Consider the following 111,218-nt stretch of genomic DNA (forward strand, 5'->3'; position numbering starts at 1 on the left):
CATCCGCTACATCGGGGAATTCGGCGCAATGTCGTGCAGCCCGGCCGGCGCGGGCGGCTTTACCGGCTGCACCCAGAAGATGATCGACGCGGCCTATGCCGACCGTGCCGAAAGCGAGAATGTACGCTTCGGCCAGTTGATCGAGCAGGCGCGGCAGGAGCGGCTTTCGACGATCGATACCGATGCCGCTGCCGAGCAGGAGCGGGTCGAGCAGATCGAGCGCGAGTACCTCGAGCGGCTCGAGCGCGAGCGCGACGCGCCGCTGCCGGGCGAGATCGAACAGACCCCAGCAGCACCCGCCATCGGCCCGACCGATGACGAGCCCGAGCCCGAGGGCTAAGCCCGCTCAGATTTCGTAATAGTCGCGATACCACGCCACGAACTGGCGGATGCCATCGCGCACGTCGGTTTGGGGCGCGTAGCCGGTAAGCTCCATGAGCAGCGTCGCATCGGCCCAGGTCGCGGGTACGTCGCCTTTCTGCATCGGCATGAGGTTGCGGATCGCCTCGCGGCCGCAAGCCTCTTCGATCGCGGCGATATAGTCAGTCAGCCGGACTTGCTCGTTATTGCCGATATTGACCACGCGAAACGGCGCGACGGGTGACAGGCTGTCCCATTCGGGAATGGCCTCCGCGCTCTCCGGCCGCTGCGGCACGGCATCGATCAACAGGCGGATCCCGCGCACCAGATCGGTGACAAAGGTAAAGTCGCGGAACATCTCGCCGCGGTTGTAGATATCGATCGGGGTGCCTTCGAGGATACCCTTGGTGAACTTGAACAGCGCCATGTCGGGCCGCCCCCATGGTCCGTAGACCGTGAAAAAGCGGAACATCGTCGTCGGCAGATCCCACAAATGGGCATAGGAATGGCCCATCGCTTCGTTCGCCTTCTTGGTCGCGGCGTAGAGCGTCAGCTGGGTGTCGCACTTTTGCCGTTCGTCGAACGGCATGTCCTCGTTCGCGCCGTAGACCGAGCTGGTCGAGGCCATCAGCAGGTGATCGACGCCGAGCTCGCGGGCGCATTCCATCACATTGAAGGTGCCCACGACATTGGCATCGATATAGGCGCGCGGGTTTTCGAGGCTGTATCGCACCCCCGCCTGCGCGGCGAGATGGACGATGATGTCGGGCTGCTCGGCCATGGCGAACTCGCGCAAAGCCTCGAAATCCTCGAGCATGCCGACTGTGCAGGTGAAGTGCTGGTTCTGGAGCAGCATCTGGTGCCGCCGTTCCTTCAGGCGGACGTCGTAATAATCGGTCAGGCCGTCATAGCCGACGACGCGGAAACCCTCGGCCAGCAGCAACTGTGCAAGATGAAAGCCGATGAAGCCGGCCGACCCTGTGATTAGAACTGTACGCAAGGAGTGTTTCGCCTCTGCTCGCTTTCCCGGGGGCCAGTCAGCCGTCAGGCCTGTGCCCGCCTGTCACTTTGCCCCGTTGCCTGTCAAGATAACGCGGAACGTCTTCAGCACGATCAGGAAATCGAGCCAGAGCGAGATATTCTTGACGTAATAGAAATCGAACCGGAGTTTCGCATTGACGTCCGATACGTCTGTGACGTGACCCTGATTGACCTGCGCCCAGCCGGTGATGCCCGGACGCACGATGTGCCGATAGGAATAGAACGGCAGCTCGCTTTCATACCATTTGGCAAGCGATTCCGCCTCGGGCCGGGGGCCGATCCAGCTCATTTCCCCGCGCAGGATGTTGAGCACCTGCGGCAGCTCGTCGATCCTTGTTTTGCGCAGGAATTGTCCGACCCTTGTGATGCGGTCATCCCCGTCTCTGGTCATGGCATCGTTGCGCAATGCCTCTTCCTCGGTGATCGCGGCCCGTTCACGCATGGTGCGGAACTTGACCATGCGGAATGTACGCCCGCGAAACCCGACCCGCTCCTGCACGAACAGGACAGGCCCTTTCGAATCGAGCTTGATCAGCAGCGCGATGACAAGGAGCGGCACGGCAAGAAGCGGCAGCAGCAGCACCGAGCCGACGATGTCGATCAACCGCTTGGTCGCCACGTAGGGAACGTTGGGGATGAGCGATCCGAGCTCGTTCTCGGAAAGGTGGGTGATCTTGACCTGACCGGTCTGCATCTCGGCCACCTGCCGGTAGTGATAGACCGGAATTCCCGCCAGCGCGGCCTTGGCGAACAGCCGCTCCCATTCGTCGGGGTGGTCGTAATGCAGGTCGGCGACCAATGCGCCATTTAATTGCCTGGCCTGGACTAAAGTTTCGAGTTCGATGAGGCTTGGAGCCGGAAGGTATTGACCCTCTATCCGCACCTCCGAAGATCGCCCGCCGCCGACGATGAAGTGCGGGCGGCGAAGGCCGCGATTATGGGCAGTGCTGATGTAGCTGAATAGAACTGTTCCAAACGCACCCATTCCAAACATAGGGATCGAATAGGCCACCCGCAAAATCGCAATGCCGGAAAGAACTCCGGCAAAGGCAAGAAAATTCACCGGAAAGACATAGGAAAGGTGCCTAGTTCGAGCGTACTCTCTGAGCCGCGAAAGAATATACCAAGTCACCAATACGGCGACCGCGAGCGGTATCAGGGTCGCAATGAGAATTGGGTGGCGCAGATCCTGTCCTTGACCGACCCACCAAACAATAGGAGGAGTCAACGCAGCCATGAGATAGGCCGGAAGCTGGAGGTTCCCGCTGAATAGTAGATTACCAGCCTTCTGACGCGGCTTCGGAACTGCGTTAATATGCATGGCCAAACTTCCGCGCTACCTTTAAACGCTGAGCTCACTTCGGTCTTCACTACAGGTTCACAAGTCGCCGTGCAAGTGTACCAAAAGTCGAAGGAATCTTCGCGTTGCGCCGTGGTTGTCTACAGTGGTTCACGCGTTGATCGACGCATGCGGGCCCAAACTTAAGACGATCACTCGGGGCCGGTCGGTCCCGCTCCAGGATGACCGCAATCACCTGCGATGCCCCGCTTTGCGGGTATCAAGAAACCTGACGATTGCCTTTGCGGTAGTGTCACCGAAATTCGCGACAGAGTGTTCGCTGAACCTTGGGCTGGCGAGAAACTTGAGCCGGGCGCGATCGAAACTCTCGTAGTCTTCGGGACCGAATAAGCACAGTCTGTCGATGAACTGATCGATGTCGCGGACTCGTTCGTAGGCGATAAAGCAATCTTCTGGGACATACTCGCCAATGTCGTCGCATCCTAGGTAGATAGGAACGGCGCCGGCTATAAGACTGTCGAAAATCTTCTCGGTAACATAGCCCGAGAGGCCGCTGACATTCTCGAAGCAGAAATTGAACACCGCTCGCTCGAGCGCGTCGTCCTTGTCGCCACAGGGGCCTTTGTTGTTCCGAAGGCGGGCTATATCCATCGGGACTCCTCGGAGGAACTTGTAGGCAGCACTGAACGCAAGGCCAGGCGGTTGCGGCGGTAGGTTCCAGCCCCTTCCCCACAGTTCGAACGTCAAATCGGGCCGCTTTTCGAAAGCGCGAATGATGCGCACCCTTTCGGAATAGAGCTCGTTTGGCGAGGAGGTATTTTCGGCCCGGTTCGTCGCGACGATCGCGGCGAGGGCGGGCCGGTTGGCAAACGCATTGCGCCGCGGCTCCCGCATGGCGACCGGTGGAAAGATGTGCGTGACATCTGCGCCCTCACGCGATCGGTCCCATGTGACGAGGTGCTCGTAACCGTCGAGCCGTTCTTTGGTATTGGCAGGCCAGATAAAGCGATTCTCGAGTTGCACGCAGACCGTCGGGGCATCGCTGCCGCGGGAGGCCTCCTGGGCTTCGATGTGGACCTCAACATCCGGCCTTTCGGGTGTGTCGCCGGCGCTGACCGACGCACCGAGCTCGCGCAGCGGGTTTATCAGCGCTCGCAGGTGATCTTCGGCGAGCATCTGATCGAGCGTTTTGCTGCCGAACCGGCCGCCCTTGAGGTGAATTCGCACTTGACTAATTCTCTCTCACGTAGAGATCATCGATGTATCTGACCCTCGAATGGAACCGGTAGCCCTCTGAGAGAATCATCTTGCGCAGCCTCTCCGAACCGACCGGAAAGCTGCAATTCTCGACCAGGATCACCTTGGGGCGAATTTCCGGAAACATGCCCTTGAGCACCATTTCCTCGAAGCCTTCGACATCGATCGAAGCGAAATCGATTTCCCCGACTTCGAATTCGCGAAGGGGTTTCACCTCGACAATCGAGACATCTGTCGATTTGGCACGCGCTGCGGCCTCCATGTCAGCCTCGTCTATGACTTCGACATAGGACAGCTGATCCTCCCAACCCTCTTCCCCCGATGTCTCGTGAAATGCAATCCTGCCAGGCGCTTCTCCCAACGCGCATTGTACGAAAGTGGTGCGAGGCCGAGCCTCTGCCCACAATCCAATGTATTTGTTCAAGGGGTCGAACGCCCAGCCGCTGTAGTCGCGCTCTTTCTCGAAGAAGGCGGTATTGTTGTTGAAGCAAGGGTGGTTGGCGCCAATGTCGAGGAACACCCCCCCGGTCTTTTCGCTCAAGAGCTGATCGACCAGCTCCGGCTGCCCAAACTGGCCCGATTCGGCGGACTCATCGAATACGACCCGCGTCTTGGGATATCGTAGCCCGAAGTAACAGTATGTGATGACCTTACGGAGAAATCGCCAGAAATTCTGAGCAATAGCGTAGATAGGCTTGGGCAAATGTGAGGCGAGAGCCCTTATTCGGGAAGCTAAGAACATATATTCTCATCTGATGTTCGGGAGGGATTTTCGCAAAACGCAATGATCAGGATCTGATCTTGGACGCGTAAAGGTATTTTCTGAGTGTCGCAGGCGTGAGCCTAAAGACAAAACGCAGAGGCGGATACATGAAATGGAAAGGAGGCGCGCCGAGCGACTTTAATCCTTGCCAATAGCACCGAAATTCTCCGGCTGCCTTGGCGAGGCCGCGCCTTTTCCAAAATCCGTCAGCAATACGGAAATCGAGATGGGCTGCTTTAAGATTTCCAAATCGGATCCCCGAAGCCGCAGCGCGGAACCACATCGCTATGTCCTCATTAGCGGCGGCCGTTGGGTAACTGCCGAGCCGGTCGAGCGCCGATCGCCTGAAGCAAACGGTCGGATGCGCGAAGGGGCTCCGCCATTTGAGCGCATCCATCGCCTCTTCATGTGTCGCAGGATAGGTGACGAGGCGTCTCTGACCCCCTTCGCCCATTTCGTTGATAGCGGTACCGCAGATGCCGATCTCGGGCTTTTGCTCCATGAATTGCACTTGCGCAGAGAACCGACCCGGTAGCGACACGTCGTCGGCATCCATCCGGAACACGTATTCCTCCGACTGCAACGACCGGATCAGATCGTTGAGGACATGGGCGAGGCCGCGGTTTCGCTCGAACGGTTGATAGCTGTGAATGCGGTCCTCCCAGAGCTCCAGAACTGCCCGCAATTCGGCGCCGATGGGGCCATCAACGCCCAGGTACACATGGACCCGCCTCTTTTCGGAGATATCCTGAGCGAGTACCGATGAAAGCGCCTGCGATAAATGGTCTGGTGCGTCGCCGGCATAGACCGACATGATGACCGCCACGGCGCGGGGATTTGACGAGCCTGACATCGAAGAGCCCTAGTATGTTCCGCCGAACGGGACGCGCAATACCGCAGAACGTAGAATCTCCATGGAGAAATCCGTGGCAAAAGTCGGTCCAGCGAGAAGCGCGCAGATCGCTAGGAGAAAGCCGAGGCGCAAAATTGGCCCGTCGTCGCTTTCTGGCAGAACCCTGCCGACCACCCAGATCGACACAATCGTGATAAACATGATGAAGAATCGCGATCCGCTGGATCCGCCGGAGAAGGTGAAGAGCACGGCGGAAGCTGCCGCACCGAGCAGATAGAACAGAATAATGAAGGGAGTCTTCCGCGCCGCCGCGATCACGGGAAACGCGACGGCAAACGCCCAAGCGGAATAGACCACCAGCGAGGTCGTCGTCTCGGTGCCCTCGCGAAAGAACCCCGCTACTGCATCGGGGAAAAGCCCCACCACGATGAGGATCGAGGCCCCGATCGCCGACAGAATAATGATATCCCGCTTAATGAGCGCGTAGCAAATGTAGTAGATCAGCGACAAAATCCCCATCGAAGTGTGGATTAGGAAGGGGATGAGGTGCCACGCAAAAGTCTTGTAGGGGCCACGTTCGAGCGTTGTTCTTTCGACTACGAGCCAGACTGCGAATCCGACCAGCTGCCGGTGAATGTTGTTGATGCCGAGAACGAATAGCGGGCTCAGGAACAGCGCGATAATGAAGACGGCGGGCAGTGGTCGCGACCTGAAAGCGAACAGCAGGCAGGCGAAAACAGCAATGTCCAGTAGAAAGATCGCAATCCAGCCGTCATCGAAGATAGCCGTAAGAAGCTTGCCTGGTGCCCAATAAAGCGGCTCGCGCAGGTTGTAGGACGACATCCCGATGGAAACGAATTCCTCGACCACGCGCGTAAGATCGGAATCCGGGATAGTAACCCTGACTTCGAGGAACAGGAAATAGAGCGGGATGCAGGCTATCACTGCCGCCCACCTGGCGACCCGCGACCCTTCGCGCCGCTGCTTTACCTGCGCTGCCGCCAATCGGATCCCTGATGCGGCGCCCGGTTCACGGCTGGTGGTAAGGTTGGCGGGCATCGATATTCCATTTGTTCCGAATGAGCGCTAGGTTTCGCACGGGGTCAAGTCGTCGGAAGTGCTGCAAGACTAGTCGGGGCTTTCGGTTTGCCATCCGGCCAGCCGGACGCAGCTAATGGCAAGAATCACACAGCACAGCAACAGAATGATGGCCACGAACACGAAAGTCCTTTCAAGGTAGAGTACATCGAGCTGCGCCAGAAGAGTTCCGGCAGCCAGCGTAGTCACTGCGATCCAAGGAGAGAGCCGTGCCTGCGTTCGACCGGCTTCGCTGACGAGGTAGGAAATCGAGCAGAGGCTTCGCAGGAGGTCGCAGGTGACGACCAGTGCGACCAGCGCGAAAGAAACGACCAGTTCGCCTCGAAACAGGAGGAAGTGTCCGGCAGCGAAGACCGTAACGGCTATTGGGCCCAACAACAGGGCGGCGATGAGGCCGACCCCGCGCAATTCCGTGGAGACCATAGTAGCTCGGTGCTCGCCCGAATAATCCCCTTCGAACCAGCCAAGCCAATTGCCGCGTCGCAGCTGCGCGACGAGCGTTTCGAATGCATTGCTGACCGCAAAGGAAATGCTGGCGAGCACGAGCAACTGCGCTGCATAGGCGCTCGCCTGCGCATCGGCGAGCGCCACGCGGGGCAGGTTGGGTAGGCTCCAGACGAAGAACAGCCACGCAAAGGTACTGCCCAGCAACGCAAGGTCGAGTTTGATCGGGGGGCGTTTTCCCGAAGGCCGGGCTTGCGAGCGCCTGCTCGCGGTAACCAGCACTATGAGAAGCAAGGCTACGCCGTGTCCTGTCGCCAAACCCGTCAACCATGCGATTGCGGTGCCTTGCCAGATCGCTGCAGCCGATGCCAACACTTGCGGGATCAGCACATTGAAAACGCTGAAGAGCGCGCCCCCTTTGAAATCTCCTACCGCGAACCGTTCAATGCTGCACAGGTTCGGTATCGCCGCGACGCACGCGGTTGCGATCACAAGCGCCGCGGTGGTTCCGGCGACATCGGTGATCGGGAGCAGGAGCCAGATCGCGGCAAGCACCATCAGCGTCCCGGCAAACAAGATGAAAGCGCCGAGATATTTGCGCGCGCGAACCCCGTCTGCCAGCCACGCATACTGACTGATGAGAATGACTGGCAGCGCGATCGCAGCCTGCCCGAGCAACGAAACCACCGCGAGGAAAAAGAAGGCGGACTGGGTTTCCGGCTCCGGCAGGAACAGCGAAAATACCGTGGCCTGCAGCAGTATGCATGCAGCCGAAAGAGCCTTGGCTGCGCCCAGCCAGACGAACCCCCTGGTCAGGACGGGGAAGCGCTTGAAGTCGGCGAGTCGATCCTGCGAAGAAGAGCGCCGCACGCTACAGGCCGCTACGAAGAGATCCTCGAGATCGCCAGCGGCTGGATGATCAGCTCGCCGGTTTCTCGATCAGGCATTGGGGCTGCGGTCAGGACGATTTCCTGCGCGTCGCATTCGAGCTCGAACGACTGGCTTGCCGTCACCGTCGCCCCATCTTCGGGCGAAATGCGGAAGGACGTGATCGGTCGTGCCTCCCCCTCGCCGAGGCAGCGCAGCGACACCTCAAGACTCGGCAACGAGCCGTAGGAGCCTTCCTCCGCAGTCGTCTCGATCTCGTAAGTTCCGGGCGTGAGGAATGCCACCTTGCGGGCCGGCTGCGGGATCGATCCGCGGATCGAAAAGGCGCGCAGGTATGGCTCGTCCCCATCGCTTCCGAGAAGCTCGAAGCCCGCCTGCGCCTCGCGGGGAAGGCGCCAGACAAGCGCGCCATAGCGATTGCTTTGATCGGAGTGCTTGTATGTGCCCGGATCGAGCAGGTATTCGGCGCCATTGCTGAACCGTTCGAACAGGCGCCGCATTTCGTCATTATCGCCAACATTGTCGTAATGATCGATCAGTGCGAGCGAAAGCGCCGGAGAGACTAAGATCGAACCCTCCGGGAAGGCGAGATCGAGCGCATCGACGACCGCTTGCGGACCGTCTTCGACCGGCATCGCAAGACGCAGGGTACGGTCGACCCAAGGTGCATTCTCGCGAATATACGGGGTTAGCGCCTTGCGGCCATCGGACAGCAGCACAATCTGGGCCAGCGCGGGCAAGAGACTGTCCTGAAGCGAAGGGTTCACAAGCAGCAACTTGTTGTAGCTGGCGAGCACTTCTCGCACATTCGCCCCGCTTGCCTCGCTCAGGCCCTCGATCAGGAAAGCCTGGGTCAGACTGTCTCGGCGCGAAACCCGGTCGGACATCCTGAGCAGCGCGAGCGATTTCTCGGTGTCGCCCGATCCCCGCGCCTGAAGTGCGAGGAGCCGGAGGGCGGCCGGGTTGAAAGGATCGGATGCGAGCGATTTCAGCGCAGTTGGCGTGAACGCAACTGGCTGGAATGCTTCCGCATTCGCTTTCAGTGCCGCATCAACCGGTTTCATCGCCTCTGACGCATTGGCGAAGCCCGCCGGCGCATCGATCACGCCGGGGATGAGGATTGATGCCGTAAACGAGAAAGAGCCCGCTACGATAGCTGCGCCGCTTACGGCGAGCAGGCCAAGACGAATGTGCCTCATGATTCAGCCCATCCGATCCTATGACTTCGACTGAGTTTCGTCTGTCCTGCCGTAAGCGAAGCCATATCCATAACCGTAGGTCTCCGATCCGGTGGGAGCGACCTTCGAAAGGATGACCCCGAGCAGAGGTGCCCGTACGTCCTTAAGACGCTGTACCGCCGCGCGAATACCCTTCACTGAGGCGCCGTTCGCTTCGGCCACGTAGATAACGCCGCCAACCGATTTGCTGATCAGCGGGGCATCGGCCAGGCCGAGCACCGGCGGTGCATCAATTAGGACATGGTCGTAGCTGCCAAGAAGCGTCTTGACCATGTCAGCGAGCCGCGATCCGCTCAGCAGTTCGGCCGGGTTTGGAGGTTGCGGCCCTGCGGGCAGCAAGGTTATCCCTTCGATATGAGTTTTGCGCAGCAGGTTTTCGCACGTGTCGTTGCCCGACAGAAATGTACTTAGGCCCATGTCGTTCGACAGGCCCAGGAACTCATGCAACGATGCCGAGCGCATGTCGGCATCGACCAGGGCTACCTTCTTGCCCGTCCGGCTCAACATTATCGCCAACGCGAAGCTTGAGGTACTCTTGCCTTCGGCCGCCCTCGTGCTGGTAGTCATGAAGGCATCGGGCACACCCTTTTCGCTTGCGAGCGCAAGATTGGTGTAGACGCTGATATAAGCTTCGGACAACGAGGTCTTGGGGTCGCCCAACTCCTCGACGACGTCCTCGGCCTTTTCAATCGGGATGCTGCCAAGCAGTGGAAGTTGAAGCAGGCGGGCCACTTCATCCGGCTCGTGCAGGCTCTGGTCGAGCTGGTCAAAAACCAGCACTAGGCCAGCCGACAGGCCGAGACCCAGCACAAATGCGATGGCGAGATTGAGCGGGAGGCTCGGCGAGGATGGTTCAACCGGGACTTGAGCGGTGTCCACGACCGCGATATTGTTGGCGCCGACGCCGGCCACGCCGATTTCCTTGAAGCGCTGCAGCAGTGCGTCGTAAAGCTGTCGGTTTGTGTCGACCTCGCGCAGCAGGATATTGTAGCGAATGCTGTCGGATTGCTGTACACCGAGATCCGCTTTCAGCTCGTTAACCTGCTGCTTGAGCCGCCCTTCGCGGCGGGTGGCCTCGCGCAGGGCGTTCTGGCGGCTCTGTACGATCCGGGCTTCCTCGCGGGCGATATCGGCATCAAGCACACGGAGCTCGGCCTCCAACGCCTGAGCGGGCGGATAGCCTTCGTCGAACTGGACCAGGAGACGTCGCAACTCGCCAGCCACTTCGGCGCGTTTCTCGCGCAGCCTTGCAAGGACCGAACTTTCCAGCGCTTCGCGAGATGCGTTGCCCGCATTGACATTGCCCGCGCGGCTTTCCGCTTCGATCCGGGCCGCGGTTGCCTCTGCAAGCTCTGTATTTAGTGACTCCAGATCTGCTTCAACAAGTGTACGCTCACCCTGTACTTGGCCGCGCGCGCGTGCCGATTGTGTAAGAATCACGATTCCCTTTTGGCGCGCGTAATTGACCAATTCGCGCTCGGATTCGTTGAGCCGCGATTTCAGCTCGACCAGACGTTCCTCCAAGAATCTGCGGGCGTCCACGGACGAGTCGAAGCGGCGATCCATTTTTGCAGCGATGAATTGAGAGGCCCAGGTGTTGGCGACCTGCTCGGAAAGAACCGGATCCGCGCTCGAATAGCTGACATCGACCAGAGCCGATCCGCGCACCGGCGCGATGTCGATATGATCCTCGAGTAGTTCGAGCACCTGGCGCTGGCGCATTTGCCGCTGTACGGCCGTCAGCGGCCTGCCTTCCTCGAAGAACGAAAAGCGCCGGTCATCCGGAACCTCGCCATGCGCTTCGAAAAAGGCATCGCTGGTCGGAAGCTGGAGCTCTTGTGAGACCCGTTCGGCTAGCGACCGGGCATTCAGCAAGGCATATTGCGTCTGGTAGAATTCGTTGTTCTGGCCGCCATCGACGCCATCGACGGATTGCACGTTTGTGACGCGCTTTTCCTCGCGGCTGATTTCGATCCGGGATGTCGCCGTATATTGCGGTGTCGACAGCAAGGTGATCAGAATGCCGGCGATCAATGCCGTGCCGACCACCACGACGATCAGCAGGCGCCTCTGTTTGGCAAGCTGCCAGTAATGCAGGAACGTGGCGTTCTGATCGGCAGCCGAACCGTCAGTCGGAGCCTGGGGGACATATTCAATCTTGTCTTCGAACATTTGCGACCTATCAGACCAGTTTGGGCCGTGCTTAGCGCTGGAATGCAATGACGATCGGGGTCGTCACGAGCGGCAGGATTTGCAGGAAGTCCTTAAACAGCCGGCGCGCGTTCGAGTCCCCTACGACGACGACGTCATTGGCATAGATATTGGGGTCTGCATAGTTTCCGGCTCTGATCGCCTTGAGATCATACAGAGCGGCGTATCGCTGGCCATCGATCTCGCGGAACACAACGACCTCCTGGAGCTTGGCGAATTCCCCCGTTCCGTTCGCTTTGGCGATGGCCCGCAGCAGGGTCATCTGTCCCGCAACCGAATACATGCCCGGCTCCTCGACCTCCCCTTCGACGGTGAAGATCTGGCTGACGGCTTCCTTGACGTTGATCGTGACCCTGGGGTCGCGAACGTTGTTCTCCATCAGGCGCGCGCGCACGAGACTCTCGAGCTCGGTCGGGGAAAGCCCGGCAGCAATTACCGGTCCGGCAAGCGGTATGGATAGCCGTCCGCCGTCATCGATTGCGAACTCGCGCTCGGTAAGGAATTCTATTCCGAAGACATCGACGATCAGGATGTCGCGTGCGCCAAGAACATATGTGGGTTCGCCCTGATCGCCCAGCTTGCTCACAGGGGTCGGCAGAGCGCCTTCCTGGATGAGAGTGATCGAAGGATCGCCGCCAACCCGCGGGGATCCGGTGGCGCAACCCGACAAGAGTAACAGCGCAATGGCGAATACACGGAAGGACATCAAAAACCTGCTGTACTGGGCGAATAACCAAAGAAATTGCGTGAGAAAATCAGTTGTGACCTCCTCCTCGCGCGTGCTCTTCTAGCATCACGAATGCGACAATAAGGACGCACATCAGGAAGGGCACCCGCAGCGGGTAGTCTGCAAGACTCCCCAGCGCAAGAAGCAATAATGTAACACCGCCCGCCAATGCATAGGACTTGTGCGACATTTCCAGTTGCTTGTCTGCTCTCGCCCTGAGGGCAAGCTGGGCTGCCCATATCGCGGCCCCGAGTAAAAGGAGCGCGCCCGGCAAACCGAACGTTAACAGGGTTTCGAGAAAGTCATTGTGGGCGTGGTTGAAGTAATAGGGGCTGAGCAACTCCTGCGGCTCGACAACGCGATAGACCGGATCGAATGTTCCCGCGCCCGTGCCGAACGGGAAATACCGCCAGGTCTCGTCAACGAGCAAGCCGAAGGTCCGGGCTCTCAGGTCGGTCGTCAAATCATCGTCGAGCAGACGCCGCAGCGCTTCCGCGCGCGAAAGAATGATCGTCACGGCCATCAGGGAAGCGATGCCGACTGCGCCGATGGCGAGCGGGATAGCCCGGCGGCCGCTCGATAGGCCGAGTTCCTCGCGCCAGCTCGACCGCCGCTGGACCGCGACCGCCGCCACCGCTCCGATGGCGGCCACGATCAATCCTGCGCGAGAGCCCGTCACCAGGATCGCAGGTAGCACGAAAGCACCGCATGCGAGCAGCGGAACCCAGCGCCTGATCCATTGTTGCTGGCCCGCGACAAGCGCGGCCATCATCGGCATCAGCGTCGCAAGGAACACCGCCTGGTGGTTGCGATTGGCAAAAAAGCCCACGGCCATTCCGGGATTGGTGATGTCGTAGAGATACGCAGCGCCTCTCGGATCGCCTGCCAGCTGCACGACGCTGAGCAGCGTCGTCAGCAGGCCGAACAGGAGCAATAGCGGGACCAAAGCCTGCTTGTCGTCACGCTTCAGCTGGACTGCGAGAAGGAGCACGGCGAGCGGGACAAACAGCGAATAGAGCGCGTTCCACGTGTGGCTCGGGGCGAGGCTGAGCGGCCGCCAGACCTGCCCGAGGCCGGCCGTCTGGTCGATCTCGGCCACGATCTCGCGCCCGGGGAGGTTCTGCCAGACCGCTGGGGGTAGCGGGACGAGGTGCAGCGCGACCAGCCCGAATGTGGCCGCGAAAAGCGTGATCAGCCCCTTGTGTCCGGCAATGTCCTCGCGCAAAAGACCATAGGCTGCGATCACGCAGAAAACGATCGCTACCGGGCGCAAGATCAACAGCGATTGTATGTCCATGCGCGAGCCGCCACCGGTCAGGAAGACCAGGGTGAGGAAGCCGGCAAGCAACCAGAATTTGATGGAACGCTGCTCGAGCGGCTCCACCAAGCGTCGAAAATCTGATGTTTGGATACGCAAGATCTCATCTTTCAATTGTCGCGCCTCGTAGCCAGTCCGATCGACTACAGTCAACAATGCAAAAAACGAGATCGATCGAGTTATCGACGCGGCCCTAGGCCGTGCGTGCGACTTGTCTGCCGAGCGGACAGGGTTTTGATTTCAAGCAAGGAATTCGGGCAGATTGAGCAATTGCTGAAATCGCCGGTGGGGTTAGCTGGGTTTCTTCTCAACAATCCTTAGGGCTAGCGCTGGCCCGGATCGCTATCTCTTGTGGACCTCATTCGTAATCGGGCCTTGCTGTTTCCCAACCCATGTTTATTGCGCCCAAGCAAACGACCAAGCTTTCAAGAGGGATACAATGAAACGGGCGCTCATCACAGGTGTTACGGGTCAGGACGGTGCCTATCTGGCATCGCTTCTGCTCGATAAGGGATACGAAGTTCATGGCGTCAAACGGCGCTCGTCGTCCTTCAACACCGGTCGCATCGAACATCTTTACGAAGACCCGCACGAGCCCGATCCGCGGCTGATCCTGCATTACGGCGACATGACCGATGCGACGAACTTGATCAGGATCGTCCAGGAAGTGCAGCCGCACGAAATCTACAACCTCGCTGCGCAAAGCCACGTTGCCGTCAGTTTCGAGACGCCCGAATACACCGCCAATGCCGACGCTGTCGGTGCGCTGAGACTGCTCGAGGCGATTCGTATCCTCGGCATGGAAAAGACGACCCGGTTCTACCAGGCATCGACTTCGGAGCTCTATGGCCTCGCCCAGGAGGTACCGCAGTCCGAGACGACACCGTTCTATCCGCGCAGCCCCTACGCCGCGGCGAAACTCTATGCCTACTGGATCACGGTGAACTACCGCGAGGCCTATGGGATGCACGCTTCCAACGGCATCCTCTTCAACCATGAAAGCCCGCTGCGCGGCGAGACCTTCGTCACGCGCAAGATCACCCGCGGCGCGGCGGCGATTTCGCTCGGCCGGCAGGACAAGCTTTATCTCGGCAACCTCGATGCCAAGCGCGACTGGGGGCATGCCGCGGAATATGTCGAGGGTATGTGGCTGATGACCCAACAGGACGAGCCCGACGATTACGTTCTCGCGACCGGCATCACCACGCAGGTGCGTGATTTCGTCAGCTGGGTGTTCGAGGATGTCGGTCTGCCGCTCGAATTCCAAGGCGAGGGCGTCGAGGAAACAGGCCTGTGCGCGAAAACCGGCAAGGTCCTCGTCGAGGTCGATCCCCGCTATTTCCGCCCGACCGAAGTCGACTTGCTGATCGGGGATCCGACCAAGGCGAAGGAAAAACTTGGCTGGAGCTATAAAATGGGCCCGCGCGAGCTCGCGCGAACCATGGCCGAGGCCGACCTCGAGGTCATGAAGGAGGCACCGATTGCCAAGGACTCCTGATCTTTCGACCGGTTGGATCTTCCTGCCGGGGTATTGAGAAAGCCACCGCCGCCGCGCCAGTTTTTTCGAGATCGTAATGGGATTTGAGACATGAAAATCGCAATGGTTGGCTCGGGCTATGTCGGCCTCGTCTCGGGCGCTTGCTTCGCCGATTTCGGCCACGACGTGGTCTGCATCGACAAGGATCAGAGCAAGATCGACCGCCTGCACGACGGAATCATGCCGATCTACGAACCGGGGCTCGATGCGCTGGTCGAAAGCAATGTGAAGGCCGGACGCCTCAGCTTCACGACGTCGCTTGCCGAAGGAATCAAGGACGCCAATGCGATCTTCATCGCTGTCGGCACGCCGAGCCGCCGGGGCGATGGACACGCGGATTTGTCGTTCGTCTATGCCGTGGCGAAGGAAGTGGGCGAAAATCTCGCCAATGACGCTGTGGTTGTCACCAAATCGACCGTCCCTGTCGGCACCGGCGACGAAGTCGAGCGGATCATCGCCGACACCGGAACGAGCCATAAGGTCTCGGTGGTCTCCAACCCCGAATTCCTGCGTGAAGGTGCGGCGATCGCCGATTTCAAGCGCCCCGACCGCATCGTGATCGGGGCCGAGGACGATTTTGGCCGCGAGATCATGCGCGAAGTCTATCGCCCGCTGTTCCTCAACGAATCGCCGATCCTGTTCACTTCACGTCGCACCAGCGAGCTGATCAAATACGCCGCCAACGCGTTCCTCGCGACCAAGATCACTTTCATCAACGAGATGGCCGACCTGTGCGAAAAGGTCGGCGCGGACGTGCAGGACGTGTCGCGCGGGATCGGGATGGACGGACGCATCGGCGCGAAATTCCTCCACGCCGGGCCCGGCTATGGCGGCTCGTGCTTCCCCAAGGATACGCTCGCGCTGCTCAAGACCGCCGAGGATTACGACAGCCCGACGCGAATCGTCGAAGCGGTGGTCAAGGTCAACGAAAGCCGCAAGCGCGCGATGGGTCGCAAGGTTGTCGACGCACTCGGCGGCATGGAAGCCGCGCGCGGCAAGAAGGTCGCGCTGCTGGGCCTGACCTTCAAGCCCAACACCGACGATATGCGCGACAGCCCGGCGATCGCGGTCGCACAAACATTGCACGATGCCGGAGTCGAGGTTGCCGCCTACGATCCCGAAGGCATGGAACTCGCAAAGCCGCTGATGCCATTCGTGACCATGTGCGGCGATCCCTACGAAGCGATCGAAGGTGCCGATGCAACCGTGATCGTGACCGAGTGGGACGCCTTCCGCGCGCTCGACCTTGCCAAGGTCAAGACGACGGCGAAGGCTCCGGTGCTGGTCGACCTGCGCAACATCTACCTGCCCGAAGACGTTCGCGCGCAGGGCTTCGAATATTCTAGCATCGGCCGGGTGTGATCAGTTGTGCTACGACAGTGCAATATCCGGTGCGTCGGGCTGCTTCATCCCGACCGTGTGATAGCCCGCATCGACGTGATGGGTTTCGCCGGTAACGCCGGATGACAAATCGGACAGGAAATAGAGCCCCGATCCGCCGACATCGTCGATCGTGATCGTCCGACGCAGTGGTGCGTTCAGCTCGTTCCATTTGAGGATATAGCGGAAATCGCCGATCCCGCTCGCCGCCAGGGTCTTGACCGGTCCGGCGCTGATCGCGTTGACGCGGATGCCCTGCGGCCCGAGATCATTGGCGAGATATTTCACGCTGGTTTCCAGCGCCGCCTTGGCAACGCCCATCACATTGTAATGCGGCATCACCTTTTCGGCACCGTAATAAGTAAGCGTGAGGATCGAACCGCCATTCGGCATCATCTCCGCCGCGCGCTTGGTCACGGCGACGAACGAATAGGCCGAGATGTTCATCGTCATCAGGAAGTTGTCGAGACTGGTGTCGACATATTTCCCGCGCAGCTCGTTCTTGTCGGAAAAGCCGATCGCGTGGACGACGAAGTCGATCGTGTCCCAGCGCTCCTTGAGCGTGGCAAAGGCGGTATCGAGCGAGGCCATGTCGGATACGTCGCATTCGAAGGTAAAATCGCTGCCCAGCTGTTCGGCCAGCGGTTTCACGCGCTTCGCGAGCGCCTCGCCCTGATAGGAAAACGCCAGATCCGCTCCGTGTTCGGCCAGCTGTTTGGCAATGCCCCAAGCCAGCGACTTGTCATTCGCAAGCCCCATGATCAGCCCGCGTTTGCCTTTCATCAGAGCGCTCATACGCCATTCTCCTCATTTGTCTCGCCGCTGAAGTCCAGATCATCCCGCGCTTCCTCGGGGTTCTCGTCGGCTTCCGGCTCCGCCAACGCAGCGTTCAATTCCGCCCCGACAACCAGCCCGAGCCCGACGAGCCAGAAAAAGAACAGGGCGATCATGATCCCGGCAAGGCTGCCATAGGTCAGGTTGTAGGTGAAGAACTGGCGCAGCACCATCGGCAACGCGCCGGTGACGCCGAGCCACCACAGCGCGGTGAACAGCGCGCCGGGCCACTTGGGATAGGCTTTGGCGCGGTATTCGCCGGGAGTCAGGGTGTAGAATAGCAGGTAGAGCGAAAGCGTGACACCGAACACCGGTACGATCCGCGACAGCCGCAGGGTGTTGATCGCTGCCGATAGTTGTGGAAGCTGAGCGTCGATAACCTGCTGCGCGGTCCCGATGACGACCTGCGCCAGGAGCGATGCCATCAGCAAGACGACCGCCGCGAGGATCAGCCCCGCCGAAAGCAGCCGGTATTTCCAGAATGCATGCGCCGCCTTGGTGCCATAGGCGCGGCGTAGGATATCGCGGATTGTCTCGATCAGGCTCGATACGGTCCACAGCCCGACCGCCGCCCCGAGCCAGAGCAGCCAGCCTTCGCGGGCGAGCATCACGTCCTCGGCTACCGGTTCGATCACGCGCGAAACGGTGGGCGGCATCGTGAGCAACACTGCGCCGACGATCTCGGTCGCGCGCTCGCGGCCGCCGACCAGTTCGAACGCTGCGGCCCCGAGGATGAAGAACGGGAAGATCGCCAGCATGGAAAGATAGGCCAGGTTGCCGGCATGGATGAAACCATCGTTGTATGTGCCGTAGGCGGTCCGCTTGAGCACTTCGAACGTGCGCGTGCCGGGCCCGACCGGACCGGCAATTACCGCCAGCAACGCGCGCCAGCGCGGAAGCTTGCGCGGTGCGGCAGGGTCCGAGACCAGCCCAAATCGCGCCGCTTCGTCGCTCTCGTGACGGTGCCTGCGCGCTTCGGGGGAGAGCGAGCGCACTTCGCGCTCGTTCGGTGGGGGAAGGTTCGTCGGAACGACCATTCAGCGGTACGGTCCGGCCACTATAGGCCGAACTTCTCGCGCGGCCTTGCGGTGTCGACCCAGTCGCCGAGCCGTTCGTCGAGCGCTTCGAGATCGTCGGGGAGCTGGATCTCAAGAGTGACGAGCTGGTCGCCGCGTTCGGGCTTGCCGTCCTTCGTCTTGCCGCCCTTTTTCGTCCAGCCCTTGCCCGCGAGCCGCATCACCGTGCCGCCATTGGTGCCCGGCTTGATCGTCAGCATCACCGGACCATCGACGGTGGGGCATTTGACCTTTGCGCCGCGCACAGCCTCGTCGAGCGTGATCGGCAGATCCATGCGGATGTTATCGCCATCACGCCTGAAGAAGGGGTGGGTGCCAACTTCGACGACGACGATCCCGTCGCCGTGGCCGCCCGGTCCGGGATGGCCCTTGTCCTTGAGCCGCATCTGCGTGCCGTCTTCGACCCCGCCGGGAAGCTTCAGGTTGATTGCCTTGCCGTCGGCCAGCGTGATGCGCTGATCGCGGCCCGAGGCGGCATCGACGAAGGGCACGGCCAGCCGGTACTGGATGTCGGCGCCGCGCTTCTTGGGCGGCGGGGGTGGACGCTGACCAAAGCCGCGCCTGCCGCCATTGCCCGAAGCGCGCGTGCGACCGCCACCGAACAGCCCTTCGAACAGGTCGCCGAGATCCATTTCCTCCGCCGAAAAGCCGCCGAACTCGGGATCGCGGAAACCGCCGCCCGGCCTTCCGCCGGGATGTCCGCCGCGGCCGAACCCGCCGCCCATCCCTGCGAACGGATTGAGCGGATTACCCTCGGCATCGATCTCGCCGCGATCGAACTGCGCGCGTTTGTCCTTGTCCGACAAGAGATCATAGGCCTTGGTGGCGTCCGAGAACTTCTCGGCCGCCTGCGGATTGTCCTTGTTGCGGTCCGGGTGCAGCTCCTTGGCGAGCTTACGATAAGCGCTCTTGATGTCCTTTTCGGACGCATTGCGCGCAACACCCAGGGTTTTGTAAGGATCGCCCATCGCGTGTTAGCTAGGTGAGACAGTGCGCGCGCGCAAGCGGGCATGCGCTTTTTGGGTGCATCTGCAGTTAACCAAGACGCCGCTTTCCTCAGCGCCGCCAGACGTCTAACCAGAGCCGATGACCCGACCTACCGATCTCGACGCCGCGCAACTCGCCGACAGCACCATCCCCGAGGGAGCGGACCCTTTCGCGCTGTTCGACGAATGGTTCGAAGCCGCCAAAGCAAGCGAGCCGAACGATCCCAATGCCATGGCGCTGGCGACCGCCACGCCCGGCGGAGCTCCGTCGGTCCGGATGGTGCTGCTCAAGGGCCATGGGGCGGAGGAAGGCGGTTTCACGTTCTTCACCAATGCCGGCAGCCGCAAGGGCGGGGAAATCCGCGCCAACATGCAGGCTGCGCTGCTGTTCCACTGGAAGAGCCTGCGCCGCCAGATCCGCATCGAGGGTCCGCTGGTCGAAGTCTCGCCCCAGCGCGCCGATGCCTATTTCCATTCGCGCCCCTACAAGAGCCAGGTCGGCAGCGCGGCAAGCGACCAGTCGCGCCCGCTCGAGCGGCGGCAGGACTATATCGACCGGGTGAAGGCGCTGTGGGAAGAGCACGAAGAGGCGGGCGAAGTGCCCCGCCCGCCGCATTGGACAGGTTTCACTTTGCGGCCCGAAAGAATCGAATTCTGGATGGATCGCGACAACCGGCTACACGACCGGCGTCTGTTCACCCTGGAGGGTGCCGGCGACGCGCTGGGGTGGACCGATACGCTGCTATATCCTTGAGGCCGAACCCATGACGAAAACCATTCCCTATTGGCATGTCGATGCCTTCGCGAGCGCACCTTTCGGCGGCAACCAGGCGGCGGTCCTGGTGCTCGACGAGTGGCTGCCCGACGATGTGCTGCAGGCCATCGGCGAGGAGAACAACTTCGCCGAAACCGCCTTCGTCGTGCGCGATGAAAGCGGTGGGGCGGACTGGGAATTGCGGTGGTTCACCCCGACCGACGAGGTCGCCCTGTGCGGCCATGCGACGCTCGCGAGCGGGCATGTGTTGCTGACGCGCGACGGCGGGGAGCGGGTTACTTTCCGCACCCGCAAAGCGGGCGTGCTCGAAGTGGTGCGCAAGGGTGACGCCTATGAACTGGCGCTGCCGATCACGAGAGTCGAACCATCGTCGCAGCCGGACCTGCTCGCCGCACTCGGATTCCGGGGGGAGACTTTCCTTTCCTATGAAGGCGCCGAGCAGACTGCGATCGTGCTGATGAAGGACGAGGACGAGATACGCGCGCTTGCGCCGGACATGACGGCACTGGGAAAGATCGACCTGATGGCGATCTGCACTGCACCGGGCGACGATCACGATGCCGTAAGCCGGGTGTTCGTCCCCGCCTGGGGCGTCCCCGAAGACAGCGTCACCGGTTCGGCGCACGCTGCTCTCGCTCCGTTCTGGTCGGAGCGTCTGGGCAAGTCAGAGATGACGGCGCACCAGGCGAGTGCAAGGGGCGGCGACCTGACGATGCGGCTCGAAGGCGACCGCGCATGGCTCGGCGGGCCGTGCGTGACGGTGGTCGAGGGTTCGTTCTACCTGACCGGATAAAGCGCCAGCACGTCGGCGGCTTCCTGCAACATCGGCGGGCGCTCTGCCGAGGCGGATTGGCCGAGCCGTACCAGCGTCAGGCGCTGCTCGGGTGAGACCAGCACATACTGGCCCATGTGTCCGATCAGCGAAAACAGGCTGTGCGGCGCGCGGTCGGGGAATAGCGGGTGCCGTTCCTCCGCGCCCTTCGATCCGAACGGACGGTTGAGCCATGTCTGGAACCCGTATTGCTCTGCCGTGGGGCTCGGCGTGGTCATCGCCTCGATCCAGCGGCTCGGCACCAGCTGCTCGCCCGCCGGGGAGCGCCCGCCGCGCCGCATGAACTCGCCGAATTTCGCCCAGTCGCGCGCGGTTGCGTGCATGAAGCTTCCGCCGATCAGCGTTCCCGAGGCGTCGTATTCGAGCACCATCGAATCCATGCCGAGAGGGTCGAACAGCCGTTCGTGCAGAAAGCTATCGACCGCCGCGCGGCGCGCATCGGGATCTTCACTCGAAGTCAGCGCGCGCGCTGCCAGATCGGCGAGGATGACTGTGGTGTTGGACGAGTACTCGAATTCCGCTCCCGGCTCTGCTTCCAGCGGCTGCTCCTTTGCCCAGCGCGCCATGTCGTCGCGCCCGTCGAGAAACAGCATGCGAGTCCTCAATGTGTCGTAGGGTGGATCGCCATCTTCCGAGTGACGCAATCCGCTGCGCATCTGGAGCAGGTGCCGGAGGGTGATCTCGGCGCGCGGATCGCCGGGACGTTGCCACATCGCAATCGGCGCAGGGTCGTCCAGCGCGAGTTTTCCGTCGGCGACGAGCATGCCGATCATCACGGCTGTCACGGTCTTGGCCACCGACCAACTCAGGAAGCGCGTGTCCTTATCGTAGCCTGTCCCGTAGCGTTCGGCGGCCAGTTCGCCATCGGCCATCAGCACCAAAGCGCGGGTTTCGCCGAGACCCTCCTTGGTGAACAACTCGTCCACGGCGCGCGCAAGCTGGTCCTTCGGCGCGCCAGCCCTGTCGGTCACGGCGGCGAGTGCCTCGTCTGTCAGCGGGGCCGGGACATTGGGCAGTGCGCCTCCACAGCCGCCGAGGGCAACGGCAAGAGCAGCGGGCGCGGCGAAACGGAGATACGGGATGCGATCCATGATTGCGCTCTCAATTGCGCGAGGATAGGCCAAGCGCAATGGCAAAATCATCCGCTCGTCGCACTTCATCCCGTATCGGTCTGTGGCTCCTGCTTCTCGTCGTAATCGGCGCAGGGGCGGCGCTCTATTCCTACCGGGAGCCGATCACCGGCTATGCCGAAGTCGGCACCGCCTATGGCGCGCGGGTGACTTGCTCGTGCCGCTTCGTCGCGGGGCGCAGCATGGAAGATTGCGAGAAGGACAAGCTCGACGGGATGGAGCTTGTCACTTTGGTCGACGATGTCGAGGCCAGGAGCGTGACCGCCCGTTTCCCGCTCGTCACCAGCACCACCGCGACTTATCGCGAGGGCTATGGCTGCGTGCTGGAGAAGTGGGAGGGCTGATCAGGCCGACACGTTGTCGAGAAACCAGCGATAGGCATCGGCGATGCCTTCCTCGAGGCCGATGGTCGGTTTCCAGCCCATCGCCGCGATTTTCGACCCGTCCATCAGCTTGCGCGGCGTACCATCGGGCTTCGACGTGTCGCGCTCGATCGCGCCTTCGAATCCCACCACCTTGCACACCGTCTCGACCAGTTCGTTGATCGTGAGATCGGTCCCCGAGCCGAGATTGACGTGCTCCTCGCCCGAATAGTTCTCGAGCAGGAACAGGCACCCGGCGGCAAGGTCGTCGACATGCAGGAATTCGCGGCGCGGTGTCCCGCTTCCCCAGATCGTGATGCTGTCGGCGCCCTCAAGCTTGGCCTCGTGCGCCTTGCGGATCAGGGCGGGGAGGACGTGCGAGGATTGCAGGTCGAAATTGTCGCCGGGACCATAGAGATTGGTCGGCATCGCGCTGATGAAGTCGCGGCCATACTGGCGGCGATAGGCCTGGCACAGCTTGATCCCCGCGATCTTGGCGATCGCATACCATTCATTGGTAGGCTCGAGCGGGCCGGTCAGCAGCGCGTCCTCGGGGATCGGCTGGGGTGCCAGTTTGGGATAGATGCAGGAGGAACCCAGGAACAGCAGCTTGCCGACATCGGTGCGGTGCGAGGCTTCGATCAGGTTCGCCTCGATCATCAGATTGTCGTAGAGAAACTCGGCAGGATAACTGTCATTGGCAAGGATCCCGCCAACTTTGGCCGCCGCAACGATCACGACATCGGGGCGGTTGGCCCCGAACCATTCGCGCACCGCCGCCTGTTCGCGCAGATCGACTTCGCGCGGGGCGGTGAGCACTTCGATTCCGCGCGATTCGAGCTGACGGACGATCGCGCCGCCCACCATGCCGCGATGCCCGGCGACATATACCCGCTTGCCCGAAAGGTCGTACATCGGCTGCGCCCTAGGCCGCGCCTTCGCTCTGCGCAACAGAGTGAGTGCTATCGATCCAACCGCCGCCTACGACGCGCTCCCCGGCATAGATCACTGCCGCCTGTCCGGGCGCGACCCCGTATTCGGGCGTCGTGAAGCGGATGCGGGTGGTCGCACCGTCACCCAGCGGACCTTCGAGAGTGACCGGCACCGGCTTCGCCAGGCTGCGGACCTTGGCGGTGAGCGGTTCGTCGCCCAGTTCGCCGATGCGGTTGGTCTCGATCACCTCAGCGCTTTCGACCGCCAGCAGCCGCCTGGGGCCGACGCGGACTTCGCGCGCCGCTGCGTCGAGGCCGATGACGTAGAGCGGTTCGGGCTGGCCGCCGATCTCGAGGCCCTTTCGCTGCCCGACCGTGTAGTGGACGATGCCCTTGTGCTCGCCGAGCACATCGCCGGTTTCGGCATGGACGATCGCGCCAGGCACCCCGCCTTCGGGGCGCATCTTGGTGACGATCTTGGCGTAATTGCCGTCAGGGACGAAGCAGATGTCCTGACTGTCGGGCTTCATCGCGTTGCGCAGGCTCGCCACCTCGGCAAGCTCGCGTACCTTGGTCTTGGGCAGGCCGCCGAGCGGGAAGCGAATGTAATCCAGCTGTTCCTGCGTGGTCGCATAAAGGAAGTAGGACTGGTCGCGGGTCGGATCGAGCGCGCGGTACAAATGCGCGCCGTCCCGGGTTTCGACCCGGCGGACATAATGCCCGGTCGCAAGGCAATCTGCGCCGAGCTCGCGCGCCATGCGGAACAGGTCGGTGAACTTCGGCCCCATATTGCAGCGGATGCAGGGGACCGGCGTGCGGCCGGCGAGATATTCGTCGGCGAACTGCTCGACCACATCTTCGCGAAATGCGCTTTCGTGGTCGAACACGTAATGCGCGATTCCGAGTCGGTCGGCGACCGCGCGCGCATCGGCGATGTCGTCGCCCGCGCAGCACGCGCCCTTGCGTCCGGTTGCGGCGCCGTAGTCGTAGAGCTGGAGGGTGATGCCGATTACTTCCGCGCCGGTGTCGTGCGCCAGCGCGGCCACGACTGACGAATCGACCCCGCCACTCATCGCGACCACGATGCGGCAATCCTTCGCCGGGCGCGGAAGGTCGAACAAAGCGGCGGTATCGAGCCCGAAGGTAGGGCTGGCCGTGGAAGATGTCAGCGTGTCCATGGGATGCGGGGCCATATAGTCCGATGCCGGCGGTTTCGCCAGTACCCTGCGAAACGGCGCTTCTGCGCCCCCGAAAGGTTTCGCGAACCCTGCATTTCCGGGCCGGGCTATCCCTAACATCGGGTAAATGACCGTTTTACCGGTTCTTGACGACCTCGCCCTATAGCCGAGTGCATGTTCGAGAAGGCCATACCCACAATTCGCGAGTTCGGCGCTGAAGGATTTGCCGATCTCGGCGACGGCGAGTTGCTGATCGGCAATGCCGAAGCTGCGCCCGCGCAGGGTGGTGGTGCGTTGCGCGCGCTCGAGTGGAACGAGGTGACCGCGCGCCTCAACGCTGCGCGCGACCTGCGGCTGCTTATGCGGCGCGATTCACGCCTGAACATCGATGGCGGTGCGGCCAGCTTCGGCGATGCCGCAGCAACCTATTTCCGGGCGCTCGAAACAGAGGAACGACCCGTTAACCTTGATGCTTTAGAGCAGGGCAAAGCTTCGAGTGGCATAGCCAGTCAGGCGACTGGCGACGCCGCACAAAGCGATGCGAGAGACGATTGATGATTGAAAACCAGGACATCCGCCCGGCACAAGTGATCGGCCCGCTCGGCGAGCCGCTGACGCTTGATGACCTTCCTTCGCCCAACACGAAGCGCTGGGTCGTCCGCCGCAAGGCCGAAGTGGTCGCTGCGGTGAATGGCGGTTTGCTGACTATCGACGAGGTGCTCGAGCGTTACAGCCTGACGCTCGAGGAATTCGCCTCCTGGCAACGTGCGGTCGACCGGTCGGGCATGCAGGGCCTGCGCGTCACCCGCATCCAGCACTATCGCGACCTTTACGAGCGCCAGCTCAAATACTGACGCGCCCGGGCGCTTTCACAAAATCGAATAAATCGGGCACCGCAGCTTCAAACTGCGGCGCTTTTGCTTTAGCCCTATCCGCCTGTTCGCGTTGGGATCTGCGCAAGAGAATGCGCAGCGCGCGGGCCAAGGGGAGAAAACCAAATGTCTGCAATCCTCGGATTTATCTGGTTCATCATCATGGGCGGGATCATCGGATGGCTCGCCAGCCTCGTGATGAATCGCGATGCTCAGATGGGCAAGTTCTGGAACGTCGTGGTCGGGATCGTCGGATCGTTCATCGGCAATTCGGTGTTCTCGTTCGTTCTCGGTAGCGGAACGATCGGCGGCTGGCCGCCCGATATCATGGGCATCATTTCCGCGTTGATCGGCGCCGTGGTGCTGCTGGGCGTGCTGAATCTCATCCAGCGCGGCAAGGTTCGCTGATCGGCCGAACCAAGCTCCCGGGATCTTGAAAACGTCATGGGGCGGTGCGGGTGCGATCCCGCGCCGCCCCTTTCAAATCCGGGAGCAAACATTTCGCGCTCGCCCTTCGTCTAGGCTCAAAGTCGTCAGTCGAAGCCCGGATTGCGCCCGCAAAAGAGCGCGCCTAAGACCTATTGCACTTGGTGACTTATATCGGTAATACACTTCACCGTGCGCAGGGGGTAAGCCAATCCGGCGCTTCAGACTGCCCTGCAAGAGGCGAACGGCAATGAATTACGAGACTACAATCCAGGCAGAGGCAGCCGACAGCGTGCCCGCCGATATCGCGACTTCGGGTCGCGAGCCGATGTCGGGCAGGACCCGAACGATCCTGATTGGCGGGATAATCCTGTTCGCTCTGCTGCTTGCCATCGCTGCCTATTTCGCCTTCGCCGGAGGGTCCCCGGCAGGTCCGGGCGATGACAATGAGCAGGCGCCGGTGGTGACCGTGATCGCTCCCGGTACGACCACCATCAACGGGGTGATCGAGGTGCCTGGCACACTTGCCGCGCGGCGCGAAATGCCGGTCGGCGTGGTCGGCGAGGGTGGCCGTGTGGTCGCCGTAACCGTCGATGCCGGCGACTGGGTCGGGCAAGGCCAGGTCCTCGCCGTGATCGATCGGTCGGTCCAGAACCAACAGGCGGCGGCGCAGGCAGCGCAGATCGAAGTCGCAAAGGCCGACGCGCAGCTTGCCCAGGCCAATCTCGATCGCGCGCTGCAGCTCGTGGAGCGCGGCTTCGTATCGAAGGCCGATGTCGACCGCCTGACCGCGACGCGCGATTCCGCTGTCGCCCGTGTAAGGGTTGCCGAAGCGCAGCTCGCGGAACTTCGTGCCCGCAACGCACGGCTCAGTGTCGTCGCCCCCGCCTCCGGCTACGTCCTCGAGCGTAACGTCGAGCCCGGTCAGACCGTCAGCGGCGGCACGTCCGCGCTGTTCCTGATCGCTCGCGGCGGCGAGATGGAAATGCTCGCACAGGTGGGCGAGACCCAGCTCGCGAGGCTATCGCAGGGTGTCCGCGCGACTGTCATACCGACCGGTACGGATAAGAGCTTCGAAGGTCAGGTATGGCAGCTTTCACCGGTGATCGATCCGCAGAGCCGCCAGGGCACCGCGCGTATCGCCTTGTCCTACGCTCCCGAACTACGCCCCGGCGGTTTCGCTACCGCCAGGATCAACAGCGGCACGCTGACCGCGACAGTGCTGCCCGAAAGCGCGGTTCTGGCCGACGAAGACGGCAGTTTCGTTTACGTCGTGAGCGAGGACAACAAGGCGACCCGCCGCGCCGTGACCACCGGCATGGTGACGCCGCAGGGCATCGCAATCACCGATGGCCTGTCGGGCAATGAACAGATCGTGCTGCGCGCGGGCGGCTTCCTCAACCCCGGCGAGACGGTGAAGCCACGCCGCGAAGGCGCAGAACCGCAAGCCGAAGCATCCGAAACCGCATCCGCCCGTAACTGAGAGTAACCGCGCAGACAGGCGCCCGACGCATACAACAGGCAGAATTCCATGAATTTCAGAAATATTTCGGCCTGGTCGATCCGCAATCCGGTGATTCCGCTGGTGTTCTTCACCGCGCTGCTATTCGCCGGGATCGTCAGCTTCATGCGCATGGACGTCACCAATAATCCCGACGTCGAATTCCCTGCGGTCATCGTCAACATTTCGCAGCCGGGCGCGGCTCCGACCGAAATCGAGAACCAGATCACCCAACGGGTCGAAAGCGCGCTTCGCTCGATCAATGGTGTGAACTCGATCCAGTCGACCGCGAGCGAAGGCAACTCGCAGACCTTCGTCGAATTCGAAGTCGGCACCGACATCATCGAAGCGGTCAACGAAGTTGAAACCGCAATCGCCAGCGTGCGAGGAAGCCTGCCCGACGGAATCCTCGAACCGCGCGTGCAAAAGGTCAACGTGGCCGGGGACGCGATCGGCTATATCGCGGTCGAGGCCGACGACATGACGATCGAACAGCTCAGCTGGTTCATTGACGACACCGTTTCCAAGCGGCTCCTGAAAATCGAAGGGATGGCCGAAGTCGGGCGGTTCGGCGGCGTCGACCGCGAGATCGAGGTGATCCTCGACCCGGCCAAGATGCAGGCGCTTGGCGTTACCGCGTCGCAGATCAACCAGGTCCTGCGGGTGTCGAACATCAACGCCGCCGGTGGCCTCGCCGAAGTCGGGGGCACTCGCCAGTCGCTTCGCGTGCTCGGTAACGATGACAGTGCTTACGAGCTCTCGCAGCGCCAGATCCAGCTGGGCGGCGGGCGCACGATCCGTCTCGCCGATGTCGCAACCGTCCGCGATGGATTTGCCGAGCGAACCTCGATCAGCGAGATCGGCGACCGCGAAGTCGTCAATTTCTACATGAATCGAGCGCGCGGCGCTTCGGACCTCGCAGTGTACGAGGCCGCACTCGCAGAGATGGACAAGATCGAGGAGGAAACCGACGGGATCCGCTTCGTGAAGATGTTCACCAGCACGACCTACACCGACAGCCAGTACAAGAGCTCGATCGAGGCGCTGGTCGAGGGTGCGCTGCTTGCAGTGGTGATCGTGTTTCTGTTCCTGCGCGACTGGCGCGCCACCTTCATCAGCGCGGTTGCGATCCCGCTCTCGGCTATCCCGACCTTCTGGTTCATGGATCTGCTCGGGTTCAACCTCAACTTCCTCTCGCTGCTCGCGCTCGGTCTCGTTGCCGGGGTTCTGGTCGATGACGCGATCGTGGAGATCGAGAACATCGTCAGACACATGCGCATGGGCAAGACAGCCTATCAGGCGAGTATCGATGCCGCCGACGAGATCGGCTTGCCGGTCGTCGCGACCAGCTTCTGTATCGTCGCGGTGTTCCTGCCGGTCGGCCTGATGCCGGGCATTTCCGGCCAGTTCTTCCAGAACTTCGGCCTCACCGTGGTGGTCGCGGTGCTGATGTCGCTCGCCGTGGCGCGCATGATAACGCCGTTGATGGCGGCCTATTTCCTGTCCGCGAAAGGCCACGCCAAGCACGGCGAAGGTCCGATGATGGACCGTTACATGGCGGTGCTCGGATGGACGCTCAACCGCGGCAAGCTGAATGCCCGGCGTGAGGGATTGCCCGGTCCACGCTCGCGTTTCCTCTATGTGATTTCGATGCTGCTCGTCGTTTTTGCGCTTCTGGGCGCGACGGGTTTCGCCATGTTTGGCGCTTCCGGTGTCATCGGGCAGTTCGATATACCCCAGCGGGCCGGCGAAGCGATTTCGAGCGATTCCAACAGCACGTCGTTCTTCCTGATGTCGAAGATTTTCGACATTGTCATTCTGCTGTTCGTTTCGATCATCGCCTTTGTCGCAGGCTGGGCACTCTTCAAGATCATAGAGCTGCTCACGAAAATCGGCGGTCGTTTCGGTCAATCGGCAAAGTATCTGACCGCGCGCTTTTACGATCACCGTGTCTGGATGCTCGGTGTCGGCTGGTTCTCGCTGCTGGTCACGATCCTGCTGTTCGGGCAGATCCCGCCCGCGTTCCAGCCCACGATCGACGACGAAAATTCGGCAGTCGAGATCGAGATGGTGCCTGGCACCACGCTCGAGACGACCAAGGTGGTTTCGGACCGGGTTTACGCAATTCTTGAGGGCGAGCCCGAAGTCGAGCGCATGATGCAGCGCATCCGGGTCGGCAACTCGACGATCTTCGTCAAGCTCAAGGACGATCGCGAACGCACATCGATCGAGTTCGAGCGCGAGCTCGCTCCTGTGCTCGCGAACATTCCCGACGCCCGAGTGCGCTTCCGTTCGCAGAGCGGCGGCTTCGGCTCGGGTCGCGACCTCACCATCATGCTGGCCGGCTCCAATCCGCAACTGCTGGACGAGACGGCAGCTACGCTGGTCGAGCAGATGAAGGGCATCGACAAGATCGTCGCCCCGCGCATCAGCGCCGACCTCAACCGCCCCGAGATCATCATCACCCCGCGCGAGGAGATCGCTGCCGAGCTAGGCGTTACCACGGCCTCGCTGAGCCAGACGATCCGCATCGCGACGCTTGGCGAGATCGAACAGAACGCGGCGCGCTTCTCGCTTTCGGACCGGCAGATCCCGATCAGGGTGAAGCTGTCCGAGGATGCGCGCAGCGACATGACCACGATCGAGAACCTGCCGGTGCAGACTTCGAGCGGCGGCACCGTGCCTCTCAGCCGCGTGGCCGAAATCAGCTTCGGCTCGGGCCCGACCGCGATCCAGCGCTACAACCAGAATCGCCGCGTGCTTGTGGGGGCGGACCTCGCCTCGGGCGTGATCAAAGGCGAGGCGCAGGCCGAGATCGACCAGCTTCCGATCCTCCAGAACCTGCCCACCGGCGTGATCCGCGACGTGGTGGGCGAGGACCAGTGGCAGCAGGAGCTGATCCAGAACCTGATCATCGCCATCATCGCTGGCGTGCTGCTGGTTTTTGCCTGCCTGGTGCTGCTCTACAAGCGATTGATGAGCCCGCTGGTCAACATGACCTCGCTCGCGCTCGCACCGCTGGGCGGAATCCTTTTGATCTGGCTGGTAGGCATGGCGCAATCGATGCCGGTTTACATCGGTATCCTGCTGCTGCTCGGGATCGTCTCGAAGAACTCGATCCTGCTGATCGACTTCGCGATCGAGGAAATGGCCAGAGGAACGCGCAAGCTGGATGCCATCATGGAGGCCGGGCACAAGCGTGCGCAGCCGATCGTGATGACGACGGTGGCGATGACGGCGGGCATGGTCCCGACCGCGATCTCGCTTTCCGGCGACGGCGCGTGGCGCCAGCCGATGGGCATCGTCGTGATCGGCGGGCTGATCATGTCCACGCTGCTGACGCTCATCATCGTGCCGGCGGGCTTCAGCCTTGCCGACGGGTTCGAACGGCGCATCGGCCCGTGGCTGCGCGAGCGGATGCTCACCTACAAGCCGGGCGACGACAGCAAGCCGCATTCGCCGCCCGAACGCGATCCCTCTCCCGACGTGCCGTTTCCCGGAGGTCCTTCCGGTGCTGCGGTTCCGGCAACGCGGCTTCCTCCCGGCGCCGAACCTGCGGAGTGAACCTGTTAGGGTGACGTCGCACTTTTTTTCGGGCAGATAGGGCGCGTATGGCTTCGGCGCGTCCTGTTCCATTGACGTTTGGCGGTGAGCCGCTGTCCGCCGATCGCGCGCGGCGGATGCGCTGGACCGCCACCGGACTGCTGGCCGTGATGGCGGTGCTGTTCATCACCACTCATGGCCTTCTCGGCGCACACCCCGCATGGGGCTATGTCAACGCCTTCGCCGAGGCGGCGATGGTCGGCGGCCTTGCGGACTGGTTCGCGGTGACGGCGCTGTTCCGCCACCCGCTCGGATTGCCGATCCCGCACACCGCGATCATCCCCGAGAACAAGGATCGCATTGCCGACACCATGGCGCAGTTCCTGCGCGAGAACTTCCTTACGCCCGCGGTGGTCGCGCGCCGCATGTCGGGCATGAATGTCGCGCGGGCGGTGGGAGATTTCCTCGTCGCCAGCCCGGACAAGGGCGAAGAAGACACCCGCTCGCGGATCACCGCTGGCGCGGCGGAGCTGATGGCCGAAGTGCTCGAATCGCTCGATCCCGACCGGCTCGGCAACCAGGTGCGCTCGGGGCTTGCCGGGCAACTCTCCAAACTCGATATCTCCCCGCTCGCAGGGCGGATGCTCGAAAACGCGATGGCCGATCGCCGCCACCTGCCGCTGATCGACGGCATCATCCGCTGGTCCGGGCTCACGCTCGAGGACAACGAGGAGATGGTGAAGGACATCATCCATCGCCGCGCCAATGCCGTGCTGCGCTGGACCGGGCTCGACGAGCGGATTTCCGCCAGCGTGCTCGACGGGCTCTACAAGTTGCTCGCCGAAGTGCTGGTCGACCCCGACCATCCGCTGCGCTCCAAGATCGAGGAAGGGCTCCAGAAGCTGGCGCACGATCTCCAGCACGACGCGGCGACGCGCGAGCGGGTGGAAGAAATGAAGCGCGACCTGCTCGAAAACCCGGCGGTGGCCGAATGGTGGATGGCGGTGTGGGAACGCATTCGCCTATCGCTGATCCGCCGCGCGCGCGAAGCCGATACCGGGCTGGGAATGGAAATGCGCAAAGGATTGGCCGACCTTGGCGAGGCTCTCAAACAGGACGAGCGGCTCCAGACCCAGATCAACCGCTTTGCCCGCCGCACCGCCGTGGGCGTCGCCACCCGTTACGGGTCGGAGATCGTCACGCTGGTATCGGAAACGGTAAAGCGCTGGGATGCGACCACGATCACCGGCCGGATCGAAAGCGCGGTCGGCCGCGACCTGCAGTTCATCCGCATCAACGGCACGCTGGTGGGCGGGCTCGTCGGCATGACGCTGCATTTCATCACGACGTTCTTGTGATGGCCGCCGTCAGCCGATCCGGTAGGTGATCGACGTCGCGTAGTAGGATGGAAAAGCAGTTCCTTGCGCATCGAGTGCAGGTTCGAAGTCGGCATCCATCATTACGCGGCAGGCAGGTGACTCAAGCCGCTCGGCGATGGTCGCTTCGTCGATCACGCAGTCGGTTACGCGTCCGTTCTCGTCGATCATCACGCGCATTCGGAATATTCCTTGCTCGCCGCGATTGAGTGCAGAAGTGGGATAGGCTCGCCCAATGCGCGCGGCGATGCTTTTCTCATTCTTCCACTTGGGCAGTCGCGTTGCTGTCTCGTGTTTCTCCGCATCGAGGCCCCACTCCTGCAGCAGGTCTTTTGTGCACTGGTTCAGAACCGCGAAGGCCTCGCCGAGTGGCCCCGTATCCAGCCGCACCTCTTTCCCCCGCTGGCGCAGCCAGACGAATTCAACCTCGTCCGCGAGACTGGTATCGAGGCGCGGCAGTGAAGCATCCTCCTCGTCGCTATAGTCGGTGCCGGAGGACAGGCTGACCGAAGAGTAGATCATTGCGGCGCCGAATGTCTCCGTGTCGCCCTTGAAGGGTTCGGTCCTGAAGGCTTCCTGCCCGGAATAGAACTTGAGTCTCGTATCCATCCGGCTACGCCAGCGCTTGAAGCTGGGCCCCGATACGGTGAGGCCGAGACGGGAGCTCGGCCAGTATTGCTCGAAGAACAGCAGATGACGATCTTCACCTTCCCCGAAAACCCGCGCCAGCCGGCACTTGTTCGGAGCGAAATCGACGTTCCAGTTGCTGCTGGGGGCGATCCCCGCAGGCTCTTGTGCAGCCAGCCCAGTGGGCGGGCTGAGGGTGCCGGATACGGCCAGGGCGATTGCGACATTTGCGATTCTGGTGCGACCCATGATCGGAGTTTCCCCTTAAGAGTATGCTGGGTGCAAGGTGGCTCTCAGTTGATGCGATACGTGACCCGGGTTGAGTAGGTTCCCCACACCGGATTTCCGTCACCATCCCTTGCAGGATTGAACCGTGAATATCGCATCATTGCGAGGCAGGCTGCGTCATTGAATCCCGCGGGACCGGTGTATTCTCTCACCTCGCAAAAGGTTGCGCGCCCTTCAGGGTTGATCTGAACGCGCACCCCGACCGTTCCTTGCGCCATCTCCCTTAGCAGATAGGCCGGGTAATTGGCCTGGATCTGGGGTGCCCAAGCGGCAGCGTCGCGCGCGCTCGCCCCTTGAGCCTTGTCGCCTTCCCCCGAAGAGACGTTGGGCCGCTTTCCAGGAAGCGTTTCCGCGCACTGTTCGAGCTGCGCCATCATGGAGCCGAGACCGCCGGATTTCAGCGACACTTTCTGGACCAAGGCACCGGAAAGCTCGATCGCCTCCACTTCATCATATCTGCGTGACAGGATTTCGGGTGCGAGGCCGTCGGCATCGGTCGCCGTAAGATCGACGGTTTCCTCCTGGCCTTCGGCAATGGGCTCCGGATCGTGCGAAATAGCCGATACGCCGAACAGGGTCAGAACTGGGCGGCCCTTGCTCGATGTGCTGCGGACGAAGCCTCGGGAGATCGGGTCGCCCGGACGGAACGCCAGCGAGACGCGCGTACCGTATGGACTGCGGAACGGGCGACCGATGACGGTCATGTTGATGAAGCGTCCCGCTCCGGCCTTCTCGATCCACAGCGTAACGGCATCCTCGCCATCGCCGAATGTGCGGATCATCCGGGATTTGTCGTCATAGTCGCGCAACCGCCATTCCGAGGCGGGCTCGAGCTCGAGCGTTGCTGCGCTTACAGGCGCAGCCATCATGGCAACGCCGGAAAGACAAAGAAGAACCAGTGCGCGACCCATAAACAAGACCTCCGCCGGGCACGGTAGCGCGGCGGAGGCTGAGTTCAACCCGTTTCAGTCGGGATTACAATGCGTTCGTCAATTCCGGAACCGCATTGTAGAGGTCTGCGACGAGGCCGATATCGGCGACCTGGAAGATCGGTGCGTCTTCGTCCTTGTTGATCGCGATGATGACCTTGGAATCCTTCATCCCGGCAAGGTGCTGGATCGCGCCCGAGATGCCGATCGCGATATAGACTTCCGGAGCGACGATCTTGCCGGTCTGTCCGACTTGATAGTCGTTCGGCACATAGCCGGCATCGACCGCCGCGCGCGAGGCACCGATGGCCGCGCCGAGCTTGTCGGCGAGCGGATTGATGACCTGTTCGAAGGTTTCCGCATCCTTGAGCGCACGGCCACCCGAAACGATGACCTTCGCGCTGGTCAGTTCCGGACGGTCGCCGCCATCGGCGACGTCGCGGCTGACGAAGCTCGAAATTCCCGCATCGCCCGGTCCGGAAACATCTTCCACCGAAGCCGAGCCGCCTTCGGGAGCGGCCTTTTCGAACGCGGTGCCGCGCACGGTGATGACCAGCTTGGGGTCGCTCGACTGGACGGTCGCGATCGCGTTGCCGGCATAGATCGGACGGGTGAAGGTCTTGTCGCCTTCGACCGAAAGGATGTCCGAGATCTGCATCACGTCGAGAAGCGCGGCGACGCGCGGCGCGATGTTCTTGCCGGTGGTGGTGGCCGGGGCAAGGAAGGCGTCGTAGCCGTCCATGATGCCCGCCACGAGCGGCGCGACGTTTTCGGCGAGGAATTCGCCATAGGCGGCGTCATCAGCCTTCAGCACCTTGGAAACGCCCGCGATCTTGGCAGCGGCATCGGCGGCCGAGCCGCAATCGTGGCCGGCGACCAAGGCTGTCACTTCGCCGATCTTGGAGGCGGCGGTGACCACGGCGAGGGTTGCGTCGTTGACGCTCGAATTGTCGTGTTCGACGAGAACCAGAGTGTTCATGTCTTTTCTGTCCTTTCCTGATCCGTGGCTTACGCGATGCCGAGCGCTTTGATCTTTTCGACCAGAGCGGCGACGTCTTCGACCTTTTCACCGGCCTGGCGGACGGGCGGTTCGGAAACGTTGGTGGTTGTGAGGCGCGGCGCGATGTCGACGCCGTAATCGGCGGGCGTTTTGGTATCGAGCGGCTTCTTCTTGGCCTTCATGATGTTGGGCAGCGAAGCGTAGCGCGGCTCGTTGAGGCGCAGGTCGGTGGTGACGATGGCGGGCATCGTCAGCTTGACGGTTTCCAGTCCGCCGTCGATCTCACGCTTGACGGAGACGCTGTCGCCATCGACCTCGACGGTGTTTGCGAAGGTGCCCTGGGGACGACCCATGAGGGCGGCGAGCATCTGGCCGGTCTGGTTGCTGTCGTCGCTGATGGACTGCTTGCCGAGCATCACGATGCCGGGCCCCTCTTCGTCGGCGATCGCCTTGAGGATCTTGGCGACCGCAAGCGGTTCGACATCGACGCCGTCTTCGACTTCGACGAGGATCGCGCGGTCGGCGCCCATGGCGAGCGCGGTGCGCAGCGTTTCCTGCGCCTTGGCCGGGCCGATCGACACGGCGACGATTTCTTCGGCCTTGCCCGCTTCCTTGATCCGGATCGCTTCTTCGACCGCGATCTCGTCGAACGGGTTCATGCTCATCTTGACGTTGGCAAGGTCCACGCCCGAGCCATCCGCCTTGACGCGCGGCTTCACGTTGTAATCGATCACCCGTTTGACGGGCACGAGGATCTTCATGCGATTTTCCTTTCCCTTTGGCGTCCCCCGCATCGGGCGCAGGGAACGACGAATCTCTTGCACCGCGGCCTAGCTTGCGTTTACGTAAACGTCAAGTTGACCGGTCTCTCGTACGATCAACGATTGCCATGCCGTGCCTGTTCCGATCGCGCTAGGTGAATTTGCCTTCGCGCGCTACATTTCACAGCCAAGGGAGGATGCCATGCGCCTATTTCTCGTCGCCACGCTTGCTGCCATATCGATGCAGTCCATGCCGGTGTCCGCGCAGGAAACGCGGATCGGGGAAGAGGGTTTCGAGTCGCCTTCGGCCACGATCGCGCAAATGCAATGGCTGGTCGGGCAATGGTCGGGTGACGGCATCGGTGGCGCGCCAGCGATGGAAAGCTGGCTCCCGCCCACCGGCAACACGATGGTCGGTACATTCGTCCAACGGACGGCAGACGGCGCGATCCAGTTCACCGAGCATCTCTACCTGATGGAGGAGGAGGGCACGCTCGTGTTGCGCCTGAAGCACTTCAACGCCGACCTCACCGGCTGGGAGGAGAAGGACAAGATGCTGACCTTCCGCCTCGTCGCGATCGAACCATGCGCCGCCTATTTCAACGCGCTCACCCTGCGCTGTGCGGACCCGGACAAGCCGGGCGAGGGGCTGGTGGCAGCGGTGCGGATGACAAGCGGCGGCGAACTGTTGTTCCGCTTCGAACCCGCGGCCAGCAATTGATCAGTCAGGCCGCCTGTCCCATTCTGCGTAGCTGCCCGCCAGTTCCCTGAACTTCTCGGCGTCCGGCGACTGATCGAACCCATGCGGCGCTCCCGAAATGGCGCCGGGCAGCTTCTCGGCGAGGAAAACGTCGACGAAGGGAGGAAACTTCGCTGCATCTTCTAGCATTGGGGTTCGGATGTTGACCATTCCCTCGAGACTCTCGGGAATGGTATAAATCCAGCTAAGGCACTTACTACAAAAATAATGTCGAGTAGGGCCTTTGAGGCCACCCAGCACCGTCTCACCCGAGATTTTCGAAAATCGGTAGTCCTGATAAAGCGCACTCAGCGAAAACGCCCCCGAGGTCATCCGCTGGCAGCCCTTGCAGTGGCATGCCATCGTCAGGATCGGAGAGCCCGCAATTTCGAATGCTACAGCACCACAGCGACATTCTCCCGAGTGCATTGCCATCTCAGGCCGCTTGTTTCACCTCGGCCACGATCTTTCGCGCCGCGTCTCCCAGGTCGTCTGCACTAACGATCGGCAGGCCCGAATTGTCGAGAATTTCCTTGCCCTTGGCGACGTTGGTACCCTCGAGACGGACCACCAGCGGCACAGATAGGTTCACTTCCTTCGCCGCCTGAACGATCCCGTCGGCAATCACGTCACACTTCATGATCCCGCCGAAGATATTGACAAGAATGCCCTCGACCGCCGGGTCCTTGAGGATGATCTTGAACGCTGCAGTCACCTTCTCGGTGGTTGCGCCGCCCCCGACATCGAGGAAGTTGGCCGGGAACGCGCCGTTCAGCTTGATGATGTCCATCGTCGCCATCGCAAGGCCCGCGCCGTTGACCATGCAGCCGATATTGCCGTCGAGCTTGATATAGGCGAGGTCGTATTCGCTCGCCTCGACTTCGGCCGGATCCTCCTCGGTCTCGTCGCGCATTTCTTCGATTGCCGGGTGCCGATAGAGTGCGTTCGAATCGAAGCTCATCTTGGCGTCGAGCACCAGCAGCTTGCCGTCCTCGGTTTCGACCAGCGGGTTGATTTCCAGCATCGAGCTGTCGGTCGCGACGAAGGCTTCGTAGAGCTGCTTGGCAAGCTTCTGAGCCTGCTTGTTGAGATCGCCCGAAAGCTTGAGGCCGAATGCCACCGCACGGCCGTGATGCGGCATGAAGCCCTGCGCCGGGTCGATGGTGATGGTGGTGATCTTTTCGGGCGTGTCGTGCGCGACCGCCTCGATGTCCATCCCGCCTTCGGTCGAGACGACCATGGCCACGCGGCCGGTGGCGCGGTCCACCAGCAGCGAGAAGTAATATTCCTTGGCGATGTCGACACCATCGGTGACGTAGAGGCGATTGACCTGCTTGCCTTCCTCACCGGTCTGCACCGTCACCAGCGTGTTGCCGAGCATTTCGCGCGCATTGGTCTCGACTTCCGAAACCGACTTGGCGAGCCTCACGCCGCCCTTGGCGTCTTCGGGGAGCTCCTTGAACTTGCCTTTGCCGCGGCCACCGGCGTGGATCTGCGCCTTTACGACATATAGCGGCCCGGGCAGCTTCTTCGCGGCTTCGACGGCTTCCTCGACCGAAAGCGCGGCGTGGCCGTCCGGCACGGCGATTCCGTGTTCCTTGAGCAGTTCCTTGGCCTGATATTCGTGGACGTTCATGTCGGCGTGATCCCTTGGTCTGTTCGCGTGACTGGCCCCTCGTGCGAGAGACTCGTTTGCAGCACGCCCTACGGAGGTTGGAGCGACTTGAAAAGTGGTCAGAGTGCATCCACGAGGGAACTCGCATGATTGACAGGGATCGCCTTGAGGAAATCGTTCGCGAGGCGGGGCGGATCGCCTATGCGCGCTGGCCCGGGAAGGGGCACGTGCTCGAAAGCTGGGACAAGACCCCCGGCAACCCGGTGAGCGAAGCCGATCTCGAAGTGGACCGCTTCCTCCGCCGAGAGCTCGGGCACCTGCTGCCTGCGGCGGGCTGGCTGTCGGAAGAAACCATCGACGACAAGGCGCGGACGGGCAGCGACCTGTTGTGGCTGGTCGATCCGATCGACGGCACGCGCGATTTCGTGCGCGGGCGCGCCGGATGGGCGATCTCGGTCGCGCTGGTCAGTGCCGGACGGCCGCTGATCGGCATGCTGCTGGCGCCCGCGAGAGACGAGGAATGGTGCGCCGTGGCAGGACAAGGCGCGACGCTCAACGGCAGGCCGCTCAAGGCGAGCATACGATCGCAGTTCGCCGGTTCGCGGGTCCCCGTCGACGAGCTTCCCAGCGTCGATTCGGACCTCGTCGCGGTCGAAAAGCCCAATTCGATCGCGCTCCGGATTGCGATGGTGGCGGATGATCGCGCCGATCTCGTCGCGACGCTGCGCTGGGGGTTCGAATGGGATATCGCCGCCGCCACGCTGATCGCGCGCGAAGCAGGGGCGGTCGTTTCCGACGCGTTCGGCAAGCCGCTCGATTACAACAAGCACGACCCGCGAGACTTCGGTGTGCTGGTTTGCGCGCCCGGCATCCATGCAGAGGCCGTCGCGCGGCTTGCGGACAGGGCGGCGCAGCTCAAATAGCACGATATCGCGCATGCCAATCGAAACGGGCCGCCAATGGCGGCCCGCAAGGGCGACTGCCCGCCCGCAGCGACGCAACCTTCAGGTTGCATGAGCGAGGAGGCACGGGCGCGGCTGCGCCCGTGCTCGCAGACAGGGATCAATTCCCCTGGCGCGCGGCCTCGACATCTTCCTGGGTGATCGGGATAATCTTGATCTCGACGCGGCGGTTCAGCGGTTCTGCGACTCCGTCCGCGGTCTTCACGCGGAGATAGTCGTATTGCTCGCCAAAGCCCTGGGTCGCCATGCGCGAGCGAGCAACGCCGCGCGCGGCCAGATAATCGGCCACGGCCTGCGCGCGCTGTTCTGAAAGGCGCTGGTTGAGCGCGTTCGACCCCGTCGTATCGGTGAAGCCGTACACGTCGATCAGGCTGTTCGGATACTGGATCAGGCTGTCGGCGACCGTGTTGAGCGTGTCGTAGAAGCCGGGATTGATCTGCGCCGAACCGCTGGCGAAGGTCACGCCATCGGGCAGGCGGACGAGAATCGCTTCGCCGTCGCCGACTTCTTCGACATCGACACCGCTGCCCGCGGTCTGCTCGTCGAGTTCGCGAATCTGGTCGTCGAATTGCTTGCCGGCGACCGCGCCGGCTGTACCGCCGATCGCTGCGCCGAGGATACGGCCGGTATCGCCGCCGATTGCGCCGCCGAGCAAATAACCGAGGAAGCCGCCGGCACCCGCCCCGATGGCGGTGCGCGAAGCTTTCTGTTCGCCGGTGTTGGGATCGGTGACGCAGGCGCTGGTGCCCAGCAGGGCAAGCGCGGCTGTGCCGGAAAGCAGGATACGTGATGTTTTCATTATTCTTCTCCTCCTCGTGAGTGCGAACGAACGTATACCTAACCAAAAGGAAACGCACGCATATGTTCCGAAGAGATGCGTTTGATCGCCGATCGTTTGCCCGCGCCTGAACGGCAGCGTGATTTGCCTTCCACAGGGCTCGGGCGAGCGACTGGCTGGCAAGCCGCCACAATTGTGCTAGCGCTGTGCCGGTGACACCCTTTCCCTGGACAGACCTGTTCATCATCGCCGCGTTGATCGTGCTCAACGGCGTGTTCGCCATGTCCGAGCTCGCCATCGTTTCGGCAAAGACATCCACCCTGACAAGCCGCCGCGACGAAGGATCGGCGAGCGCCAAGATTGCGCTGCGATTGGCCGAGGAGCCGGGCAAGTTCCTCTCGACCGTGCAGATCGGGATCACGCTGATCGGGATCATCGCCGGTGCGTATTCGGGCGCGAGTCTCGGCATGCCGGTGGGAGAGCGGCTGGCGGCCCTCGGCGTGCCGCCGGAATTCGCCGACCAGGCGGGGTTCGCGCTGGTTATCGCGCTGACGACCTATTTCAGCCTCGTCATCGGCGAGCTCGTGCCCAAGCAGGTCGCGCTGCGTTCTGCTGTGCCGATTTCGCTGATCATGGCGCCGCCGATGGATTTCCTCGCCCGCGTCGCCGCACCGCTGGTGTGGGTGCTCGACAAGTCTTCGGCGGGGATCATCGCGCTCTTCGGCATCCGCCAGAAGGGACAGCATTCGGTCACCGCCGAAGAGCTGCAGATGATCTTTGCCGAGGCGACCCGCTCAGGTGTGATCGAAGCGGAGCAGAAGCAGATCCTCACCGGTGTGGTGCGGCTGGCCGAACGCCCTGTGCGTGAAATGATGACCCCGCGCACCGAGATCGACTGGATCGAGGCCGACGCCGACGCCGAGCAGATCAGGAAGGCGATCGAGGATAGCCCGCACTCGCTGCTGCCAGTGGCGGAAGGGGCGCCCGATGCGATCCTCGGCATCGTCAAGGTGCGCGAAGTGCTGGCCGCGCTGGTGGCTGGCCAATCGGTGTCGATCCGGGAGATGATGAAGAAAGCCGAAGTCGTGCCCGACCAGCTCGATGCGATGGATGCGCTGCGGGTGCTGCAATCGGCGGACATCGCCATGGCCGTGGTGCATGACGAATACGGCCACTTCGAAGGGATCGTCACTCCGGTCGATTTGCTCACCGCGATCGCGGGCAATTTCGCAAGCGATCTCGACCAGGGCGATCAGCCGCAGATTGTCGAGCGCAAGGACGGTTCGCTGCTGGTGTCCGGCGCGCTGTCCGCCGATGCGCTCGCGGACCGGCTCGGTCTCAATTATGGCGACGACCGCGAATTCGGTACGGCGGCGGGCTATGCGCTGTCGGTGCTCAAGCGCCTGCCAGTGGTGGGCGAGACTTTCACCGACCAGGGCTGGGAATTCGAGATCGTCGACATGGACAATCGCCGTATCGACCAGATTTTGGTCTCGAAGCAGACCGAAGAAGGCGAAAGCTAGGGGCTTGTTTGCAGAGTCCTTGTTTTCAGCACGCCATCCGGCGCGCGATTTCCTCACGCCTTCGGCGCTGCGGGCGGGCGGTCGCCCTTGCGGCTGCTGCGCAGCCGAGCTCCGCGACCAAGCCGAGAGCTTGGAATTGTTCGACGCCGGAGGCGTCGCAAGCGCGACTGCGCGTCGCCGCTTATGCGGCGAAGCCAAGCGGGCCGGTTGGCCCGCGCCCGGCGTCTAAAGGTGTTCTAGAAAACGGGTAATTCCCGGCCTAGCCAGGGATTACCGCCTGTGCCGCCTGTCCGTCACCTTCGGGGGCAGCGATGATGTCGCGCGTAACGCTGCCCTTGGCGACGGTGTTCGTTCCCGGATCGCCGATCTGCGAGCGAATGCCCGGGGCGGCTGCACCGGCGCGGTCGAGCACGCTTGCCTCCGTGGCGCTGCGCGGGGCCGGGCCGCCGAACAGCGCGTCGAGCGCCTGCTCCTGCGCGGTGCCCTCCGCCGGACGCGGGGCGCCGGGGGCTGGCGGCTGGAGGCTGAAATCGGGCGGAACGACGAGCGGTGCCTGGCGCTGCACGGCGAATTCGTCGGGCCGGTCGCGATTGAAGATTCCGCCGCCTCCGCATGCGGCGAGCAGGGTGCTGCCGGCGGCGAGAAGGATGACGGTCTTGGCAGTACGCATATTAATTCTCCGATGGGACGCTGTCCGAAGCGGTCTCGGCGTCCGGTTCGTCATCCTCCTTTTCGCGCATGAAAAGGCTCCGCGCAAGGATGATGACTACGCCGATGGTGATAGCCGCATCGGCGACGTTGAAAACGAGGAAAGGGCGGAACGAGCCGATGTGGAAATCGGCATAGTCGATGACATAGCCGAGATCGTAGCGGTCGCGGATATTGCCGATCGCCCCGCCGAGGATCATTGCGAGGCTTAGGATGTCGCCCATCAGCTTTTCGCGCATCATCCAAACGAACACGATCGCTGCGATAGCCGCGGTGAGAAGCACCAGAATCCAGCGCGCTTCCATGCTGGTGGCCTGGAACATGCCGAGCGACATGCCGCGGTTCTCGACATAGGTGAGATCGAAGAACGGCAGCAGCTCGATATTGAGCACCTGGCGCAATTGCAGCGGGCCGATCACATACCACTTCACGATCTGGTCGATCACCGCGATCATCGCAGCGAAGGCCAGCCCGATCAGCCGGTTACGGGTGAATATCCGGCCCATCAGGCGGGGTCCATTTCGGCAACCACGCTGTCGCAGCGCCCGCACAGCGCGCCGTCTTCCGGCACGTCGGGAAGCAGGCGCCAGCAACGCCCGCATTTGTGGTCGGTGGATTTGGCGACGGTCACGTCGTCGCCTTGGCCGCGCGTCACTGTCCCGGTGATGAACAATTCGGCGAGTTGTTCGTCGGTCACGCCGTCCGGCACCGCATCGGCTGGCACGGTAACCACCGCTTCGTTGCTCGAACGGATCACCTTGTCGCGGCGCAATGGCTCGATCGCCTCGGTGACGCGCTCGCGAAGGGCGCGAAGCCTGGTCCACTTGTCGCGGTCGGCGGGCACGGTGGGCACGCTCGGCCATTCGAGCAGGTGGACGCTGCCGCCCTGCTCATCGTCCTGAGGATAGCGCGTCTTCCAGACCTCTTCCGCGGTGAACACCAGCACCGGCGCGGCGTAGCGAACGAGCGCGTGGAACAGCAGGTCGAGCACCGTGCGATAAGCGTTGCGCGTCGTCGAATCCGGCCCGTCGCAATAGAGCGTGTCCTTGCGGATATCGAAGAAGAACGCGGAAAGGTCCTCGTTGCAGAAATCGACCAGCAGCCGAGTGTAGGTGTTGAAGTCGTAATCCTCCACCGCCTGCCTGAGCTTGCCGTCCAGCTCGCTCAGCAGCGAGAGGACATAGAGCTCCAGCTCGGGAATTGCGCCTGCATCGGACATGTCGCCGACAAACCCGTCGAGCGCGCCGAGCAGGTAGCGGAAGGTGTTGCGCAGGCGGCGGTACTGGTCGGAAACGCCCTTGAGGATTTCGTCGCCGATCCGGTGGTCTTCGGTGAAATCGACCGAGAGCGCCCAGAGGCGGATGATGTCCGCGCCGGTCGTCTCCATGATCTTGAGCGGATCGATGGTGTTGCCGAGCGATTTCGACATTTTCTTGCCCTTGGCATCCATGGTGAAGCCGTGGGTGAGAACCTGATCGTAAGGCGCGCGGCCGCGTGTGGCGCAGCTTTGCAGCAGCGAGGACTGGAACCAGCCGCGATGCTGGTCGCTGCCTTCGAGATAGAGATCGGCGGGCCATTGCAGGTCCGGCCAGCGTCCGCTTTCGAGCACGAAGGCGTGGGTGCAGCCGCTGTCGAACCAGACGTCGAGAATGTCGGTGACCATCTCGTAATCGTTGGGGTCGTGATCCGGTCCGAGAAATTCGGCCTTGCGGCTTTCCTCCCACGCATCGACGCCTTCCTCGGTGATCGCCGCGACCACGCGCGCGTTCACTTCGGGGTCTTGCAGGTAGGTGCCGTCGGGGCGGACGAAGATCGTGATCGGCACGCCCCAGGCGCGCTGGCGCGAGAGCACCCAGTCCGGGCGGCCTTCGACCATCGAGCCGATCCGGCGGCGGCCTTTTTCGGGGACGAAGCGCGTCTGCGCGATCGCGTCGAGCGCGAGTTCTCGCAAAGTCGGCGATCCGGCGGTCGCTTCTTCGTCGATCGTGTCGTTCCCGCCTTCGCCTTCCCAGCGCTGTTCCTCGGCAGAGATCGCAGGGAGGTGCGCGAGGTGCTTGTCCATCGGCACGAACCATTGCGGCGTGCAGCGATAGATCACCTTGGCCTTCGAGCGCCATGAGTGCGGATAGGAATGCTCGTAGTCGGCCGACGCGCTCAGCAGCGCACCCGCCTCGCGGAGGTCCGAACAGATCGGCCCGTCGGGCGCGTTGAAGGGCTTGTTGATGACCGAGCGGCGGCGCTCGTCGTCCCCGCCGAGCCAAAGCCAGTCGTCGCGATAGCGCCCGTCATCCATCACCGCGAAGACGGGATTGATGCCGTGCGCCTTGCACAGGTCGAAATCGTCCTCGCCATGGTCGGGCGACATATGGACGAGGCCCGTGCCTGAATCGGTGGTGACGAAATCGCCTTCGAGCATCGGGCGCGGCGTGGCGTAGAACCCGCCGAGATGGTGCATCGGGTGGCGGACCTTGGTTCCGGCCAGGTCGGAGCCTTTCCAACGACCGCGAATTGGATCATCAGAATTTCTTGGCCGGTCGAATTGCGATGCGAATCGATAGGTGAACGCTTCGAGCAACTCATCGGCGATCAGCAGCCGTTTGTCGTCAATTTCTAGAATTCGATACTCGACGTCCGCCCCATAGGCCAAAGCCTGATTTACCGGGATCGTCCACGGGGTCGTCGTCCAGATTACCGCATGGGCACCGACCAGTTCTTCGATCGGGCTTTCGATGATCTCGAACGCCACATCGATCTGCGGCGAGTCCGTCAGGTCCTCATACTCGACCTCCGCCTCGGCCAGCGCGGTCTTCTCTACCGGCGACCACATCACCGGCTTGGCGCCGCGATAGATGTTGCCTTCCTCGACGAACTTCATCAGCTCGGCGACAATCGTGCCCTCGGCCTGGAAATCCATCGTGAGGTAGGGATTGTCCCAGTCGCCCATGATGCCGAGCCGCTTCAGCTGCTCGCGCTGCGTATCGACCCAGTGCTGCGCATAGGCGCGGCATTCGGCGCGGAATTCCTTGGCCGGAACCTCGTCCTTGTTTTTCTTCTTCTTGCGGTACTGTTCTTCGACCTTCCATTCGATCGGCAGGCCGTGGCAGTCCCAGCCCGGCACGTAGGGCGCGTCCTTGCCGAGCAGGTTCTGCGTGCGGCAGACCATGTCCTTGAGGATATGGTTGAGCGCATGGCCGATATGCATGTCGCCATTGGCGTAGGGCGGGCCATCGTGGAGGATGAACTTCTCGCGCCCGCGCCGTGCCTCGCGCAGTTTCTCGTACAGCCCGATCTCGCGCCAGCGCGCCTCGATGCCCGGTTCCTTCTGCGGAAGGCCGGCTTTCATCGGGAAATCCGTTTTCGGAAGGAAAACGGTGTCCTTGTAGTCGCGCCCTTTTTCGGCGTTGGTGCTCGAGTCAGTCATCGGGAAGGGCGCTTAGAAGCCTTCGCGCTTCGTCGCAATCCTTCTCCATCTGCTCCATCAGCGCCTCGAGGCTGTCGAACTTCGCCTCGCCGCGCAGGAAGTGGTGGAACGCGACTTCGATTTCCTGCCCGTAAAGATCGCCCGAGAAATCGAAGAAATGGGGTTCGAGCAGCTCCTTGGGCGGTTCGAATTGTGGGCGGATGCCGACGCTCGCGGCGCCTTTCAGCACCTGCCCCGTCGCAAGAATGCGCCCGGTCACTGCGTAGATGCCGTATTTGGGGCGAAGGTAGTTTTCGATCGTGAGGTTCGCCGTGGGATAGCCGAGCTCGCGCCCGCGCTTGTCGCCATGCTCGACGATCCCGCGGATCGCAAAGGGGCGGGTGAGCAGTTCGGCGGCGAGTTGCGGGTCGCCCTCGCGCAGCGCCTCGCGGATGCGACTGGATGACACTACGCCCTCCTGCTCGACCGCCTCGACCACACGGCTCTTCAGGCCGTGCTGGGCGCCGAAGCCCTGCAGCAATTCGACATTGCCCTTCGCGCCCTGACCGAAGGTGAAATCGCCGCCGGTGACGACGCCATAGGCCCCGAAGCGCTCGATCAGGATTTTCGTGATGAAATCCTCTGCACTGGTCCCGGCGAGGTCCTTGTCGAAGTGGAACACCAGCATCGCGGTCGCGCCGGCGGCGAGGTAGAGCTCCTGCCGCTGTTCGAGCGTGGTCAGGCGGAACGGCGGGACATCGGGACGGAAAAACCGCACCGGGTGAGGATCGAAGGTCGCGATGATCGAAGGTCGCCCTTCGTCGTGCGCCCAGTCGATCGCCTCGCCCGCGACCGCCTGGTGGCCCTTGTGGAAGCCGTCGAAATTGCCGAGCGCGATCACCGCGCCGCGCAGCGCGGGGCCGATGTCCTCGCGATGATCGAGCCAGCGCATCAGACCTGCTCTTCGGCGGTGTTGTCGTCGTGCCGGTGATAGGTGACGAAGGAATAGGCCGGATTGTCGCCCTTTGCCGGGTGGTCTTCGCGCGCCGTGACTTCCCAATCCGCGCCGAGCGGTTTCATGAAGGTATCGCCTTTGAATTCGGCATGAATCTCGGTGACTTCGATCCGGTGGGCGAGCGGGCGGAAGACATCGTAGATTGCCGAACCGCCGACCACGCAGATTTCGCCGGTCGAATTGTTCTCCTCGGCCATCGCCAGCGCCTCTTCGACCGCGCGGGCTTGTTCTGCACCCTCGCTATCCCAGCGCTCGCGGCGGGTGAGCACGATGTGACGGCGTCCGGGCAGGAGGCCGGGCAGGCTCTCGAAGGTCTTGCGCCCCATGATCATCGGCTTGCCCATGGTCAGCGCTTTGAAGCGCTTGAGGTCGGCGGGCAGGTGCCACGGCAGGCGACCCTCGAAGCCGATCGCCCCGTTGCTCGCGCGGGCATAGATCAGGACGATCTCGTGGTTCATGGCAGGTGGTTGCCCACCCGCGTCACATGCCCCATCTTCCGCCCCTCGCGGACCTCCGCCTTGCCATAAAGGTGAAGGTGCGGCTCGCCTTCTTCAGCGAGAATCCGATGCGCCGTGAGCGCGTCCTTGCCGACGATGTTGCGCATGTCGATCCGGGCGAAACGGGTCTCGGTCCCGCCCAGCGGCAGGTTTGCGATTGCGCGGATGTGGTTTTCGAACTGGCTCGTTGCCGCGCCCTCGATCGTCCAGTGCCCCGAATTGTGCACCCGCGGAGCCATTTCGTTGAACACCGGACCTGCCCTGGTGGCGAAGAATTCGAGCGTGAGGACACCGACATAGCCGAGCGCGTCGGCGGTCTTCGCGGCAATCGCCCGCGCTTCCTCGACCTGCGCCGCGACCAGCGCGCCGGCGGGTAGCACCGAGGAATCCAGCATCCCGCCGCTGTGGGTGTTGGCGGTCGAATCCCAGTACCGCACATCGCCTTCGCGATTGCGCACGAGGATCACCGAGAACTCGGTCTCGAAATCGACCATGCCTTCGTAAATGCAAGCTTTGCCCGGGAAACGCACGCCCTGCGCTTCGTGCGCGTTGGCGATGCGCCACTGGCCCTTGCCGTCATAGCCGTCGCGGACGGTCTTGAGGATGCCCGGCGTGCCGATTCGTTCGATCGCCCGCGCGAAATCGTCATCGCTTTCGACCCGCGCATAGGGCGCGCAGGTGGCACCGAGCTCCTCGACGAAGCGCTTTTCGTTCAGCCGGTCCTGCGCAACGCCGAGCGCCTTGGGATGCGGCGCGAGCATGGCCTCGGGGATCGCTTCGACCGCGCTCAGCGGGACGTTCTCGAATTCCCAGGTCACGACGTCGCATTTCGAGGCGAAGGCCGCGAGAGCATCCTTCTCGCCCCAACCGTTCTCGAAGAAATCGTCGCTGGCCGAGGTCGAGACATTGTCCCCCGGCGGGGCGTAGCCGATCACGCGGTAACCGAGCTGGAGCGCGGCCATCGCCATCATCCGGCCAAGCTGGCCGCCGCCAAGAATGCCGATGGTCGAACCGGGAGGAAGGGGCTGCGGGCTCATCAGTCGACCGGAGCTTCACCGACGGCGGCGCTTTGGGCGGCGCGCCAGTCCTGCAAGCGCTCGGACAGGTCTTCGTCGGACAGCGCGAGGATCGCGGCTGCCATAAGCCCTGCATTCTTCGCACCCGCTTCGCCGATCGCGAGCGTGCCGACCGGGACCCCGGCGGGCATCTGCGCGATCGAAAGCAGGCTATCCATGCCCGACAGCGCTTTCGACTGCACCGGCACGCCGAGCACCGGCAGGTGGGTCATGCTGGCGATCATCCCCGGCAGGTGCGCCGCGCCTCCTGCGCCCGCAATGATGACATCGAAACCGTCACCCTCGGCACCTTTTGCAAAGGCGCTCATCCGGTCGGGCGTTCGGTGCGCGGAGACGATCCGCGCTTCGTGCTCGACCTCGAGCTCGTCGAGCACCTCGGCGGCGCCTTTCATGGTCGGCCAGTCGGACTGGCTCCCCATCACGATGGCGACTTTTCCTCCCATTGCGCGCGTGCCCTCAGCTGTCTTTCAGATAGTACCGTTCGCCCGGCACCATCTCGTCGTCGAAGTCATAGACGATCGGCTGGCCGGTGGGAATCTCCAGCCCGGTGATGTCGTCATCCGAAATTTGCGAGAGATGCTTGACCAACGCGCGAAGCGAATTGCCGTGCGCCGAAATGATCACCGTCTCGCCGCTGGCGAGGACGGGAAGGATCGTGCTTTCCCAATAGGGCAGCACGCGCTCGATCGTGAGCTTCAGGCTTTCGGTGCGCGGCACCGTGATCCCGGCATAGCGCGGGTCGGACGAGAGATCGTATTCGCTGCCCGGCTCCATTTCGGGCGGCGGCACGTCGAAGCTGCGGCGCCAGATGTGCACCTGTTCGTCGCCGTGCTTGTCGCGGGTTTCCTGCTTGTTGAGGCCGGTGAGCCCGCCATAGTGGCGCTCGTTGAGCCGCCAGTCCTTCGTCTCGGGGATCCACAGCCGGTCGCACACGCCGAGCGCGAGGTGCAGCGTCTTGATCGCACGGGTCTGGACCGAGGTGAAGGCGACCGTCGGCAGCACGCCCTTTTCCTGCATCAGCGCACCGGCGGCCATCGCCTCTTCGACACCCTTGTCGGTCAGGTCGACATCCCACCAGCCGGTGAAGCGGTTTTCGAGGTTCCACTGGCTCTGGCCGTGGCGAACGAGAATGAGCTTTGGCATTTGCCCTCCGGTTTTCCGGCTCTGCCCTAGCTTTCGGGCTTTTGCTTGGAAAGCCCGTTCTCGCGCGATTCGCTATGCTGCGCGCGGCTTTGCACTTTGCGCCGCCGAAGGTTTTCGCGCAGTTTGGCCGCGAGACGCTCTTCGCGCGACATATTCTTGCTCGCCTCTTCACTCATGCGAAACGCCTTGCCGCTAGAGCGCCCGCACTGCAAGCTTGGCTTGACATTCGCAGGCGGTGCGACAATAGCGCGCGCCTGTTCCGGCAGGCTGCTGTAGCTCAGTGGTAGAGCGCACCCTTGGTAAGGGTGAGGCCGAGAGTTCAATTCTCTCCAGCAGCACCATCCTTGCTATTCGCTCGCTCATCCGAGCCAGCGTCCTCGGGGCTGTTCCTCCACTTCGCTGCGCTTCGTTGCGGGCCCCTGCGGGCGGCCAGTCGGCCTTGCGGTCGCTGTGCGACCGAGTTGCGGAACCAAGTTTTGGCCAGGAATGGTTGCGCACGGAAGGTGAGCCAGCGCGCGACCGCGCGCCGCCGCTTATGCGGCGAAGCCAAGGCGGACGGATGTCCGCCGCCCGGCGTCTGAGGGCCAAAACAAACATTCCTACCCCACACTTTTGACGAGTGCGCGCAGTCCCGGCGCGCCCTATCCCTTGGCCATCACTCAATTGCGGATGGAGAGCGGCAATGGATCTCGGACTCAAGGGCAAGAAAGTCATCATGAACGGCGGGGCGCACGGGCTGGGGCTTGCCTCGCTCAAGCTGTTTGCCGCCGAAGGTGCGGATGTCGCTTTCTTCAGCCGCAAGGAAGATAAGATCGAGGCCGCCAAGGCCGCGATCGACGAGGCGGGACCGGGGAAGGTCTTCGCCGAAGTGTTCGACATGGCTTCGGGCGGCGATGCCTACAAAGCGTGGCTCGAAAAGGCTGCGGGCGAACTCGGCGGGTGCGATATCTTCATCCACACCGCGTCCTCTTCGGGAACCGGAGGGACAGGCGACTGGCAGAACGGCCTCGACATGGACATCATGGGCGCGGTCAACGGCGTCGAGGCGCTGACCCCGCATCTCGAGAAGTCGGACAGCGGATCGATCGTATTCATGAGCTCGACCGCCGCGCTCGAAACCTTCATTGCCCCGCAGGCTTTCAACGCGCTCAAGGCGGCGCTGATCACCTACGGTTCGCAGCTCAGCCAAGCGCTCGCGCCGCAGGGCATCCGCGTCAACTGCGTCTCGCCCGGTGCGATCTACTACCCCGGCGGCAACTGGGAGGTGATCGAGGGCGCGATGCCCGAGCTGTTCCAGGCCACGCTCGCAAAGATGCCGATGGGCCGCTTCGGCAACGATCAGGAGGTCGCCAACGCGATCGTCTTCACCGCCAGCCCGGCGGTGCCCTACATGACCGGCGCCAACATCGTCGTAGACGGCGGCTTTACGCAGCGCGTCCAGTTCTAAGCATATCCCCGAGAGGAAAGGCCCGATCCAATGGCTGAAATAGATCGCGACAAGCTGCTCGATATCTACACCCGCACGATGAAGGTGAACCGCACCGACGAGAAATTCCGCGAGCTGCTGATGCAGGGCAAGGTCGCGGTGATGTATTACTGCGTGCGCGGGCAGGAGCTCGTCTCCGCCGCCGCGATGGCTGCGCTGGAGCCGGACGATTACGTCGTCTGTACCTATCGCGGGCAGGGCGAACAGACCGCCAAGGGAATCCCGATCGAGAAATGGTGGGGCGAATGCCTCGGCAAGGCGACCGGCACCTGCAAGGGCAAGGGCGGGACGATGCACATCACCGATCCCGAAACCGGGATCATGGTGACCACCGGCGTCGTCGGCAGCGGCATCCCGATCGCCAACGGGCTCGCGATGGCGAGCCAGAACAATGGCGACGGGCGGGTGACGCTGGTCAGCTTCGGCGACGGGGCGGCCAATATCGGCGGCTTTCACGAAGCGATGAACATGGCCCAGCTCTACAAGCTGCCCGTGGTCTTCCTGTGCCAGAACAACCGCTATGGCGAACACACCGCCTATGCCGACCACACCCACAGCAAGAATATCGCGAGCCGCGCCGAAGGCTACGGGATGAAGGGCGTGACGGTCGACGGCAACGATGTGAACCAGATCTATCCGGCGGTGAAGGAAGCGGTCGACCGCGCCCGTGCGGGCGAAGGGCCGACGCTGGTCGAAGCGATGTGTTACCGCATGATGGGCCACTTCTTCGGCTCGGATTTCTCCTACATGCCTAAGGAGCACATCGAGGAGATGCAGCGTGAAGACCCGCTGCCCAAGCTGCGCAAGGTGATGCTCGAGCACCAGTTCACCGAAGAGGAACTGGACAAGATCGTCGCCGATATCGACGCCGAGATCGATGCGGCGGTTCAGCATGCGCTCGATGCGCCGCTGCCCGACACAGACGAAATCTACAAAGACGTGCTCGAGGAGACCGCGTAATGGCCGAGATCACCATGACCGAGGCCCTCAATAAGGCCATCGACGAAGCCATGGCGGAAGACGACGGCGTGTTCTGCCTCGGCGAGGACGTTTCCGCCAAGCAGGGCGGCGGCGTGTTCAAAGTCACTGCGGGGCTCACCGAGAAGTACGGCGAGCACCGCATCCGCGCGACGCCGATCTCCGAAACCGCGATCATCGGTGCCGCCGTGGGCGCGGCGCTCGCCGGGCAGCGCCCGATTGCCGAAATCATGCTGATGAACTTCGTCGGCGTGTGCATGGACCAGATCGTCAACCACGCGGCGAAGCTGCGCTTCATGTCGGGCGGGCAGACGCCGTGCCCGATCGTGATCCGCACCACCACCGGGGTGGGGGTCGGCTTCGGCGGCCAGCACTCCGACATGCTCGAGGCGTGGTTCGCGCACGTCGCTGGCATTCACACCGTCACGCCGAGCAACGCCGCCGATGCGCGCGGGCTGATGCGATCGGCGATCGATGCGAACGATCCCGTCATCTTCATCGAGAACATCCTGTGCTACGGGCTCACCAGCGAGGATCCGGGCCCGGGCTACCGCGTGCCACTCGGCAAGGCGGCGGTCGCAAAGGAAGGCAGCGACATCAGCCTGATCACCTATGGCCGCACCGTGCTCGACGCTCTCGAAGTTGCGGGCGAACTCGACAAGGAAGGTATCAGCGTTGAAGTGATCGACCTTCGCACGATAGCGCCTTACGACGAGGAGACGGTGCTCGCGAGCGTCAACAAGACCGGCCGCGCGCTGACCCTGCACGAAGCGGTGCGTCCGTTCGGCACCGGGGCGGAGATCGCCGCCAACATCCAGGAGAAATGCTGGGACCATCTCAAGGGTCCGGTGCGCCGCATCGGCGGGACCTTCTCTGCCGTGCCCTTCGCGTCGCATCTCGAACAGGCGTGGATTCCGACCAAGGAAGAGATCGTCGGCCAGATCAAGGCCAGCGTAGGGAAGGCGTAAATGGCAGAGGAAATCCGCATTCCCAAACTGGGCATGAGCGCGACCACGGTGACCTTGTCCGAATGGATGTTCGGCGACGGCGAGCAGGTTGCCAAGGGCGACATCATCTACACCGCCGAAACCGACAAGACGACAGTCGAGATCGAGGCGCAGGCCAGCGGGACGATCCGTCCGACCGGCGAAGAAGGCGTCAAGTACAAGGTCGGCGACGTGATCGGCACGATCGAGTGAAAACCCCGAGAGAGATACAGGCCGCCGTCTATGCCGCTGCTGGCGCGCGCGATTGGGACACGGTCGAAAGCCTGCTGCACGAGGATTTCGTGCTGTACGAAGCCGATTGCCTGCCTTTCGCGGGTGAATGGCGCGGCAAGGATGCGCTGCAACGCTGTGCGGCGGCGATGTACGGCACGTGGGCCGAGGCGAAGGTCGATATTCACGACATCACCGGCGGCGACACCCACGCCGTTACCGTGCTGACGCTGACCATGACGCCAAAAGGCGGCGGCGAGAGCTTCAGCCAGACGGTGTGCGAGATGGGCGAATTCGAGGACGGGCTGATGAAGAGCCTGCGCATCCACTATTTCGACGCAGCGCAGGTTGCCGAGAAGGCCGCGAGCTGATGGCGATCGAAAAGGTCTGCGTCCTCGGCGCGCCCGCAGACCAGGGGCAGCCGCTCGTCGCGGAACTGCTCGCCAACGGCTTCGAGGTAACCGCCGGGGTTCGCCGCGACGATGCGATGGCAGACACGCCATGGCCCGACCTGCCGACCGTGCATGCCGACATCAGCGATGCCGACGCGATGGCCTCGGCGTTCGCAGGTCAGGGTGCCGCCGCCTTCCACCTGCCGTTCGAATTCGACCGCGAGAAGGCCGCGCATTTCGGGCGCTGCATCGCCGAAGGGGCGAAGCGCGCGGGCCTCAAGAAGCTTGTCTTCAACACGTCCTGTTACGTGGCGGATCACGATCTCGACCTGTCGGCACATGACGGCCGCCGCGATATCGAGCGCTCGCTCGAAGAGACCGGCATTCCGTGCGTGTTCATCGAGCCGACCGTGTTCATGGACAACCAGTATCGCATCTGGACCCGGCCCGCGATCATGCGCGACGGCATCTTCGCCTATCCTGCGAAGCCCGACCTCAAGATCAACTGGGTGTGCCTCGAAGACGTCGCGCAGGCCATGCGCCGCGCGCTCCAGACCGATGCGGCGGACGGCCAGCACGTGCCGCTGGGCGGGCCGGAGGCGCTGGTCGGCGATCAGGTCGCGGCCAATCTGTCGGAAGCCATCGGCAGGGAGGTGCGGTTTCAGAGCCTCAAGCCCGAGGAATTCGCCGCGCGAATGAGCGAGCTCGTCACCGGATCGCGCGAAGTGCCGCCCCACAGCATCTATGACGGGATGGCGAAGTTCTACACCTTCTACAATTCGCAGCCTGTCTCGCCGTTGCTGGTCGATCCCCAGCATGCGCGCGACCTGCTTGGAATGGAGCCCACATCGCATCTCGAATGGGCGAAGTCGAAGAACTGGATGGCTGGCTTACCTTGAGCGTCCTTTGTCCCGAGTGAGAAGTCTTGCCGGATTTTGGGATTGAGATGCCCGATTGTGCGAATTGCCTATCCAAGCCATGATGCAAGCTGCATATTCTTGCCGAAGGGAGAGCCGGAATGCGCCGTTTGACGGGAGTGATTGGTGCGGCTCTATTGGTCGTTGGCAGCTATGATCCGGCTCTTGCAAGAGAGTGCGGGCCGGGAACGGAGGGAAGCAACGAGATGGAGCGGCAGGTTGTACTGGGTATTGGCGGGCTGTTTGTCCGTTCGGAAGATCCTGCGGCACTAACCGCATGGTACGAAAAGCATTTCGGAATCAACCGCACTCCGACCAGCTACGATGAAGAGCCATGGGTGCAGGAAGAGGGGCCCACCATTTTCGCGCCAATGCCCAACGACGTTGCCATGATTCCGGCAGGCAAGACCTGGATGTGGAACTTCCGTGTTGCCGATATAGACGCGTTCGTTGCGCAGCTTGAGGCAGACGGGATCGCGGTCGAGCTCGATCCGGAGACCTATCCCAACGGTCGCTTTGCCACGGTGATTGACCCTGAAGGCAATGCAATCCAGTTGTGGCAACCGATGGCCCCGGAAGAGCCTGAAGACTAAAGCGTTTGTCCGTCGTCCAGCACGAAGTCGCTGCCGGTGACGAATTCGGCTGCGTCCGAACACAGGAACAAAACCACCCCGTCGAGCCCCTCTTCGCCCATCAGGCGGCGCTTCGGAAAGCGCGCGATCTGCTTCTTGCCCGGTTCGGTGTCGAACCATGCGTCATTGATCGCGGTGCGGATATAGCCGGGTGAGATCGTGTTCACGCAGATCCCCGCGCGCGCCCACTCGCGGGCCATGCTGCGCGCGGCCTGCACCACGCCCGCCTTGCTTGCCGAATAGGCGACGAGACCGGGCGAGGGCTCGAACGCGGTGATCGAGGCGATCATCACGATCCGCCCCCTGGCCACACCTGCCGTTATCATGCGCTTTGCGCCTTCACGAGCAGTCAGGATCGCGCCCTTGAGATTGACAGCGAGCGTTCGCTCGATTTCCTCTTCCGGCATGTCCACTGCCATTCCGGCGCCGTCGATCCCGGCATTGGCGATTACCGTATCGACCGTCCCGAAGGCTTCCTCGGCGGCGTCGAAACCGGCGACGATGTCGGCCTCGCGCATCACGTCCATTTCGATCGCTGCCGCTTGAGGTCCGATTTCTGCCGCCAGCGATTCGAGCCGGTCCTTGCGCCGCGCGCCGAGCGCGACATTTGCTCCGTTTGCGGCAAGGATGCGTCCGAAGCGCGAACCCAGACCCGAGGACGCGCCGGTAACGAGCGCGGTGCGCCCCGAAAGATCGACAGTCAGTGACATATCGAGGCCCTATGCCGTCTTGGGCAGCTCGCCGTCGATATATTTCCGCAAGGTGGTCTGGAAATGGCGCACCCGGCTGTCCTGGTAATGGCCGAGCTCCATCATCCCGTCCTTCATCGACTTCATCCCGGTCTGGACATGCGGCAGATTTGCCATGTCCTGGTCGAACACGTTGGCGAGTTGCGGGCCCATGATGTCGTTGGCCCACGAGAACGGCTCGTCGTCCGGAATGTAGGTCATCTCGACCGCGCGTGGGCGCTCCTCGCCCTTGGGCGTCGGGAACAGCAGGCGGATCTCCATGACGCACCAGTCGGGCGTGTCGCCGGGCAGCCAGCGATAGGTCAGCGTCGGCAGGTATCCGATCCACGGCGCGAAGTTGGGGAAGATATTGTAGGTGAAGTTGTCGAGGATCTCGGTGTCGGAAGCCTCGGAATAGTCATAACCGTATTGCTCGGCAAAGCCCTGCCGCCCGGCTTCTGCCAGCACCTTGCGCGCTCCAAGCGGATCGTCCGCATCGTAGCCTTCCACCGGCTGTTCGCCCGCGGCAAAACGGCGGTTGGTGTCGGCATCCGCGCCGCCCGAAAACTCGTTCATCTTCTCGAGCACGTAGTCCGAATTCTTGCCTTTCATGTGCGGGCTCAGCACTCCAGAGGGAGTGATCGCGCGATTGAAGTGATCGCCGATGTGATCGTAGCGCGTGTTGGCATCGCCGAGGAACGGCAGCAGCTGCGGGTGCGTGGTGATCGAGTGCCAAGCCTCCATGAAGGCCTCGGCGGTCGCTTTCCAGTTCGCCGGAATCTTCTTCTGCACCCACATGCCGGTGTAGCGGTTCTCGAAATCGTAGCGTTCGTAATGCGACGCCGCCGGGCCGAGCCAGGTCTTGAAATCGGGCAGATCGTGATTCTCGGTGATCATCACGAAGCCCTGCCACAACTCGACGCGCGCTTCGGGCAGGCACATGTCCTTGCCTTTGAGATGCTTGAAATCCCACTCCGAAGGGATTTCCTTGAGCGTCCCGTCATTGCGCCAGGTGAAACCATGAAACGGGCAGCGCAGCTGGATCGAATTGCCGCTTTCGGTGCGCAGCTTGCGACCGCGGTGGAGGCAGGCATTGTAGAAGGCGCGGACCGAACCGTCCTTTTGCCGGATCAGCAGGAAGCTTTTGCCCACGATTTCGAAAACGACGGTGTCGCCCGGATCGGGCATCTCGTCCTCGCGCGCTGCGAACAGCCAGACATTGGGCCACATTTTCTCGCGTTCGAGCCGGGCGAACTCCTCAGAGATATAGGGTTCGACCGGCAACGGATCGTCGGGCATTTCGGCGACGGTTTCCTCGAACAGGTAATCCGGGGGCGTACGCGTGTCTCCGTTCAGCATGTCGGTGTAGCTGATTCCGGGGCACCGGTCTTCGCGGGCGATGTCCTTGATCTCGTTCATGGGAAACCTTCCTCGATCCCTTTCCTCGCACTTTGTGCAGTGTTCGCGGGGCAGAATATCACACAGGTTCGCCCCTCGGTCACACTATCGGATTGAAGAGGCGGATTGGAGAGGATCATGGGCACGACAACGGGAATCGCAGCGCTCGGAGAGGTGATGCAGCTGGCCTTCGTTCCCGACGATTTCGATGCTGCGGTAAAGCACTGGACCGAAACCATGGGGGCCGGCCCCTTCTTCCTGATCGAGAACATCCATCTCGACGGGATGAAATACAAGGGCGCGCCGACCGATGCGGTGTTCACTCTGGCGCTGGCCTATTGGGGCGACATCCAGATCGAACTGATACGTCCCGAGAACGACGCGCCGTCGATCTATTCGGGAGAATACGCCGCGACCGAAGGTGTGCACCACGTCTGCATCTTGGTCGATGACATTGCGAAAGCGCGCCGGGTGTGCGCCGACCAGGGCGCCGAGGTCGTGATCGAAGGCAAATTCGGGTCGAGCGAAGTGATCTATGTCGATCCCGGCCAGGGCACCGGGCACCTCGTCGAGATTTTGCAGCAGGACCCCGACGGCCCCGACCTGTTCGGCCTGATCAAACAGGCGGGGGAGAACTGGGACGGAAGCGATCCGATCAGGACGTTCGACTAGCTGTTCGCTCCGAGATACCCCAGCTGACCGGCCTTGAAGATCGTCTGCGCGCGATTGACGCTGTCGAGCTTCTCGCCCGCGCGGTGGATGTGATACCGGATCGTGGCGTGCGACCGTTCGAGGATCATGCTGATTTCCTTGTCGGTCTTGCCGATCGCCGCCCAGCGCAGGCACTCGACCTCGCGCTTTGAAAGCACGCAGTCCGACGGGATCCGGCGCTTTGTGCGGTGCGCCTGCACATAGCCCGCGACGAAGCGGCGGGTGATATGCGAGAACAGCGAGCCATACATCGCGAACTCTTCGGACAGGTCCTCCTTCTCGCGGTCCATGCTGATGAAGCTGTTCGCGGAAATCTGGCCGAACGGCAGGTGTACCGGGATGACGATCGCGGCTTTGCACAGCGAGCGCTTCTCGAAGTCGGATAGGTCGATTTCCTCGAGATAGGAATTGCGCCAGCGTGTGTTGAAGCCGTGCTGGTTGACCCAGAACGGCTCGCTTTCATAGCGGCAGGCGCGCGGCAGCGGCGAGTGGAGAGCAAGGCGATGATCTTCCCACCAGCGTGCGCCATCGTCGAGCCACCGAAAAATGTCGGCGTTGAGGATTGTACCGTCGGCATCCACCATCGGTTCTTTCGAGGAAATGTCGTCGCAGACTGCAATCTGCATTCCGCGTTCCTGCGCGATCCGGGCCAGCTCGACCGCTGCATCGTGTATGTCCTCGGGGCAGGTAATGGTTACGGATTCAAGCAGTTGATCGAGATCTTCGCGCCCCTGCGGGGTGCGCAATTCGACGACGTTAGCGCTCATGTCTGTTCCTCTCCTCCAAGGGTCTCCCGCCCGTGCGCACGCTATAGCATTCTTATCGATTCGCCTCACACTTTACGTAGGGGAATCGTCGGCTTTGGCTGGCTACGCCACAACTGTCTGAAAGGAGAATCCGGCGATGGTATGGCAGGGCGAGAATTTTGGCGTGGCGCTAAAGGCGCTTGCTGCAGCCATCGAGCCGGATCGGCCCGCGCTGGTCCACGGGACGCGTATCGTCAGTTGGTCCGATCTTGATGCGCAGACCGACAGCATTGCCGCTGCGCTGCGGAAGCGGGGTCTCGAACCAGGCGACATTGCCGGACAGATGCTGCGCAACACTCCCGACTACATTCTCGCCTATTTCGGGTGCATCAAGGCCGGGGTCGTCCCGGTCAACGTAAACTACCACTACAAGCAGCGCGAGCTTGCCGACATCGTCGAGCGGTTCGGCTTGAAAGCGCTCTTCACCGAAAGCGATTTCATCGATGTCGCGCGAGATGCGATGCCCGAGCGCGCGCTGACGATCGACATGGGCGGGGACAGTTGGGCCGAGATGTGTCGCACAGCACTGCCAGAGGGGTTTGCAGTGCACGGCGACCGCGAGGCCCTGTTCCTGACGGCGACCGGCGGCACCACCGGCATGCCCAAGGCGGTGATGTGGCCGATGGGCCAGGCGTGGCAGGCGTTCAGCATATCCATTTGGCAGCGGGGTATCGGTGAGCCGCCTTTCGTGGCGGAGTCGCTCGAGGACCAGGTCGCGCGGGCGGCGGAGATCGGCCCCGACCATCCCTTGTCGATATCGCCGCTGCTGCTGCTCAGCCCGCTAATGCACGGGGCGGGGCAGTTCACCGCCGTGATCCACCTGCTCAAGGGCGGGACGCTCGCGCTGTTGCCGCACGAGAAGTTCGATGCCGATATCGCGCTCGACGAGGTCAAGCGAATCGGCGCGCGAGGCCTGTTCATCGTTGGAGACGCCTTCGCCTTGCCGCTCGCGGAGCGCCTCGATGCGCGCGGCGACAGCGCCGAAGCGCTCGCCAGCCTGCGGACGATCACCAGTTCGGGTGCGGTCTTTTCGGAAAGCAACAAGAACCGCCTGATCGGTCACCACCCGTCGCTGGTCGTCATCGATGCGCTCGGATCGAGCGAGAGTTCGGGTACCGGGATCGTCATCACCACCGCTGCCGGATCGACCGGAGGCGGAAAATTCCAGGCGCTTCCGGGGCGCGAGACAAAACTGTTCGACGAGCACCTGAACGAGGTGAAACCCGGGAGCGACGGTGTCGGCATTGTCGCGCGGACAGGGCCGCTGCCGCTCGGCTATCTCGGCGAGGACGAAAAGAACGCGCAGACCTTCCCGGAAATCGACGGCAAGCGCTGGCTGATGACCGGCGACCGTGCGCGCTGGTCACCTGACGGCACGCTCGAATTCATCGGCCGCGACAACATGTGCATCAACACCGGGGGCGAGAAGGTCTTCCCGGAGGAAGTCGAAGCGGTGTTGCAGGGGCATCCGGGCGTCCACGACGTCCGCGTCGTCAGCCTGCCCGACGAACGCTTCGGGAGGAAGGTCGTCGCGGTGGTCCAGACCGAAGGCTGCGCGCCCGATGCGCTCGAATCCGCGCTCGACGGCAGGGCGCGCGAGGAGCTGGCGGGCTACAAGATCCCGCGCCTCTACGTCTTCACCGACGAGTCGCTGCGGCTCAACAACGGGAAGCCTGACTACAAGACCGCGCAGCGGCTTGCGGATGCGGCAGCCGATTAGCCCGATCCCGGCCTGGGCACTTTTCTGTCAGCGATCGATCGGGCTTTGTCCACTCTGCGCGGTTTTATGGTTTGACGTCCGTGGTCGTATGCTCGTTGGACCTGACCGTGGTTGGACTAAGTTCGTTGTACACGTGGACAACAGCGCGCAATTCCTCGTCAAAGTCGGTCCCGAGGAGTGGGCGCCTGTCAGGCAGAGGGTCGTCGGCGCGCCTGAAATCGTCGGCCAGACTCGGATCGTCGAGGTCGATCGTTTCTTCATACTCCATGGTCGACCGACCTTCCGGGCGCACGCGCTTGGACGGGAAAAAGGCGATGAATTCATCGCGATCATTATCGTTCTTGACGCTATGGACCTCTGCGCTGTTGCCGTTGGTCCAGAAGAACACCTTGTCCATTACGCGATCGCGCTCATAAAGCGCCGCCTTCACGTAAACGAGTAAGTTGTGCTCTACTTCAAAATCCGTGAACTCCACAGTGAATTTCAGCCTGAGTGCGTTCGGTGTACTACGGCCAAGCGTCACTCGTCCTTGAACTGTTGCCATGAATTCCCCCTGCTTTTGGCACTTATTCTCATCCAAGCCTATCACACATGGCTTGGCGACCGAAAGGGGAGGGCGTTCATTTATCGAGGTTTTAGTCGAATTCAGCGCCTACAGGCGAGCTGATCACCGGCTCAGATTACAGAACCAAGCGGAGCGCCGTGAGATCGGGCGGATAGTCAAACAGCCCGATCCGCCTTGTCTTTCTCGTTCGTGCCCTTGATCATCGCGCGCATTTGCTCCCACTCGGCATCGCCGAGGCCTTGCAGCGTCGCCCAGAAGGTCCCGCCATTGGCCTGGTAGCCTGCGCCGTCGATCGCGATTGTCTGGCCGTTCACATATTCCGCGCCCGGCCCCATCAGGAAGGTTGCGAGGTTGACCAGCTCGTGCATCTCGCCTGCGCGGCCCATCGGATTGCCGCCGCCCTGCGAGTTGCCGCCCGACCCGCCGGGATTGAGCCGCGCGCTCATCCCTTTGGTCGGAAACAGCCCCGGCGCGATCGCGTTGAAACGCATGTTGTAGCGGCCCCATTCGACCGCGAGGCTCTGGGTCATGGTGTTGATCGCGCTTTTCGACATGGCGCTGGGCACCACGAAGGCCGATCCGTTCCACACCCAGGTGGTCAGGATCGAGACGAAGTTGCAGCGCCCGCCCTCGGCCTTGATGCGCTTGCCGACATCGAGCGTGACGTAAAACGTGCCGCGCATCACGATATCGGCGATGGCGTTGAAACCGTTGATCGAGAGGTCCTCGGTACGGCTGATGAAGTTGCCCGCCGCGTTGTTGACGACGCCTGTCAGCGCGCCGCCATCGGCCCATATCGTGTCGAGCATTTCATGGATCGCTTCGGCATCGCGGATGTCGCAGGCGACCCCTACGACCTTGCCGCCGTGCTTTTCCATTAGCTCAGCCGCGGTCTCGTCGAGCTTGTTCTGCCGCCGGCCGCAGATGTAAACCGTGGCTCCCAGCTTGAGGAAACCCTGGGTCATCTCCTTGCCGAGCCCTGTGCCGCCGCCGGTTACGAGGATGCGTTCGCCCTCCATCAGCCCGTCGCGGAACATCAGTTTCGATACATCCATGATCTCAGTCTCCTAAGTGTGTTCAGAGACCGAGGACGGTCTTCGCGATGATGTTCTTCTGCACTTCGTCCGACCCGCCGAAGATCGTCGCGGCGCGGTTGTTGAGGTAGCGGCCCATCGCGGTCTGCGCGAGCTCGCTACCGACGGGTTCGGGTGCCTCGTTGCCGTAAAGTGGGCGTTCGAGCGGCAGTTGCAGCGCGTCGGGGCCGAGCAGTTCGAGCCGCAGCGTGTCGACCTCCTGCCCGATATTGGCGCCGAGCAGTTTGACCAGCGAGGTCTGCGGTCCGGGCGCGCGCCCCTTGGCGAGCTCGGCGAGGATGCGCAATTCGGTGACCTCGAGCGCTTCGGCTTCGAGCCGTGCGCGGGCCAGCCGGTCGCGGAACCGCGGATCGTGCGCCATCGCGCCGTTGACCCCCGATGGTTGCGTCTCGGCGAGTTCCTGCAATTTGTCGATGCTCTGGATCAGGCGCGGGGCGAAGCACGATCCGCCGCGCTCGTTCTCGAGCAGAAACTTGGCGATCGTCCAGCCTGCGCCCTCCTCGCCGATGCGGTTTTCGACCGGGGTGCGGGCATCGCTCAAGAACACCGCGTTCACCTCGTGATCGCCCGACATCGAATGGATCGGAGTAACCTCGATCCCCTCCTGGTCCATCGGCAGCAGCAGGAAGCTGATACCGGCTTGCTTCTTGACCGTCGGATCGGTGCGCACCAGCGCGAAGATCCAGTTGGCGTGGTGCGCGTGGGTGGTCCAGATCTTCGACCCGTTGACGACATATTCGTCGCCTTCGATTGTCGCTGAGGTCTTGAGCGAGGCGAGGTCGCTACCCGAACCCGGTTCAGAATAGCCCTGGCACCAGTAATCCTCGCCCGAGAGGATGCGCGGCAGGAAGCGGGCCTTTTGTTCGGGCGTACCGAATTCGCAGATCACCGGGCCGACCAGGCGCAGGCCGAGGATCGCCAGCGCGGGCGCTCCTGCCAGAGCGCATTCCTTTTCGAAGATGAATTTCTGCGTCGGGGTCCAGCCCGTGCCGCCATCTTCCTTGGGCCAGTGCGGGGCGACCCAGCCTTTTTCATAGAGGATGCGGTGCCACTCCATCCCGATATCGGGCTCGACAAACACGCCGGGCGTGCGGCGCGCTCCGTCGCGCAGATGCTGCGGCAGCTTCTCCGCCAGGAAAGTGCGCACCTCTTCGCGGAAAGCGAGGTCCTCGGGTGAAAAGTTCATATCCATGGCTGCGTCCCTCTAGCCATCATCGCGCATCGCCCAGCCAATAGAGCGGCGCAGCAGGTCGTAGTAAACATCGTAGTTCCAAGCGCACATTTCCTTGTGCGGGTAGAAATCCTGCATTCCGGGCAGGTCGTAATGCCCACGGCAATGGCCGAGCGTATTGTAGACGATGCGTCCCTTGCCGATGTCGCGGGTGTAAAGGATCGGCACGGTCGTCTTGTCCCACTGTTCGGCGACGAAACCGGTTGCCTCGCCTTCGAAGGTGGTCTGCATCAGCGTGTCGATTGCGGCGGTGGTGTTCGACAGGTAAAGCTCGTCGACCACTTCGAAATCGTCGATCCCCTTTGTGAGTTCGTGAGTCTTGTTGACCACTTCGACAGGGAAGGGGCCGATCGGCGGGTGCGCCTTGAACTGGGTGCCGAGCATTTCCATCACATCGGGCCGATCGTTCGGTGCATCGACGAGCCCGTCTTCGGTGAAGACGAGGATGGAGTTGGTGCCGTGCAGCGCGATCCATTTCCCGCCTGCTTCGAGCCAGGCGCGAAGCTGCTTCGCTTGTTCCTCGGTCGGCATCAGGTCGCAGGTGTAGGTGACAAGGAAGCGGCATTGGTCGAGCCGTTCGAGCCCCGAGTAGTCGCAGGCAACCGTCGTGCGGATATGCGGATGCTCGGCAAGCAGCTTGAGCACCTCAAGCCGCGGATAGTCGATATCGTGATACTTCCCCGCGGCGACGAAGTGCGCGTCGATCCGGGTCGCCGGCTGCGTTGTTGTCTTCTGGCCCATGCTAGCTCCTTATCGACCCGCCGCCGTCGACGGTAAAATCGCACCCGGTGGTGAAACTCGCATCGTCGCTGGCGAAAAACACCACTGCCTTGGCGACCTCTTCTGGCTCGCCGATGCGGTTCATCGGGTGGGTGGCGGCGAAATCGCGTTCGATATTCTCCGGCTCGTCTGCGCCGGAATACTTGTAGCGCTCGTACATCGGCGTGCGGATCGCGCCGGGGTGGACCATGTTTGCCCGGATCGGCAGCCCGCGTTCGGCGCAGTCGAGCGCGACCGAGCGGGTAAGGCCGAGCAGCCCGGCCTTCGAGGCGCTATAGGCGGCGACGAAGGACGCCGCGCGGATCGCAATCATCGAACCGATATTGACGATGGCGCAGTTCTCTCCGCTCTCTTCCATCGCCGGGATCGCCGCGCGCATACCGTACATCGGCCCGTTGAGGTTGATGTCGATCGTGCGCTCCCAGGTGTCGAGCGTGCCGTCGACCACATTGCCGGGTTCGGAGATTCCGGCGATGTTGCACAGCACGGTGAGCTTGCCGAACCGGTCCTGCGCCGCCTTCACCGCCTCATGCCACCGGTCGAGATTCCGCACGTCGAGTTCGAAGGCTTCGGCGTTATCGCCCAGTTCCTCCGCGAGCGCTTTGGCCTTGTCGATCTGGACGTCGCACAGCAGGACCTTGCCGCCCTCTTCGACGATCATCCGCCCGACCGTGGCCCCGATCCCTTCGGCGCCGCCGGTGACCAGCGCGACCTTGCCCTCCATCTTCTTGGCCATCTTCCCCCTCTAGCGCTCCAGAATTGCGACTGCCGAAAGGCCCGGCGCACCATAGACATGCGAGTATCCCGTTTTCGGGCCGTTGCCGTCCGCACCCGGCACTTGCCGCTCGCCGGCGCGTCCGCGCAGTTGTTCGACGTTCTCGTAGACTTGCCGTAGCCCCGAGGCGCCGATCGGCTCCCCGCAGGCGAGGCAGCCGCCATCGGTGTTGATCGGCAGCTTGCCGCCGCGCTCGGACCAGCCGTTGGCGAGCCATTCTTCCTGCTCGCCATCCTTGCAGAAGCCGTTCTCGGCCATGTGCATGATTTCCGCCCCGCTTTCGGTGTCCTGCAGCTGCGCGACATCGATATCCTCGGGGCCGATCCCGGCGCCTTCGAACGCGGCTTTCGAAGCGAGCACCGTGGGCTTGCCGCCTTCCTTCACGCTCACTCCCGGCTGAAACACCTCGAAGCTGTCGGGCGGGCGGGTTTTCACCGCGATGTGCGCGATCTTGACCCCGTCCGCGCCCAACTCCTTCATCTTCTTCTCGCTCGCGAGGATCAGCGCCACGCCGCCTTCCGCCGGAGCGCAGAACATGAACTTTGTGAGCGGATCGTTGATCATCGGCGCGTTCATGATTGTCTCGAGATCGATCTCGGACCGCCGCCAGGCATGGGGGGTCACCGCGCCGTTGCGGAATGCCTTCTCCGCCACCCGCCCGAGCGTTTCGCGGCTGATGCCGTGGAGCTGCATGTAGCGCTGGATCTTGAGCGCGAAGAACTGCGTGGTCAGCATCATTCCGGTCTGGCCGTACCAGTCGGGCAGGCCATAGTCCGAAGGCTTGGCGTTGAACGCGCCGCGCGGGTGCTTGTCGAAACCGACCGCGAGAGCGAGGTCGTACATTCCGCTGGCAATCGCCTGCTGCGCTGCGACCAGCGAGCTGCCGCCGGTGGCGCAGCCATTGGCGACATTGGTGAAGGGCAGGCTGGTGAGGCCGAGCTCGTTGACCATGATGTCGGCATTGCCCGCCGCGGCCGATCCGCCATAGGCGCATTCGATGTCGGGCCATTCGAGGCCTGCGTCCTTCAGCGCTTCGCGCACCGCGAAAACGCCTTGCTCGCGGCCCGAGCGTCCTTCGGTCCTACCGAACGGGTGGATCCCCGCGCCGATGATGTAGACGGGCTCGGTCATGCGGCTTGCTCCTGTGCCGCGCGCAGCGGACGAAAGGCGAAAGTGTCGTAAGTGTCGTTGAACGGCACGATGCAGAATTTCATCGGCATGTTCAGTTCGAGATCTTCGAGATCAGCGCCGACGATCCGGCTCTCGACGATGACTTCGCCGGGCAGCTCGACATAGCCTAGCAGGAACGGCACGAAATCGGGCGGGCCTTGCTCGGGGCCGGAGCCAGGGCCTTCATAGGGCTCCTTGGGCAGGAAGCCCTGCGTTGTCCATGACCACAGCCTGCCGTGGCGCGAAAGCTTGTACGGCTCAACCCCTTCGGCGGCGTCCCCGACCGGCATCGGAAATACGATCTCGCCCGACGGCAGCTTGCCGCCCATCAGATGCGGTTCGGGATCGTCGCTCCACAGGTTCGGGTCGATCTTCTGGCCCATCGCGTTTCTTCCCTTTGGTCCTCTCAAGCCGCCCGTGAATATTCGGCCAGCGCGGTGTCGGTGTCGCCGAACAGCCGTGCGAGAACCATCACGCGCTTCATCGCATGGCCGATCGCCAGCTCGTCGGTGATCCCCATCCCGCCATGCATCTGGACGGCCTCGCGCGCGATCGCGTCGACGTTCTCGCCGATGAAGGCCTTCGCCCCCGCTATGGCGCGCTGCCATTCCGCACTGTCGGCCCGGTCGGCCAGTGCGGCGCGATAAAGCATCGAGCGGCATTGCTCGATCTTGGCATAGGCTTCGACGAGGCGGTGCTGGAGCGCCTGAAAGCTGCCGATCGCAACGCCGAACTGCTCGCGCTCTTTCACATAGGCGAGCGTGTCGTCGAGGAGCCGCTGGCCCAGCCCCACCATCTCGGCGGCGGCGTAAAGACGCGCCTCGCTTACGATTTCCGCCAGCTGCTTCGGCGAGAGGTCGAGCTTTATGCTCGCGGCGGCTCGGGTCAGCTTGACCTCGCCCGCAATGCTGCCGTCGGTCAGGCGATAGGCTCGCACTTCGACACCATCGGAATCTTTCGGGAGGAGGAAACAGGCGGTTTCGCCATCGGATTCGGCAGTGACGATCAGCAGGTCGGCGAGCAGCGCGCCCATCACGAAGGTCTTTTCGCCGGTGAGCCGGAAGCTGTCGCCGCTCGCCTCGGCTTTCACCCCTTTGGCTTCGATGCTGTATCGCTGCGCCCGCTCGGCCCAGGCCAGCGTCGCAATCTGCTCGCCCGAAAGCACGCTCTCGAGTGCGTCGGTCGCGCCACCGCGATCGAGCAGGAGCGCGGGCAATATTCCGTTCTCGAGCAGCGGATCGGGCGCGTTCGCCGTTCCGATGGCCTCGGAGATCAAAGCCAGGTCGACTGGCGAGCCGCCTATGCCACCCGCATCCTCGCTCGCCGCCAGCGCGATCAGGCCGAGCTCGGCCAGTTGCGACCAGCGTTCGCGGTGGTAACCGGCAGGCGAAAGCCGCAATTTTCGCCGTGCCTCGACGTCGACCGGCGCGGCGAAACGCTCGACGCTCGACCGGAACATTTCCTGTTCTTCGGAAAGATCGAAATTCATGCCCTGCGCCTCATGCCTTGCGCGTGAAGGTGATCGGCAGGCGGGTGACCCCGCGCAGCAGGATATTGGGGAGAATCCGAATCCCGTCTTCGTCGGCGATTGCGAAGTTGTCGAGCCGCTCGAGCAATTCGTCGAACGCGACCAGCATCTCCTTGCGCGACAGCATGTTGCCCACGCACATATGCGGCCCCTTGCCGAAGGCCAGGTGTGCCCGCGCATTGCTGCGCTCGATATCGAACGTGTCGGGGTTTTCGAACTTCTTCGGGTCGCGGTTGGCGGCGGCATAGCGCAGCTGCACCACGGTTCCGGCGGGCATGGAAACGCCGCCTAGTTCGGTGTCCTGCTTTACGATCCGCCACATGCCTGCGGTCGGCGTTTCGTAGCGCAGCGCCTCCTCGATCATGTTCATGATCAGCTTGGGATCGCGCCCGCCTGCCGCAGCCTTGGCCTTCTCCATCTGATCGGGATTGCGGATCAGCTGAAGCAGGCACCCGGCGATGGTCGAGGTCGTGGTCTCGTTCCCCGCGACCATGAACTGCTGCATGATCGACATGATCTCGGGGTCGGTAAGGGGTGTCTCGCCCTCGACCCGCGCTTCGACAAGGTCGGTGAGCAGGTCGTCGCCGCCATTGGCACGGCGATCGTCGATCTTCGACTTCATGTATTTCTGGTATTCGACGAAGGACCGCGCACATTCGAGCTTGCGCTCGCGGTCGACCATCTGGCTGAACCGGTCGACGGCTGCATCGGACCAGTATTTGACCTGTTTCGGATCGTTATCGAGCCCGATCTGCTGGGCGATCATCGCGACAGGCAAGGGGATCGCGAATTCCTCGACGAACTCGGCCTCGCCCTTTTCCGCCATCGCTTCGATCAGCTCGATCGACTTGGCGCGCATGTCGGCTTCGATGGCGTTCACTCGAGGTGCGGAAAAAGCGAGGTTCACCAGCTTGCGGTTGCGGGTGTGGACCGGATGGTCGGCTGTCAGCAACGTCTGTTCGTCGGGCCAGCCTTCGGCCAGGATCGCCTGGATTTCCTCGTCTTCCTCTCGCCCCATCAACGAACTGAAATCGTTGGAGAAGATTTCAGGTTTGGTGGTCGCCTCGCTGCACAGGTCGTAGCTGTAGACGACATAGGTGTTCATCTCGGGCAGGTGCTCGATTGCAATCCCGGCATCGTGGACCGCCCGATAGTAATCGAACGGGTCGACCAGCGTTTCGGGGGCGAATACGTTACCCTCGGGCTTGTTCATGACGTGCGGCTCCGATCCCTCTCAATCTCGCGATGAGACTAGCCCCAGGCAGCGCGCCGATGCGATGCGCGAATGTGTTAGGGCCGAGACCCCGGATGGCTCAGGCGCCCGCGAACTCGCGCTGGAATTCCCCCATGTCGAAATAGTCGCGCCAGGCCGTGATCAGGCCATCGGCGCCGATCTCGAAAGTTCCCATCACCCGCAGAGCGGCGCTGCGCCCGTCCTTCATTGCGAAGCCATCGGTTCGCTCGGTGAGGACGGTGTTGCCGTTCGCAGCGATGGCGTGGATATCCCAGTCGCATGTCGCGACGCCGACCATGAAGCCCGCCACCGCCTCGCGCATGGCGGCTTTACCTTCGATCGGGTCCATCGGAATGTTGTGCCACACCACCTCTTCGGCACACATCGCATACATCGCTTCCATATCGCCGCTGTTCCAGTGGCCGATGAAGGTTTCGACGGTTTCGGTCGGGGTCATGGTTGCTCTCCTGAGGTGTAGCGCAGCGCGTTGGCGATGAGTGTCCGCACATGGCGGTTGGCATAGGTATCGGGGCCGTCGCCGAATTGGAGGTAAACCAGCGGCGCGTTTTCGGCGCGGGTTTCCCATGCGATGAAGTCCGATCCGTGCGGGTGGTCCCAGCCCTCGCGGCTGAACATCTCGCCGGCGACGGCATTGGCCGCCGAGTAGAAATTGTCGCGTTCGAAAGCGAACCCTTCGGCGCGGATCAGCGGGGTGATCGCGTGTTCGTCGATCGGGTAGAGATACAGCTCGTCCGTGACTTCGAAACTCTCGGGAACGCCGCGAATCACCGGATGATCGGAGACGACCCGTGCGGTGTATTCGACGTCGTGGCGGTATCCGGAGTCGGGCCCATGCGCGCCGGGCTGATAGTGGAACTGCCCGCCAAGCCACTCGTGCCATTGCGGCCACTCGGCCCAGCCCGCGATAGCATGGTGCATCGTCACCGCGCCCTTGCCCGAGGCGAACCGTCGGCGGAGCGCTTGCCTGTATCCGTCCGATGGCGGGCGCGAAGTCACCTTGCCTTCGCCGAAGGTGTATCCCGCCATATCGTAGAACAGCAGCGCATCGGCTTGGTCCGCTGCACCTCCCACCACCTCTTGTTCGGCCTCGGGGTGGACGAGATGGGTGACGTCCCATTTTTCCCGGGCCAAATCGCCCAGTGCGTGGATCAACTCGTCGAACGGTTCGGCCTCGTAGGGGTGGCCACCCGAAAGGACGAGCAGGCTTCGCGTCATGCGATCTTGAGAATCATCTTGCCGTCATTCGTCCCGGCGAACAGCCGCATGAAACTGTCGAAGGCGTTTTCCAGGCCCTCGTCGACATGCTCGTCGATGGTGAGCTTTCCGGCGGCGGCCCATTCGCCCATCTTGGCCGCGCCTTCGCCGAAGCGCTCGACGTAATCGGCGACCAGCAGGCCGCGTATCGAGGCGCGCTTGACGATCAGCTGCCACAGATTACGCGCGCCGCGCGGTTCGGTGTTGTATTCGCTGATCAGGCCGCACAGTCCGACGCGGGCATGGAGATTGAGGTTCATGAGCCCGGCATCGAGGATGATCCCGCCGACATTTTCGAAGATCACATCGACCCCGTCCGGTGCAGCTTCGGCGATCGCTTCGGTGAGCGCGGCTTCGTCCTTCCCCTTGTAGTCGATGCTCGCGTCGAAGCCGTATTTGCCGGTCAGCCGCGCGCATTTCTCGGGCCCGCCGGCGATTCCGACTGCGCGGCAGCCGTGGATCTTCGCAAGCTGGCCGACCAGCGATCCGACCGCTCCCGCTGCGCCGCTGATAAGCACGGTGTCGCCTTCCTTGGGCTCGCACACTTCGAGGAAGCCGAAATAGGCGGTCATGCCCACGGCTCCGAAGATCGAAAGATAGTTGGTGACGCTCGGCACCATCGCCGGGTCGATCGGCTGGGTGAACCCGCCCGAGACTCCGAGCGAATAGTCCTCCAGCGCGTTGAGCCCCATCACCCATTGGCCTTTCTCGAAGTCCTCCGCGCGGCTTTCCTCGACGACGCCGATCGTCGAGGCGCGCACCGGATCGCCGAGCGGGATCGGCGGCATGTAATTGCCCTCCGCATCCATCCATCCGCGCATCGCCGGATCGAGCGAGGCGTAGTGGTTGCGGATTAGGAACTGCCCCTCTGCAAGCTCGGGGGCCGGTTCGGTGACAAGCTCGAAATCCTCGCGCACCGGCTCGCCATCGGGGCGACGCTGGAGGAGGAAGCGCCGGTTATCGGGCATGGGAATTCCTTTATCTAGGTGTCAGGCCGCGACGAGTTTCACCGGGATCGCGCTTTGCAGCGCCTGCCCCGTTATCGGATCGTAATCGATCTCGTCGCTGGTCAGCCGGTTGGTCGAAGAGCCGCGCTCGCGCACATCCTCTTTCGAGGCATCGGCATCGCCATAGGCATGCGCCATCGAGACGAGACCGCGCCGCACCCGGTCGCTCGCCTTCACCACACCGTGGATCGTCGCGTGCGGCGAGGTGATCTCGACGATCCCGCCTTCCTCGAGGCCCATTTCCGCGATGTCGTCGGGATGGATATAGGCCGGGTTGGTGGTGGTCTTTTCCTGCAGCTTCTCGAGTGGGTGGCCGATCGAGTTGAACCGCGTCTTGGACCGGCGGCTGATCAGCTTGAACTCGTACCCCGCGCGCTTCGCCGGATTGTCGGCATAGCGCAGCAATTCGGCGGGCATCGCTCCCGCGTTGAGATCGAACCGATGGAACTCGCTCTCTTCGGCAGCCTCGACCGTGGGGTGCTTGTCTTCGTAAACCACTGCGGCACCGCCCGCCGCCTGCGCATCCTTGCGCACCTGGCTCGGCGCGACGAGACAGCCCGCCGTCATCAGGTCGAGGAATTCCTCCTTCGAGGGCTTTCGATCCATCGGCAGCGGGCCGCCCGCGAGTTGCATCGTCACGCCGAGGTGCTTCGCAAGCGTCCAGAACATCTCGTATTCGTCGATCACATCGCCCGGAGGAGTCGCGAGCGCCTCGACGTACCGGGCGTAGGGCGTTTCGTGCCACCATTCGGACAGGTTGGTGATGTCTTCGCGTTCGAGGCATTGCGATGGCGCGAGCACGACATCGGCGCGCTTGGCACTGGCGCTCATCCACGGGTCGATCTGCACATACATGTCGAGATCGTCGAGCGCGCGGACCATCTTCTCCTGGTTGGGGAAGCCCACCACCGGATTGCCGCCGACCGAGATCAGCACCCGCACCTGGCCCTCGCCCGGTGTGAGGATTTCGTCGGCGAGCACGTTGCACGGCATCTCGAAGCCCAATTGGCCGAGCCCGCGAAAGCGCGATTTCGCCATGCCTTCGGCGCCGAACATCGGCATCGGCGGGGCGACTTGCGCGCGGCGCGGGCCGTTAGTGTTGGTGAAGACGCCGGGGATCGCGGCTTTCTCGCCTTCCTGCTTGAAGCGTGCGCATACGGTGTTGAGGCAGGTGACCAGATATTCGGTCAGAGTGCCGTTGCCCGCCATTTCAGGGCCGGTTCCGGTGACCGCGCAACCCTTCGATCCGCCTGCGAACATCCGTGCGGCGGCGACCAGCTGGTCTGTCTCGACGCCAGCACGCTCGGCTGCGACAGCGGGAGTGAAGGGCTGAATCGCCTCGACCAGCTCGTCGAACCCGTCGACATGCGCGGCGACGAAATTGCGGTCGTAGAGCTCTTCGTTGATGATGACGTTGAGCATGCCCGCAAGCAGCGCGGGGTCCTCGCCTGGTTTTACCGGCAGGTAGATATCGGCGAGCCGAGCGACATCGCTTTCGCGCGGATCGGCGACGATCACCTTCATCCCGCGCTCCTTGGCATCGCGGATGCGGCGCGACGGGCTGAACGGCGGGACCCCGCCCGGCGGCGAATAGTGCGACACGATCGGGTTGTTGCCGACCAGCAGCGCGACATCGCTTTCGGAGAAGGTGTTGGTCCCGCCCATCCACTTGCCATACCGCATGGTGGTGAAGACCTTGGCCGGCTGGTCGAGCGTGACCGAGGTGTAGAAATTGCGCGATCCGATCGCCTGGGCGAAGCTGAGCGAGGCGGCCATTGCGGCGCTGTTCTGGAATCCGCCCGATCCCATGAATACCGCGACCGAATGCGGGCCGTGCTCGTCGATCACGCGGCGGATTTCCTTGGCCACATGCGCCAGCGCCTCGGGCATTGGCGTTTCCCGGAACTCGCCGTTCGCGTCGCGCACGAGGCTGTGGTGCAGCCGGTGTTCGGCGTTGTGCGAATCCGGCAGTTCGCGACCCTTGAGGCAGGTATAGCCCCCGAACGCCGGGTCTTCGGGATCGCCGCGGACTTCGAGGACCTTGCGGCCCGCTTCGCTCACTTCGACATCGACCTCCATCGCGCAGTTCGCATGGCAGAAGCGGCAGAACGTCTTGTGTGTCTCTACACCCATCGAATGTCTCCTTGCTGCCAGACTACCACAGCGCCCGAAGCCTTCGACTGACACTTTTGTCCGTGGAGGTGCTGCGGCGCGGCTCGCATTAGGGAAGCGAAGGATCAGGAGGCTGACATGACGACCACTCGCCAATGGCTATTGAACGGGCATCCGCGCGGACGCGGGATCGAGGACGGCGATTTCAAACTGGTCGAGACCGACCTGCCCGCTCCCGGCGAGGGCGAGATGCTGCTCAAGACGCACTATCTCGGCTTCGACCCGGCGCAGAAGGGCTGGATGGAGAACATCGCCGATTACGTCGCACCGATGAACATCGGCGATGTGATGCGCGGCAGCGGGATCTGCGAAGTGGTCGAAAGCAAGGGCGGCAAATTCGCAGTCGGCGATCTCGTGTTCGGGACGACCGGCTGGACCGAATTCCTCGTGCACGACGGCGAGGGGCTGACCAAGGTCGATACCGAGCTGTCGCCCACCGCCGTGCTTTCGGTGCTCGGCACAACCGGACTCACCGCCTATTGCGGGTTGTTCAAGGTCGGCAAGCCGGTTGCAGGCGATACCGTGCTGGTTTCGGGCGCTGCGGGCGCGACCGGATCGGTCGTGGGTCAGCTTGCCAAGATCGCCGGCTGCCGCGCCGTGGGCATCGCGGGCGGACCTGAGAAGTGCAAGTGGTTGGTCGAAGAAGCCGGTTACGACGCCGCGATCGATTACAAGGCGGACAACGTGAAAGGCCAGATCAGGGAGCATTGCCCGCGCGGGGTCGACGTAATTTACGACAATGTCGGCGGGTCGATCCTCAACGACATGCTCGCCAATATCGCCACCGGGGCGCGGGTCGTAATCTGCGGCGGGATCAGCCGATACGAGACCGGCAGCCTGCCCGCAGGACCCGAGAACTACTTCAACCTCGTCTTCCGGCGCGGGACGATGGCGGGATTCATCGTTCTCGACTGGGCCGGCGAGTTTCCCGGCATCCGCAAGCGGCTGGAAGCATTCGTTCAGGATGGCCGCCTGAAATATCAGGAGGATATCCAGGAGGGATTCGAGAACGCGCCCGAGACCTTGCAGCGGCTCTTCACCGGCAAGAACCGCGGAAAGCAGATGCTGAAGTTGTGACTGTCCTTCGCATCCGCATCTGCAGATGCGTCCTCGGGGCAGCTCCTTCGCTTCGCTAAGGTGCCCCTGCGGGGCGGGGGGGCGCTCTTGCGGCCAGCATTGTGGCCTTTCGCTTTTCAGTCCGGCAGGTCGTCGGGCGAATTTACGTTGAGCAACGGCGGGTCGAATGCGATCTGACGCGCCTCGATGCGTTCGGCGAATCCGTAAAGCGACCGGCCCCCATCCTCCAGGAATTCGGCGAGACTTCCCCCAACAGCAACGGGCCAGAGACCGATAACCGGCTGGCTCTGGACGATCGCTGCACTCTCTCCCGACAGCGTATCGGCGAGGTCCGGCGGCAAGTTGGGGACATCGCAGCCGGCGCTCAGAACATGGGTGAACCCGTTCGCGGCTGCATGGCTCAGCGCGGCGTTCAATCCGCCGAGCGGCCCCAGTCCCGCCTCCGGAAGGTCGGAGACGCACTCGAAACCTTCCTCCTCGCGCCCGCACACTACGATGGCATCGCACTGCACGCTGAGATGGTCGTAGACGAGGTCGATCAGCCGGAAACCGTTGTAGCGCGCATGCGCCTTGTCGCTGCCGAAGCGGCGCGATTGCCCTCCGGCCAGAATGGCGCCGAGGATATTCAGTCGAAGGCCTCGGTGGCCTGTCCTTCGGCGTTGTAGACCGGCCCTTCGGCATCGACGCGGTATTTCTTGCTGGCCGCTGCAGTGAGGCCGAATTGGCCGATGTGGTCGCGCATCCCGGCATAGGCATCGTTGGCGAAGTGGTGCGCGAGCGCCTCTTCGCTCTCCCATTCCTCAAACACGTTGACGCGCGCGGGATTGTTGCCGTCGGCGCTCCAGTCGTAGGCGATGCAGCCATCCTGGGCGAGCGCAGCGTCGATATGCGGCTTGGCGCTCGTCAGCGCCTCTTCGCGCTGGGCGGGATCGAGGTCGATCTGCGCGGCGATAACGATCTTGGCCATCGGATTATCCCTCCTGCGGATTGTATTCGGCGACGATCCCGAACTTTCGGTGGGTGAACACCCACTCGCCGTCGATCTTCGCCAGCTCGTCTTCGTAGAGGCCGCCCACGACGCGGGTGGTACCATCCTTCATGTGCAGGATTTCCTGCGTCTGGACGCGGGACGTGGCGGTGTCTCCGGTGACTTCGATCATGCACGGTACGCCGTGGAAACTGACCGCTTCGATCCCGCTCATCGCCTGCTCCCAGAAACCGACGATCGCGTCCCTGCCTTCGAACGTCTGGCCGAAGAAGTCCCAGGTCGCGTCTTCTGCCCACACGCTCCCCCATGTCGCAGAATTCTTGCGCACGACGCCATCGGCATAGGTGCCACTGAGCTCGGCGATCGCCTGACGATCTTCGGCGGGTCCTCTGAACATGTCTTGCCTCTCCCTTGCTGTGCCTACGCCTATCCAAGAGCAGGGGCGGTGGAACAATGGACACTTTTGTGAAGGGCGAACCGACCGGCGGGTGGCTAGGGTGTCCAAAAGCAGATCAGGAGAGAACCAATGGGCCAGTTGGAAGGCAAGACCGCAGTCGTTCTCGGCGCGGCGTCGAAAGACAATATCGGGCAAACGATCGCACGGCTTTTTGCCAAGGAAGGCGCGACCGTGATGGTCGCGGGGCGGCACGAGGATGTGCTGGCCGATCTCGCGAAGGAAATCGGAGGACATCACGCGCTGTGTGACATTACCAGTCATGCGCAAGTCCATGCGCTTGCCGACACAGCGACAAAGGAAATGGGCCGGGTCGATGCTGCCATCAACTGCACAGGATGGGGGCTGCTTTCGAACCTGCTCGAGACCACCGAAGAGCAGCTCGACCAGATGTGCGACCTGCAGTTCAAGGGGGTGCACCACTTCCTGCAGGCTTTCGTCAAAGCGATGAGCGAGCAGGACCCGACCGGAGGTTCGATCATCTCGCTGTCATCGGCCACCACGCGTGCGCTGATAAACAATCACGCCGCCTATATCGGCTCGAAACGCGCGAACGAGGCGATGATCGAATGCGTCGCCAATGATTTCGGGCATCTGGGGATCAAGGCGAATACCGTGTCGCCTGCCTTTACCGAGAGCCCTATGACCGAAGGCGCATTCGCCACGCCGGGCCTCGTCGATGCGTTCCTGCCGCGCTATCCGCTCGGGCGGCTCAACACGTCCGAGGATGTCGCGCAGGCCTGCCTGTGGCTGTGCACCGACAACGCTTTCGTCACCGGCCAGCATCTCCAGCCCAATGGCGGGCTGACACTGCGGGGGAACCCTCAGGCGAGGGATATCGAGGCGGCGGTGGGAGCTGCCATGGCAAAGCAGGCAGAGAATTAACCCGCGCTAAAACTGCGCGGTCCCGCCATCGACGCTGATCATCGCGCCGGTGATCCCCGCGCCCTCCTTGCTCGCAAGCAACAGCGCAACCGCAGCGATTTCCTCGACCGTATTGGGCCGCTTGATCGCCGATTCCTGCGCGAACATCGTGATCATCTCGTCGAACTCCATCCCCATCGCCTTCGCGGTGGCGGGGCCGTTGTTCTTGATGATGTCGGTGACGACAAGGCCCGGGCAGATCGAATTGACGGTGACCCCTGCTTCGCCGACTTCGCGCGCGAGCGATTTGGTGATGCCGTTCACTGCATGCTTGGCGGCGGTGTAGGCAGTGAACACCGGCTTGCCGTGCTTGCCCTCCATCGAGCTCATGTTGATGATCCGCCCGTTGCCTTTCTCCAGCATCGGCGGCAGCGCGCGGCGAGTCGCCCAGAAGGTCGAATAGACATTCCACTTCATCGCCTCGTCGAATGCTTCGTCGGACAGCTGCACCAGCGGTTGGAGATCGCCCGCCCCGCCTGCATTGTTGACAAGGATGTCGAGCGTGCCGAAATTTTCCACGACCTTGTCGACGAAGCCCTCCACGTCGTCCTGGTTCATCACATCGCCCGCCACGAACATCGCGCGGTCGCCCACTGCGAGTTCGTCCAGCACTTTCGCACCCTTTTCAGGGTTGCGCGCGAACAGCGCGACCTTGGCCCCTTCGGCGAGAAACGCTTCCGCGATTCCGCGTCCCAGTCCTGCCGTTCCCCCGGTGATTGCCGCGATCTTGCCTTCCAGTTTCATGGCTCTTCTCCCTTGGCCACTTGCCTAGCGCCCGAACCGCACGCGCACACCTTGCTAAAATGACGAATTGCAGCAGGCGTCCGCTGCGGGTCTTGTCGGCAGCATGAGCGATGTAGACGTGGTTATCTTGGGTTGCGGCCCGGCGGGCATGACGGCAGCACTTTCCGCGCACGAAGCGGGCGCAAAGGTTGCGCTGATCGAGCGGTTCGACCGGATCGGCGGGACCGGTGCGGTATCGGGCGGGGTGATCTGGGTCGCGGATAACCCACGCCAGCGCGCCGCCGGGATGAGCGACAGCCGCGAAGAGGCACTCGCCTATTTCCGCGCGCTCGACCACGGCGATCTCGTCGATGAAACCTTGGAGGCCTTTGTCGACAATGGGCCGGAAGCGCTGGGGTTTCTCGAAGATGCAGGCGCGCTCAAGGTCGCGTTGCTCGAGGGGTATCCCGACTATTACCTCGACAGGCCGGGCGCGAAGCCGGAGGGTGGCCGCGCGCTCGACCATGACCTGTTCTCGCTGAACGAGCTGGGCGATTGGGCGGGGCGCATCACCGCGATCGAAGAGCCCAAGCCGATGATGCTGCGCGAAACGCCCTTGGGCGGGGGCAGCGGCGTGGTGCCGCCCGAGGAACTGCAACGCCGCATGGCAAACGCCGAACGCGGGTTCGGTCAGGCAATGGTCGGGCGGCTGCTCAAGGCGTGCCTCGATCGCGGGATCGAACCGGTATGCAATGTCGAGACAAAGCGGCTGTTGCGCGAAGACGGGCGTGTCACGGGGATCGAAGGGACCCGCGATGGCAAACCATTCAGTCTCTCCGCGCGCAGCGGGGTGATAATCTCGACCGGCGGTTTCGAATGGGACGAGGACAAGCGCCAGACCTTCCTGCGCGGACCGATGGATGCACCGGCAAGCCCGCCGACCGCGCGCGGCGAGGGCCTCAGCCTTGCGATGGAAAGCGGTGCCAAGCTCGGCAACATGACGCAGGGCTGGTGGGCGCCGACTCTGGTCGTGCCCGATGCGCCATGGCCGACCGGAGAGGACAAGGCGCTGCCTGTGCTGATCGAGCGCACCGTGCCGCATTCGCTGATGGTCAACCGTGCGGGCAAGCGCTTCTGCAACGAAGCGGCGAATTATTCCGCGCTTGCTGGCGCGTTCCACCAGTTCGATCCGCAGACCTACGATTATCCCAACCTGCCCGCGTGGCTGGTGTTCGATGCAAACTACGTCGAACGCTATCCGATCGGATCGCGCTTGCCGGGGCAGCCGGTGCCCGAGTGGGTTGCGCGGGCCGATACGCTCGACGAGCTGGCCGGAAGAATCGGCGTTCCTGGCGAAGCGCTCGTAGCAACAATCGAGCGCTTCAACGCGCATGCCGATGCGGGGCACGATCCCGATTTCGAGCGCGGCACGTCGTCCTATGACCATTTCTACGGCGACCGCTCTCGCGAGGGCACGGCAGTAACGCTCGGCAAGGTCGAGCGAGGACCGTTTTACGCGGTCGAGATTCGCATGGGCCTGCTCGGCACAAATGGCGGCGCGCGCACCGACGGGCAGGCGCGCATACTCGGCCACGATGGCGAGCCGATTCCCGGGCTCTATGGAGCGGGTAACGCCATCGCCTGCCCGACGGGCGGCATTTACGCCGGCGCGGGCGGGACGCTCGGTCCGGCGCTGACGTTCGGATACATAGCGGGGCGCAGCGCAGCGCGAGCGAACGCCTGACGCGCTTTCAGCCTTCGACAAGCGGATCCATATAATCGCGGTAATAGGCCAGCTGGCCGTTCGCGACCTTGTAGATGCCGCATCCGCCGCGCGAGCCTTCGGGCGAGTGCATCGTCCAGCGCGCCCAGCAGGCGTGGTCGTCGCCGCAGATCTCGTCGACGGTGAAGTGGATTTTCCGCTCGCTCATTTCCTTGACCATCGTGGTCATGAAACCGAGGATCGCCTCGCGGCCCGTATAGGTGCCCCACACCGGGTCCTCGACCACCGCGTCTTCGGCGAATAGCGGGGCGAGTTTGGTGTAGTCGCCTTCGTCCTGGACCCGCCAGAATTGCTCGATCACGCGTTGTGCTTCGCCGGACATGGCTCTCTCCTCAATTGACGGCTCGGTCCTTGCCTTCCCAAAAGGGCGCGCGCAGTTCGCGGCGCAGGATCTTGCCCGAAGGGTTGCGAGGCAATGCCTCGATGAAGTCGACCGACTTGGGGCATTTGTATCCGGCGATGTGCTCGCGCGCATGGGCGATGACGTCGGCCTCGCTCAGTTCCTCACCCGCCTTCACGACGACGCAGGCCTTCACCTCTTCGCCCCATTTCTCGGAGGGGATGCCGATCACCGCGACATCGGCGACCTTGGGGTGGGCGTAGATCGCGTTCTCGACTTCGGCCGGATAGACGTTTTCGCCGCCGGAGATGATCATGTCCTTCACCCGGTCGTGGATGTAGAGATAGCCGTCCTCGTCGAGATACCCGGCATCTCCGGTGCGCAACCATCCTTCGGTGTCGATAGTCTCGGCGGTGGCGTCCGGATTGTTGAAATAGCCCCGCATGTTCTTGGATGACCGGGTTGCGATCTCTCCCACCGTGCCGACCGGCACTTCCTCGCCGGCTTCGTCGATGATCTTGATCTCGACCCCCGCCATCGGCTTGCCGACGCTGCGCATCCTCGGCGAGCCTTCGGGCACGTGGTCCTCGGGATCGAGCGCGACGATGGTGCCGCTCGTCTCGGTCATGCCGTACATCTGCACGAAGCCGCAGCCCAGCACCTCCATGGCCTGTTTCATCAGCTCGAGCGGGATCGGCGAGGCACCATAGGTGACATATTTCAGGCGGCTGAAATCGACCTCCTTTGCCCGCGGATGGTTGAGCAGGATCTGGAGCGCCGCCGGTACAAGGAAAATCTTCGAGATGTTGTAATTCTCGATTAGGTCCAGCGCCTTGGTCGGATCATATTCGGGCAGGACGATGGAATTGGTTCCGGCGACCATGGTTCCGATACCCGTCCCGGTGCCGCTGATGTGAAAGCACGGCATGGCGAGCAGCGTCACATCGCCCGGCACCGGCCTTTGCCATTCGCGCATCTCCGCCTCGTGCGCGGGATCGCGGCTGGACAGGATCGAGCGATGGGTCGTCACGGCACCCTTCGGCTTGCCGGTGGTGCCCGACGTGTAGAGTTGCAGGGCGTCGTCATCGAGCCCGACATCGACAAGCACGGGATTTGCCGCAAACCCGTCGCGCCAGATGCGATAGTCGGTGCCCGCATAGTCGGGTGCGTCGATGCCGATCACATGCTCGACCTTCGGGATCTGCCCGCGGACCTTTTCGATCATGTCGGCGAATCCCTCGCCGATGAAGACGATCCGCGCAGCGCAATTGTCGAGCACATAGGCGATTTCCGGCGCTGCAAGCCGCCAGTTCACCGGGGTCATAACCGCGCCGATCTTGGCCGCGCCAAGCAGTGCTTCGAAATAGAGCGGATGGTTCTTGCCGAGAAAGGCAACCCGGTCGCCCTTGGCGATCCCGAGCGCGGTCAGGGCATGGGCGACCCGGTTGCTGCCTTCGTTGAGCTCGGCAAAGGTGATGACTTCCTCGCCATAGGTGAAGGCAGGTGTGTCGCCCTGGAGCCGCGCGTGTTCGCGCACGAGATCGCAAAAGGTTGCCGCTTCGGTCATTGTGTCCTGTCCCATGATGGTGACGCTACGCCGGATGGCAGTGCGAACCATTGGCATATTTCATAGCGGCACCCTGGCGCCAGAGGGTTAGGGTGATGCGATGGCAGACACCGATCCTCCCGCAGGCTTCTCCCGAGCGGACTTTACGCCCGGCTTTCTCGACCATGGAGGGCCCTATTTCCTCCAGCCGCGGGAGGGTGGACCGCAAGTGGTCGGCCTGCGCATCATGCCGCATCATATCAATTACCGGGACGCCGCGCATGGCGGGGTGATCTCGACCTTTGCCGATGTCGCGCTGAGCCATGCGGTCTACGATGCCGAGCGGCCCCGGCTTTTGCCGTCGACGATCACGCTCAGCGTCAACTACCTCGCGGGTGCAAAGCTGGGCGACTGGCTCGAGGCGCATGTTCGCATAGACCGGATGGGTGGGCGGACCGCCTACACTTCGGGCGAAATCTTGCGAGATGGTGAGGCGATTGCGACGATGACCGGGGTGTTCGCGATCCGGAGAGGCTAGCTCCGCCAGCGGGCGACCACCGGTGTCGACGGGTCGCGATCATCGTGATAGCCGCACGAGCCTTCGGGTAATTCCGACAGGTCCACGCCTTCGACCTCGCGGAATTCGCGCCAGTCGTAAAAGCCTTCGCGATGCATGATCCGCCACTCGCCATTGATCCGTTCGAACCGGTCGACATACCGCCCGGCGATCACGGCGGAATATGTCTTGCCCTTGTCCGGAAAGACGTCGGTCACCGGGTATCCGGCGGGGACGGTGTGCATCGCGGTCATATAGGTTTCGGTGTGGCACAGGTCCTCGCCCGCAAATCCGAATTGCACCTGCCCGAGCTGGTGCTGGGTGGCGAGGCACGGATCGATGATCGCGCGCGCACTGGCCACGAATTCTTCCCACGATCCACCGACCGTGCCGAAGCCAAAGGTCGCTCGCGGGTGGAACAGCTTTGCCATCATGTCCCACCGCCGCCGGTCGATCGCATGGGCATAGGCGTTGATGACATCTCGGATCGCTTCACGGTCTTCGAGGCGCATGTTCATTGTTCCAACTCCACGATGACTTTGCCGATGTTGCCGCCGGTGAACAGCTTCTCGTAAGCGGTCAGGGTGTTCTCGAGGCCTTGTGTCACGTCATAGGGCATGACGAGCTTCCCTTCCTTGTGCCAGTCCATGAGCCGGGCGGTAAGGCGTTCGCCCTGATCCATGAAATCGGGCGAGAAAAATCCCTCTACCCGCAGGCGGCGCATGAGGACTTGGTCGAATTCCTTCGGAGCGGTGCGGTTGCCCGAGCCGTAGTCGGCGAGCAGGCCGCATACGGCGATCCGGCCATAGTGGTTCATGCGTTTGAGCACTTCGTCGAGCAGCGGCCCGCCGACATTGTCGAAATAAAGGTCGAAGCCGCTTGCGGCGTCCAGTTGCGTGCCGACATCGCCGGATTTGTAGTCCACCGCCCCCGAAATGCCGATTTCGTCGGTGAGGAAACGGCACTTTTCCGGGCCGCCAGCTATTCCCCATGCCTCGCAGCCGAGCAGCTTGGCGATCTGAACCGCGAGGATGCCGGTCGCTCCGGCGGCGGCAGAGACGAGCACGCGCTCGCCCGGTTTTGCGGCTCCGGTTTCCTCGATCCCCCAGAGTGCGGTCCAGCCATTCATGCCGAGCGGCCCGAACCATGCCCGCTTGTCATTGATCGAAGGGTCGAGCTTCACCGCGCCGCTCATCGCTGCATCGACCTGGCTCGTTTCGCCCCACACCCCGAAAGCGCGCACGAGGTCGCCCTGGGCAAATCCCTCGGCGCGCGAGGCCGTTATTTCGCCAACCACCAAACCGGTCATTGGCGCGCCGACGGGCAGCGGCGGCTGGTATCCATCCTCGCGGTCGGTCAGCCACAGCCGGGTGCCGGCATCCATCGAAAGCATCGCGTTTCGGATGCGGATTTCGCCATTGCCGAGCTCCGGCAACGGCTCTTCCACCAGCGCAAGCGCGCTGGCGAAGTCGGTGCCTTCCGGGCGGCGTTCGATACGCCAGAAGCGGTTTGTCATGCTGCCACTTGTCCGGACCCGTCGACGCTACGGCAAGGTGCGCTTTTGCTAGGTCGCTATCACTTTGGCGCGGTGCGCGCGACCAGCGTGAAATCTAGTCTTCGGGCAAAGGAACAAGGGAGAGACAGCATGGCACTCATCACGGTGATCGGCGCGAGCGGCAGGCAGGGGATGGCGCAGGTACGGCAGGCCCTGAAGGCCGGTTACGACGTGCGCGCGATCTCGCGGCAGACGGACCCGTTCGCCGCCGCCAAGATCGAGGGTATCGACAAGGTCGAAGTGCGCCCGATGGATCTGTACGACACGTCGAGCTTTGCGCCCGCGCTCGAAGGCTCCGACTACATCTTCTACACGCATCCGTTGCAGGCGCGCGCCGACCGGGCGGTTCTGATCGGCGAATTGGGCAAGGTTGCCGCCGAGCTTGGGGTGAAGCGCGTTGTCTGGAACACGTCGAGCTGGATCCCGGACAAGCCGGGCGATCCCTTCACCTATGGCGAGAACACCAAGGGCATCAACGCGCTGTGGCGCTCGGGAGCGCCGGGTACGGTGTTCGGTAGCGTGCTGTTCATGGACAATTTGCTGACCAATTGGGCGCGGCCCTTCATCGTCAACGAAGACCGCTACGTCTATCCGCACAACCCGAATTTACAGGCGAACTGGATCAGCCTGGACGATGTGGCCAAGTTCATGCTCGCCAGCCTCGAACGCCCCGATATGGAGGGCGCATGGCTCAACATCGGCGGCCCAGAGCGGCTGGTCGGCAAGCAGGTGACGCAGTACCTTTCCGAAGCGCTCGACAAGCAGATCAAATACGATCCCTGCACGCCCGAGGAATTCGGTCGCTATCTCGTCGAAGCCGCGGGCGATTCCATGCCGGAGGAAATGCGCGAGGACTTCGCCAAGGGCATTCAGGCGTTCTACGAGTACAACAACCAAGCGCCGACCAGGCCGTTCGAGGTCGACATGGACCATGTCTACGAACGCTTCCCCGAACTCGATGGCGAGCTCGAGACGATGGGCGAATGGACCAAGCGGCAGGACTGGGGCGAAAGCAACTTTCGCCCGGCTTTCGGGTAGGCCCTCCTACTCCGCCGCTTCTCGGTGCTCGGGGGCGAAGATCCGAAGCAAGTCCTCGTCGCTCGCGTTGGTCAGCTTTTCTGCCCATTGGTGGAAGACCTGTCCCCCGCGCTCGTTCTTTCCGAACAGGACATGGTCTAGCATTCCCGATTGCAGCGCCTCGTGCTGGCGTTTGCCGGTCTTGTAGTCCTCGTCGCGCACTACGATTTCGAGGAAATCGAACTGCTCGTGCGCCGATTTGACCTGCTCTTCGGTCTCGGGCTGATTCTCCATCACATAATACTGGGTCGTGAAGCTCTCGCCGACATTCTCGCCAGGGAACAGCTGGCTGATCATCGCGCCGCGCTGTCCGCCACCGTAAAAGCTCGCAATCGAAATATGCGGGAAGATCGTCCACACGCCTGCCAGAAGCGCATCCTCGGGTAGGTCTTCGTCGCTCATCTGCGACAGGTCTTCCTCGATATCCGATCCGACTCGGGTCGCCATCTTCGAAGGGGTGGATAGCCGCTGGTGCGGGCCCCAGAAAAAATAGTTGGCGCGGTTGTAGAAATCGGCGCCGAACGTGTCTTTGTGCAGCACCGGCAGGTGGTAGAAATCGAGATAGCCGTCATAGGCCGTCTTCCAGTTCGGCCCCGGCAGTGTGCGCTGGCTGAACAGCGTCCAGCCGTCGAACCCGAAAGCGGCGAGCAGGTCGTCGTAGCCGCACAGGTAATCGGTGATCGACAGCTTTGAATCCGGGTCGAGCGTCGCCCAAATCAGCCCTGCGCTTTCGTAGCTCGGGAATTTCTTCAGGCACAACGCCGCCTTGTCGACTGCGCCGAAATCCTTGGGCGAGGCGACGCCCACCAGGTCGCCATCGTTCTTGAAGGTCCAGCCGTGATAGCCGCAGGCAAAGCGCGTGCCGTTGCCCGTGCCGGTCGGGACGACCGGATTGCCGCGATGGGTGCACATGTTGAGGAACGCGCCCACCGTCCCGTCGCGCTGGCGGGTCAGCAGCAGCGGCACGCCGCAAATGTCCATCGCCTTGTAGTCGCCCGGCTCGGGCAATTCGCATGACGGCGCGACCATCAGCGGCAGACGGCGGAAAATATTGCGCTTCTCGCGCTCGAACAGCTCGGGATCGGTGTAGGACGCGGCCGGAATGCGCACGATCTCATCGGCATAATTCATCGTGTCGGCCGCGCCGTGTTCGACAAGGCTGCGGGTCATGGAAACCAGTTCTTCGCGCGACATTCTCAACTCCCAATTCGCTGTCCGGCCCGAGAATGCGCGCTGTGCCACCGCACCGGCAATGCGCGTTTTTGGTGGGGCGCATCAAAAAGGGCGGGCCCTCCCCCGAAGGCCCGCCCTCTCGTGATGATCGCGTCAGGGTGCGATCAGAAGCGGAAACTTGCTTCCACGAAAACCTGCCGGCCGCGGTTCTGGGTCAGCACCAGGTCGTCGCCCGCGGGAAGCCCGTTGAGATTCCCCGGAGGCGCTAGGAACGGACGGCCTCCTGAGGTAATCACCCAGATCTCGTCGGTCAGGTTCACCCCGATCAGCGACAGCCGCCAGGCCCCGTCGGGATCGCCGATCGCGATCGAGCCGTCGAGCGTCCAGAAGCTGGGCTGGACAAAGTCGTTCAGCGTGGCTTCGTCGGTGATGTAGCCATCGTTGTAGGCGGCGTTGCCCGACAGCAGGAACTCGAAATTGTCATTGAGCGGGATGGTCCAGTCCGCAGCGAAATTGCCTGACCATTCGGGTGACTGGCTTGCCCGGCGCCCGTCGAGGTCGATCGTGCCACCGGCACCGCCCGGTTGCAGGAACGTGTCGGTATACTGCGCATCGAGGTAGGAGACAGCGCCCGAAAGCGTCAGGCCCTCGAGCGGGGTGCGCCAGTTCCATTCGACGTCGACACCCTTGGTGGTCAGTTCGCCGGCGTTGCTGGTCACGAACTGGATCGTGGTGGCGTTGAAGTTCTGCACCTGCAGATCGGTGAAGACATAGTAGTAGGCCGTCGCGTTGAAGGTGAAGGTCCGGTCCGCAAACTGCGACTTGAAGCCGATTTCACCGCCGATCGCTTCTTCGGAATCGAAGATCAGCGAACCGAAGTCGCCCGAAAGCGCGGCGACGCTCAGGCTGTTCGAAGGCAGTGCCGAGTTGTCGATACCGCCCGATTTGAACCCGGTCTTGAACGAGGCGTAGACGTTGATGTCGTCCGCGACCCGGTATTTCAGGGTTGCCTCGGGCGACCAGTTGCTGTCGCTGAAATTGATCGGACCGGAGAAGAAGCCGGGCGACACGAAGCCGGGACCCTGCAGGAACAGGTGCAGGTAGGGGACTTCGATGAAGGAGACTTTATTCTCGTCGGTCCAGCGCACACCGCCCGAAAGCTCGAGATCTTCGGTCACGTCGATGATGACGCTGCCGAAGAACGAAACCGCTTCGGTCTTGGTCGTCTGGATCTTGTCCCAGTCATAGGTGAAGCCGGTGATCGGGTCTGCCCCGAGGAACGAGATGTTCACGCCCTGCTGCGCGGTGTCGAAGATGATCGTGCGGTCTTCGTAAAACGCGCCGAGCATGAAGTTGAACGCGCCGTCGAGGTCCGAAGTCAGGCGGACTTCCTGGGTGAACTGTTCGAGCGCGTTGATCGGATCGGAACAGCCGGCCCCGCCGGGAATACCGCCGGGGAAGACGCCGACGTAGGAATAGCAGTCGAAGTCGACCGCTTCCATGTCGAGCAGGCCGGTGGTCGAGGTCAAGGTGAGCGAATCCGACAGGTCGAGCTCCCACAAGAGCCGCCCGAACCAGATTTCGGTTTCACCGAAGGGCACGCCGTTGCGTCCTGCGGCTTCCGACGGGGTCGGGACGCCGGGCGCGAGCTGCGGCGCGGCGTCGGGCAGGAAGTAGCGCTGGTCGGTCACGTTGCAGTCGTGGCCGCCGGGGATCACCAGTCCGCCGCCAAGGAGGAAGACGGGATCAGCGAGGCCATTGGGGCCGCAGCCGATTTCGGCCGTGCCGATCGCACCGTCGTTTTCGTTCTTGGAGTACTGGACCTTGAGGTTGGCCCGGAAGCGATCGCCATCGTCGAAATCGAGCGTGAGACGCGCGATCAGGTCGGACAGGCCGCGTTCCTGATTGACCGCAGGGGTGCCGTCCTGAAGGACCGCGAATTCTTCGATATCGTTCCACTGCGCTGCGAGCCGGATGCCGAGAGTGTCGGTGATCGGGCCCGAAATGTAGCCACCGACGAGGTAGCCTTTCTCTTCCAGCTCATAGGAGGCGCGCCCGCCGATTTCCCAGTTTGGTGTGGGATCGGCGGAGCGAAGTGAGAACACGCCTGCCGTGGCCGATTTGCCGAAGAACAGCGATTGCGGGCCCTTGAGCACATCGATCTGAGCGACATCGAAGAAGCCCGGCTGCACCAGACGCATGGTCGATACCTGGACCCCGTCGAAGTCGAAGGCGACCGCCGAATCGAAAGCTGCCGAAATGTTCGAGGAGCCGACACCGCGGAGCGAAAGCTGCCCACCCGACCCCGAGCCGCCGACCTGCACGTTCAGCGTGGGCACGCGGCTGGTCACGTCGGCGACATTGTCGACGCTGAATTTCTCGAGCGTGTCGCCGCCGATCGCGGTCACCGTAACGGGCACTTCCTGCAGCGTTTCGGTCTGGCGACGGGCCTGGACCAGGATCACTCGTTCCCCAAACTGGTCGTCTCCGTCGATCGCTTCTTCCATCGCGTCGCCGTCCGCGTCCTGTGCGAGTGCCGCCTGCGGCATTGCGGCGAACGCCGCGATGGCGGCGCCTCCCAGAAGCGTGCGACGGAGCGATGCCGAAGCTGTTGTGGAGGCAATACGGCTGTGAAGTGTGGTCATCATGCTCTCTCCCTTGCGAGAAGCGGTGCTTTGCACCTGCGTCCCAGTCCCCAACCCGGAGGCGATTTTTTACGCGCCTTCCGATTTGGACCAGACTGTATGGAGGGGGCATCCGGTGCTCATCTAGCAAAAGCGCTAGTAAGCGTCGCAAAGTGCGCCTTTTTGGTCACAACGCACCGCAATTCGGCTATGCCGTAGCGTCAGCTTACGTAAGCGGAAAGCCTATTCGGCGGCTTCGCGGGCCCTTTCGTTGTCCATTTTCATCTGTTCGACGCGCGGGTCGTTGGGCCAGATCCAGTCCTCTCCGATCACCTGCTCGACGCGCAGCTCGGGTGGCACGTTCTCGATGCCGATCATCCGGTCGCAGCTCTGGTGGAAGCTGTAGATCCGCGCCTCCTGATAGGACAGCGGCACGCTCTTGAAGGCTGCGCTCTGCATCGATCGCTGGATCGCCTCGCCGAATTGTGTGTCTTCGAGAATGATCGGCGACATGTCGCGCCCGTTCGGCTTGGTTTCGTCGGCCACGGTCCAGAGATCGGGGGCCGGGCCGTTGCCCCAGTCGAGCGCCATTGTCACCAGCTCGAGCCGCGTGGTGGTGAGCGAGGTCGGCCAGAAGATCAGCGGCGGGATGAAGTAGTTCGACAGCGGCGAAACCCAGTTCGGGAACAGTGTGTAGCTCTGGGTGCAGGTGCGGCCGATTTCGCCCACGGTTTCGATTTGCCGCCATTCGGGTGGACTGTCGATCGCGCGGACATGCTCGCGGTCGGTCTGCTCGGGCGGAGGAGCGAGCATCCGCGCGTGGCCGTTCGGGTACATCGTATTGAGGTTGCGCTTGCTGTCGACCAGCGGGGCGACCGTCGTCGGGTGGATGAAGGGGACATGGTAGACTTCCATGTTGGCCTCCATCGCGACCTTCCAGTTGCAGTTGAGCTCGAACGTGTGACGCGCGGCGAGGCGGATGCGGTCGAAGGCGAATTCCTCCCACTCGTCCCACAGCGGCCCCATCCACTCCTTCAGCGTCATCGCATCGGGATCGAAATTGACGAAGATGACATTGCCCAGCATTTCGCAGCGCACCGGGATCAAACCGCGGCAGCTCATGTCGAAATCGGGCGGGAAGTCCTGTCGCTCGGGCACGCCCACCAGCGTCCCGTCGGTCTTGTAGGTCCAGTTGTGATAGCCGCACATCAGCCGCGAGGATTTGCCGCGATCCTCTGTCACGACCGGTGCACCGCGATGGCGACAGGTGTTGTAGAAGGCGCGCACCTTTCCATCCATGCCGTGGACGATCACGATCGGCTCGCCCGCATTGTGCCACCGCATGTAGCAGCCGGGTTCGGGGATCTCGTCGATATGGCCTGCGAACAGCCAGCTCTTGCGAAAGATGTGCTCGCGTTCGAGCGCGTAGTATTCCTCGCTGGTGTAGCGCGCCGCAGGCATATCGGGGAGCTCGGGAAAGCCTTCGGGCGGAGCTTTGCGGGTCGCTTCCCACTCCATCAGCGCGCGCAGCCCGGCGATTTCCTCTTGGCTCATCATGGCGTGTCTCCCGCCGCAAAGAGTAGCTCTCCTCGCGGGCGGCGCACCTCGCACTTTGATGCAAAACCCAACTGTTTAGCCAGTGGTGTACGCCCGCCCCGCCGATAGGTTTGCGCGCACAAAACATCTGCCGGGGAGAGAAGAATGGCGGGACGCGTAGAGGGACGGGTGGCGTTGGTTACAGGTGGTGCAATGGGCCTTGGCAAGGCCGACTGCGAACGCCTGGCGAGCGAGGGTGCCAAGGTGATCGTGACCGATCGCGAGGTCGAGCAAGCGCACGAGGTTGCAGCCAGTATCGGCGGCGACGCGATGGCGCTCGACGTAACCGACGAGCAGCAGTGGAAGGATGTAATGCACGCTCTCGAGGAGCGCCACGGCGGGCTCGACATCCTTGTTAACAACGCCGGCAACGTGATCTTCGAGAATATCGAGGAATGCCCGCTCGACCATTTCAAGCTGCATCTCGACATCCATGTGGTCGGCACCTTCCTCGGGTGCAAATATGCGCTGCCGCTGATGAAGCACCGCCACAAGACCAATGGCGGCAACGGCTCTTCGATCATCAATATGGCTTCGACCGCCGCGCTGATGGGATACCCGATGATCCCTGCCTACACCGCCGCCAAAGGCGGGATCAGCGCGATGACCCGCTCGATCGCGACGCATTGCCAGGATGAAGGCTACGGCATCCGCTGCAACGCGATCGCGCCGGGCGGAATCGAAACGCCGATGGTCCGCGATATCTCGGGGCGCGTGGGCGAGGACTTGCAGGCCATTCCCGATGGTCCGCTGCCCGCGGATGCGCTGGGCGCGCCGCGGGACATCGCCGCCTGCGTATTGTTTCTCGCCTCCGACGAAGCGCGTTTCATCAATGGCGTGACCCTGCCGGTGGACAATGGCCTCGACGCCCGACCTCACCACTGAGGCGCAAACGCCCGAGCAGGCGCTCGACGCGCGGACGGGGCGGCCCGGCTACCGCTGGTACGTGCTCGGGCTGCTGATCGTCACGCTGCTATTCAGCGTCGCCGACCGGCTGGTGTTCTCGATCCTTCTCGAAGACATCAAGGCCGAATTCGATTTCAGCGATCTGCAACTCGGCCTGCTGGGCGGGTTCGCCTTCACCGCGACCTATATCGTCGCAGGGTTCCCCGCTGCGCGGCTCGCCGACCGGTCGGTGCGCAAGAACATCGTCGCCGGAGCCATTTCTTTTTGGAGTGGGATGACGGCGCTTTGCGGTGCGGCAGTGGGTTTCTGGACCCTGTTCTTCGCGCGCACCGGGGTGGGGGTGGGCGAGGGATGCTCGGGGCCCGCTTCGCAATCGATGCTGGCGGATTACTTCCCGCGCCGCGAGCTTGCGCGGGCGATGGGCTTCCTGACGCTCGGATCGACCCTCGGCACCGTAACCGGCCTGATGGCAGGCGGCTTGCTCGCCGAAGCGTTCGGCTGGCGGATGGCCTTCGTGCTGATGGCGCTGCCCGGTTTCGTGATCGGCGGCGCGCTCTATTTCACTGTGATCGAGCCGCGCCGTGGCCGTTTCGCTCCGGTCGGCGCGCGCACCGAGCAATTGCCCCTGGGCGAGACGGTGCAGACCCTGCTCGCCAATCGCGTGTTCCTCGGCCTCGCCTTCGGTTGGGCGGTCCAGATCATGATCGGCTATGCGATGGCATTCTGGCTCGCCCCGGCGATGATCAGAATGTTCGAGGTCTCGGTCGGCGATGTTGCGCTGTATCTGGGCCTGGCGTTCCTGATCGGCGGTGTGCCCGGCCCGATCCTTGGCGGTGTCATCACCGATTGGCTGGTGCGCTTCGACGAGCGCTGGCGGGCGTGGTTCCCGGGGCTGGTGAGCCTGGGCAGCCTGCTTCCGCTGTGGTTCGCGTTCCAGTCGGGCTCGTTCCCTCTGTTCCTCGGCCTGTTCGCGTTCAGCTACGGAATCTACGTCGCTAGCCAGGCACCGATCATGTCGGGAATCCAGTCGGCGGTCGAGCCGGCGCAACGGGGCTTTGCGGTCGCCTTCGCGCTGTTCTTCAACAACCTGCTGGGGCAGGCGGTCGGGCTCGGCCTGATCGGTTGGCTCAGCGACATGCTTCAGCCGACGAGCGGGAAAAGCGCGCTGGGCGAAGCGGTGATGATGGTGTCGCTGGGCGCGGGGGTGGTGGCGCTGGCGATCTTCCTGTGGACCGCCGTGCAGATGAAGCGCACCGGCTACCTTGAGGCGATGGCCGCCGACTAGAAGCCCGGATGGATCGACAAGGCTCCGCCATCGACCAGCAATTCGGCGCCGGTCATGAACGGGCACTCGTCGCTGGCGAGGAAGGCGATCGCCGCCGCTGTCTCCGCCGGATCGGCGAGGCGGTTCATAGGCGAGGTCGCGGCGACCGCCGCCATCAGGCCGGGGATTTCTTCTTCTGCCTTGTGCAGGATTCCGGTCTCGGTCGCGCCGGGGATCACGGTGTTGCAGCGGATCTTGTAGCCCTGCTTCGCGCAATGCGTCGCGACCGATTTCGACAGAACCCGCACCGCGCCCTTGCTCGAGCAATAGGCGACATCGTTCGGCAGCGCAGCCATCGCCGAGGTCGAGGCAATGTTGATAATCGAACCCGACGAGCCGCCGGGGTTCTCTTTCATCGCGGCAATCGCGGCGCGGCACCCGGCCATCGTGCCCTTGATGTTGACCCCGTAAACCCGGTCCCACGCCTCGTCGGTGACATCCTCTATCGACAGCGACACAACGATCCCAGCGTTGTTGACCAGGATGTCGAGCCGACCGAAAGCCTCACCCGCTTGTGCGACGATTTCGGGCCACAGCGCGATGTCGGCGACGTCCTGCACCGCGAACCGCGCGCCGGCTTCGGTGCAAACCGTCTCCCCCGAAGGATCGATATCGGTCCCAAGCACCTCGGCTCCGTCCGCCCGCAGCCGCCGCACCGTCGCCGCGCCGATGCCGCTGGCGCAACCGGTGACGATTGCAGTCTTGCCGGAAAGGTCCGGCACTATTCCGCCTGTTGCCAGATCGCCGCGCAGTCGCGCTGGTTATGCGTGTCGACGAAGCGAGCGAGGTTGTCGGTGCCGTCGGGAAGCTTCCAGCCGATGGTGAAACCGAAATTCGCGAAGGCGAATACGATCAGGTCCGCAAAGGTGAAGCGCCCGAGCGCGAAGTGGTTGCTGCCGCCCAGCTTCTCGTCGAACCAGCGCCATTTCGCATCCGACATCGCTGTCAATTCCGCGCCCGCGCTCTCGCTGACGACCGGCATGCGCGGTTCGAACATCGGACGGCCGCTGGTAGCGCGGAAGCCCATGGTCATCGGCACAACGCATTCCTGATCGAACAGCCGCGTCCACTTGCGCACTTCGGCGCGTTCTTTCGCGGTCTCGCCGAACAGGTTGGGCGAGGGGTGCTCTTCCTCGATGAATTCGCAGATCGGCCAGCTTTCGGTGAGACACGTGCCATCGTCGAGTTCGAGCACCGGCAGCGTCTGGAGCTCGTTCTTCCCGGTCAGGCTATCGCTTTGGCGGTTCTCACCCGCGATGATGTCATAGTGCACCCGCTCGAAATCCTTGCCTTCCTCAAGGCCCTTCTCGACCATGAACATGCGTACGAGGCGCGGATTGGGGCCGAGGCTGGAGTGGAGTTTGGTCATCGTAGCTCTCCCGTATCTGGATATGCCACGACCCTATGCGTTGGAGGCTTGCGCGTCGCCCTCACAAATGCGCTAGGGGACGTGAACGTTACAGAAAGGGATTGAGAGCGGCCATGGATTTCAACCTGACCGACGAGCAGCGCGAGCTGCAGGAAACCGCGCGCAAATTCGCCCGCGCCGAGCTGCCGACGCTGGCCCGCGACATGGAGGAGAAGGACTATCCCGTCCCGCACGACATGCTCCGCGCCTATGGCGAGATGGGTTTCCTTGGGGTCAACCTGCCGGAGCAATTTGGCGGTCTGGGCCTCGGCCATGTCGAGGCGCTGCTGGTGCTCGAGGAGTTCGCGCAGATCTCCAATGCGGTCGCCTTCCCGGTGTTCGAGGCGCTGGTCGGGCCCGTGCGCACGATCGAGCGGTTCGGTTCGGAAGAAATGAAGGCTCGGGTGCTCCCCGAGGTCATCAAGGGCGAAAAGGTTGTCGCGGTCTCGATGTCGGAGCCCGATGCGGGAACCGCGCTGACCGACCTCAAGACCGCTGCCCGTTCCGACGGCAACGGTTATGTCGTCAACGGCTACAAGCGCTGGACCTCGGGCGGCGGGCACTCGGACTATTACGTCACCTATTGCCGCTTCAGCGACGATCCCGGCGCGAAAGGCATCGGCGCAATCCTGCTCGAAAAGGACATGGAGGGGATGAGTTTCGGCAAGCGCGAGGAGCTGATGGGCTTTCGCGGCATTCCCACCGCCGACATCTCGATCGAGGATGTAAAGGCACCGGGAGAAAACGTGATCGTCGGTGCGGGCGGGTTCGGCAAACTGATGAGCGCCTTCGGCCTCGAACGCTGCGGCAATGCCACGCAAGCGCTGGGGCTGGCGGCGGCCGCCCTCGAACAGGCGCTCGAATACACGCAGGAGCGCGAGGCGTTCGGCAAGCCGATCGTCGATTTCCAGGCTGTGCAATTGAAGCTGGCCGAAATGGCTATGAAGGTCGATGCCGCGCGGCTGCTGATCCACCGCGCTGCCGCCAACTCCGCCGTGCAGGCGGACGGGCTGCCCACGGTCTACGAAAGCAGCCTCGCCAAATGCTACGCCAACGAGATCGTGCGCGAGGTGACCGCGCTCGGCATGCAGGTCATGGGCGGGTACGGATACCATAAGGATTACGGCATGGAGCAGCGCCTGCGCGACGCGTACGCCTGGGGCATCGCGGGCGGCGCGATCGACGTGCAGAAGACCAATATTGCCGCGGCGATGATCGGGCGGCGTTTCGACCAGCGCAAGTAGGTTTCGGCTTGCGGACACGCGCTGTGTTGTCCAATTAGAACACTATGGAAACCACTGCCCCGCTTCAGGAAAATTCGCCCCCAGCTGCCTTGGGCGCGTCGGTCGATGACGATACCGAGCTCACCAGGCTCCACCCGAACTACAAGACCGCCTTGCGGGTCCGGGCGGCGCTGACCTCGATCCCGTTCGTGATCGGTGCACTGATCCTCGAGGGCGCTCTGGCGTCGAACGATGCCAATCCGCTGCCCTATGGCGTGATCATCGGTACCGTGGTCTTCATCGCGCTCGTCCTGATCATCCGCGTCCCATCGCGCCGCTGGAGCGCGCGGGGGTACCAGATTTCCGACGACCGTCTACGGGTCGTGCGCGGGATCTTGTGGCACCACGACACGGTCGTTCCGTTTGGCCGGGTCCAGCACATCGATGTCGACCAGGGTCCGCTCGACCGCTTTTTCGACATCGCGACGCTGACGCTGCACACCGCAGGCAGTCACAACGCCTCGGTCCATCTTCCCGGACTACAGCTCCGGCTTGCGAACGACATGCGCGAGGAAATCCGCGCGCATATCAAGCGGGAAACGATGTGAGCGACCCCGCCGGACCAGCCGAAGTTTCTGTGCCAAAGGTCGTGCCGCAAGCGGCGCCTGCAGGCCCGCAGGCGCACCACACGTCTCAAATGAGCGTGCTGGTCGGCCTGCTGCAAAGCATCCAGAACGCCATCATCCCGCTCTTGCTGATCAGCTTCGGCAGCGCCGGTGCGGGCCTGCTCATCGCGCTTCCCGTCGGCATCGCGATCATCGCGATCGGGACGGCATTCAGCTATCTTCGCTGGAAGCGGCTGACCTATACCATCGGCGCACAGGACATTCGCGTCGAGAGCGGGGTGCTGAGCCGGTCGGCACGCTCGGTGCCCTACGAGCGCATCCAGGATGTCAGCCTCGAGCAGAAATTCCTCCCGCGCCTGCTCGGACTGGTCGCGGTCAAGTTCGAGACCGGTGCCGGTGGGGGCGAGGACCTCAGCCTGTCCTATCTCGCCGAGGATGCGGGCGAAGAACTGCGCCAACTGGTGCGCGAGCGCCGCGATGCGCAGGAAGGTGATCGGGTCTCTGCCGAAGGCGATACGCCTCCCAAGGCCCTCGATTCCGAGCCGGAAGCCGAGCCGCTCTTCACCATGGGGCCGCGCCGTTTGTTCACGTTCGGCTTGTTCGAGTTCTCGCTCGCGGTTTTCGCGGTGCTTGGCGGCGTGCTGCAATACGCCGACAGTTTCGTCGATTTCGAGATCTGGGACCCCGACCTGTGGCAGTCCGTGCTGGAGGAACAGAGCAGCACGCTTGCCGCGCTTGGACCCAATGTACAGTTCGTCGGCGGAGTATTGGGCCTGCTCGGCCTGTTCGTGATCGGCTCGCTTACCGGCATGGTGCGGGTCTTCACCCGCGAATGGGGCTTCCTGCTCGAACGCACCGCGCGTGGTTTCCGCCGTCGCCGCGGCCTCTTCACCAGGACCGACGTCGTGATGCCGATCCACCGCGTGCAGGGGATCGTCATCGGCACGCGGATGATCCGATACCGCTTCGGATGGCACAGGTTGCGCTTTGTGAGCCTCGCGCAGGACATGGGCTCGGCCAGCCACGACGTCGCGCCGTTTGCAAGAATGGGCGAGATCGCGCCGATTGCCCAAGCGGCGGGCTTCCACCTTCCCGACGAGGGTGCCGACTGGCACCGCGCGAGTACCCGCTATCGGATAGACAGTGCGGTGGGCGATGCCCTGTTCTTCCTGCTGGCAGCAATCGCAGCCTGGGTAGCGACGCGCAATTTCTCCCCCGAGTGGACAACGCTAGCCGTGGCAACTGCTCTCGGGTTCGCGGCAATTGCGGCAATCGCCAACCTGCTTGCCTGGCGCTTTCACCGCCATGCGCTGGACGCGACGCAGATCATGGCGACGAAGGGCGTGCTTTCACCGACCAGCCAGATTGCGACGCGGCTCAAGCTGCATTCGGTCGAAATCGCGCAAGGCCCGATCTCGCGCTGGCGCGGCTATGCGACGCTGCATCTCGGGCTCGCGGGCGGCGAGTTTTCGATTCCGGGGGTGCCGCTCGCGCGCGCGCGCGAGGTGCGCCGCGAGGTACTCGACACGATCGCAGCGACCGATTTCTCTGAATTGGAAAGCCAGGCGGCGCGTTAGGCCCTGAGGTCGGCCCAATCCGGGTTTCTTTTGAATTTCGCGGCGACGTAAGAGCATTGCGGTTCGATTTTGAAGCCGATCCGGCGCGCGTCCTCGACCAATCGTTCGACCAGCTGCGCCGCGATACCGCGGCCTTCGATAGGCTTGGGGACCACCGTATGCGTTGCGATCCGCACCTCCGCGCCGTTTGCGCTTGTTCCGGGTTCCCATTCGAGAAAGCCGGTATGGGATTCGCCTGCAACTTCGGCAGTGTATTTGCCGCCCTGTCCCTGGACGTGGTGCGTGATCGTCGTTTCGGCCCGTTCGCCCATCGTTACCCTCCTTCTTGTCAGAAACGCATGGACGTTTAGAGGCGTTCCACCATGAGCAAGTTCCTTTCCGACAATGCCGCCCCGATTCATCCCGCGCTGTGGGAAGCGATGCGCGCCGCCGATCATGCCGACAATCCTTACGACGGCGACCGGCTTTCGGCCGAGCTCGACGAGCGCTTCTCCGACCTGTTCGGGCGCGACTGCGCGGCGCTGTGGGTGGCGACCGGCACTGCAGCCAATTGCCTCGCGCTTGCCACAATGTGCCAGCCGCATGGTGGGGTCGTCTGCCATGAAGAGGCGCATATCGAAGTGGACGAGGGCGGCGCGCCCGGTTTCTACCTGCACGGCGCGAAGCTGATGCTGTGCCCGGGTGAGGGTGCGAAACTGACTCCCGAGGGCATCGCTGCGCTGATCGATCCGATCCGCGACGACGTCCACCAGGTCCAGCCGCACGCCATCGCGATCACGCAGGCGACCGAATATGGCCGCAGCTACGCCACCGGCGAGCTTGCCGCGCTGACAGACTTCGCAAGGGAGCGGGGTCTTGGCGTCCACATGGACGGCGCGCGGTTCGCCAATGCGGCGGCGTTTCTTGGCGGATCGGCCCGCGACGCGGCGGGCGCGGTCGACAGCCTCGCTTTCGGCTTCATCAAGAACGGCGGGATGAACGCCGAGGCGGTGGTTCTGTTCGACCCGGAACAGGCCGACCTTGTGAGGTATCGTCGTAAGCGCGCCGGGCACCTTCAGTGCAAGGGGCGCTATCTCGCTGCGCAGATCCTCGCGATGCTCGAAGGCGATCTGTGGCTTGCCAATGCGCGCCACGCCAATAACGCCGCGCAGGATATCGCCACCGGCTGCGGCGACCGGTTGATGCATCCGGTCGAGGCGAACGAATTGTTCGTGCGACTTACACCAGCCGAGCGCGAAGCTTTGCGAGCGCAGGGGTTCGAATTCTACGACTGGGGCGCCGATGCCGCGCGCTTCGTTACTGCCTGGAACACCCGCGACGAGGATGCGACCGCGCTGGGCAAGGCCATCGCGGCCCTGTGAGACGAGCGCAGTGAGCGAACCGACATCCATGCTTAGCTGGCGGGTAATTGTCCCGTTCCTGCTGACGGGCACGATCTGGGGGTCTACCTGGTACGTGATCACCGGGCAGATCGATGGGGTGCCCGCCGCCTGGTCGGTGTTCTATCGTTTCGCGCTGGCCACCCCGGCACTGTTTCTCGTCGCCATGGTGATGAAGCGGCGGTTGAAGCTGACCGGGGCCGAGCATCGACTCGCCATCCTGGTCGGCATCTTCCAGTTCAGCGGCAATTTCCTGTTCGTCTACCACTCGGAGCTTTACGTCACTTCGGGCATCGTCGCGATGATGTTCGGGCTGCTGATGGTGCCCAACGCCCTCTTCGCGCGCGCATTCATCGGCGAGAAGGTACAGGGCGGCTTCGTCCTTGGCAGCGTGGTTGCGATCGTGGGCGTGTCGATGCTGCTGCTGCACGAATGGCGCACCGCGCCGCTTGGCGACGGGGTCGGTTTCGGGATCTTCCTCGCTCTTCTCGGCATTCTCGCCGCCTCGGTCGCCAATGTCGTGCAGGCCAATCCGACCGGTCGCGGTGTGCCGATGGTGAGCCTGCTGGCCTGGGCGATGCTCTATGGCACGCTGTTCGATCTCGGTTTCGCGGCGCTTACGGCAGGGCCGCCGCCGTTCCCATCGCGCCCCGAATACTGGGCGGGTATCGTCTATCTTGCACTGATCGGATCGGTCATCACCTTCCCGCTGCACTACAACCTCGTGCGCGAGATCGGAGCGGGGCGGACCGCTTACAACAGCATTCTGACCATCTCTGTGGCGATGCTGCTTTCGACCCTGTTCGAGGACTATCGCTGGACCGCGCTGACCGCTGGCGGCATGGCGCTCGCGATCATCGGAATGGTGCTGGCGTTGAGGGCGCGGCGGCAGAAAGGCGTTCAGGTCCAGCAATCGGGTCGATTGCAGCATCCGGTAGACTAGAGCAGGCTCTGCAAGCCCTCGACATAGGTCGGGTATTTCGGTCGCCACCCGAGCACCCGCTTGGCCTTGCCGTTCGCGACGCGGCGATTCTCCGAATAGAAGCCCAGCGCCATTTTCGAGAGGTTCGCCTCTTCCAGCGTTTGCATCGGCGGCGGGTCGATCCCGAGCAGCCGACACGCATATTCGGTCACCGTATTGCCGCTCGCGGGCAGATCGTCACCGAGATTGTAGGCTCCGGGCGGGGCATCCTGCACCAGCCCCACGACCACGCCGCTGACGATGTCGTCGACATGCACCCGGCTGAAAACCTGCTTCGGCCGATCGATCCGACGGGCCTTGCCTTCGCGCACGCGGTCAAGCGCGCTGCGACCCGGACCGTAGATTCCCGGCAGTCGAAAGACCCGTGCTTCCATCGCCATCCACTGCGCATCGGAATCGCTTCTTGCATCGCGCCTGCCGATTCCTGTGGGTGAGCTCTCATCCACCCAGGCGCCCTTCTGGTCCCCGTAGACCCCCGTAGAGGAGAGGTAAGAAAGGCGTTTTCCCGCGATCTCTTCGCGATAGCGCTCGAGAACCGGATCGGTCCCGGCCTCGCGGTCGGGCGGGACAGAGGACAGCACATGAATGCATCCCGCCAAAGCCTCGCGCACCGAATCCGCATCGTCGAAGTCGATATTGCCCGCGCTTCCGGTCGCATCGACCTGCCACCCGCGTTCCCGCACCGCATCGGCGATGCGGCCCGCCGTGTATCCGAGGCCAAATATGAACAATCGCGCCATGCGGGCCCTCCTGCCGCTGGACTGGCGCGCAAATCAACCTAAATCGGTGAGCATGGATATCGCAACGACCCCGACGAACCCCGAAGGCAACCCCGATCTCGCCGACGCGGCGCCCAATCCGCACGATCCGCCGGTTATCCGGCGAGAGGATTACAAGCCCTACCCCTGGCTCGTGCCCAACGTGCGGCTGGCCTTCGACCTCGGGATCGAAAAGACGGCCGTGAAATCGACGCTCGAGATCGCGCGCAATCCCGATGCCGAGCCCACCTCGGAGCTGCGGCTCGATGGCGACGGATTGACCGCCGACAGCGTGACCGTTGACGGTGTCGAGCGAGAATGGACGATGGACGGTCCCGACCTGCTCGTCACACTGCCGGGCGAAAGCCACACGGTCGAGATCGTCACCACCCTTGATCCTTCCGCCAACACCCAGCTTATGGGCCTCTATGCTTCCAACGGGATGCTCTGCACCCAGTGCGAGGCCGAGGGGTTCCGCCGCATTACCTTCTTCCCCGACCGGCCCGATGTGCTTTCGACGTACAGCGTGCGGATGGAAGGATCGAAAGCGCAATTTCCGATCCTGCTGTGCAACGGTAACCGCGAGGCCGAAGGCGATCTCCAAGGGGGCGCGCACTTCGCCGAATGGCACGATCCGTGGCCCAAGCCGTCTTATTTGTTCGCGCTTGTCGCGGGCGATCTCGTCGCCAATTCCTCCACCTTCACGACCATGAATGGCCGCGAGGTGGAGCTTAACGTCTGGGTGCGCGAGGAAGACCTGCCGCGTACCGACCACGCGATGGAATCGCTCAAGAAGTCGATGAAGTGGGACGAGGAGGTGTTCGGGCGCGAATACGATCTCGACCTGTTCAATATCGTCGCCGTTTCCGATTTCAACATGGGGGCGATGGAGAACAAGGGGCTCAACGTCTTCAACACCAAATATGTGCTGGCCGACCCCGACACCGCAACCGACGGCGATTTCGACGCGGTTGAAGGCGTGATCGCGCACGAGTACTTCCACAACTGGTCGGGCAACCGCATCACCTGCCGCGACTGGTTCCAGCTCTCCTTGAAGGAAGGCTTCACCGTCCTGCGCGACCAGCTGTTTTCGCAGGATATGCAGGGCGAAGCGGTCAAACGGATCGAGGATGTGCGCATCTTGCGCGCTGCGCAGTTCCCCGAGGATGCGGGACCGCTCGCACACCCAATCCGGCCTGACAGCTACCGCGAGATCAGCAACTTCTACACCGCCACGGTCTACAACAAGGGCGCCGAAGTGATCCGCATGATGCGCTCGATGGCTGGCGAGGAGCGATTCCGCAAAGGTACCGATCTCTATTTCGACCGCCACGACGGCGAAGCGGCGACCTGCGAGGATTTCGTGCGCTCGATCGAAGAGGGGGCGGAGCTCGACCTGACCCGGTTCCGCCGCTGGTACCGGCAGGCGGGCACGCCGACGGTTTCGGTCTCGCACAGGGTCGAAGGCGAAACGCTCAAGCTGACGCTCGAACAGGCCGTGCCGGCGACGCCGGGCCAGCCTGAAAAGCAGCCGATGCCCATCCCGCTGCGTGTCGCGGTGCATTCGCGCCGCAAGGAAGCCGCCGGTTCGGAGCAACTTGTAATCCTGGAAGATACCAAGCAAACCTTCGATCTGCCGCTCACCGGCCCCGATCCGGTGGTCTCGATCAACCGCGGTTTCAGCGCGCCGGTCATCATCGACCGCGCGCTGGCGAGACAAGATCTCGTTTTCCTCGCCGCGCACGATGACGATCCTTTCGCTCGCTACGAAGCACTTCAGGAGCTCGCGGTTCGGCACCTCGTTGATGCGGCCTCGGGTGAGCTGTCCGAGCCCGATCAGGTCGCCGGGCAGGAGGCCATCGTCGGCGCTTTGCGTGCGATCCTGACCGACCAGGCGCTCGACGACAGCATGCGCGGCGAACTGATGATGCTGCCGAGCGAGACCTATCTGTTCGAAGCGATGGCGAAGGGGACGCGCAAGGCTGATCCGGGCGCGATCCACGAGCAGCGCGAGGCGCTCAAGGCCGCGCTTGGCGGCAGTCTCGCGAGCGAGCTCCACGCGCTGTATGATCGCACCGAGAATGTCGCCTTCGATGATCCCGCCGGGCGCGGCGCGCGGAAGGTGAAGACGCAGGTGCTGGTTCTCGCTGCCGCTTCCGATCCCACCAAGGCGGCGGAATTGGCCGCACACCAATACGACCGCGCCGACAACATGACCGACCGGCAGGGTGCGTTGATGGTGCTGTGCGGTCTTGAAGCTCCCGAGCGCGAGGAACGGCTGAAGGCGTTCTACGAGCGGTATACGGGCAATGCGCTTGTGATCGACAAGTGGTTCACGATGCAGGCGCTGTCGCTGCATCCCGATATTCTCGCCCAGGTCGGACAGCTGGCAAAACACCCTGACTTTACGATCAAGAATCCCAACCGCGTGCGTTCGCTCTACATGGCGTTCGCGGGGAATCCGCAGGGCTTCCATTCCTCCGACGGAGCCGGGTACCGGATGATCGCGGACCTGATCCTTGAACTTGATCCGATCAATCCGCAGACTGCGGCTCGCTTCGTGCCGGCGCTCGGGCGCTGGCGCCGGATCGAACCGGGCCGGGCTGCACTGATGAAAGCCGAGCTCGAGCGCATTTCGAAGACGGATGGTCTTTCGCGCGATACATTCGAACAGGTCAGCCGCAGCCTCGATGGCTGAGGTCAGCGCCTTCGATATCCTCCGCGCCGAAGCGCTCGGTGATATTCCGCATGGCTTCTTCGGAAGCAGCGGCGGCGCGCACCAGTTCGGCTATGGCGGTCCGGGCGAAGTCTCCCAAGTCCGCAACCTGCGCGCGGCGGCAGCATCCGCGATCGTGGAGGGAGCCCCTCTAGCCGCACCGCACCAGGTCCATTCTCCCGATGTCGTGGCAGTCGGCGAGCCGTGGGATGACGCTGCCGAGGGAAGGCCGGTGGCCGACGGGCTGGTGACGGTGAATTCAGGCATCGCGCTCGGCATCGTCACCGCCGACTGCGCTCCGGTGTTGTTCGCGGATGAAAAGCACGGAGTGATCGGCGCTGCCCATGCGGGCTGGCGCGGCGCACATGGCGGCGTGCTCGAGAACACGCTGGACGCGATGGAGGCTCTTGGCGCCTCGCGCGCCAGCATCGTCGCCGCAATCGGTCCGACGATCGCGGTGCGGAGTTACGAAGTCGATGCCCCGTTTCGCGACCATTTCACCGAAGCGGATTTCGTCCATTTCCGCCCTGCGCCCGTGCGAGAAGGCAAGCCCCGATGGCACTTCGACCTGCCCGGCTACATCGCTGCGCGCCTGGCGCAAGCGGGATTGCAAACAATACAGGACCTCGGGCGGGATACATTTTCGCAAGTCGAGCGTTACCATTCATATCGCCGAGCCACCCATAGCGGCGAGCCGAATTACGGCAGGCAGATCAGCATGATTGCAATCCGCTGATCCGCCGGGGCCGTATGGCTTGCGCCAATGCGAACAGGGTGTGCTCAAAACGAGGTTGGATTTGCCGGTCTTTGTGGCTATTGGCGCCGCGAGCCGGAAACCAAATTGCGCTTCGAGCGCTTCACTGACGGCTCTTCAGGAGTGACAGCTTCGCAATCACTCTTCGAATGGGACTGTTTAACACGACCCCGCGCGGGCTTTTCTGCCTTCGCGGTGATACGAGCAAGGTAAGACACGATGGCCGAGACTGGTGCTGCAACCGGGACTGTTGAAGAAGAAGGCGTACGCCGTCGCGACTGGATCCATATCGCCGCGATCAGCACTGCTGGCGTGGGCGGCGCTTCGGTCCTGTATCCGCTGATTACCCAGATGGCGCCTTCGGCCGATGTGCTTGCTGCGAGCACCACCGATGTGGATGTTTCGGCTATCCAGCCGGGCCAGTCGATCAAGGCAGTGTTTCGTGAACAGCCGCTTTTCATCAAACGCCTGACGGCCGAAGAAATTGCCGAGGCAGAAGGTGTTGACGTCTCCAGCCTCCGCGACCCGCAGTCGCTCGCCGATCGCACCAAGGAAGGTCGCGAGGACGTGCTTGTCACGATGGGCGTCTGCACCCACCTCGGCTGTGTGCCGCTGGGTGCTGCCGAGGGTGAGAACAAGGGCGACTTCGGCGGCTATTACTGCCCCTGTCACGGATCGCACTACGATACGGCAGGGCGCATCCGCAAAGGCCCGGCACCGACCAACCTCGAAGTGCCTGAATATGCTTTCAACGGCGATGTCATCCGCGTCGGGTGATCGCGCCGCACATTTGATTTGACCGAATTCACGCTGAGAACCGAGAGAACACTATGAGTTTTGCCTGGGCCAAGCAGTACGAACCGAAGACCACTTTCACGAAATGGGTTGACGAAAAACTGCCCTTGCCGCGTCTGGTCTACAACGCGGTGGGTGCGGGATATCCGGTTCCGCGCAATCTCAACTACATGTGGAATTTCGGCGTGCTCGCCGGCTTCTGCCTGATGCTGCAGATCGTGACCGGTGTGGTCCTTGCGATGCACTACGCATCGGATGCCGGGGTCGCGTTCGGTTCGGTCGAGCACATCATGCGCAACGTGAACTACGGCTGGCTGATGCGCTATGCGCACGCCAACGGCGCTAGCTTCTTCTTCATCGTCGTATACCTGCACATTTTCCGCGGCTTGTTCTACTCGTCCTACAAGGCTCCGCGCGAGATGATCTGGCTGCTCGGCGTGGTGATCTTCCTGCTGATGATGGCCACCGCCTTCATGGGCTACGTGCTTCCCTGGGGCCAGATGAGCTTCTGGGGTGCGAAGGTGATCACCGGCCTGTTCGGCGCGATCCCGTTCATCGGCGAACCGCTGCAGGTGTGGCTGGTCGGCGGCTATGCACCGAACGATGCGACGCTGAACCGCTTCTTCTCGCTGCACTTCCTGCTGCCGTTCGTGATCGCGGGTGTGGTTATCCTGCACATCTGGGCGCTGCACATCCCGGGTTCGTCGAACCCGACCGGCGTCGAAGTGAAGAAGGAAAGCGATACCGTTCCGTTCCACCCGTACTACACGGCGAAGGATGGCTTCGGCCTTGGCATCTTCCTGATCGCCTTCACGCTGTTCGTGTTCTTCCTGCCGAACGCACTCGGCCACCCGGACAACTACATCGAGGCAAACCCGCTCTCGACGCCTGCCCACATCGTGCCCGAATGGTACTTCCTGCCGTTTTACGCGATCCTGCGCGCCTTTACCGGCGACCTGACGATCCCGTTCACCGGTATTGTATTGGTGCAAGCCAAGCTTCTGGGCGTCATCGCCATGTTCGGATCAATCCTGGTATGGTTCTTCCTGCCGTGGCTCGACAAGAGCCCCGTGCGTTCGGGCCATTACCGCCCGACGTTCAAGAAGTTCTTCTGGGTGCTGGTGCTCACGATGATCGTCCTGACGATCTGCGGCGGTATGCCGGCGGAGCAGCCGTGGGTGCTGCTGAGCCAGGTCGCGACGGCGTATTACTTCCTGCACTTTCTGGTGATCCTGCCGATCGTGAGCCAGATCGAGGTGCCAAAGCCGTTGCCGTTCTCGATCACCGAAGCGGTGCTGGGTTCGGACGACAAGCCGGGCGGGACCGATGGTGGTGGGGACAACCCGAAAGCCGCGGTAAAGAATCTGCCGGGCTCCGGTCCTGACGCCGCCCCGCAACCGGCCGAGTAATCGCGACGCCAACCCGCATTTTTCTGACCCGATAACGAGAAAGAGTTAGGTCATGACAATCCGTCTCGCAGGCATCCTGATCGGTCTCGGCATTACCGCCGTGCTGCTGCTGTGGTCCCTGATCCCCGGCGTGATCACCTACGCCACGCCGGAGAAACCGGCCTATTACGTCTTCAAGGAAGAGCCGCGCTCTCCCGAAGCCGGGTTCTCTTTCGACGGGCCGCTCGGCACTTTCGACGAAGCCCAGCTTCAGCGCGGCTATGCCGTCTACAAGCAGGTTTGCTCGGCGTGCCACGGTCTGAAATATGTCGCCTTCCGCAATCTCGAGGAGCTCGGCTACAGCGAAGCGCAGGTCCAGGCCGAAGCGGCGACGTGGAACGTTCCGGGGATCGATCCCAACACCGGTGAAGAGACCACTCGCCCGGCCGAGCCGACCGATTACTTCCCGAACCCCTATCCCAACAACGTTGCGGCAGCGGCCGCCAACAACAATGCGATCCCGCCGGATCTTTCGCTGATCACCAAGGCGCGCCCGGATGGTTCGAACTACCTTTACTCGCTGCTCTCGGGCTACGTCGAACCCGATCCCGAGAAACTGGCCAAGGCGCAGGAAGCAGGCTTCGAAACGCCTCCGGGCCTCTATTTCAACCCTTGGTTCGAGAACGTGAACCTCGCCATGCCGCCGCAGCTTTACCCGGACCTCGTCACTTATGACGACGGAACCGAAGCGACGGTCGACCAGATGGCGCAGGATATCGCGGCCTTCCTGACCTGGACCGCCGAACCCAAGCTCGAGCAGCGCAAGCAGATGGGCTGGTTCGTGATTGCCTTCCTGCTGTTCGCAACTGCGCTTGCCTACCTCTCGTACAAGCAGGTCTGGGCAGGCAAGAAGGCGAAGAAATAATCGCCTCGGCCAAATGAAATAAGCGCGTCATGCGCCCCATCTTCCCTTGCGGAGGATGGGGCGTTTTGCTTTGTGGGCGACAAGATGGTTTGGGGATCCTGAATGGACGGCGCACGACTTTCATCCGATGAGCTGAAGGCGCTGGTGCGCACCGTTCCGGATTTTCCTCAACCGGGCATCCAGTTTCGCGATATCACAACGCTGATCGGCCATTCTTCGGGTCTGGCTTCGAGTGTCGCCCATCTGGCCGATCTTGCGCGAGCCGGTGGTGCGCAGAAGATCGCCGGGATGGAAGCGCGCGGTTTCATATTCGGTGCCGCAGTGGCGGTGCAACTCGGCATCGGATTCCTTCCGGTGCGCAAGCCCGGCAAACTGCCAATCGAGGCGATGGGCATTGATTACGATCTCGAATACGGCACCGACCGCCTGGAAGTCGATCCAGGCGCGATCGATGAACTCGAAGACGTCGTGATCGTCGATGACTTGATCGCAACCGGTGGCACCGCGCTCGCCACCGTTCATCTGCTCCGCCAGGCGGGAGCTATTGTCGACCAGGCGTTGTTCGTGATCGACCTTCCCGACCTGGGAGGAGCCCAAAAGCTCCGCGAGGCGGGCGTCGAGGTGCGTGCGCTCATGCAGTTCGACGGCGAGTAAAACGAGCGTTACAACCCCTCCACCGACTCGTGTTCGGAACGAGTACGGCAGCGATCCATTGAGTGGATAGGTTCAACCGGGAATTTTCATGGAATCGCAAGCGCTTGTAATTGCCACAATCGGCCTCCTTGGTGTCGGGGCGCAGTGGCTTGCCTGGCGCACGGGATGGCCCGCGATCGTCCTTATGCTGGCGGCTGGATTCCTCGCAGGCCCGGTTGCGGGCGAGCTGGGCTTTCGCCTGCTCGATCCCGAAGCTGCCTTTGGCGACCTGCTCGATCCCGCCATCGGGATCGGCGTCGCGTTGATCCTGTTCGAGGGTGGACTGAGCCTCGACCTGCGAGAACTTCGACATTCGGGAAGCGCAGTGTGGCGGCTTGCCACTATCGGTGTGGCGGTCGGCTGGGCACTCGGCGCAGTGGCAGCCAGCCAGATCGGCGGGCTCGCATGGCCGGTGGCGATCCTGTTCGGCGGCATCCTGATCGTGACCGGACCCACGGTCGTGATCCCGTTGCTGCGACAGGCCAATGTCCAGACGCGGCCCAATTCGATCCTCAAGTGGGAGGGCATCGTCAACGACCCGACCGGTGCGCTCTGTGCGGTCATCGCCTACGAATATTTCCGTCGCGTCTCGGAAAGCCCCAACGCCTCGATCATCGAAGTCGTCCCGCCGCTGATCATTGCTGCGATCCTCGCCGGCCTCGTCGGGTACGCAGCGGCGAGGCTGATCGCCTATCTTTTCCCAAGGGGTGCAATTCCGGAATATCTTAAGGTCCCGGTTCTGTTCATCACCGTCATCCTGGTCTTCGTATTGACCAACAAGATCGAGCACGAAGCCGGGCTTGTGGCAGTTACGGTCATGGGCGTTACGCTCGCCAACACCGGTTTTTCCAGCATCCGCTCGATCCATCCGTTCAAGGAGAATGTCGCGGTCCTGCTGGTCTCCGGTATATTCATCCTCTTGGCGTCGAGCCTCGACTGGAACGACCTGGTATATCTCGACCCGACGACCGAAGTCGGTTTGCGGTTCGTGCTGTTCCTGCTCGCGCTACTGTTCGTGGTCCGCCCGCTGACCGTGCTGATCAGCCTGCTCGGGTCTCCGGTGCCGTGGAACGAGCGTTTGTTCGTCGCGTGGATTGCTCCTCGCGGTATCGTGCTGGTCGCGATCTCGGGGCTGTTCGCGCTGCGGCTGGCGGATCTCGGCTACAGCGACGGGCAAGTCCTCACCGCGCTCAGCTTCGCTGTGGTGGTTACGACCGTTATCGCCCACGGCTTTACGATCAATCTGGTTGCCAAATGGCTTGGTGTGAAGGGTACTTCGCGCCCTGGCCTGCTTATCGTGGGCTCGACCCCCTGGACCATCGCGCTCGCCAAGGAGATGCAAGCGCTCAAGACACCCGTGATGATTGTCGATCCCAGCTGGCAGCGGCTCGGCGCGGCCCGGCGCGAGGGTTTACCGTTCTATCACGGAGAGATCCTGAACGAGGCAACCGAGCACAATCTCGACCTCGCACCGTTTCAGGTGCTTGTCGCGGCAACCGATAACGAGGCGTACAACGCTCTCGTCTGCAACGAATTCGCGCACGAAGTCGGGCGCGACAGCGTCTATCAGCTTGGTGAGAACGTGGAAGACGACGACAAGCACGCACTGCCCGAATCAATCCGGGGACGCGCGCTTTTCAAGAGCGGCTTCGGTGTGACGGATGTCAACGAGCGCCAGCAACAGGGTTGGGTGTTCCGAAAGACGCGGCTTTCCGACGAATTCGATTTCGCGCAGGCGCAGGAAAAGCTGCCGGATAGCGCCAATATGCTGCTGCTGGTGCGCGCATCGGGAACCCTGCGTTTCTTTACTCACGCGGCCGTACCCGAGCCGCGTCCGGGCGACACGATAATTTCTTTCACTCCGCCACAGATCAAGAAACCCGAAAAGATGCAGGCCAAGCGTGCGGCTAAGGAAGTGGGTCGCGATACGGACCGTGACAATCCGGCGAAACCGCAGGCCACCTGATGATTATGAAGATAAGAAAAGACTTCGAGAACGAGGCAATAATGCGAAAAACTCCCACCCTTCTGGTCCTGGCGTCGGTTGCGGCGCTCGCCGCGTGCAACACGCAGCCCGCCGAAGAGCCGGACGCAGGCGAACCCACACCGACCGGCACTGCGAGCGCGACGCCAGATCCGGACGCGCCGGTGTCGATCATCCGGCCCGACATCGAGCAGCCCGAATTGCCCGAGATTCCGCTCGAACCGCTGGAGGTCACGATCGGCTTTCCCGAAGGTGGCAGCGAACTCGATGCGGCGGCGACAGCCGCGCTTCAGCTTGTGCTCTCGTCAGACGAAGCCGCGCTCGGCCTTCCGATCACGGTGCGAGCGCACAGCGATGCGGGTGGCAGCGATGCGGCGAACCTGCGCGCATCGCGGGCACGGGGCGAGCGGGTCCGCGACTGGCTGGTGAAAAATGGGATCGACGAAGAGCGGATCGAGGTGATCGCATTCGGCGAGCAGAACCCGGTGCAACCCAATGCACTGCCAGATGGATCACCCAACGAAGCGGGGCGCGCCGCCAATCGCAGGGTCGAGATCGAAGTTGCGGTAACAGAGATCGAAACCCCGGTGCTTCCGGACGAGAGCGAGCCCGCCGACTAATCGAGGCTTGCGACCAGCTCCAGCACCCGCGCGGCATATTCCGGGCGGCAAATGAGCAGGTCGGGGAGATAGGGATCGGCCATATTGTAGCGGATCGGCGATCCATCGATCCGCGAACAATGCAGCCCGTGCGCGGCCGCGACCGCCACGGGCGCACAGCTGTCCCATTCGTATTGCCCGCCTGAATGGAGATAGATTTCGGCCTCGCCGCGCACCACTGCCATCGCCTTGGCTCCGGCGCTTCCCATCGGCACAAGCTCGCCGCCCATCGCTTTGCACACCGCCTCGGCCTCCTCGGCAGGACGGGTCCGGCTGACGAGGAAGCGCGGGACCGGTGCCGGCACCGGAAGCGTGTCGGCCCGGTCCGTGCGGAGCACCATTCCGCCGTCCAGGCCCGGGAGCGCAACCGCCCCGGTGGTGGCCACCCCGTCTATCGCTAGCCCTACATGCACCGCCCAGTCGCTGCGCTGCTCGCCATATTCGCGGGTCCCGTCGACAGGGTCGACGATCCACACCCGGCTCATGGAACACCGCGCGGTGTCGTCCTTCTCTTCCTCCGAGAGCAATCCGTCGTCGGGCCGTGCAGCCCGCAGCGCGTGGCACAGGAATTCGTTGGCGGTGGCATCGCCTGCTTTGCCCAGCGCCTTGCCTTCGAACATGCCGCTCGCGCGGACATCGAGCAGGATGCGCCCCGCCACTTCGGCCAGATGGGCGGCAAGTTCGGCGTCGGTCGCGCTGTTCGGATCGATCATTCGCGACACCTTACTTGAGCGGCAGGATCTGCTTGACGATGTATTCGGCGGCTTCGACCGGTGTCATATCGACCGTGTTGACGACGATCTCGGCGTTCTCGGGCATTTCATAGGGACTGTCGATCCCGGTGAAGTTCTTCAGCTCGCCGGAACGTGCCTTTTTGTAGAGTCCCTTCACGTCGCGCTGCTCGGCCACTTCGAGCGGGGTGTCGACGAAGATCTCGATGAATTCGCCTTCGGGCAGCATCTTCCGCACCATCTGCCGTTCCGCACGGAAGGGTGAGATAAAGGCGGTCAGCACGATAAGGCCGGCATCGGCCATCAGCTTGGCGACCTCGCCGATCCGGCGGATATTCTCGATCCGGTCGGTCTCGGTGAAGCCCAGGTCCTTGTTGAGCCCGTGCCGGACATTGTCGCCATCGAGCAGGAAGGTGTGGCGGTTCATTAGCGCCAGCTGTTTCTCGACTTCGTTCGCGATGGTGCTCTTGCCCGATCCGGAAAGCCCCGTGAACCACAACACGCGCGGCCTCTGGTTCTTGAGCGTCGCATGGTCGTCGCGGGTGATCGTGGTCGGCTGCCAATGGACGTTCTGCGCGCGGCGCAGGCTGAAGTGCAGCATGCCGGCACCAACGGTCGCATTGGTGAACTTGTCGATCAGGATGAATCCGCCGAGCTGGCGGCTCTGGTCGTAGGGTTCGAAGGTGATCGGCCGGTCGGTCGCAATCTCGGCCACGCCGATCGCGTTGAGATCCAGCGTCTTGGCGGCGAGATGCTCGAACGAATTGACGTCGACCTCGTATTTCGGGGGCTGCACCGTTGCGGTGACCATCTGCGTGCCGAGTTTGAGCCAGTATCCGCGGCCAGGCTTCAGCGCCTC

Annotated in this window: 110 protein-coding genes and 1 tRNA gene (2 of these 111 only partly in view); 45 read left to right on the forward strand and 66 right to left on the reverse strand. The window is 62.8% G+C overall.

Features of this window, described 5'->3' with window-relative positions; translation table 11 throughout:
* Positions 1–340: the 3' portion of a hypothetical protein gene (locus tag ACI5KX_RS01965; RefSeq protein WP_406808999.1), read on the forward strand. The gene continues 275 nt to the left of window position 1, outside the view; the window shows 340 of its 615 coding nt (coding positions 276–615); the start codon falls outside the window, past its left edge; it ends in the stop codon at positions 338–340.
* A 6-nt stretch (positions 341–346) separates the two neighbouring features.
* On the opposite strand, the gene ACI5KX_RS01970 is transcribed toward ACI5KX_RS01965, so the two are convergent.
* From ACI5KX_RS01970 to ACI5KX_RS02020, 11 genes are all read right to left on the reverse strand, one after another.
* Positions 347–1,360, reverse strand: a complete 1,014-nt coding sequence (locus ACI5KX_RS01970) for an SDR family NAD(P)-dependent oxidoreductase (RefSeq protein ID WP_406809000.1) — start codon at positions 1,358–1,360, stop codon at positions 347–349.
* A gap of 63 nt (positions 1,361–1,423) precedes the next feature.
* A complete protein-coding gene (locus tag ACI5KX_RS01975; RefSeq protein ID WP_406809001.1) occupies positions 1,424–2,722 on the reverse strand; it encodes an exopolysaccharide biosynthesis polyprenyl glycosylphosphotransferase in 1,299 nt (432 codons plus the stop codon).
* Between the two features lie 210 nt (positions 2,723–2,932).
* A complete protein-coding gene (locus tag ACI5KX_RS01980; RefSeq protein WP_406809002.1) occupies positions 2,933–3,928 on the reverse strand; it encodes a glycosyltransferase family 10 domain-containing protein in 996 nt (331 codons plus the stop codon).
* 4 nt (positions 3,929–3,932) lie between these two features.
* A complete protein-coding gene (locus tag ACI5KX_RS01985) occupies positions 3,933–4,499 on the reverse strand; it encodes an FkbM family methyltransferase (RefSeq protein WP_406809003.1) in 567 nt (188 codons plus the stop codon).
* A 247-nt stretch (positions 4,500–4,746) separates the two neighbouring features.
* The gene (locus tag ACI5KX_RS01990; RefSeq protein ID WP_406809004.1) at positions 4,747–5,574 is read right to left on the reverse strand and encodes a glycosyltransferase; all 828 of its coding nucleotides are present in this window, start codon (positions 5,572–5,574) and stop codon (positions 4,747–4,749) included.
* A 9-nt stretch (positions 5,575–5,583) separates the two neighbouring features.
* On the reverse strand, positions 5,584–6,633 hold the full coding sequence (locus ACI5KX_RS01995) for an EpsG family protein (RefSeq protein WP_406809005.1): 1,050 nt from the start codon (positions 6,631–6,633) through the stop codon (positions 5,584–5,586).
* Positions 6,634–6,702: 69 nt separating this feature from the next.
* On the reverse strand, positions 6,703–7,986 hold the full coding sequence (locus tag ACI5KX_RS02000; protein ID WP_406809006.1) for a hypothetical protein: 1,284 nt from the start codon (positions 7,984–7,986) through the stop codon (positions 6,703–6,705).
* 11 nt (positions 7,987–7,997) lie between these two features.
* On the reverse strand, positions 7,998–9,203 hold the full coding sequence (locus ACI5KX_RS02005) for a hypothetical protein (RefSeq protein ID WP_406809007.1): 1,206 nt from the start codon (positions 9,201–9,203) through the stop codon (positions 7,998–8,000).
* A gap of 18 nt (positions 9,204–9,221) precedes the next feature.
* Positions 9,222–11,414, reverse strand: a complete 2,193-nt coding sequence (locus tag ACI5KX_RS02010) for a GumC family protein (RefSeq protein ID WP_406809008.1) — start codon at positions 11,412–11,414, stop codon at positions 9,222–9,224.
* A 31-nt stretch (positions 11,415–11,445) separates the two neighbouring features.
* Positions 11,446–12,159 (reverse strand): polysaccharide biosynthesis/export family protein, encoded by a 714-nt coding sequence (locus tag ACI5KX_RS02015; RefSeq protein ID WP_406809009.1) that lies wholly within the window; start codon positions 12,157–12,159, stop codon positions 11,446–11,448.
* A 49-nt stretch (positions 12,160–12,208) separates the two neighbouring features.
* Entirely contained in the window at positions 12,209–13,564 is a 1,356-nt protein-coding gene (locus ACI5KX_RS02020; RefSeq protein WP_406809010.1) for an O-antigen ligase family protein, read from the reverse strand.
* 373 nt (positions 13,565–13,937) lie between these two features.
* Here ACI5KX_RS02020 and gmd point away from each other — a divergent pair, with 373 nt between their 5' ends.
* On the forward strand, positions 13,938–14,996 hold the full coding sequence (gmd, locus tag ACI5KX_RS02025; RefSeq protein WP_406809011.1) for a GDP-mannose 4,6-dehydratase: 1,059 nt from the start codon (positions 13,938–13,940) through the stop codon (positions 14,994–14,996).
* Between the two features lie 90 nt (positions 14,997–15,086).
* Positions 15,087–16,397, forward strand: a complete 1,311-nt coding sequence (locus tag ACI5KX_RS02030; protein WP_406809012.1) for a UDP-glucose dehydrogenase family protein — start codon at positions 15,087–15,089, stop codon at positions 16,395–16,397.
* Positions 16,398–16,406: 9 nt separating this feature from the next.
* On the opposite strand, the gene fabI is transcribed toward ACI5KX_RS02030, so the two are convergent.
* The 3 genes from fabI to ACI5KX_RS02045 are packed head-to-tail and all read right to left on the reverse strand — an operon-like array spanning position 16,407 to position 19,293.
* Positions 16,407–17,210 (reverse strand): enoyl-ACP reductase FabI, encoded by an 804-nt coding sequence (fabI, locus tag ACI5KX_RS02035; RefSeq protein WP_406809013.1) that lies wholly within the window; start codon positions 17,208–17,210, stop codon positions 16,407–16,409.
* Entirely contained in the window at positions 17,207–18,286 is a 1,080-nt protein-coding gene (locus ACI5KX_RS02040; RefSeq protein WP_406809014.1) for a YihY/virulence factor BrkB family protein, read from the reverse strand. Before ACI5KX_RS02040 ends, fabI begins: the two co-directional genes overlap by 4 nt.
* Before the next feature lie 20 nt (positions 18,287–18,306).
* On the reverse strand, positions 18,307–19,293 hold the full coding sequence (locus ACI5KX_RS02045) for a DnaJ C-terminal domain-containing protein (RefSeq protein WP_406809015.1): 987 nt from the start codon (positions 19,291–19,293) through the stop codon (positions 18,307–18,309).
* A gap of 118 nt (positions 19,294–19,411) precedes the next feature.
* Here ACI5KX_RS02045 and pdxH point away from each other — a divergent pair, with 118 nt between their 5' ends.
* Together pdxH and ACI5KX_RS02055 are read left to right on the forward strand one after the other, a co-directional pair.
* Entirely contained in the window at positions 19,412–20,065 is a 654-nt protein-coding gene (gene pdxH, locus ACI5KX_RS02050) for a pyridoxamine 5'-phosphate oxidase (protein WP_406809016.1), read from the forward strand.
* Positions 20,066–20,075: 10 nt separating this feature from the next.
* Positions 20,076–20,879 carry a PhzF family phenazine biosynthesis protein gene (locus ACI5KX_RS02055; RefSeq protein ID WP_406809017.1) on the forward strand — a complete coding sequence of 268 codons (804 nt, stop codon included), beginning with the start codon at positions 20,076–20,078 and terminating at the stop codon, positions 20,877–20,879.
* On the opposite strand, the gene ACI5KX_RS02060 is transcribed toward ACI5KX_RS02055, so the two are convergent.
* The gene (locus tag ACI5KX_RS02060) at positions 20,864–22,009 is read right to left on the reverse strand and encodes a serine hydrolase domain-containing protein (RefSeq protein ID WP_406809018.1); all 1,146 of its coding nucleotides are present in this window, start codon (positions 22,007–22,009) and stop codon (positions 20,864–20,866) included. The genes ACI5KX_RS02055 and ACI5KX_RS02060 overlap by 16 nt on opposite strands.
* 38 nt (positions 22,010–22,047) lie before the next feature.
* Here ACI5KX_RS02060 and ACI5KX_RS02065 point away from each other — a divergent pair, with 38 nt between their 5' ends.
* Positions 22,048–22,392, forward strand: a complete 345-nt coding sequence (locus ACI5KX_RS02065; protein ID WP_406809019.1) for a hypothetical protein — start codon at positions 22,048–22,050, stop codon at positions 22,390–22,392.
* Here ACI5KX_RS02065 and ACI5KX_RS02070 read toward each other — a convergent pair whose 3' ends face one another.
* Both ACI5KX_RS02070 and mnmA read right to left on the reverse strand, forming a co-directional pair.
* Positions 22,393–23,325 carry a GDP-L-fucose synthase family protein gene (locus tag ACI5KX_RS02070; protein WP_406809020.1) on the reverse strand — a complete coding sequence of 311 codons (933 nt, stop codon included), beginning with the start codon at positions 23,323–23,325 and terminating at the stop codon, positions 22,393–22,395.
* 10 nt (positions 23,326–23,335) lie between these two features.
* The gene (mnmA, locus tag ACI5KX_RS02075; RefSeq protein WP_406811301.1) at positions 23,336–24,520 is read right to left on the reverse strand and encodes a tRNA 2-thiouridine(34) synthase MnmA; all 1,185 of its coding nucleotides are present in this window, start codon (positions 24,518–24,520) and stop codon (positions 23,336–23,338) included.
* A 174-nt stretch (positions 24,521–24,694) separates the two neighbouring features.
* Here mnmA and ACI5KX_RS02080 point away from each other — a divergent pair, with 174 nt between their 5' ends.
* The 6 genes from ACI5KX_RS02080 (at position 24,695) to ACI5KX_RS02105 (ending at position 32,220) form a co-directional block, all read left to right on the forward strand.
* On the forward strand, positions 24,695–25,075 hold the full coding sequence (locus ACI5KX_RS02080; protein WP_406809021.1) for a hypothetical protein: 381 nt from the start codon (positions 24,695–24,697) through the stop codon (positions 25,073–25,075).
* Entirely contained in the window at positions 25,075–25,374 is a 300-nt protein-coding gene (locus ACI5KX_RS02085; protein WP_406809022.1) for a DUF1153 domain-containing protein, read from the forward strand. Before ACI5KX_RS02080 ends, ACI5KX_RS02085 begins: the two co-directional genes overlap by 1 nt.
* Positions 25,375–25,518: 144 nt before the next feature.
* A complete protein-coding gene (locus ACI5KX_RS02090; protein WP_406809023.1) occupies positions 25,519–25,800 on the forward strand; it encodes a GlsB/YeaQ/YmgE family stress response membrane protein in 282 nt (93 codons plus the stop codon).
* A 268-nt stretch (positions 25,801–26,068) separates the two neighbouring features.
* Positions 26,069–27,301 carry an efflux RND transporter periplasmic adaptor subunit gene (locus ACI5KX_RS02095; RefSeq protein WP_406809024.1) on the forward strand — a complete coding sequence of 411 codons (1,233 nt, stop codon included), beginning with the start codon at positions 26,069–26,071 and terminating at the stop codon, positions 27,299–27,301.
* Positions 27,302–27,349: 48 nt separating this feature from the next.
* A complete protein-coding gene (locus tag ACI5KX_RS02100) occupies positions 27,350–30,883 on the forward strand; it encodes an efflux RND transporter permease subunit (protein ID WP_406809025.1) in 3,534 nt (1,177 codons plus the stop codon).
* A 116-nt stretch (positions 30,884–30,999) separates the two neighbouring features.
* The gene (locus ACI5KX_RS02105) at positions 31,000–32,220 is read left to right on the forward strand and encodes a DUF445 domain-containing protein (RefSeq protein WP_406809026.1); all 1,221 of its coding nucleotides are present in this window, start codon (positions 31,000–31,002) and stop codon (positions 32,218–32,220) included.
* 9 nt (positions 32,221–32,229) lie between these two features.
* Here the strand turns inward: ACI5KX_RS02105 and ACI5KX_RS02110 are convergent, their stop codons facing one another.
* From ACI5KX_RS02110 to ACI5KX_RS02125, 4 genes are all read right to left on the reverse strand, one after another.
* On the reverse strand, positions 32,230–33,114 hold the full coding sequence (locus ACI5KX_RS02110; RefSeq protein WP_406809027.1) for a TonB family protein: 885 nt from the start codon (positions 33,112–33,114) through the stop codon (positions 32,230–32,232).
* A 44-nt stretch (positions 33,115–33,158) separates the two neighbouring features.
* Positions 33,159–34,064: an energy transducer TonB gene (locus ACI5KX_RS02115; protein WP_406809028.1), complete on the reverse strand. Its 906-nt coding sequence runs from the start codon at positions 34,062–34,064 to the stop codon at positions 33,159–33,161.
* A 64-nt stretch (positions 34,065–34,128) separates the two neighbouring features.
* Entirely contained in the window at positions 34,129–35,061 is a 933-nt protein-coding gene (locus ACI5KX_RS02120; protein ID WP_406809029.1) for an electron transfer flavoprotein subunit alpha/FixB family protein, read from the reverse strand.
* Between the two features lie 29 nt (positions 35,062–35,090).
* Entirely contained in the window at positions 35,091–35,843 is a 753-nt protein-coding gene (locus ACI5KX_RS02125; RefSeq protein WP_406809030.1) for an electron transfer flavoprotein subunit beta/FixA family protein, read from the reverse strand.
* A gap of 202 nt (positions 35,844–36,045) precedes the next feature.
* Between ACI5KX_RS02125 and ACI5KX_RS02130 the strand changes: the two genes are divergently transcribed.
* Complete coding sequence (locus tag ACI5KX_RS02130; protein ID WP_406809031.1) at positions 36,046–36,564, forward strand: DUF6265 family protein; 519 nt, start codon at positions 36,046–36,048, stop codon at positions 36,562–36,564.
* On the opposite strand, the gene ACI5KX_RS02135 is transcribed toward ACI5KX_RS02130, so the two are convergent.
* Together ACI5KX_RS02135 and sucC are read right to left on the reverse strand one after the other, a co-directional pair.
* The gene (locus ACI5KX_RS02135; RefSeq protein ID WP_406809032.1) at positions 36,565–37,017 is read right to left on the reverse strand and encodes a GFA family protein; all 453 of its coding nucleotides are present in this window, start codon (positions 37,015–37,017) and stop codon (positions 36,565–36,567) included.
* A gap of 1 nt (position 37,018) precedes the next feature.
* Positions 37,019–38,218 (reverse strand): ADP-forming succinate--CoA ligase subunit beta, encoded by a 1,200-nt coding sequence (gene sucC / locus ACI5KX_RS02140; protein ID WP_406809033.1) that lies wholly within the window; start codon positions 38,216–38,218, stop codon positions 37,019–37,021.
* A 125-nt stretch (positions 38,219–38,343) separates the two neighbouring features.
* On the opposite strand from sucC, the gene ACI5KX_RS02145 reads away from it, so the two are divergent.
* Complete coding sequence (locus ACI5KX_RS02145) at positions 38,344–39,120, forward strand: 3'(2'),5'-bisphosphate nucleotidase CysQ (RefSeq protein WP_406809034.1); 777 nt, start codon at positions 38,344–38,346, stop codon at positions 39,118–39,120.
* A gap of 139 nt (positions 39,121–39,259) precedes the next feature.
* On the opposite strand, the gene ACI5KX_RS02150 is transcribed toward ACI5KX_RS02145, so the two are convergent.
* On the reverse strand, positions 39,260–39,958 hold the full coding sequence (locus ACI5KX_RS02150; RefSeq protein WP_406809035.1) for an OmpA family protein: 699 nt from the start codon (positions 39,956–39,958) through the stop codon (positions 39,260–39,262).
* A gap of 191 nt (positions 39,959–40,149) precedes the next feature.
* Here ACI5KX_RS02150 and ACI5KX_RS02155 point away from each other — a divergent pair, with 191 nt between their 5' ends.
* Positions 40,150–41,460, forward strand: a complete 1,311-nt coding sequence (locus ACI5KX_RS02155) for a hemolysin family protein (protein WP_406809036.1) — start codon at positions 40,150–40,152, stop codon at positions 41,458–41,460.
* Between the two features lie 259 nt (positions 41,461–41,719).
* On the opposite strand, the gene ACI5KX_RS02160 is transcribed toward ACI5KX_RS02155, so the two are convergent.
* Genes ACI5KX_RS02160 through ACI5KX_RS02200 form a run of 9 tightly spaced genes read right to left on the reverse strand, consistent with a single transcriptional unit; the run spans position 41,720 to position 49,475 of the window.
* Positions 41,720–42,130 carry a DUF3035 domain-containing protein gene (locus tag ACI5KX_RS02160; protein ID WP_406809037.1) on the reverse strand — a complete coding sequence of 137 codons (411 nt, stop codon included), beginning with the start codon at positions 42,128–42,130 and terminating at the stop codon, positions 41,720–41,722.
* A 1-nt stretch (position 42,131) separates the two neighbouring features.
* Positions 42,132–42,674: a signal peptidase II gene (lspA, locus tag ACI5KX_RS02165; protein ID WP_406809038.1), complete on the reverse strand. Its 543-nt coding sequence runs from the start codon at positions 42,672–42,674 to the stop codon at positions 42,132–42,134.
* Entirely contained in the window at positions 42,674–45,589 is a 2,916-nt protein-coding gene (gene ileS, locus ACI5KX_RS02170) for an isoleucine--tRNA ligase (RefSeq protein ID WP_406809039.1), read from the reverse strand. Before ileS ends, lspA begins: the two co-directional genes overlap by 1 nt.
* Positions 45,582–46,520, reverse strand: coding sequence for a bifunctional riboflavin kinase/FAD synthetase (locus ACI5KX_RS02175; RefSeq protein WP_406809040.1), 939 nt, complete (start codon positions 46,518–46,520; stop codon positions 45,582–45,584). The genes ileS and ACI5KX_RS02175 overlap by 8 nt, the downstream gene beginning before the upstream one ends.
* Positions 46,520–47,041 carry a dihydrofolate reductase gene (locus ACI5KX_RS02180; RefSeq protein ID WP_406809041.1) on the reverse strand — a complete coding sequence of 174 codons (522 nt, stop codon included), beginning with the start codon at positions 47,039–47,041 and terminating at the stop codon, positions 46,520–46,522. Before ACI5KX_RS02180 ends, ACI5KX_RS02175 begins: the two co-directional genes overlap by 1 nt.
* On the reverse strand, positions 47,038–48,117 hold the full coding sequence (locus tag ACI5KX_RS02185) for a 5-(carboxyamino)imidazole ribonucleotide synthase (protein WP_406809042.1): 1,080 nt from the start codon (positions 48,115–48,117) through the stop codon (positions 47,038–47,040). The genes ACI5KX_RS02180 and ACI5KX_RS02185 overlap by 4 nt, the downstream gene beginning before the upstream one ends.
* Positions 48,117–48,599, reverse strand: coding sequence for a 5-(carboxyamino)imidazole ribonucleotide mutase (gene purE, locus ACI5KX_RS02190; protein ID WP_406809043.1), 483 nt, complete (start codon positions 48,597–48,599; stop codon positions 48,117–48,119). Before purE ends, ACI5KX_RS02185 begins: the two co-directional genes overlap by 1 nt.
* Before the next feature lie 13 nt (positions 48,600–48,612).
* Entirely contained in the window at positions 48,613–49,299 is a 687-nt protein-coding gene (gene gpmA / locus ACI5KX_RS02195; RefSeq protein ID WP_406809044.1) for a 2,3-diphosphoglycerate-dependent phosphoglycerate mutase, read from the reverse strand.
* 26 nt (positions 49,300–49,325) lie between these two features.
* Complete coding sequence (locus tag ACI5KX_RS02200; protein ID WP_406809045.1) at positions 49,326–49,475, reverse strand: hypothetical protein; 150 nt, start codon at positions 49,473–49,475, stop codon at positions 49,326–49,328.
* A 90-nt stretch (positions 49,476–49,565) separates the two neighbouring features.
* Here ACI5KX_RS02200 and ACI5KX_RS02205 point away from each other — a divergent pair.
* The 8 genes from ACI5KX_RS02205 to ACI5KX_RS02240 all read left to right on the forward strand — a co-directional run bounded on the left by ACI5KX_RS02205 (position 49,566) and on the right by ACI5KX_RS02240 (position 54,882).
* A tRNA-Thr gene (locus ACI5KX_RS02205) sits at positions 49,566–49,640 on the forward strand.
* Between the two features lie 341 nt (positions 49,641–49,981).
* Entirely contained in the window at positions 49,982–50,746 is a 765-nt protein-coding gene (locus tag ACI5KX_RS02210) for an SDR family NAD(P)-dependent oxidoreductase (RefSeq protein WP_406809046.1), read from the forward strand.
* 30 nt (positions 50,747–50,776) lie between these two features.
* The gene (locus tag ACI5KX_RS02215; protein ID WP_406809047.1) at positions 50,777–51,745 is read left to right on the forward strand and encodes a thiamine pyrophosphate-dependent dehydrogenase E1 component subunit alpha; all 969 of its coding nucleotides are present in this window, start codon (positions 50,777–50,779) and stop codon (positions 51,743–51,745) included.
* A complete protein-coding gene (locus ACI5KX_RS02220; protein WP_406809048.1) occupies positions 51,745–52,731 on the forward strand; it encodes an alpha-ketoacid dehydrogenase subunit beta in 987 nt (328 codons plus the stop codon). The genes ACI5KX_RS02215 and ACI5KX_RS02220 overlap by 1 nt, the downstream gene beginning before the upstream one ends.
* Complete coding sequence (locus ACI5KX_RS02225) at positions 52,732–52,962, forward strand: biotin/lipoyl-containing protein (RefSeq protein WP_406809049.1); 231 nt, start codon at positions 52,732–52,734, stop codon at positions 52,960–52,962. It begins immediately after the preceding gene.
* Entirely contained in the window at positions 52,959–53,351 is a 393-nt protein-coding gene (locus ACI5KX_RS02230) for a nuclear transport factor 2 family protein (RefSeq protein ID WP_406809050.1), read from the forward strand. The genes ACI5KX_RS02225 and ACI5KX_RS02230 overlap by 4 nt, the downstream gene beginning before the upstream one ends.
* Positions 53,351–54,271: an SDR family oxidoreductase gene (locus ACI5KX_RS02235; RefSeq protein ID WP_406809051.1), complete on the forward strand. Its 921-nt coding sequence runs from the start codon at positions 53,351–53,353 to the stop codon at positions 54,269–54,271. Before ACI5KX_RS02230 ends, ACI5KX_RS02235 begins: the two co-directional genes overlap by 1 nt.
* 119 nt (positions 54,272–54,390) lie before the next feature.
* Positions 54,391–54,882, forward strand: coding sequence for a VOC family protein (locus ACI5KX_RS02240; protein ID WP_406809052.1), 492 nt, complete (start codon positions 54,391–54,393; stop codon positions 54,880–54,882).
* Here the strand turns inward: ACI5KX_RS02240 and ACI5KX_RS02245 are convergent.
* The gene (locus tag ACI5KX_RS02245) at positions 54,879–55,631 is read right to left on the reverse strand and encodes an SDR family NAD(P)-dependent oxidoreductase (protein WP_406809053.1); all 753 of its coding nucleotides are present in this window, start codon (positions 55,629–55,631) and stop codon (positions 54,879–54,881) included. The two genes, ACI5KX_RS02240 and ACI5KX_RS02245, sit on opposite strands and share 4 nt — an antisense overlap.
* Positions 55,632–55,640: 9 nt before the next feature.
* Complete coding sequence (locus ACI5KX_RS02250; protein ID WP_406809054.1) at positions 55,641–57,068, reverse strand: SRPBCC family protein; 1,428 nt, start codon at positions 57,066–57,068, stop codon at positions 55,641–55,643.
* Positions 57,069–57,185: 117 nt separating this feature from the next.
* Between ACI5KX_RS02250 and ACI5KX_RS02255 the strand changes: the two genes are divergently transcribed.
* Positions 57,186–57,719: a VOC family protein gene (locus tag ACI5KX_RS02255; RefSeq protein ID WP_406809055.1), complete on the forward strand. Its 534-nt coding sequence runs from the start codon at positions 57,186–57,188 to the stop codon at positions 57,717–57,719.
* Here the strand turns inward: ACI5KX_RS02255 and ACI5KX_RS02260 are convergent.
* A complete protein-coding gene (locus ACI5KX_RS02260) occupies positions 57,716–58,525 on the reverse strand; it encodes a LuxR C-terminal-related transcriptional regulator (RefSeq protein ID WP_406809056.1) in 810 nt (269 codons plus the stop codon). The genes ACI5KX_RS02255 and ACI5KX_RS02260 overlap by 4 nt on opposite strands.
* Before the next feature lie 136 nt (positions 58,526–58,661).
* On the opposite strand from ACI5KX_RS02260, the gene ACI5KX_RS02265 reads away from it, so the two are divergent.
* Positions 58,662–60,284 carry an AMP-binding protein gene (locus ACI5KX_RS02265; RefSeq protein WP_406809057.1) on the forward strand — a complete coding sequence of 541 codons (1,623 nt, stop codon included), beginning with the start codon at positions 58,662–58,664 and terminating at the stop codon, positions 60,282–60,284.
* A 64-nt stretch (positions 60,285–60,348) separates the two neighbouring features.
* Here the strand turns inward: ACI5KX_RS02265 and ACI5KX_RS02270 are convergent, their stop codons facing one another.
* From ACI5KX_RS02270 to ACI5KX_RS02330, 13 genes are all read right to left on the reverse strand, one after another.
* Positions 60,349–60,828 carry a hypothetical protein gene (locus ACI5KX_RS02270; RefSeq protein ID WP_406809058.1) on the reverse strand — a complete coding sequence of 160 codons (480 nt, stop codon included), beginning with the start codon at positions 60,826–60,828 and terminating at the stop codon, positions 60,349–60,351.
* A 176-nt stretch (positions 60,829–61,004) separates the two neighbouring features.
* Entirely contained in the window at positions 61,005–61,904 is a 900-nt protein-coding gene (locus ACI5KX_RS02275; protein ID WP_406809059.1) for an SDR family oxidoreductase, read from the reverse strand.
* 22 nt (positions 61,905–61,926) lie between these two features.
* Positions 61,927–63,135 carry an acyl-CoA dehydrogenase family protein gene (locus ACI5KX_RS02280; protein ID WP_406809060.1) on the reverse strand — a complete coding sequence of 403 codons (1,209 nt, stop codon included), beginning with the start codon at positions 63,133–63,135 and terminating at the stop codon, positions 61,927–61,929.
* A 12-nt stretch (positions 63,136–63,147) separates the two neighbouring features.
* Positions 63,148–63,915, reverse strand: a complete 768-nt coding sequence (locus tag ACI5KX_RS02285; RefSeq protein ID WP_406809061.1) for a ThuA domain-containing protein — start codon at positions 63,913–63,915, stop codon at positions 63,148–63,150.
* Position 63,916: 1 nt separating this feature from the next.
* The gene (locus tag ACI5KX_RS02290) at positions 63,917–64,690 is read right to left on the reverse strand and encodes an SDR family NAD(P)-dependent oxidoreductase (protein ID WP_406809062.1); all 774 of its coding nucleotides are present in this window, start codon (positions 64,688–64,690) and stop codon (positions 63,917–63,919) included.
* Positions 64,691–64,699: 9 nt separating this feature from the next.
* Positions 64,700–65,860, reverse strand: a complete 1,161-nt coding sequence (locus ACI5KX_RS02295; RefSeq protein ID WP_406809063.1) for a thiolase family protein — start codon at positions 65,858–65,860, stop codon at positions 64,700–64,702.
* A complete protein-coding gene (locus ACI5KX_RS02300; RefSeq protein WP_406809064.1) occupies positions 65,857–66,282 on the reverse strand; it encodes a Zn-ribbon domain-containing OB-fold protein in 426 nt (141 codons plus the stop codon). Before ACI5KX_RS02300 ends, ACI5KX_RS02295 begins: the two co-directional genes overlap by 4 nt.
* Positions 66,283–66,305: 23 nt before the next feature.
* Positions 66,306–67,388, reverse strand: a complete 1,083-nt coding sequence (locus ACI5KX_RS02305; RefSeq protein ID WP_406809065.1) for an acyl-CoA dehydrogenase family protein — start codon at positions 67,386–67,388, stop codon at positions 66,306–66,308.
* 10 nt (positions 67,389–67,398) lie between these two features.
* Positions 67,399–68,640, reverse strand: a complete 1,242-nt coding sequence (locus ACI5KX_RS02310; protein ID WP_406809066.1) for a cytochrome P450 — start codon at positions 68,638–68,640, stop codon at positions 67,399–67,401.
* A gap of 100 nt (positions 68,641–68,740) precedes the next feature.
* Entirely contained in the window at positions 68,741–69,118 is a 378-nt protein-coding gene (locus ACI5KX_RS02315; RefSeq protein WP_406809067.1) for a nuclear transport factor 2 family protein, read from the reverse strand.
* Positions 69,115–69,897, reverse strand: a complete 783-nt coding sequence (locus ACI5KX_RS02320) for a ThuA domain-containing protein (RefSeq protein WP_406809068.1) — start codon at positions 69,895–69,897, stop codon at positions 69,115–69,117. Before ACI5KX_RS02320 ends, ACI5KX_RS02315 begins: the two co-directional genes overlap by 4 nt.
* On the reverse strand, positions 69,894–70,904 hold the full coding sequence (locus ACI5KX_RS02325) for an NADP-dependent oxidoreductase (RefSeq protein WP_406809069.1): 1,011 nt from the start codon (positions 70,902–70,904) through the stop codon (positions 69,894–69,896). The genes ACI5KX_RS02320 and ACI5KX_RS02325 overlap by 4 nt, the downstream gene beginning before the upstream one ends.
* Before the next feature lie 21 nt (positions 70,905–70,925).
* Positions 70,926–73,076 carry a molybdopterin-dependent oxidoreductase gene (locus tag ACI5KX_RS02330; protein WP_406809070.1) on the reverse strand — a complete coding sequence of 717 codons (2,151 nt, stop codon included), beginning with the start codon at positions 73,074–73,076 and terminating at the stop codon, positions 70,926–70,928.
* A gap of 117 nt (positions 73,077–73,193) precedes the next feature.
* Here ACI5KX_RS02330 and ACI5KX_RS02335 point away from each other — a divergent pair, with 117 nt between their 5' ends.
* The gene (locus tag ACI5KX_RS02335) at positions 73,194–74,192 is read left to right on the forward strand and encodes an NADP-dependent oxidoreductase (RefSeq protein ID WP_406809071.1); all 999 of its coding nucleotides are present in this window, start codon (positions 73,194–73,196) and stop codon (positions 74,190–74,192) included.
* A 116-nt stretch (positions 74,193–74,308) separates the two neighbouring features.
* Here the strand turns inward: ACI5KX_RS02335 and ACI5KX_RS02340 are convergent, their stop codons facing one another.
* Genes ACI5KX_RS02340 through ACI5KX_RS02350 form a run of 3 tightly spaced genes read right to left on the reverse strand, consistent with a single transcriptional unit; the run spans position 74,309 to position 75,577 of the window.
* The gene (locus ACI5KX_RS02340) at positions 74,309–74,914 is read right to left on the reverse strand and encodes a molybdenum cofactor guanylyltransferase (RefSeq protein WP_406811302.1); all 606 of its coding nucleotides are present in this window, start codon (positions 74,912–74,914) and stop codon (positions 74,309–74,311) included.
* Positions 74,818–75,159 carry a putative quinol monooxygenase gene (locus ACI5KX_RS02345; RefSeq protein WP_406809072.1) on the reverse strand — a complete coding sequence of 114 codons (342 nt, stop codon included), beginning with the start codon at positions 75,157–75,159 and terminating at the stop codon, positions 74,818–74,820. The genes ACI5KX_RS02340 and ACI5KX_RS02345 overlap by 97 nt, the downstream gene beginning before the upstream one ends.
* A gap of 4 nt (positions 75,160–75,163) precedes the next feature.
* The gene (locus tag ACI5KX_RS02350) at positions 75,164–75,577 is read right to left on the reverse strand and encodes a nuclear transport factor 2 family protein (RefSeq protein WP_406809073.1); all 414 of its coding nucleotides are present in this window, start codon (positions 75,575–75,577) and stop codon (positions 75,164–75,166) included.
* A gap of 129 nt (positions 75,578–75,706) precedes the next feature.
* Here ACI5KX_RS02350 and ACI5KX_RS02355 point away from each other — a divergent pair, with 129 nt between their 5' ends.
* Positions 75,707–76,519, forward strand: coding sequence for an SDR family NAD(P)-dependent oxidoreductase (locus ACI5KX_RS02355; RefSeq protein WP_406809074.1), 813 nt, complete (start codon positions 75,707–75,709; stop codon positions 76,517–76,519).
* Between the two features lie 6 nt (positions 76,520–76,525).
* Here ACI5KX_RS02355 and ACI5KX_RS02360 read toward each other — a convergent pair whose 3' ends face one another.
* On the reverse strand, positions 76,526–77,302 hold the full coding sequence (locus tag ACI5KX_RS02360) for an SDR family NAD(P)-dependent oxidoreductase (protein ID WP_406809075.1): 777 nt from the start codon (positions 77,300–77,302) through the stop codon (positions 76,526–76,528).
* 103 nt (positions 77,303–77,405) lie between these two features.
* On the opposite strand from ACI5KX_RS02360, the gene ACI5KX_RS02365 reads away from it, so the two are divergent.
* The gene (locus ACI5KX_RS02365; protein ID WP_406809076.1) at positions 77,406–79,025 is read left to right on the forward strand and encodes an FAD-dependent oxidoreductase; all 1,620 of its coding nucleotides are present in this window, start codon (positions 77,406–77,408) and stop codon (positions 79,023–79,025) included.
* A gap of 7 nt (positions 79,026–79,032) precedes the next feature.
* Here the strand turns inward: ACI5KX_RS02365 and ACI5KX_RS02370 are convergent, their stop codons facing one another.
* Positions 79,033–79,386 (reverse strand): nuclear transport factor 2 family protein, encoded by a 354-nt coding sequence (locus ACI5KX_RS02370; protein ID WP_406809077.1) that lies wholly within the window; start codon positions 79,384–79,386, stop codon positions 79,033–79,035.
* 10 nt (positions 79,387–79,396) lie between these two features.
* Positions 79,397–81,022 carry a fatty acid--CoA ligase gene (locus ACI5KX_RS02375; RefSeq protein ID WP_406809078.1) on the reverse strand — a complete coding sequence of 542 codons (1,626 nt, stop codon included), beginning with the start codon at positions 81,020–81,022 and terminating at the stop codon, positions 79,397–79,399.
* A gap of 49 nt (positions 81,023–81,071) precedes the next feature.
* Between ACI5KX_RS02375 and ACI5KX_RS02380 the strand changes: the two genes are divergently transcribed.
* Positions 81,072–81,488 carry a PaaI family thioesterase gene (locus ACI5KX_RS02380; RefSeq protein WP_406809079.1) on the forward strand — a complete coding sequence of 139 codons (417 nt, stop codon included), beginning with the start codon at positions 81,072–81,074 and terminating at the stop codon, positions 81,486–81,488.
* Here ACI5KX_RS02380 and ACI5KX_RS02385 read toward each other — a convergent pair.
* Positions 81,485–82,024 carry a nuclear transport factor 2 family protein gene (locus ACI5KX_RS02385; RefSeq protein WP_406809080.1) on the reverse strand — a complete coding sequence of 180 codons (540 nt, stop codon included), beginning with the start codon at positions 82,022–82,024 and terminating at the stop codon, positions 81,485–81,487. The genes ACI5KX_RS02380 and ACI5KX_RS02385 overlap by 4 nt on opposite strands.
* Entirely contained in the window at positions 82,021–83,022 is a 1,002-nt protein-coding gene (locus ACI5KX_RS02390; protein ID WP_406809081.1) for an NADP-dependent oxidoreductase, read from the reverse strand. The genes ACI5KX_RS02385 and ACI5KX_RS02390 overlap by 4 nt, the downstream gene beginning before the upstream one ends.
* 129 nt (positions 83,023–83,151) lie before the next feature.
* Here ACI5KX_RS02390 and ACI5KX_RS02395 point away from each other — a divergent pair, with 129 nt between their 5' ends.
* Positions 83,152–84,099, forward strand: a complete 948-nt coding sequence (locus ACI5KX_RS02395) for an SDR family oxidoreductase (RefSeq protein ID WP_406809082.1) — start codon at positions 83,152–83,154, stop codon at positions 84,097–84,099.
* A 6-nt stretch (positions 84,100–84,105) separates the two neighbouring features.
* Here the strand turns inward: ACI5KX_RS02395 and ACI5KX_RS02400 are convergent, their stop codons facing one another.
* The 3 genes from ACI5KX_RS02400 to ACI5KX_RS02410 all read right to left on the reverse strand — a co-directional run bounded on the left by ACI5KX_RS02400 (position 84,106) and on the right by ACI5KX_RS02410 (position 89,492).
* Complete coding sequence (locus ACI5KX_RS02400) at positions 84,106–85,332, reverse strand: SRPBCC family protein (RefSeq protein WP_406809083.1); 1,227 nt, start codon at positions 85,330–85,332, stop codon at positions 84,106–84,108.
* Positions 85,333–85,475: 143 nt separating this feature from the next.
* The gene (locus ACI5KX_RS02405) at positions 85,476–87,959 is read right to left on the reverse strand and encodes a TonB-dependent receptor (protein WP_406809084.1); all 2,484 of its coding nucleotides are present in this window, start codon (positions 87,957–87,959) and stop codon (positions 85,476–85,478) included.
* Between the two features lie 219 nt (positions 87,960–88,178).
* Positions 88,179–89,492 (reverse strand): SRPBCC family protein, encoded by a 1,314-nt coding sequence (locus ACI5KX_RS02410; RefSeq protein WP_406809085.1) that lies wholly within the window; start codon positions 89,490–89,492, stop codon positions 88,179–88,181.
* 144 nt (positions 89,493–89,636) lie between these two features.
* On the opposite strand from ACI5KX_RS02410, the gene ACI5KX_RS02415 reads away from it, so the two are divergent.
* Together ACI5KX_RS02415 and ACI5KX_RS02420 are read left to right on the forward strand one after the other, a co-directional pair.
* Positions 89,637–90,416 carry an SDR family oxidoreductase gene (locus tag ACI5KX_RS02415; RefSeq protein ID WP_406809086.1) on the forward strand — a complete coding sequence of 260 codons (780 nt, stop codon included), beginning with the start codon at positions 89,637–89,639 and terminating at the stop codon, positions 90,414–90,416.
* Positions 90,388–91,722 carry a spinster family MFS transporter gene (locus ACI5KX_RS02420; RefSeq protein ID WP_406809087.1) on the forward strand — a complete coding sequence of 445 codons (1,335 nt, stop codon included), beginning with the start codon at positions 90,388–90,390 and terminating at the stop codon, positions 91,720–91,722. Before ACI5KX_RS02415 ends, ACI5KX_RS02420 begins: the two co-directional genes overlap by 29 nt.
* On the opposite strand, the gene ACI5KX_RS02425 is transcribed toward ACI5KX_RS02420, so the two are convergent.
* A complete protein-coding gene (locus tag ACI5KX_RS02425; protein ID WP_406809088.1) occupies positions 91,719–92,483 on the reverse strand; it encodes an SDR family NAD(P)-dependent oxidoreductase in 765 nt (254 codons plus the stop codon). The genes ACI5KX_RS02420 and ACI5KX_RS02425 overlap by 4 nt on opposite strands.
* The gene (locus ACI5KX_RS02430) at positions 92,483–93,130 is read right to left on the reverse strand and encodes a glutathione S-transferase family protein (protein ID WP_406809089.1); all 648 of its coding nucleotides are present in this window, start codon (positions 93,128–93,130) and stop codon (positions 92,483–92,485) included. The genes ACI5KX_RS02425 and ACI5KX_RS02430 overlap by 1 nt, the downstream gene beginning before the upstream one ends.
* Before the next feature lie 113 nt (positions 93,131–93,243).
* On the opposite strand from ACI5KX_RS02430, the gene ACI5KX_RS02435 reads away from it, so the two are divergent.
* From ACI5KX_RS02435 to ACI5KX_RS02445, 3 genes are read left to right on the forward strand one after another with little or no spacing between them, the layout of a single operon-like run.
* Positions 93,244–94,413 (forward strand): acyl-CoA dehydrogenase family protein, encoded by a 1,170-nt coding sequence (locus ACI5KX_RS02435; protein ID WP_406809090.1) that lies wholly within the window; start codon positions 93,244–93,246, stop codon positions 94,411–94,413.
* Between the two features lie 44 nt (positions 94,414–94,457).
* Positions 94,458–95,000 carry a PH domain-containing protein gene (locus ACI5KX_RS02440; RefSeq protein ID WP_406809091.1) on the forward strand — a complete coding sequence of 181 codons (543 nt, stop codon included), beginning with the start codon at positions 94,458–94,460 and terminating at the stop codon, positions 94,998–95,000.
* The gene (locus ACI5KX_RS02445; RefSeq protein WP_406809092.1) at positions 94,997–96,595 is read left to right on the forward strand and encodes a PH domain-containing protein; all 1,599 of its coding nucleotides are present in this window, start codon (positions 94,997–94,999) and stop codon (positions 96,593–96,595) included. Before ACI5KX_RS02440 ends, ACI5KX_RS02445 begins: the two co-directional genes overlap by 4 nt.
* Here ACI5KX_RS02445 and ACI5KX_RS02450 read toward each other — a convergent pair.
* A complete protein-coding gene (locus tag ACI5KX_RS02450) occupies positions 96,592–96,906 on the reverse strand; it encodes a GNAT family N-acetyltransferase (protein ID WP_406809093.1) in 315 nt (104 codons plus the stop codon). The two genes, ACI5KX_RS02445 and ACI5KX_RS02450, sit on opposite strands and share 4 nt — an antisense overlap.
* Positions 96,907–96,957: 51 nt before the next feature.
* Here ACI5KX_RS02450 and ACI5KX_RS02455 point away from each other — a divergent pair, with 51 nt between their 5' ends.
* Positions 96,958–97,956, forward strand: coding sequence for a threonine aldolase family protein (locus ACI5KX_RS02455; protein WP_406809094.1), 999 nt, complete (start codon positions 96,958–96,960; stop codon positions 97,954–97,956).
* Between the two features lie 28 nt (positions 97,957–97,984).
* Positions 97,985–98,917 carry a DMT family transporter gene (locus ACI5KX_RS02460; protein ID WP_406811303.1) on the forward strand — a complete coding sequence of 311 codons (933 nt, stop codon included), beginning with the start codon at positions 97,985–97,987 and terminating at the stop codon, positions 98,915–98,917.
* Here the strand turns inward: ACI5KX_RS02460 and ACI5KX_RS02465 are convergent.
* Positions 98,914–99,696 (reverse strand): SDR family NAD(P)-dependent oxidoreductase, encoded by a 783-nt coding sequence (locus ACI5KX_RS02465; protein WP_406809095.1) that lies wholly within the window; start codon positions 99,694–99,696, stop codon positions 98,914–98,916. The two genes, ACI5KX_RS02460 and ACI5KX_RS02465, sit on opposite strands and share 4 nt — an antisense overlap.
* Before the next feature lie 52 nt (positions 99,697–99,748).
* Here ACI5KX_RS02465 and pepN point away from each other — a divergent pair, with 52 nt between their 5' ends.
* From pepN to ACI5KX_RS02505, 8 genes are all read left to right on the forward strand, one after another.
* Positions 99,749–102,412 (forward strand): aminopeptidase N, encoded by a 2,664-nt coding sequence (pepN, locus tag ACI5KX_RS02470; RefSeq protein WP_406809096.1) that lies wholly within the window; start codon positions 99,749–99,751, stop codon positions 102,410–102,412.
* Entirely contained in the window at positions 102,405–103,166 is a 762-nt protein-coding gene (gene pgeF, locus ACI5KX_RS02475; RefSeq protein ID WP_406809097.1) for a peptidoglycan editing factor PgeF, read from the forward strand. Before pepN ends, pgeF begins: the two co-directional genes overlap by 8 nt.
* A gap of 237 nt (positions 103,167–103,403) precedes the next feature.
* The gene (petA, locus tag ACI5KX_RS02480; RefSeq protein WP_406809098.1) at positions 103,404–103,961 is read left to right on the forward strand and encodes a ubiquinol-cytochrome c reductase iron-sulfur subunit; all 558 of its coding nucleotides are present in this window, start codon (positions 103,404–103,406) and stop codon (positions 103,959–103,961) included.
* A gap of 53 nt (positions 103,962–104,014) precedes the next feature.
* The gene (locus ACI5KX_RS02485) at positions 104,015–105,388 is read left to right on the forward strand and encodes a cytochrome bc complex cytochrome b subunit (RefSeq protein ID WP_406809099.1); all 1,374 of its coding nucleotides are present in this window, start codon (positions 104,015–104,017) and stop codon (positions 105,386–105,388) included.
* 52 nt (positions 105,389–105,440) lie between these two features.
* Positions 105,441–106,292: a cytochrome c1 gene (locus tag ACI5KX_RS02490; protein ID WP_406809100.1), complete on the forward strand. Its 852-nt coding sequence runs from the start codon at positions 105,441–105,443 to the stop codon at positions 106,290–106,292.
* 102 nt (positions 106,293–106,394) lie between these two features.
* A complete protein-coding gene (locus tag ACI5KX_RS02495; RefSeq protein ID WP_406809101.1) occupies positions 106,395–106,946 on the forward strand; it encodes an adenine phosphoribosyltransferase in 552 nt (183 codons plus the stop codon).
* A gap of 88 nt (positions 106,947–107,034) precedes the next feature.
* Positions 107,035–108,951 (forward strand): cation:proton antiporter, encoded by a 1,917-nt coding sequence (locus tag ACI5KX_RS02500; protein ID WP_406809102.1) that lies wholly within the window; start codon positions 107,035–107,037, stop codon positions 108,949–108,951.
* A 41-nt stretch (positions 108,952–108,992) separates the two neighbouring features.
* Entirely contained in the window at positions 108,993–109,589 is a 597-nt protein-coding gene (locus ACI5KX_RS02505; RefSeq protein WP_406809103.1) for an OmpA family protein, read from the forward strand.
* Here the strand turns inward: ACI5KX_RS02505 and ACI5KX_RS02510 are convergent.
* On the reverse strand, positions 109,586–110,341 hold the full coding sequence (locus ACI5KX_RS02510) for a 3'(2'),5'-bisphosphate nucleotidase CysQ (RefSeq protein WP_406809104.1): 756 nt from the start codon (positions 110,339–110,341) through the stop codon (positions 109,586–109,588). The genes ACI5KX_RS02505 and ACI5KX_RS02510 overlap by 4 nt on opposite strands.
* Before the next feature lie 10 nt (positions 110,342–110,351).
* A protein-coding gene (gene cysN / locus ACI5KX_RS02515) for a sulfate adenylyltransferase subunit CysN (protein WP_406809105.1) crosses the window boundary here: on the reverse strand, positions 110,352–111,218 show its 3' end. Its footprint extends 1,059 nt past the window's final position; 867 of the gene's 1,926 nt are visible here — the last part of the coding sequence; the start codon falls outside the window, past its right edge — the gene reads right to left on this strand; the stop codon is at positions 110,352–110,354.

Origin of the sequence: Erythrobacter sp. GH1-10 (assembly GCF_045363165.1) — a bacterium.
Lineage (GTDB): Bacteria > Pseudomonadota > Alphaproteobacteria > Sphingomonadales > Sphingomonadaceae > Erythrobacter.

Coding starts and splice junctions, on each gene's coding strand:
- ACI5KX_RS01975 (WP_406809001.1), bottom strand. CDS start 2,722: ATGCATATTAACGCAGTTCCGAAGCCGCGTCAGAAGGCTGGTAATCTA.
- ACI5KX_RS01990 (WP_406809004.1), bottom strand. CDS start 5,574: ATGTCAGGCTCGTCAAATCCCCGCGCCGTGGCGGTCATCATGTCGGTC.
- ACI5KX_RS01995 (WP_406809005.1), bottom strand. CDS start 6,633: ATGCCCGCCAACCTTACCACCAGCCGTGAACCGGGCGCCGCATCAGGG.
- ACI5KX_RS02005 (WP_406809007.1), bottom strand. CDS start 9,203: ATGAGGCACATTCGTCTTGGCCTGCTCGCCGTAAGCGGCGCAGCTATC.
- ACI5KX_RS02010 (WP_406809008.1), bottom strand. CDS start 11,414: ATGTTCGAAGACAAGATTGAATATGTCCCCCAGGCTCCGACTGACGGT.
- ACI5KX_RS02015 (WP_406809009.1), bottom strand. CDS start 12,159: ATGTCCTTCCGTGTATTCGCCATTGCGCTGTTACTCTTGTCGGGTTGC.
- gmd (WP_406809011.1), top strand. CDS start 13,938: ATGAAACGGGCGCTCATCACAGGTGTTACGGGTCAGGACGGTGCCTAT.
- ACI5KX_RS02030 (WP_406809012.1), top strand. CDS start 15,087: ATGAAAATCGCAATGGTTGGCTCGGGCTATGTCGGCCTCGTCTCGGGC.
- fabI (WP_406809013.1), bottom strand. CDS start 17,210: ATGAGCGCTCTGATGAAAGGCAAACGCGGGCTGATCATGGGGCTTGCG.
- ACI5KX_RS02040 (WP_406809014.1), bottom strand. CDS start 18,286: ATGGTCGTTCCGACGAACCTTCCCCCACCGAACGAGCGCGAAGTGCGC.
- ACI5KX_RS02045 (WP_406809015.1), bottom strand. CDS start 19,293: ATGGGCGATCCTTACAAAACCCTGGGTGTTGCGCGCAATGCGTCCGAA.
- pdxH (WP_406809016.1), top strand. CDS start 19,412: ATGACCCGACCTACCGATCTCGACGCCGCGCAACTCGCCGACAGCACC.
- ACI5KX_RS02055 (WP_406809017.1), top strand. CDS start 20,076: ATGACGAAAACCATTCCCTATTGGCATGTCGATGCCTTCGCGAGCGCA.
- ACI5KX_RS02060 (WP_406809018.1), bottom strand. CDS start 22,009: ATGGATCGCATCCCGTATCTCCGTTTCGCCGCGCCCGCTGCTCTTGCC.
- ACI5KX_RS02065 (WP_406809019.1), top strand. CDS start 22,048: ATGGCAAAATCATCCGCTCGTCGCACTTCATCCCGTATCGGTCTGTGG.
- ACI5KX_RS02070 (WP_406809020.1), bottom strand. CDS start 23,325: ATGTACGACCTTTCGGGCAAGCGGGTATATGTCGCCGGGCATCGCGGC.
- mnmA (WP_406811301.1), bottom strand. CDS start 24,520: ATGGACACGCTGACATCTTCCACGGCCAGCCCTACCTTCGGGCTCGAT.
- ACI5KX_RS02080 (WP_406809021.1), top strand. CDS start 24,695: ATGTTCGAGAAGGCCATACCCACAATTCGCGAGTTCGGCGCTGAAGGA.
- ACI5KX_RS02085 (WP_406809022.1), top strand. CDS start 25,075: ATGATTGAAAACCAGGACATCCGCCCGGCACAAGTGATCGGCCCGCTC.
- ACI5KX_RS02090 (WP_406809023.1), top strand. CDS start 25,519: ATGTCTGCAATCCTCGGATTTATCTGGTTCATCATCATGGGCGGGATC.
- ACI5KX_RS02095 (WP_406809024.1), top strand. CDS start 26,069: ATGAATTACGAGACTACAATCCAGGCAGAGGCAGCCGACAGCGTGCCC.
- ACI5KX_RS02100 (WP_406809025.1), top strand. CDS start 27,350: ATGAATTTCAGAAATATTTCGGCCTGGTCGATCCGCAATCCGGTGATT.
- ACI5KX_RS02105 (WP_406809026.1), top strand. CDS start 31,000: ATGCGCTGGACCGCCACCGGACTGCTGGCCGTGATGGCGGTGCTGTTC.
- ACI5KX_RS02110 (WP_406809027.1), bottom strand. CDS start 33,114: ATGGGTCGCACCAGAATCGCAAATGTCGCAATCGCCCTGGCCGTATCC.
- ACI5KX_RS02115 (WP_406809028.1), bottom strand. CDS start 34,064: ATGGGTCGCGCACTGGTTCTTCTTTGTCTTTCCGGCGTTGCCATGATG.
- ACI5KX_RS02120 (WP_406809029.1), bottom strand. CDS start 35,061: ATGAACACTCTGGTTCTCGTCGAACACGACAATTCGAGCGTCAACGAC.
- ACI5KX_RS02125 (WP_406809030.1), bottom strand. CDS start 35,843: ATGAAGATCCTCGTGCCCGTCAAACGGGTGATCGATTACAACGTGAAG.
- ACI5KX_RS02130 (WP_406809031.1), top strand. CDS start 36,046: ATGCGCCTATTTCTCGTCGCCACGCTTGCTGCCATATCGATGCAGTCC.
- ACI5KX_RS02135 (WP_406809032.1), bottom strand. CDS start 37,017: ATGGCAATGCACTCGGGAGAATGTCGCTGTGGTGCTGTAGCATTCGAA.
- sucC (WP_406809033.1), bottom strand. CDS start 38,218: ATGAACGTCCACGAATATCAGGCCAAGGAACTGCTCAAGGAACACGGA.
- ACI5KX_RS02145 (WP_406809034.1), top strand. CDS start 38,344: ATGATTGACAGGGATCGCCTTGAGGAAATCGTTCGCGAGGCGGGGCGG.
- ACI5KX_RS02150 (WP_406809035.1), bottom strand. CDS start 39,958: ATGAAAACATCACGTATCCTGCTTTCCGGCACAGCCGCGCTTGCCCTG.
- ACI5KX_RS02160 (WP_406809037.1), bottom strand. CDS start 42,130: ATGCGTACTGCCAAGACCGTCATCCTTCTCGCCGCCGGCAGCACCCTG.
- lspA (WP_406809038.1), bottom strand. CDS start 42,674: ATGGGCCGGATATTCACCCGTAACCGGCTGATCGGGCTGGCCTTCGCT.
- ileS (WP_406809039.1), bottom strand. CDS start 45,589: ATGACTGACTCGAGCACCAACGCCGAAAAAGGGCGCGACTACAAGGAC.
- ACI5KX_RS02175 (WP_406809040.1), bottom strand. CDS start 46,520: ATGCGCTGGCTCGATCATCGCGAGGACATCGGCCCCGCGCTGCGCGGC.
- ACI5KX_RS02180 (WP_406809041.1), bottom strand. CDS start 47,041: ATGAACCACGAGATCGTCCTGATCTATGCCCGCGCGAGCAACGGGGCG.
- ACI5KX_RS02185 (WP_406809042.1), bottom strand. CDS start 48,117: ATGAGCCCGCAGCCCCTTCCTCCCGGTTCGACCATCGGCATTCTTGGC.
- purE (WP_406809043.1), bottom strand. CDS start 48,599: ATGGGAGGAAAAGTCGCCATCGTGATGGGGAGCCAGTCCGACTGGCCG.
- gpmA (WP_406809044.1), bottom strand. CDS start 49,299: ATGCCAAAGCTCATTCTCGTTCGCCACGGCCAGAGCCAGTGGAACCTC.
- ACI5KX_RS02200 (WP_406809045.1), bottom strand. CDS start 49,475: ATGAGTGAAGAGGCGAGCAAGAATATGTCGCGCGAAGAGCGTCTCGCG.
- ACI5KX_RS02210 (WP_406809046.1), top strand. CDS start 49,982: ATGGATCTCGGACTCAAGGGCAAGAAAGTCATCATGAACGGCGGGGCG.
- ACI5KX_RS02215 (WP_406809047.1), top strand. CDS start 50,777: ATGGCTGAAATAGATCGCGACAAGCTGCTCGATATCTACACCCGCACG.
- ACI5KX_RS02220 (WP_406809048.1), top strand. CDS start 51,745: ATGGCCGAGATCACCATGACCGAGGCCCTCAATAAGGCCATCGACGAA.
- ACI5KX_RS02225 (WP_406809049.1), top strand. CDS start 52,732: ATGGCAGAGGAAATCCGCATTCCCAAACTGGGCATGAGCGCGACCACG.
- ACI5KX_RS02235 (WP_406809051.1), top strand. CDS start 53,351: ATGGCGATCGAAAAGGTCTGCGTCCTCGGCGCGCCCGCAGACCAGGGG.
- ACI5KX_RS02240 (WP_406809052.1), top strand. CDS start 54,391: ATGCGCCGTTTGACGGGAGTGATTGGTGCGGCTCTATTGGTCGTTGGC.
- ACI5KX_RS02245 (WP_406809053.1), bottom strand. CDS start 55,631: ATGTCACTGACTGTCGATCTTTCGGGGCGCACCGCGCTCGTTACCGGC.
- ACI5KX_RS02250 (WP_406809054.1), bottom strand. CDS start 57,068: ATGAACGAGATCAAGGACATCGCCCGCGAAGACCGGTGCCCCGGAATC.
- ACI5KX_RS02255 (WP_406809055.1), top strand. CDS start 57,186: ATGGGCACGACAACGGGAATCGCAGCGCTCGGAGAGGTGATGCAGCTG.
- ACI5KX_RS02260 (WP_406809056.1), bottom strand. CDS start 58,525: ATGAGCGCTAACGTCGTCGAATTGCGCACCCCGCAGGGGCGCGAAGAT.
- ACI5KX_RS02265 (WP_406809057.1), top strand. CDS start 58,662: ATGGTATGGCAGGGCGAGAATTTTGGCGTGGCGCTAAAGGCGCTTGCT.
- ACI5KX_RS02270 (WP_406809058.1), bottom strand. CDS start 60,828: ATGGCAACAGTTCAAGGACGAGTGACGCTTGGCCGTAGTACACCGAAC.
- ACI5KX_RS02275 (WP_406809059.1), bottom strand. CDS start 61,904: ATGGATGTATCGAAACTGATGTTCCGCGACGGGCTGATGGAGGGCGAA.
- ACI5KX_RS02280 (WP_406809060.1), bottom strand. CDS start 63,135: ATGGATATGAACTTTTCACCCGAGGACCTCGCTTTCCGCGAAGAGGTG.
- ACI5KX_RS02285 (WP_406809061.1), bottom strand. CDS start 63,915: ATGGGCCAGAAGACAACAACGCAGCCGGCGACCCGGATCGACGCGCAC.
- ACI5KX_RS02290 (WP_406809062.1), bottom strand. CDS start 64,690: ATGGCCAAGAAGATGGAGGGCAAGGTCGCGCTGGTCACCGGCGGCGCC.
- ACI5KX_RS02295 (WP_406809063.1), bottom strand. CDS start 65,860: ATGACCGAGCCCGTCTACATCATCGGCGCGGGGATCCACCCGTTCGGT.
- ACI5KX_RS02300 (WP_406809064.1), bottom strand. CDS start 66,282: ATGGGCCAGAAGATCGACCCGAACCTGTGGAGCGACGATCCCGAACCG.
- ACI5KX_RS02305 (WP_406809065.1), bottom strand. CDS start 67,388: ATGAATTTCGATCTTTCCGAAGAACAGGAAATGTTCCGGTCGAGCGTC.
- ACI5KX_RS02310 (WP_406809066.1), bottom strand. CDS start 68,640: ATGAACAAGCCCGAGGGTAACGTATTCGCCCCCGAAACGCTGGTCGAC.
- ACI5KX_RS02315 (WP_406809067.1), bottom strand. CDS start 69,118: ATGACCCCGACCGAAACCGTCGAAACCTTCATCGGCCACTGGAACAGC.
- ACI5KX_RS02320 (WP_406809068.1), bottom strand. CDS start 69,897: ATGACGCGAAGCCTGCTCGTCCTTTCGGGTGGCCACCCCTACGAGGCC.
- ACI5KX_RS02325 (WP_406809069.1), bottom strand. CDS start 70,904: ATGCCCGATAACCGGCGCTTCCTCCTCCAGCGTCGCCCCGATGGCGAG.
- ACI5KX_RS02330 (WP_406809070.1), bottom strand. CDS start 73,076: ATGGGTGTAGAGACACACAAGACGTTCTGCCGCTTCTGCCATGCGAAC.
- ACI5KX_RS02335 (WP_406809071.1), top strand. CDS start 73,194: ATGACGACCACTCGCCAATGGCTATTGAACGGGCATCCGCGCGGACGC.
- ACI5KX_RS02345 (WP_406809072.1), bottom strand. CDS start 75,159: ATGGCCAAGATCGTTATCGCCGCGCAGATCGACCTCGATCCCGCCCAG.
- ACI5KX_RS02350 (WP_406809073.1), bottom strand. CDS start 75,577: ATGTTCAGAGGACCCGCCGAAGATCGTCAGGCGATCGCCGAGCTCAGT.
- ACI5KX_RS02355 (WP_406809074.1), top strand. CDS start 75,707: ATGGGCCAGTTGGAAGGCAAGACCGCAGTCGTTCTCGGCGCGGCGTCG.
- ACI5KX_RS02360 (WP_406809075.1), bottom strand. CDS start 77,302: ATGAAACTGGAAGGCAAGATCGCGGCAATCACCGGGGGAACGGCAGGA.
- ACI5KX_RS02365 (WP_406809076.1), top strand. CDS start 77,406: ATGAGCGATGTAGACGTGGTTATCTTGGGTTGCGGCCCGGCGGGCATG.
- ACI5KX_RS02370 (WP_406809077.1), bottom strand. CDS start 79,386: ATGTCCGGCGAAGCACAACGCGTGATCGAGCAATTCTGGCGGGTCCAG.
- ACI5KX_RS02375 (WP_406809078.1), bottom strand. CDS start 81,022: ATGGTTCGCACTGCCATCCGGCGTAGCGTCACCATCATGGGACAGGAC.
- ACI5KX_RS02380 (WP_406809079.1), top strand. CDS start 81,072: ATGGCAGACACCGATCCTCCCGCAGGCTTCTCCCGAGCGGACTTTACG.
- ACI5KX_RS02385 (WP_406809080.1), bottom strand. CDS start 82,024: ATGAACATGCGCCTCGAAGACCGTGAAGCGATCCGAGATGTCATCAAC.
- ACI5KX_RS02390 (WP_406809081.1), bottom strand. CDS start 83,022: ATGACAAACCGCTTCTGGCGTATCGAACGCCGCCCGGAAGGCACCGAC.
- ACI5KX_RS02395 (WP_406809082.1), top strand. CDS start 83,152: ATGGCACTCATCACGGTGATCGGCGCGAGCGGCAGGCAGGGGATGGCG.
- ACI5KX_RS02400 (WP_406809083.1), bottom strand. CDS start 85,332: ATGTCGCGCGAAGAACTGGTTTCCATGACCCGCAGCCTTGTCGAACAC.
- ACI5KX_RS02405 (WP_406809084.1), bottom strand. CDS start 87,959: ATGATGACCACACTTCACAGCCGTATTGCCTCCACAACAGCTTCGGCA.
- ACI5KX_RS02410 (WP_406809085.1), bottom strand. CDS start 89,492: ATGATGAGCCAAGAGGAAATCGCCGGGCTGCGCGCGCTGATGGAGTGG.
- ACI5KX_RS02415 (WP_406809086.1), top strand. CDS start 89,637: ATGGCGGGACGCGTAGAGGGACGGGTGGCGTTGGTTACAGGTGGTGCA.
- ACI5KX_RS02420 (WP_406809087.1), top strand. CDS start 90,388: ATGGCCTCGACGCCCGACCTCACCACTGAGGCGCAAACGCCCGAGCAG.
- ACI5KX_RS02430 (WP_406809089.1), bottom strand. CDS start 93,130: ATGACCAAACTCCACTCCAGCCTCGGCCCCAATCCGCGCCTCGTACGC.
- ACI5KX_RS02435 (WP_406809090.1), top strand. CDS start 93,244: ATGGATTTCAACCTGACCGACGAGCAGCGCGAGCTGCAGGAAACCGCG.
- ACI5KX_RS02440 (WP_406809091.1), top strand. CDS start 94,458: ATGGAAACCACTGCCCCGCTTCAGGAAAATTCGCCCCCAGCTGCCTTG.
- ACI5KX_RS02450 (WP_406809093.1), bottom strand. CDS start 96,906: ATGGGCGAACGGGCCGAAACGACGATCACGCACCACGTCCAGGGACAG.
- ACI5KX_RS02455 (WP_406809094.1), top strand. CDS start 96,958: ATGAGCAAGTTCCTTTCCGACAATGCCGCCCCGATTCATCCCGCGCTG.
- ACI5KX_RS02460 (WP_406811303.1), top strand. CDS start 97,985: ATGCTTAGCTGGCGGGTAATTGTCCCGTTCCTGCTGACGGGCACGATC.
- ACI5KX_RS02465 (WP_406809095.1), bottom strand. CDS start 99,696: ATGGCGCGATTGTTCATATTTGGCCTCGGATACACGGCGGGCCGCATC.
- pepN (WP_406809096.1), top strand. CDS start 99,749: ATGGATATCGCAACGACCCCGACGAACCCCGAAGGCAACCCCGATCTC.
- pgeF (WP_406809097.1), top strand. CDS start 102,405: ATGGCTGAGGTCAGCGCCTTCGATATCCTCCGCGCCGAAGCGCTCGGT.
- petA (WP_406809098.1), top strand. CDS start 103,404: ATGGCCGAGACTGGTGCTGCAACCGGGACTGTTGAAGAAGAAGGCGTA.
- ACI5KX_RS02485 (WP_406809099.1), top strand. CDS start 104,015: ATGAGTTTTGCCTGGGCCAAGCAGTACGAACCGAAGACCACTTTCACG.
- ACI5KX_RS02490 (WP_406809100.1), top strand. CDS start 105,441: ATGACAATCCGTCTCGCAGGCATCCTGATCGGTCTCGGCATTACCGCC.
- ACI5KX_RS02495 (WP_406809101.1), top strand. CDS start 106,395: ATGGACGGCGCACGACTTTCATCCGATGAGCTGAAGGCGCTGGTGCGC.
- ACI5KX_RS02500 (WP_406809102.1), top strand. CDS start 107,035: ATGGAATCGCAAGCGCTTGTAATTGCCACAATCGGCCTCCTTGGTGTC.
- ACI5KX_RS02505 (WP_406809103.1), top strand. CDS start 108,993: ATGCGAAAAACTCCCACCCTTCTGGTCCTGGCGTCGGTTGCGGCGCTC.
- ACI5KX_RS02510 (WP_406809104.1), bottom strand. CDS start 110,341: ATGATCGATCCGAACAGCGCGACCGACGCCGAACTTGCCGCCCATCTG.